This window comes from Enterococcus sp. NPDC086594 (assembly GCF_044746145.1).
GTDB lineage: Bacteria > Bacillota > Bacilli > Lactobacillales > Enterococcaceae > Enterococcus_D > Enterococcus_D entomosocium.
Genome location: NZ_JBIVBP010000012.1, coordinates 1 through 95,678, shown reverse-complemented (window position 1 = coordinate 95,678; position 95,678 = coordinate 1). Strand labels below are relative to the sequence as shown.

Genomic DNA, 95,678 nt, shown 5'->3' with positions numbered 1-95,678 from the left:
ATCATACTAGAGAACGATATGTTTTTTAATACCTAAAATGAAAATGGGACTGAAGAATCAATTCTGATTCATCAGTCCCATAAATTATAGAGCCGAAATAATTGAGTCTTGTAGAAACCCTTGAGTAATCAAGGGTTTTTTCTTTTGTCTAACTAGGAACTGCCACTATGCAGGCGGATCGAATGGGAAAAGAAACGGTTATTATTGTCAGAAAATTCAAAAATATTTTTTGTTTTTCTTTTGGTCTAAAAAAAACAAGGGTTCCTGGCACACTTTAATTCTCAAGCAAGAATAAAGGTGATTTAAAAGTCATTCTTATCAAAAGAAGCAAGCGATTAAATGACATCTGATGTGAGAAAGGGTTCCTTGGAATTGTCATTATTGAAAAAAAATTCAGAAAATTCGTTGACAAGTGATTTTGCAAAGGGTATATTGGTAAACAATTACAAGAACGTTACTATTTCTAATGAAGGAGCCATTTTCTATGCGTAATTTTAATCAATATTTATTAGTCATTATTATTGATACCAGGACTTAGAACACGGAAGCAAAATTTATCCGTTTGTTTGAGTCCTATTTGCGTAAGTAAAATGGGATTCTGGCAAAGCATCCCAGTTTTTTATAACCGGGATGCTTTTTTTTATTCCAAAATGCAGGAGATGATGAGTGTGAGAAGTGATCAAATTAAAAAAGGGATCGATGCAGCGCCAGCTAGGAGCCTGCTCTATGCCACAGGACAAGTTAAAAATATCCATGATATGAACAAGCCATTTATTGCGATATGTAATTCCTATATCGATATCGTGCCTGGGCATGTGCATTTACGGGAGTTAGCAGATATCGCAAAAGAAGCGATTCGTGAAGCTGGCGGCATCCCTTTCGAGTTCAATACAATCGGCGTAGATGATGGCATTGCGATGGGACATATCGGTATGCGATATTCGCTACCTAGCCGAGAATTGATCGCTGATTCTGCAGAAACCGTCATCAATGCCCACTGGTTTGACGGCGTATTTTATATCCCAAATTGTGACAAGATCACTCCTGGCATGATCTTAGCAGCCATGCGGACCAACGTACCAGGAATTTTTTGTTCCGGCGGTCCTATGAAAGCCGGCATTGATCCTCGGGGACATCAAATAACCTTATCTTCCATGTTTGAAGCCGTTGGGACGTACAAGACGGGTAATATGACAAAAGAAGATTTTGAGTTTATGGAACAAAATGCCTGTCCGACTTGCGGCTCCTGCGCAGGGATGTTTACTGCCAATTCGATGAATTGCCTCTTAGAAATCTTAGGATTGGCAATGCCAGGCAATGGTACGATCCTCGCCGTGTCTGAAGAACGACGAGAACTAGTTAGACAAGCCGCCTTTAAGTTGATGGATCTTGTTGAAAAACAAGTGAAACCTCGAGACATCGTGACCAAAGAAGCTATCGATGATGCCTTCGCTTTAGACATGGCGATGGGGGGGTCCACCAACACAGTGCTGCATACCTTAGCGATCGCCAATGAAGCAGAGATCGATTATGACTTAAGACGGGTCAATGAAATCGCTAAAAGAGTGCCTTATCTCTCAAAAATCGCGCCATCATCAGCCTATTCGATGCATGATGTCCATGAAGCCGGTGGGGTTTCAGCAATCATTCGGGAGCTATGTGATATCGAAGGAGCGATTCATCCCGATCGACCGACTGTTACCGGTAAGACGTTACGAGAAAATGTCGCTGAAGCGAAGATCCACAACGAAGAAGTCATCCATCCGAAAGAAAACCCGTATAGTCCAGTTGGCGGTCTATCGATCTTGTACGGAAACATCGCCCCAGAAGGCAGTGTCATCAAAGTTGGCGGGGTCGATCCAAGTGTCCAAGTGTTCAAAGGGAAAGCGATCTGTTTTGATTCTCATGATGAAGCAGTCGCAGCAATCGACAATCATACCGTACAAAAAGGACATGTTGTAGTGATCCGCTATGAAGGCCCGAAAGGGGGGCCGGGAATGCCGGAAATGCTGGCGCCTACCTCAAGTATCGTTGGTCGTGGGTTAGGCAAAGATGTCGCCTTGATTACAGACGGCCGCTTTTCAGGAGCGACGCGGGGGATCGCAGTTGGACATATTTCTCCGGAAGCTGCAGCCGGTGGTCCATTAGGACTAGTCAACGATGGCGATGAGATCATTATTGATTTGCCAAATCGAACGCTAAATCTGCAAGTTTCAGAAGAAGAGCTTGCCAAGCGTGCGCAAGAACGACCGAAGTTTCGTTCAAAAGTAAAAAAAGGATGGCTTGCACGTTATACCGCTTTAGTGACCTCTGCGAATACGGGCGGGATTATGCGAGTACCTGATGAGGAGGAGTAGCAATGGAAAACATCGACTATCAAGCATCGCATCTAAGGACTGGCGCGCAAGTGTTAGTGGACAGCTTGCAAGAGCAAGGCGTCGAAATGATCTTTGGCTACCCGGGTGGCGCCGTCTTACCGTTATATGACCAATTATATGATGCAGCGATTCCGAATATTTTGACGCGTCACGAGCAAGGCGCGATCCACGCCGCTGAAGGCTATGCCAAAGCTACTGGCCATGTTGGGGTCGTTTTAGTGACAAGTGGTCCAGGTGCTACGAATGTCGTCACGGGCATTGCCGATGCTATGAGCGATTCCGTACCGTTGGTGGTTATCACGGGGCAAGTGGCCGTACCAGGAATTGGCAAAGACGCTTTTCAAGAAGCGGATATTCTAGGTATCACGTTGCCGATCACGAAACACAATTACCAAGTCCGTTGTGTGGATGACTTACCGAAAGTGATCGCTGAAGCCTTTCACATCGCTTCAACTGGGCGTAAGGGACCTGTTGTGATCGACCTTCCGAAAGATATTACATTGCAAGAAACCGCTGAAACCTGCTCATTGCCGATCACAAGGAAAAGTTATCAACCGAATGCAGAGCCTTCCCGTCTGCAAATTGAAAAATTGATGCACGTTTTAGAAAAAGCACAGCGACCAGTGGTACTGGCTGGTGCAGGCGTGATCGCGGCTGAAGCTGCGGCTGAATTAAATGCATTTATTGCCAAGTACAAGTTGCCGACAGTCACAACGTTGCTCGGCTTAGGCTTACTGCCAAATGATCATCAATTTTTCTTGGGCATGGGCGGTATGCATGGAACGTATGCGGCGAACATGGCTTTATCAGAAGCCGATTTGATTATCAATATCGGCTCTCGCTTCGATGATCGCTTAGCGACTGCCGGCAGTCAGTTCGGCAAGCAGGCCATCGTTGCTCATATCGACATCGACCCGGTGGAGATTGGCAAGATTGTAGAGACAAAGATCCCAATCGTCGGCGATGCCAAGGCTGCTTTGCAACAGATGCTACGGTATCCGCCAACTAGAGGAACGTGGTCTGCCTGGTCGGATCTATGCCAAACACGGAAGACGGAAAAACCTTATCGCTATGATCGCACTCAAGCACAAGAAATCAAACCGCAAAAAGTCATCGAAGAAGTAGGGCGTTTGACCAAAGGAGAGGCTTACGTCATCACCGATGTTGGGCAGCATCAAATGTGGGTCGCGCAGTATTATCCGTTTCGCTTTCCTAAGCAGTTGATCACCAGTGGCGGACTAGGCACGATGGGCTATGGTATCCCTGCGGGAATTGGCGTCCAATTTGCTCATCCAGAAAAAATGGTCGTGGTGTTTGTTGGCGATGGCGGGTTCCAAATGACAAACCAGGAATTTGCTATTTTGAATGAGTATGGCTTGAATGTCAAATTTGTTTTGTTGAATAATCGTTCGTTAGGAATGGTCCGCCAATGGCAAGAAACATTTCATGGCAAACGACGCTCTGCCTCTGTTTTTGCACAGCAACCTGATTTTGTTAAACTAGCACAAGCTTATGGCATCGAAGGCTGTCGGATCGATGAACCCACTCAGCTTTCTGCTATGCTAGCGGAAGCTTTTGCACATACGGGGCCGCAACTGATCGAAGTAATGGTCTCGCCCTCAGAGCATGTGTTGCCGATGATCCCACCGGGGAAAGCCAATCATGAAATGATGGGGGTCTAAGGGGATGAAACGGGTATTAGCAGCAATCGTCCATAATGAAGCAGGTGTTTTGAGCCGCATCACGAGTGTCTTAAACCGCCGGCAGGTCAATATCGAGAGTATTTCTGTCGGCACAACGGAACGGCCAGAGTTTTCACGAATGACGATCATTGTCAACGTGAACGATTTGGCAGAAACAGAACAAGTGACCAAGCATTTAAATAAACAAATAGATGTCTTGAAGGTTTCTGATATTACAGAAGTTCCTCATATCGAACGAGAGCTGGTGCTGATCAAAGTCAATGCACCAACCACTAGCCGCTCGGAGATCCAAGCAGTGATTGATCCGTTTCGAGCGCACATTGTCGATGTCGCACTGAAAACGATCGTTGTGCAAGTTGCCGGCGATACGAAAAAGGTAGAAGCATGCATCGAAGTTTTGCGTCCCTACGGGATCAAACAGTTGGCACGAACGGGTGTCACTGGCTTTACAAGAGGGTAAGTGCAATTTTGAATTGCTTAAAATAAAGAAAGAATTCGGAGGAAACAAGTATGGTAAAAGTATATTACAACGAGGAAGTTACAGATAATCTAGGAGACAAGAAGATTGCGATCGTCGGCTACGGCTCTCAAGGGCACGCTCATGCGCAAAATTTACGGGACACAGGTCATGAAGTCTTTATCGGCATTCGTGAAGGAAAGTCAGCAGAAGCTGCAAGAAACGACGGATTTGAAGTCTTTCCAGTAGCCGAAGCCACTCAAAAAGCGGACGTAGTCATGATCTTGGCACCCGATGAGATCCAAGGATCGTTGTATAAAAATGAGATCGAACCGAATCTTTCTGCCGGCAATGCATTAGCATTTGCGCATGGTTTTAATATTCATTTTGATGTGATCGCGCCGCCAGAAGAGGTGGATGTGTTCCTAGTTGCGCCTAAAGGACCGGGCCACTTGGTGCGTCGAACCTTTACCGAAGGGTTTGCGGTGCCAGCCTTGTTTGCAGTCTATCAAGATGCGACTGGCAACGCACAAGCGACAGCTTTATCTTATGCAAAAGGCATTGGTGCCACACGGGTCGGCGTTTTGGAAACGACCTTTAAAGAAGAGACCGAGACCGATCTTTTCGGGGAACAAGCCGTACTTTGTGGCGGTTTGACCAGCATGATCGAAGCGGGCTTTGAAACATTGGTAGAAGCCGGGTACCAACCGGAATTGGCGTATTTTGAAGTTTGTCATGAATTGAAACTGATCGTTGACTTGATTTATGAAGGAGGATTCAAAAAAATGCGCCATTCGATCTCGAATACGGCAGAGTATGGCGACTACGTTTCCGGTGCTCGGGTGATCACCGCACAAGCCAAAGAAAACATGAAAGCCGTATTGACAGATATCCAAAATGGTCAATTCGCGAAAGGATTCATTGAAGACAATCAAAATGGCTTCCCTGAATTCTATAAAATGCGTGAAGAAAACGGCAACCATCAAATTGAAAAAGTCGGCAGCGAGTTACGGAAAATGATGCCGTTTGTTGCGAAAGATTAGAGGTGGCGCGTTTGTTGGTGACAGTTTCTGCAATCGAACAAGCATATGAACGACTGCGGGGAGCAGTTAGTCATACACCGCTGCAGTATGATCGCTTTTTATCTGAAAAATACCAAGCGACGGTTTTGTTGAAGCGAGAGGACTTGCAAAAAGTCCGCTCCTTCAAATTACGAGGTGCCTACTATGCGATCACCCAGGCAGATCCTGTGCAGACCAGTCGTGGCGTCGTCTGTGCCAGTGCCGGAAATCATGCCCAAGGCGTTGCTTATACCTGCCAAGAACAGCAGATCCATGCGGTCATTTTCATGCCAACAACGACGCCGCAACAAAAAATCGCGCAAGTTCTCTTTTTCGGCGGCGACTACGTCAAAATCGAATTGGTGGGAGATACCTTTGATGCGGCGGCGCAGGCTGCCAAACAATTTGCAAAAGAAAAGCAAATGGCTTTCATTGCTCCTTTTGATGATCCCAATATTATCGCAGGACAAGGAACAGTAGCCGTGGAAATGTTGGCGGATGCTGAAAAAAAACAATTATCGATCGATTTGGTGGTGGCTGCCATTGGTGGCGGTGGTTTGATCAGCGGGACCGCAGCCTATTTGAAAGAAAAGCAGCCAAATATAAAAGTTGTTGGAGCAGAACCTGTAGGGGCCGCCTCGATGCAAGCAGCCTTTGATCACCAAGGACCGGTGGCTTTAGAGCATATTGAAACCTTTGTCGATGGTGCGGCAGTCAAACAAGTCGGAGCTCAGACCTATGCCCATGCCAAACGCTATGTGGATCAATTGGTAACGGTGGAAGAAGGTGCAATCTGCCAAACGATTCTAGAATTATACAGCAAACAAGCGATCGTCGCTGAACCAGCTGGTGCCTTGAGCGTGGCAGCCCTGGATGAGATCAAAGAGCAAATCAAAGGCAAGACGGTCGTCTGTATTGTGAGTGGTGGTAACAATGATAGTTCCCGCATGGCAGAGATCGAAGAGAAATCACTGATTTATCAAGGATTGAAACATTATTTTATCGTCAATTTCCCACAACGTCCCGGTGCGTTGAAGGAATTTGTTAGCCATGTATTAGGGCCTGATGATGATATCACGAGGTTTGAATATACGAAAAAAATCAATCGTGGAACAGGACCAGTAATGCTGGGAATCTTGTTGAAACAAAAAAACGATCTACCCGCATTACTGTCACGAATTGAACAGTTTGATCAATGCTACATCAACCTTCAGCAAAATCAATCACTTTACTCGCTTTTGGTTTAGAAAAAAACATGGTTTCCTTTGTAATACAGGAAACCATGTTTTTTGCTTTTTGGCATAGAATCATGGGACAAATCGGCGAAAATACTTCCTAATGGTTAGCGATTTAGTAGGTGTTTCAGCGGCTTCTTGCTATAATAGTAAGTAGTAGCAACAAAGGAGTGAGCCGATGGAAGCTGTTTTTTACAGAAATGAGCAAGAAACCCAGATCTCTTACGGGGAAACATTGGCATCGGTCATGAAAGGACAGTCGATCGAGCCGCAGCAGGTGATCATTTTGACGAATCAGCGCTATTATGACCGCTTTTCAGAAAAAGTAACCCGCCTCTTTTTGCCACGAGAGGTCAATTGGTATATTTGTACCAATCAAATGTATTGCAACAACTTTACCGAGTTTAAAGCTGCAATGGATTTCTTCGGCCGCTTTTCAAAACAAGAGCCGCTGCTGATCGTCGGTTTTGGGAATGAAGGCGTGTTGGCATTGAGCAGCTTTATCCACGCGACGTCGGTTCTGACGACACAGCTTTGGCTGATTCCCGTTTCCTTGCGGGCCTTAGCTAAAAGTGTGAAAGAAACAGCGATCGTTGTGAAAAAGCCAGATATCCCGATGCTGGAAAATCCTAATACACCCGAATTTGTTATTTACGATCAGACGATCGCAGAAAAACAGATCGATGGGAAATTGGTCGATTTTTTGACTCTGATTCGTTGTGGCGTGCTTGCCGATAGTGAGTTTTTAAAAGAGCTTTATCGAACCTATCCCAGTCATCAGGCGTTGATGAGACATTCGTTGGCTGCGTATACCGATCGGTTGATCCAACTATACCAGCAATCAGGCAGCGAATTGGAGGAGTTTGGCCAACTCTTTGCTGATGCTGCTTATCGAACGGAAAATGGGCACTTGCTGTCTGATGCGATGAAATTATTCTTTGGCTTTTTGTTTCATTTTATGTGGACCGTCCAGCAGCAGCAATTGACTGTCGATCTGCCCGTGTTCTGCCAATGGCTTGCCCGATTAGGCTTTCCCATCGAATTGCCCGAGTCTTTTTCATTAAGCGAATATTTCAGTCATGTACTAGAATTGCAGCAAAAAGAAAAAAAACTGTTATTTTTGGCAAAAGTTGGTACAATAGGGGGCAGAACGAAAATCGAGGAAAAAGATCTCGTCCAGACGATGGAGACTTATCAGCGATTAATCAATGAGATTCGAGGGGTTTAAATGGAAACATATAGTGAAAAAATGTTAAAAGCATTAGCCGCGGAAGAACTGGCTGAAGCACAATTAAATTTTACCGAAGCTCTGCAAAAAGATGATGATGAGACATTAGGCGCTTTAGGTGATGAACTATTGCAGATCGGCTTTTTGGAAGAGGCGAAAACGTTATTTGAAACCTTGCAGCAACGACATCCTGATAATGAAGCTTTGCTGCTTCCTTTAGCAGAAATTGCGATGGAAGAAGACCAGATCGAAACGGCTTTTGCCTATATTGATCAAATACCACCGACCAGTGAAGCGTATTTGCAAGCCTTGCTATTGAGTGCGGATCTTTACCAATTGATCGGTATCCCTGAAGTTAGTGAAGCCAAACTAAAAGAAGCGCAAAGCATTGTGCCAGATGAACCTTTGATACGGTTTGCCTTAGCTGAGTTAGCCTTTTCGACTGATCGCTATCAAGAAGCCGTTGACCTTTATCAAGGATTGCTGGAAGAAGAAATCACGGATATTTCGGGGATCTCGATCGTTGAACGGACGGGTACATCATTGAGTATGGCGGGCAAGTTTGAAGAGGCATTGGAATATTTTGAAGCAAGCCTAGAAGACGAACAGACCGATGAGCGTCTTTTTCAAACAGCTTTAGTCTATTTGCAGCTAAAAGAAAATGAACAAGCGATTCGCTACTTGCAGCAGTTGCGGGTCATGAATCCGCAATACCGTGCCTTGTATCTTTATCTTGCAGAAGCATTGCAAGAAGAAGAGCAGCTGGAAGAAGCGCAGCGTGTGATCGAAGAAGGGATTCATGAAGATCCATATCAAGTGGATTTCTATCATTTTGCTGCCGAGAATGCTTACCGACTTCATGACAGTGAAGCAGCAGAATCATTTTTACTAAAAGCATTGGAGACTGGTGACAAAGAAGATGATACGTTACTGACCTTAAGTAATTTATACTTGAATGAAGCGCGTTGGCAAGAAGCGATCTTGACCATCGAACGAATGGAAGACAATGAGCAGCCGCATGCCCTTTGGAATTTGGCGCAAGCGTATAATGCGCTGGAAGATTTTGACAAAGCAGCAAACTATTACGAAGAAGCCAATGCTGATTTGCACCATGAGCCAGCATTTATGAAAGAATATGGCATTTTCTTACGTGAAGAAGGGCGTTTACCTGAAGCACTTCATTTGCTGCAACATTATTTGGCGCATGAGCCAGGTGATTTAGAAGTACAGTCGATCGTGGAGGACTTATTAGAAAGATAGGTGAGAGAAATGAACATCAATGTACAAGAAAAGAAAAAGTTTCTTAATTGGTTAGTTTCGACCGTTTCCTTCAGCCGCCGAGAAGTCTCTTGGGTGTTAAACTATCTGGCGAACCATGAAGCGATCTTGACCAATGTTCATTTTGTAGAAGGGGCAGCCGCAGCCAAACGGGGCTTAAGTGTCCGCAGTACGGAAGTTGGAGGCGAACCCTTTGTCTTGAGTATCGAAGGACAGACCTTTTATGACATTGATCAGATTTTTCACGAGATTCGCATGAATTGGAAACAACCCTTGTATCTTGAATGTCTCTTTCCAGATTCTTGGTCGCAATCCTTTTATTTAGCAGTTTTAGAAGACAATCCTTATGAACGTTGGAACGACCACTTGGATCAAGAAATGATCCAACATGTTACCCAGTACCTTGAAAAAGAAGAAGCAAAAACCAAAATTGATACCTTGTATCGGCAGATCGATCTAGCATTGGAAAATGGGGATCGTGATGCCTTCTTAGAACTTTCCGATGAAGTAAATCGGCACTTGCTCCAACAAAAAGAAGAAAGCCGCTGACAAATAAAAAAGCAGTCCTTTAACCGGGACTGCTTTTTTAGTCTTTATTTTGTTTTAGAGACCGCTGCTTTGCGCTGTAAGAACCGTGACTTAGGTCTTAAGTAGGTAAAGCCTTCGCCTTCGACTTCATGGACATTGATGACAGAAACAAACGCTTGCGGATCAAAGTCATGAACAATGCGCTTGACTTCAGAAATCTCCCGTCCGCTGACCACCATATAAATGATTTGTTTCGATACTCTTGAGTAAGCCCCTTCGCCCTGTAAAAACGTGACACCGCGTTCCAATTCATCCATTAAAACAGGAGCTATCTCTTCGCTGTGATTGCTGATCACTAAAATCCCTTTGGCTGAATAGCCGCCGTCTAAGATCGAATCGATCACACGAGTGAAGACATAAGAAAAAATCAAGGTATACATCATGCGGTTCAAATCTATATAGGTCAAAGAAAGCAACAGGACGAACACATCAAAGATCAAAAGCGACCGCCCGATCGTCACCCCAAAGTTTTTCTCTAAAATGCGCGCCAGTACATCGACGCCACCTGTTGTTCCACCGACTTTGTAGACGATCCCACTACCGATCCCTGCAATCAAACCAGCCAAGAGTGCGACGATCAGTAGATCATGCTGTAGATCGATCAACAGGGGAACACTCTGCCAAAATGCCAACCAAAAAGACAAACCAAAGGTTCCTAAAATCGTATACACTAATGAGCGTCGACCAAGAATTTTGCCACCGATCAAAATGATCGGAATATTTAAGATCAATGTACTAATGGCAGGATTGATTCCCCATAAGGCTCGCAGGATCAAGGTGATCCCTGTCACACCGCCTTCTGCTAAGTCATTTGGGATATTTAAATAGACTAGACCGAAGCCATAAATACTCGTACCGAAAATAATCAAAACAATGTCGCGAATCGTTCGCCATGAAAAAAATGCCCGCATCCTGTTTCCTCCGTTATTCAACTTCCACAAGTATCAATGTAGCACGAAATCATTGAATGTACAACAAATCCTGAGGGGGCTCTATCTAGGCAGGCAGCCATTCTTTTGGTAAGATAAACGAGAAAGGGTGAAGAAGATGACAGATAAACGTTCCTTGGCATCGATGCAAGAAGAAGTCGATGCCTATATTCAACAATTTAAAACTGGCTATTTCAGCCCCCTCGCCCAAATGGCTCGTTTGACTGAAGAAGTTGGCGAATTGGCGCGAGAAGTAAATCACTATTACGGGGAAAAAAATAAAAAAAGCGATGAAGTTGAAAAGACCGTGGCAGAAGAACTGGGTGACGTGCTCTTTGTGACGATGATCATGGCCAATTCACTAGACATCGACCTGACTGAAGTGTTTGAGGAAAATATGGCAAAATTCAATCAGCGGGATGCGTATCGTTTTGAAAGAAAAGATGGGAAAGTACATGAAGCTGAATAAACTACCAAAAGAATTTGCAGAAGCTGCGCCACTCCTAAAAAAAATCGAAGCCGCGGGCTATGAAGCATACTTTGTTGGCGGCAGCGTGCGGGATACGATTTTAGGCCAGCCGATCCATGATGTCGATATTGCTACCAGTGCGTTTCCAGCCGAAATCAAGGCGCTTTTTCCTCGAACCATTGACATTGGTATCGAGCATGGGACGGTGCTGGTCTTGTGGGAACAGGCGCAATATGAGATTACCACCTTTCGAACCGAAGCCGCCTATCAGGATTATCGCAGACCTGACAAAGTTGATTTTGTCCGTTCCTTGAAAGAAGATCTAAAGCGGCGGGATTTTACCATCAATGCATTGGCACTTCAAGAAGATGGGGTCATCATTGATCTTTTCGATGGTCTGGCAGATATCGACAATCAGATTTTACGAGCAGTGGGTCACCCGCAGGAACGTTTCCATGAGGATGCCCTACGAATGATGCGGGGGCTGCGTTTTGTCAGTCAATTGGGCTTTGTTTTAGAAACAGAAACATTGGCTGCTATCCATGCGAATCATGCCTTGTTGGGGAAAATCTCTGTTGAACGGATCATGATTGAATTCGTGAAATTGCTGTTAGGCAATCATCGGAACCAAGCACTACGGGCGCTAGTAGAAACCGAATGCTATATCTATTGCCCAGGCTTGCGGGAGTACGGTGAGGCGTTACTGCGGATGGCAGACCTGCCAGCGATCCCATTAGAAAACGAAACGACGGCTTGGGTATTGCTCATTGACCAAATCGGTTTAGCTCCTGAGGCAGTCCGCAGCTTTTTAAAAGCTTGGAAATGTTCGAATGACTGCATCCGCCAAGTACAAACGGTCTATCAAGCACTGCTAATGCGTCGAAACGGCGAATGGAACGATCTGCTGTTGTATCAGTTCGGTTTAGAAGCAACCTGTTTAGCTGAAGGATTATTGCGTTATGACAAGCTGCCCAATGATCCAGCAAAAATCAGTCAGCGCTATCAGCAGCTACCGATCCATTCACTGAAGGAGCTGGCGATCAATGGACGTGATTTACTGCAGACAGTTGATCGTTCTTCTGGTCCGTGGCTCAAAGAAGTCTTGGCCGCTGCTGAAGCTGCAGTCATCACACGAAAAATCCCTAATGAAAAAGAAGCACTATTGGCGTTTGCCCAAGCATATTTAGCGAAGGAGGGATAACTGAAGAATGGAAAGCAAAAAAGACTTTCTCGTTGACCTTCAAGACACTGCGGCTGTTTTGGGTTCTGGCGGTTTAGCGGTTTTAGCAACCCCTCGACTGGTCGCAATGGTGGAAAACACCTGTTGGGAAGCCCTTGATCCTACTTTAGATAAAGGGTCTACCACCGTTGGTACAAAGTTTTCGATCGATCATTTGAAACCTTCGCCAGTCGGAGCGACAATCACAGTTCTTATACAATGGGAAAAAGAACAAGGATTCCAGTTTGATTATCAGGTGACCGATGGGGCGCAACAACTCATTGCCAAAGGGACTCATCAACGAGCGGCGGTGGAAATCTCTCGGTTTATGAAAAAAGTCAACGAAAACCAAAGTTAATTTGTGTCCCAGTAGCGACTATGTGTTAGAATTAAAATGTATTATTAATAAAAAGGAGCGTTTTGTCATGGCTAGAGAAATGAAAGCTTTAAAATTTTATTTCCGTAATGGAGAAACATGGACGATCGAGCGCCGTTACATCGGTGACTTATGGATCAAACAAATCACGACCAGTTTTGGCCGTATCCACGGAAGCGAATTCGTTGAGATTCATCCATGTGCTGGGTTCAAAATTGAAATCTTCCAAGAAGGCGATCATGTGGCAACACATGACATCAACTTAGGCGGACTTGAATTAGGGATGTTTGCTCGTGCGTTGAAATATGAAGATATTGAACGGATGGAAATTCTTTACCGTAACGGTACACCGGATCTTGTTTATTTCCCATACAAGGACAAAGATACGGAAGGATTGGATAATGTATACCAATCAACAAAAATCAGTGAAAAAACGAAGAGTCTGTATATCGTGATCGACCCAAATCAAACGGTTGATGATGTTTATCAAGAACATTTCGAAGAATAAGAAAAACGCAGAACCAGTTGGTTCTGCGTTTTTTTTAGAATGTTTCTTGGAACATATCCGTATACTTTTTTAATAAAAGATAATCTTCGGCATATTCATCCTTTAAAACGATTGTATCGCCAAAGAAACTCTTACGAGCATGTTGAATGATCCGATGCTGAATATCTTTTTCCAGAAGGTAATCGATCTCAGACTGTTTCAGGTTTTGTGCAGCAGTCGCCCGATTCTTTTCTAAATATTGCAGCAAATCGTACTCAAGGTGTCCCGCACCATTGATGACTCGTTTGTATTCGATTTTGTCAATTTTCATCTGCTCACACTCCTTGCTATTAAAGTACCTTAGAAAGAAGTAAAGGGGGAGATGGGGGCCTCGAAATTACATAAATCTTTAAAAAATGGATCGTTTGTTAATGTTATCTTAAGATTTGTCAGCAAAAAGGAAAGAGAAACGAATCAAGTGCCAGTATTTTTTGAACCATCAGCAAACGGTTCTTTTTCTTTTTGCTGATGGACAGGTCCTATGTTGGCGATCCCATCTAGACCACCAGCGTGACCACCGACTAATTTGCTGCGTGCAATGGCACGAGCGCCTTCCATTCGGCTTGTGGCATGAACGATCGAAGTGAAGCCGTATTTCTCACGAATCTTATCGATGATCAAATCTAATTTACGCTGGCGTAATTGCGTTTCTGCTTGCTCAAAAAGATCCAGCTGGACATTTTCTGTATAAACCAATTTTGAATAGGTGATACCGATGTGGCGAACGACTTGCCCGGTATAAAATTTTCGAAAGAGAAATAGGCAATGAGCAACAAGCTTACGTGTATTGTCAGTTGGCGGGATTTTCATTTGTCGGGAAAAGCCAGAGGCAGTTTCACCAAAGGCTACGCCGATGTAAACATTGATACAAGCGGTCTGACAATGATGGCGGCGAATTCGAGCGGCAACTTGCTCCGCCATTTCCTTGATGACGATCTCGATTTCTTCTTGTAAATAATAATTGCGATGTAGGACCTGACTATTGCCGTAGCTTTTTTCCATGACCTGCGGTGTCGGTTCGGCTAAAATGGTGCGGTCAATGCCGTGAGCGTGATGGTAGAGCTGCTCACCAATGATTCCCATGCGACTGCGCAAAAGATCAGGACTGGCATGAGCCAATTGTTCAATAGATTCAATCCCCATCAAGTGAAGTCGTTTTTCTGTGCGTCGACCGATTCCCCAAAACTCAGTCATGGGGTTGATTTGCCAAACTTTTGTCGGGACATCTTCGTAGGTCCATTCGGCAATCAAGGAACGGTTGTGTTTGGATTCGTTATCTAAAGCTAGTTTTGCTAACAAAGGATTGTCACCAATACCGATGGTGACATACAATTTCGTTGTTTCGTAAATGTCTTTTTGAATTTGCTGGGCAATCAGCCAACGTTTTTCTTCGCGAGAAATCGTGTTATCAGGAATGAAAAGATCCAGTGTACGAGTCAGATCCATCATCGTTTCGTCGATTGAATAGAGCAGCAAATCATCTTGTCCAACATATTTGCGAAAGACATCATTGACTTTGGTGTTTTCTTTGATATAAAAACTCATACGTGGCGATGCTTTGTACAAATCGGGATGCGTCGGCAGATTGTCATTGCGGGTCACATTTGAAATTCCTAAAGCCGATTTTGCCTTTGGGGAAGCCGCTAAGATTAAGCCGTTTCCAGTATTGTCAGAATGAGACATGACGACCAGCATCGCTTGGATAGGGTCTAATCCGCGCGAGATGCATTCGACAGAAGCATAAAAACTTTTGACATCGATAAATAAGATATCGCGTTTTGGCTCGAGCGCATAATTAAAACCACCCATTTTTATCACTCCTTACCGAGATTATACGAACGTTTGTTCTTTTTTGTCAAGCGAACAGGAGCGGATGGGTGGATTTGTTTTTTTATAGAGAGATTATTTTTGGTTTATAATGATGGGAAACGTTGTTTTATAAGGGATACATTCATTTCAGGTTATCAGAATCCGATTGGACATAAAAACGTGATTTTGTCTTTTTACCCGAAGGTGTGATTAAAAAAACAGCCGATCCATTGGACCGACTGTCGTAGCTTAAATCAATTTTCGGCAGGTAGCATTGCAAACAAACTTAAGAGATTGCCGTCTATATCTTTGACGATGGCATAGCGTTGCCCCCAAAAGGCACACCAAGGTTCTTTGAAAGACTGATACCCGGCAGCTACGACTTTTGCATGAAGGGCATCAACCTCTTCAGGGGAATCACATAAAAAGGCTAATTCAATCGTATCTCCCACAGTCATTGGTGAATGCCCATAGATTCCGGCAACCATTTTGCGGCTATTCAAGGAGATGCGAACCCCGTCGTTTGCTAATTCCATATAATCTTCTGAGTGCTGACCTAATGGTGTGAAGCCAAGTACTTGATAAAAAGCCAGTGCCTGTTCCATGTTTTTTGTGATAATACCAACCATATCTAGTTTCATTGTTTTCTTCCTTTCTTGTGGGAATTCTTTCCATAACAGTCAATGCAGTTGCTAGCAATGAAGATTACCTCGTTTCTGTCAGACGGTAATGGTGCAACCGTTCAGCCAACGTACCAGTGTGTAGTTCAAACAAATGATTGTCATCATCGTAAAAATAAATGGAAGCACCTTCGCCTTTGATACGAGAACGATCTTTTTCGATCTTCAATCCTAGTCCTTGGATGCGCGTAATCAAGGAATCGATTTGAGTTTGATCGATTTTAAAGGCAATATGGTTATACGTTTTCGGCAGCTTCTGGGAGGCATCCTCCATAACAGCAAGCCATAAGCCATCGATCAAAAAGAATTTTTCTGGGAAGTAAGAATGGGGCTGGTCTCGGCTATCATAAATTTCCTCTGCTTCAAACAATGTTTCCAGCATCGTTGTCGTCTTTGATAAATTCTGTACGATCAACGTGATATGGGAAATCTCCATCGCATCAACACTCCTTCGTTATGACGAAATAGGGGAAAGAGAAACAATTAGTATCAAAAGAAGCATTATGTTAGTGATTGTAAAATACCAATAGGAAGAGCAGAACATAAAACAGTGCATCAGTTGTGCAAGGAATAACTTTCTTCTTGTATTTTGTCCAAAAGAAGACATTTATTAAGAAGAGGATAATCACTGTCGGTAAGCTAAAGGTCCAAGCAGGGTGTTTAATGAAAATGAAAAGCATATTTCCAATAAGAGCAAAAAGAAAAGCGCCATAAAACAGACGATAGTTACTAGGTAGATACGTAAAATTGCCAAGCATGGGTTCACCTCCTGTAGGCAGTATAGCTTGAAAGGATCGACTGGCACTCAAAGTATATTGAAAGGACAGCTAGAAGAAAAAGCTGGTTCATGTTCTATGTGCCGCCTTTGTTGAACATTAGTTTCTTTTTTACATTATACATTAAAATTTATTTATACGTCGCTTCAAAGAAAAAGTTGGCTCAAAAGTTCAAAGCAAATAAGTGAAAATAGGGGAGTGGTTGTGTAAAGAGGGAAATAAAAATGCAGCAGCTATCATTGCAAAATGTCTGAAAAAAAAGAAGTTCGCAAACGCCTTGGTTATCAGCGTTTGCGAACTTCTTAAATAGTATTATTTTGTTTCGCGGTGTAAAGTAACTTTTCTTTCACGTGGGCAATATTTTTTCTTTTCCAAACGATCAGGATTGTTACGTTTGTTTTTGTTTGATAAGTAGTTGCGTTCTTTACAAGAAGTGCACTCTAATGTGATGTTTACGCGCATGATTTTCCCCCCTAACGATACAAGAATCCTCTAAGAAATCTCTCAGACTAAAATATAATAGCATGTTTTGTGCGGGAATGCTAGCTTTTTCCTGAAATTTGTTAAGTAGTTTTACTTGACGAATTACTTGAAACGCATTAGTCCAATTTGCTCTGGATATCTTCGATCATTTTGGTATAGGCGATAGGACCGTTGTAGAGCCAGCTTGATTCAGGACCGAATTCCCATAAATGATTGTTTTTGACTGCATCAAGATTTTGCCAGACTTGTTCGCTGAAAAAATCAGCGCCTTTATCACTATTCACTAAAATCAAGTAATCGGCATCCAATTCTGCCAATTTTTCCAGAGAAACGGCAGACCAGTCAGCAGTGGCACTTTCACTGATTTCTGAAACAAGCGAGGAAACTTCAAAACCGAGTTCGTGATACAGCAGTTGACCACTTGATTTTGTTTCTGAAACCATGAAGACAGAATTATTGACCACCCATAAAACAGCAATTGACTTGCCTTGGATTTGATTAGCGTACGTTTCCTTGGTAGTAGCGACTAAGTCATCATAATCAGCTTCTACTTGGGCAGCTTCCTCTTCTTTGTGTAAGACCTTTGCGATATCTGTCAGACGTTCACGCCAGGTTACTTCCTCGCCATTTGTGACCACATAGGTCGGCGCGATCTTACTGTACTGATCATATTTGTCGCCTTCCACCATGGAATTGCTATCCATCAGCAGCAGGTCTGGCTCAAAGCTCAAGACATCTTCATAGGGCAGATCATAGTTGATTCTTGGCACATCTGCTAGTTTGTCTTGCAAGTATGCTTGATCACTGTCATTGCCGACTGTCCATTGAGCAACCGGGGTTACCCCTAAAGCGACCAAATAATCTTCCAAGTAACTACCGATCACCCGTTGTGGGTTTTCGGGAACAGTGACTTCATTTCCCATCGCATCGGTAAAGGTTGTTGCTATTTCTGAAGAAGTAGTGGCTGATCCACTGCTATCCGTTGAGTCATTATTCGTACCGCAAGCACCCAGTAGAGTAAGGGAGCAGGCTGCTAGCAGGGTAAGCCAAGTACTTCTTTTTGACCATTGTTTCATAGAAAAACTTCCTCCTTTGTTAAAAGATGAGCACTTATCATTTTAATTGAGAATAATTCTCATTTGCTGATTGCTATTATTACGGAGAAACGCTGATTTGTCAATCTTATTTTTTTATTTCCTTTTTTTAGAACTATTGACGAATAGTAGGATTACATTCATAATTGATAAGCATTATCAATCAATTATTTTGGGGACGAATATGGCGAAATTACGAACAGTTGACTTGAGTGTCGGCTATCAAAAACAAAAAATTGTGCAAAATCTAACAATTGAGATTCCAGAAGGGAAAATCATCGGCTTGATTGGTCCGAACGGCAGTGGAAAATCGACATTTTTAAAGGCACTCGCCCGAATTTTACAGCCTTTGTCTGGTGAGGTCCTATTAGATACACAAAACCTCCAGAACATCAAAACCAAAGAAGTGGCTAAAAAGATTGCGCTGCTTTCACAAGTTAGCGACTCATCGATTGGCTTGACGATTCGCGAAATTGTTTCTTACGGTCGTTTTCCCTATCAAAAAGGACTGAATAGTCTATCGGAACAAGATCTTGCAGCGATCGACTGGTCTTTGCAGGCAACTGGTTTGACGGCACTGGCAGAAGAAGTGATCAGTACGCTGTCAGGGGGACAAAAGCAGCGCGTTTGGATCGCCATGGCACTGGCGCAAGATACGGATATCGTGATTTTAGATGAACCAACAACCTTTTTAGATCCTGCGCATCAATTAGAAATTTTGCTCTTATTACAGCAAATCAATAAAACCTATGGGAAAACGATCATTATGTCGATTCATGACCTGAATCATGCGTCACGTTTTTCTGATTATATTTACGCATTAAAAGGTGGAGAGCTTTTGGTTTCCGGTACACCGGAAACGGTACTGACCAAAGAATGGCTGCAGCGTTTGTTTGAGATCGATGCCGTGTTAGGTACCTTTCCTAATAGTACAAAGCCGCTGGTCTTGACCTATGAGTTAGGAGCGCAGATATGAAAAAGTTTCCTTGGCTGCTGCTGCTTTTTAGTGGCTGCTTTATTATCTGTTTCTTTTTAGCGATCACTCAAGGAGCAGCGGACCTTTCTTTTGAAACGATCTGGGATGCCGTCTTTGCTTTTGATTATGAGAATCAGCTGCATCAAGTCTTGCGCAATATTCGGTTGCCACGTGTTTTGGCTGCTTTTCTAGTAGGAAGTTGTTTTGCTGTTACAGGAGCCATCATGCAGGGGATTACGAGAAATCCCTTGGCAGATGGTGGTCTTTTAGGTGTCAATAGTGGGGCTGCCTTGGGACTAGCGATCGCATTTATCCTCTTTCCTAGTGTGCAACCGAGTCAAGCGGCGCTGTTTTCCTTTTTTGGTGCGTTTGCGGCAACTGGGCTGCTTTTTTTACTGACCAGATACGCCAAACTAGGCATGTCGCCCACGGGACTGATTTTGGCTGGTGTGGCATTAAGTTCTTTTTTCTCAGCCATTAGTCAAACTCTGTCATTGCAATTTGATTTAAACCAAGAGCTAGCCTTTTGGTTTATCGGTGGTGCGGCGAATGTGACTTGGCAGCAACTGCGTTTTGTAGGCCCCATCTATCTGATCGCCATCGTTTTTGTGCTACGGCTAGGAAAAGCCCTCAATCTGTTAGCACTAGGAGATGACACCGTCATTTCATTAGGCAAGCACCCGCATCTGATTCGGGCATCTGCCTTACTGTTAGTCGTAGTTTTGGCGGGAATGGCGGTTTCACTTGTTGGACCGGTCAGCTTTGTTGGCTTAATGGTTCCTCATGTCGTGCGGGGAATGGTGGGCAAAAACTACCAATTGATTTTGCCTTTGACGATCATCGGAGGTGGGACCCTAGTGATGGCCGCTGATCTGGCAGGTCGCTTGATCAATCCCCCTTTTGAGACACCCTTTGGGATACTGATGGCATTGATCGGTGTGCCTTTTCTATTGGTCAAAATACGGAGGGAAGACTGATGAAAAAAACACTCTTTGTTTTTTTTCTACTGGTGATGGCCGCTTTTTTAGGAAGTGTCATGGTGGGAAAAACAATCTTAACCTTTCAGACATTAGGGGCAATCTTTCAAGGTACGGCTTCTTCGAGTCAGGTACTGACGTTTACTGAGTTTCGACTACCACGGGCTTGTCTGGCGCTGATCGCCGGCGGTGCCTTTGGTTTTTCTGGTTTTGTCTTGCAGGGGGTGACGAGAAACGAGCTGGCTGATGCAAGTATCGTAGGAATCAACAATGGCGCGGGTCTCTTTGTAATGATCTACTTAGGGGTTTATACTCAAGGATCGCAGCTTTTACCTGTCGTTGGGATCTTCGGTGGCTTGTTGGCTGCTGTACTGGTCTATTTGATTGCCTATAAACACCGCCAATTGTTGTCGATGGAGCGAGTGCTGCTGGCGGGAATCGCCGTCAATGCAGGGTTGGCCGCGGCTACTTTACTTTTTACGGTGGAATTATCAAAAGACCGCTATCGCTTTGTAACAGCATGGCTTTCTGGATCTATCTGGGGAACCTCGTGGCAGCAAATTACCAGTCTGCTTCCTTGGGTCATCGTATTGTCTGTCGCAGCTTTCTGGACCGTACCTAAACTTAATCTGCTTGGTTTTGGTGAGGAACAGGCAATTAGCTTAGGGGTTTCTTTGACACGGTTGCGGACGTGGTTTTTAGTGATTGCGGTTGGTTTGGCTGCCAGTACGGTTGGCTATACCGGTAATTTAGCCTTTGTGGGCTTATTGGCGCCTCATATCGCCAAGGGACTCATCGGCAGAGAATCTCGCTGTGCCTTTTTCTTAGCGGGAATGATCGGCAGTCTGCTGGTCTTAGTAAGTGATACGATCGGTCGTTTACTATTGACAAGCGGTGAGATCCCAGCTGGTATCATCATTTCTATCGTGGGGGCACCGTACTTTGTCTTTTTACTGATCCGGCGTAAAGAAGGATGAGCAGATAGTCATGATCTTGCCAAGAAATCTGCGATTCTAGTTTGCTATTTGGACACAGTTTTTGGTACTATTTCTGAGAGGAGTGATCCAATGGAAAAACCAGTCATTAGAGAGCACATGATCCAAACATTAAAAAAAATGCCGAGCAAACAAAAGCAGCAGAAAGAAACGGTGATTTTGCAGTTGCTGTTTTCTTCTCAGCTTTGGCAAACGGCTAAGTCAGTAGGAGTGATCCGTTCGTTGCCATTTGAATTTGATACAGCGGCTATTTTTGCTAAAGGATTTGAACAAAACAAACGAATCGCAGTGCCGAAAGCACAACAAAAAAAATTGCAGTTTTATCATGTGGAGCCGGCAACGCGTTATGAAACGTCGGCATTTGGGGTTGAAGAGCCGATCAGTGAGCAAGAAGCCCATCACTTGGATTTACTCATTGTTCCCGGCTTGGCTTTTTCGAAAAAAGGCTATCGCATCGGCTTTGGCGGCGGCTATTATGATCGTTTCTTGTCAGCTTTTGATGGCAAGACCGTTTCTTTGGTCTTCGGAGAACAATTCAACGATCAATGGACACCAGATGTATTCGACATTCCAATCGATAAAATCTATACGGATTCGCTTATTCGCACGTAAAGGAGCACGTCAATGAATTCTCAAATGAAAAGATGGCTGAATCAGCCGATCTTCACGTATCTATTTTTAGCTATCCAAACTATTGTGTTTATCTTGGGTTATTTTAGTCCCTCTATTCAATCAGGCGGGGTGATGTTTGGTCCGTTTGTCGTCTATTTAAATGAATATTGGCGTTTCGTTACCCCAATCTTTCTGCATTTCGGGTTGGCACATTTTGCAATCAACTCTGTGATTCTCTATTATATGGGGCAACAAGTAGAAGCCATCTATGGTCATAGCCGTTTTTTTGCCTTGTATTTACTAAGCGGCATCATGGGCAATACCATGAGTTTTGCTTTCAACCAAATAGGGGTTCAATCAGCAGGCGCTAGTACTTCATTATTCGGGCTTTTCGGGGCATTTTTGATTTTAGGTTGGCATTTTAGAAATGATTACCGCATCCAAGCAATGGTACGGCAATTTGCCCTATTCGTTGGATTGAACCTGGTTTTTGGGGTGTTTGATCAAACGATTGATATGTGGGGACACATTGGCGGGATCCTCGGTGGGTTATTGTTAGGGAATCTTTTGGCATTGCCAAAGAACTATGGAAAATATTCGATCCACACCAGAATCCTCTCTGGCGGACTCTTTGTTTTCTTATTGGCTATTTTTGTGATATATGGTTTTAAAAAATATTAATTACTTGTATAATAAGCAGGAAGTGGTTAAATGGAAACGTTATATGACGTACAACAATTACTGAAACAATTTGGTGTTTACGTATATGTCGGCAAGCGGATCTACGATATAGAACTGATGCAAATCGAGTTGAAAAACTTTTATGACAGTCGCTTGATAGATCGGGATGTATATCTGACTGCCCGGCGAATTCTTACGCGGGAGCATCGAATTGAAGAAAGCCGGGAGGAAAACAAGTGATGGACAAAAAAATCATCGGAATTGATTTAGGCGGAACAACTGTGAAATTCGCTATTTTAACGAGCGAAGGCGAGATTCAGCAAAAATGGAGTATTGACACCAATATTCTTGATGAAGGCTCACATATCGTGCCAGAAATCGTGGCATCGATCAATCATCGCCTAGAATTATATGGCTTACAGCCGGAAGCATTTATCGGTATTGGTATGGGGACACCAGGAAGTGTCGACCGTGACAAAGGAACCGTCATAGGTGCCTACAATCTGAACTGGAAAACACTTCAGCCAGTCAAAGAACTGATTGAAAAAGGCACAAAAATCCCATTTGCCATCGATAACGATGCCAATGTAGCAGCTTTAGGTGAGCGTTGGAAAGGGGCAGGGGATAACAATCCTGATGTCATCTTTATCACACTAGGTACAGGTGTTGGCGGCGGTATCATCATGGAAGGGCAATTGCTTCATGGGGTTGCTGGTTGTGCCGGAGAAATCGGTCATATCACTGTTGATCCTGAAGGGTTCGAATGTACTTGCGGCAAACGTGGTTGTTTAGAAACGGTTTCTAGTGCGACGGGTGTTGTGCGAGTTGCTCGACAGTTGGCAGAAGAATATGCTGGCGACTCGGCATTGAAACAACAGCTGGACAATGGGGAAGATGTTTCAAGTAAAGATATTTTTGAAGCGGCTCAAGCAAACGATCCATTTGGCTTGATGGTCGTTGATAAAGTGTGCTTCTACCTTGGGTTGGCATGCGGAAACCTAGGAAACACATTAAATCCATCAAGTATCGTTTTAGGTGGAGGCGTATCAGCAGCCGGTGAATTTTTACGTGAACGGGTTGCTGCCTACTTTGCTCAATTTACCTTCCCACAGGTAACGGAAAGTACTGAAATCAAATTGGCCGAACTTGGGAATGATGCCGGTGTGATTGGGGCAGCATCATTAGCTTTGCAGTTTGCAGCAAAAGCGTAGATGACAAGCTGCTAGGCAATGATAGATTAAAGCAGCATAAATCAAAAAAGAATGTTTGTTACAATAGAGAGGAATAGAAGAAATGACACCAATTATGTGGCTAAACTTGGTTTTGGCATTAATAATCTTAGCAATCGCTTTGAACTGGGCGTATTTTCAAATTATGGGACGCCGTTCAGCAACGATCATCTCAGAAGATGAATTTAAAGCAGGAATGAAGAAAGCCCAAGTGATCGACGTTCGGGAAAAAAATGAATTTGACAGTGGGCATATTTTAGGGGCGCGTAATATTCCCTTTACTGTTTTAACCAATTCCTTCAGCGCATTTCGTAAAGATCAACCGATCTACTTGTATGACACGCGTAAATCGTTGAGTATTCGGGCAGCAAATAAATTACGAAAAGAAGGCTTTACCAATGTCTATATCCTAAAAGAAGGATATGAAGGTTGGAGCGGCAAGACGAAAAAGAAAAATAGTTTATAAAACAGAGAACTCAAGGCAAAAGAACACAAGCAAATTTGAATGAGTGACGAAACACCAAATGGAGTGTTTCAAGTAAGTCATTGTTCAATTTACATTGTGGGCTTTTGCCTTTATTTGAACTTAGGTCTATCGATAAGGAGAGTGTGCGTTGATCAAGCGAAAAAGAATTTATGAAGTGGCGGAAACGACAGATGGCTATCGGGTATTGGTGGATCGCATCTGGCCTAGAGGAATGAAAAAGGAGGCAGCCCAGATCGATCTATGGCTCAAAGCAGTCGCACCAAGTACTGAATTGCGCAAATGGTTTGGGCATGATCCTGAACGTTTTGATGCGTTTAAAGGCCGCTATCTACAAGAATTAGAGAAAGCGCCAGTTAAAGATGCCTTGGCACGGTTAAAAGCGTTGGTTGCTGAACAACAGACCGTGACCTTACTATACGGAGCGAAAAATGAAGAACAAAATCAAGCCGTGATTTTGCAGGACTTACTGGAGAAGGCAGAATGATTACCTAAAAGAGCCGCCAGCCTATTGAAGGCTGACGGCTCTTTGTAGCAAATGATTAGCGGGCAACGCTTTTACGCATCGCACGTTTCCGTTTTTCATCATGATCTGCTTGTTGTTCGTCAATTGGATCAATCACTTGTTTCTTGACCGTCATAACAACACTTGCAGCTGCAGCAACCGTTGCGACTGTTCCTACTAAAAATCCTGAAAGAAATCGTTTCATCATTAAACACCTCGCCTTTAGTTATAGGTTCATTATGAATGAAAACGGAAAAAATATCAAAAAAAATCACTTTTGGGATTGAAAACGCTTGAAATAATTTAGTAAATAATTTACAATAAGTTTACTAAAAAGAAAGTGGGAGTGAGAAAAATGGAGCAATTGCAACAGATATTTATTGATAAATTTGGAACAGCAGGCACAGGCATGTATTTTGCGCCAGGGAGAATCAACTTGATCGGTGAACACACAGATTACAATGGCGGTTATGTTTTCCCGGCGGCAATCACATTAGGGACGTATGCAGTAGCACGAAAACGTGAAGACCAGTTGATCCAACTCTATTCAGAGAATTTTCCAGAAAAAGGCGTGATCTCCTTTCAGTTAGATGAGCTAGATTACCGAAAAGAAGATGATTGGACAAACTATCCGAAAGGGGTCGTTCGTTTCCTAAAAGAAGCGGGGCAAGGGATCGATCGTGGCTTTGACATCGCTTTTTATGGCAACATTCCGAATGGCGCAGGTCTTTCTTCTTCGGCATCGATTGAATTGCTGACGGGGGTTTGTCTAAAAGATCTCTTTGATTTAACTTTGAAGACCTTGGACTTAGTTAAAATCGGCAAAAAAGTCGAAAATGAGTTTATTGGCGTTAACTCAGGGATCATGGATCAATTTGCGATCGGAATGGGTCAAAAAGACCATGCATTGCTTTTAGATACGAACACTTTAAATTATGAAGTCGTACCAGCGGCATTTGGTGATTATGTCGTAGCGATCATGAATACCAATAAGCGCCGCGAATTGGCTGATTCTAAATACAATGAACGACGTGCAGAATGTGAAGAAGCATTAGCTCGTTTGCAAAAATCATTAGCCGTTGATTCATTGGGTGCATTAGACGAAGCAACCTTTTTTGCAAATACAGCATTGATCGATGATCCACGCTTGATCAAACGGGCGAAACATGCAGTGACGGAAAACCAACGGACATTAAAAGCAAAAGCCGCTTTGACTGCTGGTGATCTTGAAGAATTCGGCCAGTTGTTAAATGCTTCGCATGCTTCATTGCGGGATGATTATGAAGTGACAGGGCGTGAACTAGATACATTAGTCGCAGCTGCTCAAGCGCATCCTGCTGTTTTAGGTGCGCGGATGACTGGTGCGGGCTTTGGCGGCTGCGGGATCGCATTGGTCAAAGCAAGTGAATGGGCTGATTTTGAAGCGTCCGTCAAAGCAACCTATTTAGCAGAAATCGGCTACGCAACCGACATTTATCAAGCAAGTATTGATGATGGTGCACGAAAACTGTAGAATAAGAAATGATGAAGGAATTTAGAAAGAAGGCTGAAAATATGGCGATTTTAGTATTAGGAGGAGCCGGCTATATCGGTTCTCATGCAGTCGATCAATTGATCGGACAAGGAAAACAAGTCGTTGTCGTTGACAATTTGCTGACAGGACATCGCCAAGCGATCCATCCAGCAGCAACCTTTTATGAAGGGGATATTCGCGACAAAGCATTTTTACAATCGGTTTTTGAAAAAGAAACGATCGATGGCGTGATTCACTTTGCTGCTAGCTCTTTGGTGGGTGAATCCGTAGAAAAACCATTGAAATATTTCAACAATAATGTGTATGGGATGCAGGTACTCTTAGAAGTGATGAAGGAACATCAAGTGAAACATATTGTCTTTTCTTCTACAGCAGCAACCTATGGGGAACCTGATCATAGTCCAATCACGGAAGAAACCCCAACAAATCCTAAAAATCCTTATGGCGAAAGCAAGTTGATCATGGAAAAAATGATGCGTTGGTGCGATGAAGCCTATGGTATGAAGTATGTCGCATTGCGTTATTTCAATGTGGCTGGCGCGAAGTCGGATGCTTCGATCGGTGAAGACCATGATCCAGAAACACACTTAGTACCGATCATCTTACAAGCTGCTTTAGGACAACGAAAAGAAGTCGCGATTTTTGGGGAGGATTACGATACTCCAGATGGGACTTGTGTTCGTGATTATGTCCATGTCGAAGATCTGATCGCTGCTCACCTGTTGGCATTAGAATATTTACAAAAAGGCAATGAGAGCAATGTCTTCAATTTAGGCAGCAATCATGGGTACTCTGTGAAAGAAATGGTGGAAGCGGCCCGCAATGTAACGAAAAAAGAGATCCCAGCCAGAGTGGCGCCTCGCCGTGCCGGTGATCCAAGTACCTTAGTGGCATCGAGTGAAAAAGCACGAAAGGTTTTAGGCTGGAAACCAGTCTATACCGACGTCGAAGCAATCATCGAGACTGCTTGGAATTGGCATGTCAGCCATCCAAATGGGTATCAAGGGCAGGAGGAATAACCAATGACGATCAGCCAAACAATCAGCGATTTCGTCACTTTAGCAATCAAGGCTGGCGGCTGGATGGAAATGGATCGTATTTATTTGCAAAACCGAGTACTAGCTATGATCGGGGAAGCTGTTTTTGAGCCCAGCGAAATTCGTTCTGTTGCTCGTTCCTCGATTGAAATGATGGACGAACTGGTGGCATGTGCATTGAGCAATCAGCAAATTGGCGATTCTCACGCAGAAAGAGAAATCTTTGAAGCCCAGTTGATGGACTTTTTGACGCCACCACCTTCAGTAGTCAATGCTTTTTTTGCGCAACATTATGCCAATGATCCTAAAGAAGCGACGGATTATTTCTTTGAGCTGTGCCGTCAAAATGATTACATCAAGACTCGGGCCATCGCTAAAAATATCGTCTTTCCTGTTGATACGGAGTATGGGGAGATCGAGATCACGATCAATTTATCAAAACCTGAAAAAGATCCGAAGCAAATTGCCCAAGAAGGTACCGCTGCTTCTGTAGATTATCCGAAATGTATGTTGTGTTTGGAAAATGAAGGCTACCAAGGAAGGGTCAATTACCCAGCGCGGACCAATCATCGGATCATTCGTATGAATTTGGATAATGAAGCGTGGGGCTTCCAATATTCTCCTTACGCCTATTACAATGAGCATTCGATTTTTCTTTCTTTAGACCATCGGCCTATGAAAATCAATTTGCAAACCTTCGCTCGCTTGTTGCAGATCATTGAAGTGATGCCGCATTATTTTGTCGGGTCCAATGCCGATCTGCCGATCGTTGGGGGTTCGATCTTGTCCCATGACCATTACCAAGGAGGGCGGCATACGTTTGCCATGGCAAAAGCGCCAATCGAACAACACTTTTCTTTGACTGGGTTTCCTGATGTAGCTGCGGGGATCGTGAAGTGGCCAATGTCGGTGATACGATTACAAGCGAAAAACAAACAAAAATTAGCCGCCGCTTGCCAATATGTGTTAGCCCAATGGCAACAGTACTCAGATCCAAGTGTTTCGATCCTTGCTTTTTCAGAAGATGGGACGGCTCATCATACAGTGACACCGATCGCCCGCAAGCAAGGAGAGCTGTTTGAAATGGACTTAGTCTTGCGGGATAATAATGTTTCCAAAGAACATCCTGACGGCATTTTTCATCCACATCAAGAAGTGCAGCATATCAAAAAAGAAAATATCGGATTGATTGAAGTCATGGGTTTGGCAGTTCTCCCACCGCGTTTAGCTCCGGAACTAGAAGAAGTGACTGCTTATCTATTGGATCAGCCCAATCAGATCGCGGCTTACCATATACCGTGGGCAGATGCGATCAAAGCCCAGCACCCAGAATGCAATGCCGAAAACGTGTCGCAGATTTTGCGCAATGCATTAGGAGAAGTCTTTACACAAGTATTGACGCATGCAGGCGTCTTTAAACGAGACCAGACAGGGCAAGCGGCCTTTGCTCGCTTTATAGCTACTTTATAAAAAAGTTCCCCGCAAAAAAAGGAGGCTGGAAGATGGCAACGATTAAAGATATTGCACAACAGGCTGGCGTCTCGCCAGCCACTGTATCACGGGTGCTGAATTACGATTCAGAATTATCGGTCAGTTCTGAAACCAAAGAGAAAATTTTTAAAGCCGCAGAAGCACTCAATTACACAAAACATAAAAAAAAGAGTCAGCCAGAAACCAGTAGTATGCGCTTGATCCAATGGTTTGATACCGAGGAAGAATTAGCGGATCTTTACTATTTAGCGATCCGTATCGGGATTGAAAACAAAACCGAAGAATTAGGGATCCGTTTGCTGAAAGAACCCTATGAAGGATTGTCTGATACCGCCGTCGATGGAACGATCGCGCTAGGGAAATTCGATGATCACCAGATTCGTCAATTGAAAAAAAGCCAATCCAATTTGTTGATGGTCGATTTTGACGCATTGGCCCAGGGCGTCAATTCTCTGGTGGTGGACTTTCAACAAGCGGTCGATTTAGTGATCGATGACTTTATTGCAAAAGGCCACCAAAGGATCGGCTTGTTATCAGGCGTTGAGTTTACCAAGGACCATCACCAAGAAATCGAAGACCCTCGGCGCCGGATTTTTGAGGAACGGCTTCGTCGGTTGAAGTTGCACCACCCGCAATATCATCTCAGCGCACCGTTTACAGTAGAGGGCGGTTATGAGGCGATGAAAGAGTATTTGCAGCAAAACAAAGAGTTGCCAAGTGCCTTATTTGCTTCCAGTGATGCCTTAGCGATTGGCGCTATGCGTGCTTTGCAAGAAAAAAACATCAAGATTCCAGATAAGATCGCAATTATCGGCTTCAATGATGTCAGTGTCGCAAAGTACGTCTTTCCGACTCTGTCAACCATCAAAGTTCATACGGAATGGCTGGGGGAGCTGGCAGTGACGACCTTGCTGGATATCATTACGAATGCAGCACCCGTTCCTCGAAAAGTTACGATCGCAACGGAGCTGATTACGCGCCAATCTTCTTAGCAACCAGTTGAATCATCGGAGGATACCGTTACACACGTCAACTGAGTTTTAATGAAATAACAAAAAAATGAATATCGCCTTACCCGAACCTTTAAACAGCCCCGCTGGTTTGCAACTGCAGCCGTGCTTGCTTTTTTCAAAGGTTCGGGTATTGTTGTCCTATTGCTTTTTTTCTAAACGCAGGCATCTTTTTGGAGACTTGGTTGGGCATTTGATTAGAATATGGTAGAATATGAGAGAGTTTTTTGAATGGGGAGAAGATAGATGAAAACATTAGCGATTGATACCTCAAACCAGACACTGGCGGTTGCGGTGGTCGATGGTCAAGAAGTGTTGGGACAAAGCCAGACGATGGCGATCAAAAACCACAGCACAGCATTGATGCCTGCCATTGATGGATTGATGCAGGCGGTGGGGATGGCCCCTAAAGAGCTGGAGCAAATCGTTGTTGCGAAAGGTCCTGGCTCGTATACGGGTTTGCGCATCGGTGTCACAACAGCAAAAACGCTGGCACAAACATTGAACATCCCGCTGATTGGTGTTTCTAGTTTGAAAGCAGTCGCTGCCAATTGCGTGGGCGTATCGCAAGTGATCGTCCCGTTGTTTGACGCTCGCCGTCAAAATGTCTACGCAGGTGCCTACAAATGGCATAATGGTACCTTAGAAACAAGGATCAAAGATCAGCATATCTCACTGTCTGAGTTATTGACCCAGCTAAAAGCAGTCGATGGTCAAGAAGTCCTATTTGTCGGCGCCGATACCGTCAAATTTAAGGACATGATCGAGGCGGAACTGCCGACAGCCCATATCAATCAAGTGTCGTTATGGAATTACCCGAATGGCGTTGTTTTAGCTGCTATTGCGAAAGAAGAAGCGCCGGTGGCTTCGATCCATGATTTTGTACCGGACTACTTAAAATTAGTTGAAGCCGAAGAAAAATGGTTAGCCTCGCATGAACCGGGAGTGGATGCCTATGTTGAAAAAATTTAAAACGATGACGGGAAAGTTGGCTCTTTTCCGTCAGATTCAATATCCAGAGCGTAAAAAAGAGATACGAGGGGAAACGTATGTTGTTCGTGAATTAGTCGGTGATGACATTAAAGAGCTGCTGCAGGTGGAGCGTCTCGTGTATGCTGGGGAACTGCCTTGGACCAAGAGCGCCTTTTTGTCAGAACTTTATTCACGGGTCAAACATCTTTATTTGGGCATCTTGCATAATGAACGGATGATTGGGTTTATCGGGGTGCGGATTTTAGGCGCTGATGCCCATATCACCAATATCGCGATCATTCCTGATTATCAAGGAAAAGGGATCGGTTCTTTCTTGATAGGAGAGATGGAACGTTATGCAAGGAAAAACAAATGCGACCGTTTGACATTAGAAGTTCGCCTGGGCAATCGTGATGCGCAACGTTTGTATCGGACCCTCGGGTTTGTTTCACAGGCGATCAAAACGGCGTATTACACTGAAGGCAATGAAGACGCATTGGATATGGTGAAATTTTTAAATGACTAACGAACAAGCAGATCAAACGATCCCGACACCGCAAATGCTCTGGTCATTGGCGGATCAGAGCTATCCCTTTGGCTCGCCTTGGAATTTGCAGCAATTTCAGCAAGATTTGCAAAACAGCAACAGTCGCTATTTGTTTCGTTATGGAAAAACCAACCAAGAGCTGATTGGGTTTCTCTGTTTTCAGCAAGTGCTGGATGAAGCAGAGCTGTTTAATGTAGCGGTTTTACCAGCATATCAAGGGCATGGTTTGGCGAAAGAATTGTTGAAACAAATGGAATCGCTCGTGGAACAAACCGATGGTCGGCGGATCTATCTTGAAGTACGTGTGTCGAATTTACAAGCACAGGCCCTTTATTTGCGCATGGGCTATACGGTCATCGGTCGTAGAAAAAAATATTACAGTCATCCTGAAGAGGATGCGTTGATTATGGAAAAGAAAGTAGGCGGAAAAAAATCAAATGAATGAATTGATTTTAGCCATTGAAAGCAGTTGTGATGAAACCAGTGTGGCAGTGATTAAAAACGGCGACACCATTTTAAGTAACATTGTTGCTTCGCAGATCAAGAGCCACCAGCGCTTCGGCGGTGTCGTACCAGAAGTCGCTAGTCGTCACCATGTCGAACAGATTACTTTGTGCATCGACGAAGCATTGACCCAAGCCAACACACAACCAGAAGAATTATCAGCCGTGGCTGTCACCTATGGTCCAGGGTTGGTTGGGGCACTGTTGATTGGGCTTTCTGCAGCGAAAGCCTTTGCGTGGGCCCACAGCTTACCGCTGATTCCGGTCAATCACATGGCAGGACATATTTATGCAGCTCGCCTAGTGAAGCCATTGGTTTTTCCTTTAATGGCATTATTGGTCAGCGGCGGCCACACCGAATTGGTGTATATGGCAGAAGATGGCTCTTTTGAGATCATCGGAGAAACGAGAGATGATGCCGCTGGTGAAGCCTATGACAAAGTTGGTCGAGTTCTCGGTTTGCCTTATCCTAGTGGGAAAGAAATTGATCGCCTTGCACATCTAGGTAGTGATACGTATCACTTTCCTCGAGCAATGATGCAAGAAGATAATTTTGATTTTAGTTTCAGTGGCTTGAAGAGTTCCTTTATCAACTTTGTGCATAATGCACAGCAAAGAGAGGAAGCATTGTCAGTAGAAAATCTAGCAGCCAGTTTTCAAGCCAGCGTAGTCGAAGTATTGGTTCACAAAACAGTGCGGGCATGCCAAGCCTATCCGGTAAAACAACTGATCGTCGCTGGCGGGGTCGCCGCGAATCAAGGCTTGCGTGACGCTTTACAAAAAGCAATGCAGGAATTGCCGGAGGTAGAACTGTTGATTCCACCGTTGCGCCTTTGCGGAGATAATGCGGCCATGATTGGTGCCTATGCCCATGTTGCGTTGAAAAAGCAGCACCTAGCAGACCTTTCATTGAATGCTGATCCAAGTGTCAGCTTTGCCCATAGGATTTCTTAAGATGATTGCACCTAAGATCCGTTCTTAGGTGTTTTTTTTGTTTCATTTATGAGCAAACAGAAGATATAGTTGTATTATATTTCATTATTTGATATTCTGATGTATATTTATTAATTATTTGAGAGGCGGGTATGCAATGACATCAGTTTTTAAAGGACGCAGTTTTTTAGCAGAGAAAGATTTCACAAAAGAAGAACTGCAATATTTAATTGATTTTTCCCAGCACTTAAAAGGGATGAAAGCCAACAATCAACCACATCGCTACTTAGAAGGAAAAAATATTGCACTTTTGTTTGAAAAGAATTCGACACGGACGCGAGCAGCCTTTACGGTTGCAGCGGTGGATTTGGGGGCGCATCCGGAATTTTTAGGGGCCAATGATATTCAGTTGGGGTCTAAAGAATCCGTTGAAGATACCGCCAAAGTATTCGGCCGCATGTTTGACGGGATCGAGTTTCGCGGCTTTAGCCAACAGGTCGTCGAAGATCTGGGCAACTATTCAGGCGTGCCTGTTTGGAATGGCTTAACGGATGACTGGCACCCAACACAAATGATCGCTGACTTTTTAACCATTCAAGAAAACTTCGGTGAACTGACTGGCTTGACCATCGCATACAGTGGGGATGGGCGCAACAATGTCGCCAATTCTTTGTTAGTGACGAGTGCGATTTTAGGGGTCAATATTCATGTCGTCACCCCAAAGGCCTTGCAGCCAGAAGCAAACATTATCGAACAAGCACAAGCCTATGCTCAGCACTCTGGCGCAAAGATCCTGGTGACGGATGACGTGGATCAAGGTGTTTTAGGCGCTGATGTCGTGTATACCGATGTTTGGGTTTCAATGGGCGAAGAAGAAAAATTTCAAGAGCGGATCGAACAGTTGCTGCCTTATCAAGTAAACCAATCGTTGATGAAAAAAACGCAAAATGACCAAGTGATTTTTATGCACTGTTTACCGGCTTTTCATGATGAACAAACTATTTATGGCAAAAAAGCAGCGCAGGCGTATGGGATTTCTGAGATGGAAGTCACTGACGAGGTCTTTCGTAGCAAGTATGCTCGTCAATTTGATCAAGCCGAAAATCGTTTGCACTCAATCAAAGCGATCATGGCAGTGACTGCCGGGGATCTATTTATTCCTAAAGTATAAAAATAAAATTTTTGAAAAATGCCAGAATCTCGCTAGCCAAACAAACATTTCTTTGCTATACTTTCTGGGAAGTAAATAGCCTTGATTTGATGAAACAAGAGAAGTAGCGATTCGAGTATCAGTTAGCGAGTTCGGGGTGGTGGAAGCCGAATTGATCAGATTGTGAAACGCACTTGTGAGAATTTGCTAAGCAAACGGAATTCTGCCGTTATCAGAAAAAAGTGGGTCCGAAAAGGACAATCAGAGTGGTACCGCGGGAAATCTCGTCTCTAGTGCAAGTTATGCGCTAGAGGCTTTTTTGTTTTTATCAATCATTTCTTGCATGAAAAACATACAACTGTTTGCTTGCTTCAAACAAGGTTTCATCAAAAAATGGGTTCAGTCATTATAGGAGGGATACTATGAATAACAAAGAAATCGTCGCACAAGCGATCCATCAAGTAGTAAAAGAAGATCTATCGATCGAACAAGTTCAGCAATTACTGGAAAATCCAAAGTCAGCCGACCATGGGGATGTGGCATTCCCAGCCTTCTCGCTAGCAAAAGTCTATCGGAAAGCGCCGCAGCAAATTGCCGCAGACTTAGCAGAAAAAATCGATCAAGCGTCTTTTGAAAAAATTGAAGTGGTCGGTCCGTATTTAAACTTCTTTATGGATAAAAAAGCAATCTCTGCCCATGTCTTAGAGCTGGTTCTCAAAGAAAAAAATCATTTTGGCGATCAAACCATCGGCAATCAGCAAGCAGTACCGATCGATATGTCTTCACCAAATATTGCCAAACCCATCTCAATGGGGCATTTGCGTTCCACTGTGATTGGTAACTCGATCGGCTTTATTTTAGAAAAAATCGGTTATCAGCCAATTCGCATCAACCATTTAGGCGACTGGGGCACACAATTTGGGAAATTGATCGTTGCCTATAAGAAGTGGGGGTCAGAAGAAGCGGTCAAAGCGGAACCAATCAACGAACTATTACGTTTGTATGTTGATTTTCATGAAGCAGCCGAGACAGATAAGCAATTAGAAGATGATGCGAGAGCTTGGTTCAAGAAACTAGAAGATGGTGACCAAGAAGCAATGGATTTGTGGCAATGGTTCCGTGATGAATCATTAAAAGAATTCAATAAAATCTATGATATGTTGGAAGTTTCCTTTGATTCGTTGAATGGCGAAGCTTTCTATAATGATAAAATGACAGAAGTCGTGGAATTATTAGAAGAAAAACACTTGCTAAAAGAAGACCAAGGGGCAGAGATCGTTGATTTGGCTGCCTATGACTTAAATCCGGCGTTGATCCGTAAGTCCGATGGTGCGACCCTTTACATCACACGGGATATGGCTGCAGCGCTTTACCGCAAACGGACCTACAATTTTGCAAAATCATTGTACGTGGTAGGGAATGAACAAAGTTATCACTTCAAACAATTAAAAGCTGTTTTGAAGGAAATGGGCTTTGAGTGGGCAGATGATATGACCCACGTACCATTTGGGTTGATCACCAAAGATGGGAAAAAACTGTCTACAAGAAAAGGCAAGATTGTTCTTTTGGAAGAAGTATTGAATGAAGCGATCGATTCAGCGAAAGAACAAATCACTGAAAAGAACCCAACACTTGAAAACAAAGAAGAAGTAGCAAAACAAGTCGGTGTCGGGGCAGTCGTTTTCCACGATTTGAAAAATGACCGTTTGAATAATTTCGACTTTACGCTAGAAGAAGTCGTCCGTTTTGAAGGAGAAACCGGACCATACGTGCAATACTCTCATGCCCGTGCCATGAGCATTCTTGAAAAAGCCAACTTTGATCCCGCTGCTGTCAGCAGTCTGGCGTTGGCAGACGCTGAGAGCTGGGAAGTTATCAAATTGATTCAGCGCTACCCAGAAACGGTCATGCAAGCGGCGGAAAAATATGAACCATCCGTCATTGCCAAACATGCCATCAAGTTGGCACAAGCCTTTAACAAGTATTATGCCAATGTCAAAATCTTAGCCGAAGATACGGAAAAAGACGCACGTCTAGCTCTTGTTTATGCAGTAACTACTCTATTGAAAGAAGATTTACGGTTGCTTGGTTTACACGCACCCGACAAAATGTAACAAAAAAAGCTGTGCTTCTTGTTTCGACAAGGGCACAGCTTTTTTGTAGTGAAGAATGCAGCTAGATCCTATAGCTGTTTTTGCGCTATAAGACCGCGTGGTTTCTGATAAATTGATAAAAAGTTTCAGCGTCTTCGTCGCTGCGGGAAATCACCGCTACTGTATCAAAGCCCGCCAACGAGCAAACTTTTTCTGGCATGGTCACTTCATCGATCGCTGCCGAAAGCAAAGGCGCATTGTCCGCAACGGTATGGATCAAGGTCATGAATTGCACACGATCTACTTTAGTGACAACGTCTTCGATCATCTGTATCAAACGCTGCTCTTCTTCTTTTTCATCCTCAGAAGCTTGCATTCCTTGAAAAATGACAAACTTTGTCTGACCTGACTCATCGGGCACTTTCACGATTTTCAAATCACGAATATCGCGAGAAATAGTCGCTTGCGTGGCGGAGACGCCTTGGGCTTCCAATTGATGCAATAATTCTTCTTGCGTGCGTACAGTATGTTCAGTAATGATTTGTCTAATAAGTAAATGGCGATCAGCTTTTCGCATAGGTAAACTCCTTTAAGCATGATTGATTAAGTCAGCCTTATCATAGCAGATAACGCCGAAAAAACCTAGATATTATAAGAAAAGATTTAGAGTGTTAAAAAAAGCTGGATCGCGAATCGTAGTTTTTCATTTGAATCAGTTGCATTTCTTTTTTAGCTACTGTATACTGTTTAAGGCGTGAGTTTTTCACGTCAATCCCACATCTTGTTCCATCTGCGAAGCGGTGCTGATCGATTCAGTTCTTCAAGGAGTAAAAGAGCAAGAGAGGAAAATAAAAAACCAAATTGGAGGAAACACAACATGGCAGTAATCTCAATGAAACAATTACTAGAAGCCGGCGTACACTTTGGTCACCAAACTCGTCGCTGGAACCCAAAAATGAAGAAATATATCTTCACAGAAAGAAACGGCATCTACATCATTGATTTGCAAAAAACAGTGAAATTAGTAGACGCAGCTTACGACTACATGAAAAATGTTGCTGAAGAAGGCGGCGTTGCATTGTTCGTAGGTACTAAAAAACAAGCACAAGAAGCAATCAAAGAAGAAGCAATCCGTTCAGGTCAATACTATGTTAACCATCGTTGGTTAGGTGGAACATTGACAAACTGGGAAACAATCCAAAAACGTGTTGCTCGTTTGAAACAAATCAACAAAATGGAAGAAGATGGTACATTTGCTGTTCTTCCTAAAAAAGAAGTCGTTGGCTTGAACAAAGAGCGCGAACGTCTTGAAAAATTCTTAGGCGGTATTGCTGATATGCCAAGAATTCCAGATGTAATGTACGTTGTTGACCCACGTAAAGAACGTATCGCGATCCAAGAAGCACGCAAATTAAATATCCCGATCGTAGCGATGGTCGATACAAACTGTGATCCAGACGAAATCGATGTTGTTATCCCATCAAATGATGACGCTATTCGTGCCGTTAAATTGATCACTGCGAAAATGGCAGATGCTTTCATCGAAGGTAACCAAGGCGAAGACCAAGTAGCAGAAGAAGATTTTGCTGCTGAATCAACAGAAAACGCAACTTCAATCGAAGAAATCGTTGATGTTGTCGAAGGCGACAACGCATCAGCTGAATAATAAATGATGGAGCTGTTTCAAAGGCTAGGCGCCAAGCCTCACTCTCCTTTGAAACAGCTTTTTTTAAAGACAAGCAATCTTGTTTAAAAACATTTAGGAGGAAACAAAAATGGCAGAAGTAACAGCTAAATTAGTAAAAGAATTACGCGATATGACTGGTGTAGGAATGATGGACGCAAAACGTGCATTAGTTGAAGTAGAAGGCGACATCGAAAAAGCCGTTGACTTATTACGTGAAAAAGGTATGGCAAAAGCTGCGAAGAAAAACGACCGTATTGCTGCTGAAGGTTTAGCATCTGTAGCAATCAACGGCAACACAGCAGCAATCGTTGAAGTGAACTCAGAAACTGACTTCGTTTCTAAAAACGAAATGTTCCAAGACTTAGTAAAAGAAATCGCTGAAGTAATCGCAGCGAACAAACCAGCTGATATGGATGCTGCTTTAAAATTAGAAACCTCTAAAGGCACAATGGATGCTGCGTTGATCGAAGCAACACAAGTAATCGGAGAAAAAATCAGCTTCCGTCGTTTTGAAGTTGTTGAAAAAGATGACAATGCTGCTTTCGGCGGTTACCTACACATGGGCGGACGTATTGCGGTGTTGACTGTTCTTGAAGGAACAACTGACGAATCAGTTGCGAAAGATGTTGCAATGCACGTTGCAGCGATCAACCCTCGCTACGTGAACGAAGCACAAATCTCTCAAGAAGAATTGGATCATGAAAAACAAGTCTTGACAGAACAAGCATTGAACGAAGGCAAACCAGCGAACATCGTTGAAAAAATGGTTGAAGGACGCTTGAAGAAATTTAAAGCAGAAATCGCTTTGGTTGACCAGCCATTCGTTAAAGACCCAGATATGACAGTTGAAAAATATGTTGCATCAAAAGGCGCAACTGTGAAATCTTTTGTCCGCTTTGAAGTCGGCGAAGGTATCGAAAAACGCGAAGACAACTTCGTTGAAGAAGTAATGAGCCAAGTGAAAAAATAATTCTGTTCCTCGAACAGATGGGAACGCATGGAAGTGCGCTCCCTTTTTTTAAGCAAAAACGGTTTTTGAAGAAATAGTGTAGATAATTTTCAACGAAAGAGCACCAATATGCTACAATAGTATTGGAGAATGTACGGAGGAATCATGATGGGCAAACCAAAATATCAACGTGTTGTATTAAAATTAAGTGGTGAAGCATTAGCGGGTGACGAAGGCTTTGGGATCAAACCACCGACCATCCAGGAGATCGTTAAAGAGATCAAGGAAGTCCACGAATTAGGTGTACAGATGGCGATCGTGGTCGGCGGCGGAAACATTTGGCGTGGACAAATCGGTGCGCAAATGGGGATGGAAAGAGCCCAAGCTGATTACATGGGCATGCTAGCGACTGTGATGAATGCTTTAGCATTACAAGATACACTAGAAAACGCTGGTGTACCAACGCGTGTCCAAACTTCAATCGAGATGCGTCAAATCGCTGAGCCTTATATTCGTCGTAGAGCAGAACGCCACTTAGAAAAAGGACGGGTCGTCATTTTTGCTGGCGGAACCGGGAATCCTTATTTCTCAACTGATACGACCGCAGCCTTACGGGCAGCTGAAATCAACGCCGATGTCATTTTGATGGCAAAAAACAATGTTGATGGCGTCTACTCAGCAGATCCTAAAACGGATCAAAGTGCTGTGAAATTTGAAGAATTGACTCATTTAGAAGTCATTTCCAAAGGATTGCAAGTAATGGATTCAACCGCAAGTTCATTAAGTATGGACAACGATATTCCATTAGTCGTATTCAACTTGAATGAGCATGGAAACATTCGCCGCGCCATTTTAGGTGAACATATTGGAACGACAGTAAGGGGGAAATAACATGGCTGACAAAATTTTAACAGAAGCAAAAGACAAAATGAAAAAAGCAGCAGAAAACTTGCAGCGGGAACTAGGACAAATCCGTGCTGGCCGCGCGAACGCGAGCATCTTAGACCGCGTAATGGTTACTTACTATGGTGTACCAACACCCTTGAACCAAATGGCTTCAATTACGATTCCAGAAGCAAGAATTTTGATGATCACACCTTTTGACAAAACAATGATCCAAGAAGTTGAAAAAGCCATTATGCAAAGTGATATTGGTATCACGCCTGCCAATGACGGAACAGTGATTCGTTTGGTGATTCCTCAATTAACGGAAGAACGCCGTAAAGAATTAGCAAAAGACGTGAAAAAAGAAGCTGAAAATGCGAAAATCGCCGTCCGTAACATTCGTCGGGATGCCATGGAAGCTTACAAGAAACAAGAAAAAGCTGGCGACATCACAGAAGATGATTTGCGGGAATCTGAAAAAGAAGTGCAGACTGCTACAGATAACAGCATCAAAGAAATCGATGCCATCGCAGCTGAAAAAGAACAAGAATTACTTGAAGTTTAAAAGGAATGACGAAGAGTCGCTTCAGCGGCTCTTTTTTTATGGGCGAAACTAGCTCATGTACTTGAATATGACAGCTGTTTTTTTGTTTTTTCTTAATATGGAAATCTTTTCTTGGTTTTCATAGGCAAGAAATCTGATTATTGTTATAATGTAAAAGATGAATTTCAAGAATTGGAAGAGGAGCGAATACGATGCTGCGTTTTTTTCCACAAAAAGACAAATATATCAAAGAAGCGGCTGAACATGAATTTGATCCATCACTGCCGATTCCCCAACACATCGCGATCATTATGGATGGTAACGGCAGATGGGCGCAAAATCGGCGCTTGCCAAGAGTAGCTGGCCACAAAGAAGGCATGGAGACGGTAAAGAAAATCACGAAACACGCTTCACACTTAGGTGTGAAGGTATTGACGCTTTATGCATTTTCGACAGAGAATTGGAAACGGCCGAACGAGGAAGTAGACTTTTTGATGCAACTACCAGTCGACTTTTTCGACACCTTTGTTCCTGAGCTAATCAAAGAAAATGTTCAAGTCAAAGTGATGGGGTTCACGGATTCTTTACCCCTACACACGCAAGAAGCGGTCAAGCGAGCGATCGACCAAACCAAAGACAATACGGGAATGATCTTGAATTTTGCTTTGAATTATGGCAGCCGCGCAGAAATTTTGACAGCTGTCCAAGCGCTTTATGAAGAACTCTCGGCTTCCGGCGAAGCCCTACCAGAGCTCACGGAAGACATGCTGGGGACGCATTTGATGACTGGTTTTTTACCAAGCCCTTTGCGGGATCCTGAATTGGTGATTCGAACGAGTGGTGAGGAACGTGTCAGTAATTTCTTGTTATGGCAGATTGCATACAGCGAGTTATTCTTTACGAAGGCGCTCTGGCCTGATTTCGATGCTGCGTTATTAGAGGACGCGATTGGGAGCTTTCAACAACGAAACCGGCGTTTTGGCGGTTTGAAAACAGAGGAGGAAGAAGAGTGAGACAACGTGTAATCACTGCGGTCGTCGCATTAGCCTTTTTCCTGCCAATTATTTATGTTGGCGGTATTGCCGTCGAATTGCTGGCAGCAGCAATGGCAGGAATTGGTGTTTATGAATTATTTCGGATGAAAGGACTAGCTATTTTCAGTTTTGAAGGAATTCTTTCAATCCTCGGAGCGGTGATCTTAGTTTTGCCTCAAGAACGCTGGTTTTTCTTTTTGCCAGAGGGGACAGATAAAAGTGCCTTGTACTATCTGATCGTTCTTTTGTTACTAGGGATCGCGGTTATTTCGAAAAATACGTATACCATCGATGAAGCTGGGTTTCCGGTGATCGTTAGCTTATATACCGGTGTCGGGTTTGAACGTTTCTTGACGGCACGGTCAGCAACGGATGGATTAGTTGTTTTAGTTTTCGGGCTGTTTATCGTGTGGGCAACGGATATTGGGGCTTACATGGTGGGACGGCGTTACGGCCAACGAAAATTATGGCCGGAGATTTCTCCTAATAAAACCATCGAAGGGGCCCTAGGCGGGATTGCTGCTGCGGTGGTCGTAGCTGGTTTGTATCTATTAGCATTTCCTGGGAAAGATTATTTTGGACACGGTAGTGCCATCATGATTTTATTGACGGTCCTCTTTTCGATCGCTGGGCAATTTGGTGATTTAGTGGAATCCGCGATCAAACGTCACTATGGCGTGAAGGATTCAGGGAATATCCTGCCAGGTCACGGAGGAATCTTAGATCGCTTCGACAGCATGTTGTTTGTGTTTCCAATCATGTATTTATTCGGTGTCTTTTAGAAAATTTTTAAGAAGTGCAGGCTTGGCTTGCGCTTCTTTTTTTAAATTCTTGTTACAACGGGAATGTGAGTTCCTCAACGGGAACCGGTGTGATAAAATAAGGAAAGGCTGCCCTGAATGAGAGGGATGCTGTGAAAGAGAGGAACGAGCATGAAAACGATACTTGTATTTATCATTATCTTTTCCGTGGTGGTAGTGATTCACGAATTTGGACACTACTTCTTTGCAAAACGGGCAGGTATTTTAGTAAGAGAGTTTGCCATCGGTATGGGGCCTAAATTGTTCGCGCATCAAGCGAAAGATGGGACGACCTACACGATTCGGATGCTGCCATTAGGCGGGTATGTCCAAATGGCAGGCTGGGGCGAAGATGAGACTGAATTAACGCCTGGCATGCCAGTCTCCTTGGTTCAAGATGCAACTGGCAGAGTCATCAAAATCAATACAAGCAAAAAGATCCAATTGCCGCAAGCGATCCCCATGGAAGTGACCGACTTTGACTTGGAGGAGAAGTTGACGATCACTGGCTTCATCAACGGCAATGAACAAGAAGCGGTTACGTACGCTGTGGATCATGACGCAACGATCATTCATGAAGATGGCGTTGAAGTTCGGATCGCACCAAAAGACGTTCAATTCCAGTCTGCAAAGCTGTGGCAACGAATGCTGACGAATTTTGCAGGACCGATGAATAACTTTATTTTATCCTTGGTTTTATTCACTGGGTTGGTGTTTGCGCAAGGTGGTGTCGCGAATCAAGATGCAACCGTCGTGACAGGAATCGAAGCAGGAACCCCGGCTGCTGAAGCCGGGCTGCAAAATGGCGACGAAATCCTAGCAGTTGAAGGCGTCGATGTTTCCAACTGGTCAGAATTGACGACAGAGATCCAAAAGTACCCAGCTACTCAGATTACTCTAGAAGTCAAACGAGGAGCGGAAACACTTGATTTGACAGCAACTCCTGCGAGTCAAGAATCAGGGGAGACCACGATCGGTTTCTTAGGGATCACGGCTTCGTTAAAAACTGGGATCGGAGACATCTTACTGGGTGGCTTACAAACGACCATTGACAATTCGCTGGTTATTTTTAGAGCAGTCGGCAACTTGATCGCCCAACCAGATATCAATAAATTGGGCGGACCGGTAGCGATTTTCCAACTGTCTTCTCAAGCCGCATCGCAAGGTGTCACAACGGTGATCGCCATGATGGCGATGATTTCCATCAATTTGGGGATCTTTAATTTATTGCCGATTCCTGGATTAGATGGTGGGAAACTGGTTTTAAATATTTTAGAAGGTGTGCGAGGCAAGCCAATCAGTCAAGAAAAAGAAGGCATCATTACCCTGATTGGGTTTGGGTTTTTGATGCTGCTGATGGTTCTCGTTACCTGGAATGATATCCAACGTTTCTTCTTTTAAAAATAAGACGCACAAGCAAATCAATTGTTGATCGGGTGAACATGATTTTTTGTAGCAAAGGAGAAAAAAATGAAACAGTCAAAATGTTTGATTCCGACATTGAGGGAAACCCCCAGCGATGCGGAGACGTTAAGTCATCAACTGTTAGTTAGGGCAGGGTATATTCGACAAGTGGCGGCAGGCATCTATGTCTACTTGCCATTAGCTCAAAGGGTGTTAGAAAAGATCAAACGGGTCATTCGTGAGGAGCTGGCAGAAATCGATGCTGTGGAGATGGCGATGCCTTCTTTGCTTCCGTATGAACCATGGAAGGAGTCTGGACGGGCCTCATTGTATGGTGAGTCTTTGTATCGGTTGACGGATCGAAACGAACGAGAGATCGTTTTAGGGCCCACTCACGAAGAGCCGTTCACGACATTGATCAAAAACGAGATCACGTCTTATAAGCGGCTGCCTTTGAGCTTATATCAGATCCAAACGAAATATCGGGACGAACAGCGGCCGCGTTTTGGATTGATTCGCAGCCGTGAATTTATCATGCAAGATGGCTATTCTTTTCACGCCGATGAAGCCAGCTTAGATCAAACCTATAATCGCTACGAAATGGCTTACCATGCCATATTGAAACGCTGTGGGATCGAGTATCGGGCAGTGGTCGGGGATAATGGCTTGATGGGTGGCCGAGATTCAAAAGAGTTTTTGGCATTGTCTGGAATCGGCGAAGAGCTGATCTGTTATTCGACTGAAAGCGACTATGTCGCCAATTGGAAACTAGCAACTAGTCAGTATATCGCTAAAAAATCTCATGAGACCTACTTAGAGTTACAAAAAGTCGTTCATAAAGAATCATTATCGTTAGAGGAACTGGCGAAAACATACGATACGGATTTGCAAAAAATCGTTCAAGTATTTTTGCTGCTCGTTGACGAGCAAGTCATTATGGTATTGCTTCGAGGTGATCACAGTCTCAATGAAACAAAAATCAAGCATTTTTTAGCGGCTGATCAAGTGAAGGTCCTGACTGCTGAAGAAGCCGAGTCCTATCTGACCAGTGACACACAACTTCGCAGCCCCATTGAGCTTGCTGATTCGATCCAATTGTATGCGGATCAGCATGTCCAAGATATGGCGAATCTGATCGTCCCAGCGGCAGAAAAACAGAGCTATTTTCTCAATGCAAATGTAGGCCGTGATTTTCAACCACTAGCCTTTGCCGATTTTCGCTTGGTTCAAGAAGGCGATCCTTCCCCAGATGGAAAAGGAACCTTAACCTTTACGCGAGGAATCGAAGTTGGGCATATCTTCAAGTTAGGAACCAAGTACAGCGAGGCCCAAGAAGCGACGGTTGTCGATGAAAATGGCGATGAACAACCAATCATCATGGGCTGTTATGGTCTGGGCGTTTCTCGGCTGCTTTCAACAATCGTCGAACAATACGGCAATGAGTTTGGGATCGATTGGCCCCAAGAAATTGCCCCATTTGATGTGCATATCATCCAAACGTCGATTGAAGATAGCTATCAAAATGCCTTAAGTGAAGAAGTAGAAGAAATGATGAACCAAGTCGGCTATCAAGTATTGGTGGATGACCGCAATGAACGTGCAGGGGTCAAATTTGCAGATGCCGATTTGATTGGTTGTCCGATTCGCTTGACCATCGGTAAAAAAGCCGTAGAAGGCATCGTGGAGATCAAAATCAAGCATACTGGCGCAACCGTTGAAGTGAGGAAAGAAGAAGTCGCTTCGACCTTGACGATTTTATTAGCCAACCAAGAATAAATCGGAACAAATGGTAGATCGAGAGAGGAAATCCTTTCTCGATTTTTTAATGAAAGTGAAGACAAAAAGAGGTATACTAGTGAGTACTGAGAAAAGGAGGATCTTCAATTGTCAAAAGAAAGAGAGACCTTTGAGATATTATTAGACCAAATTGCAGCTGCCCCAAATCTTCGGCAGCATCCGTTGATGCAGACTGCCCAAATCAGACAAGTAACCGTGCATCGACAATCAAAAGCGTGGACGTTTTATTTCCAATTTGAACGTTTATTACCGGTGATGGTGTATCAATCCTTTAAACAACACATTGAACTAGCGTTTAAAGAGATCGCGGAAGTTCGCATTGTCATTGAAGCTCAAGATGGTTCCTTCGATGAGCAGTTCATTCAAGAATACTGGCCATTAGCGTTAGCCAATCAAAATTGTGATCGGCCGTTAGTTCATCAAGTGATTAAAAATCAAATGCCTATGATTCAAGAGAACAAAGTGATTTTACCCGTCAACAATGATGCGGTCATCACGATTTTGCAGCAACAGTACTTACCGATCATTGAGGAAAATTATGGGACTTTCGGGTTTCAAAAATTTCGGATCTTGCCGCAGCTAGACAAAGAACAGGCTGAGGCAGCCTTGAAAGAACTTGAAGCACGAAAAGAAGAACAAACGGCAGCCTTCCAATTGCAAGCCGCTGAGAACTTAATGGCCCACGAGCAACGCAAAAAAGAAGTCAAAACAGTCGAATTTGACGGACCAATTGCCTTGGGACGTAATATTCCTGCCGATGAACCTGTGACACCGATGATCAATATCATTGAGGAAGAACGCAGAGTTACGATCCAAGGGTATGTCTTTGATAAAGAAGTTCGAGAATTGCGTTCAAAACGGAAGATTTTGATTTTGAAAATCACCGACTATACGTCGTCGTTTAGTGTGAAAAAATTCTCCAATAATGAAAAAGATGAACAAGTCTTTGATGCCATTGCGAAAGGTAGTTGGGTCAAAGTGCGTGGTAGTGTTCAAGAAGATACTTTTATGCGAGATCTCGTTATGAATGCACAAGATTTGCTGGAAGTCAAACACGAGGCCCGCAAAGATTATGCACCTGAAGGCGAAAAACGGGTCGAACTTCACCTGCATTCAAATATGAGTACGATGGATGCAACCAACAATGTGGCAGACTTTGTCGCTCAAGCTGGCAAGTGGGGCCATAAGGCGATTGCGATCACCGATCATGGTGGCGCACAAGGGTTTCCTGATGCCCATCACGCCGGAGAAAAAGCCGGGGTAAAAATTCTTTACGGTGTGGAAGCCAATATCGTGGATGACGGGGTAGCGGTTGCCTATAATCCGAAGCCTGTCCCACTGACTGATGCCACTTATATCGTGTTTGACGTGGAGACCACCGGATTGTCTGCAGTGTACGACACCATCATTGAATTGGCCGCTGTGCGGATGCATAAAGGCAACGTGGAAGGCTCCTTTGATGAATTCATCGATCCTGGCCATCCTTTATCACGAACGACCGTAGAATTGACGGGGATCACCGATGAAATGGTTCGGGGGTCAAAATCGGAAGAAGAAGTCTTACGTTTGTTCCGTGAGTTTTCTGAAGGAGCCATTCTAGTTGCCCACAATGCGTCATTTGATATGGGCTTCTTAAATACAAGTTATCGAAAATACGGTATTCCAGAAGCAGAAAATCCCGTCATTGATACATTGGAACTCGCTCGTTATTTGTATCCAGAGTTTAAGCGATTCGGTTTAGGTGTCCTTTCCAAAAAATTCGGCGTTAGTTTGGAGCAACATCACCGAGCGATCTACGATGCCGAGGCAACCGGTCATTTAGCGTGGATCTTTGTCAAAGAAGCGATGGAAAAACATGACATGCTGCTGCACGAAGATTTGAACCGACACGTTGGGGGCGAGAACTCCTATAAAGCAGCTCGGCCTTTCCATGCCACGATCTTAGCCCGAACACAGGCGGGATTGAAGAATTTATTCAAGCTGATCTCGATGTCGAATGTGAAGTACTTCCATGATAAAGTCCCGCGGATCCCGCGCTCAGAATTGGTGAAATTGCGGGAAGGATTGTTAGTCGGAACCGCTTGTGATAAAGGGGAAGTCTTTGTCGCAATGATGCAAAAAGGGGTTGATGCAGCGCGGGAACTTGCTAAGTTTTATGACTATATCGAAGTCATGCCCAAAGCAGTTTATGCCCATCTCCTAGAAACGGAGCTCGTGAAAAGCGAAAAAGACCTAGAAGACATTATTCGGAATTTGATCCAAATGGGTGAAGAGTTAGGAAAAATCGTTGTTGCTACTGGGAATGCCCACTACCTGAACGAAGAAGATGCCATTTATCGTAAGGTCTTGATCAATTCGATGGGGGGCGCCAATCCCTTGAATCGACATAGTTTACCGGATGTACACTTCCGAACAACCGATGAGATGCTGACCGCTTTTCAGTTTTTAGGTCCGGAAGTAGCGAAAGAAATTGTGGTGACGAACCCAAATAAAATCGCTGATCTCTGTGAAAAAGTCATTCCGGTAAAAGATGATCTGTATACACCAAAGATTCCCGGATCTGAACAAGAGATCACCGACTTGAGTTACAACCGTGCCAAAGAGCTATACGGTGATCCATTACCAGAAATTGTGGAAAAACGTTTGAAAAAAGAGCTTGATTCGATCATTGGGAATGGGTTTTCCGTGATCTATTTGATCTCACAAAAACTGGTTCATAAAAGCAATCAAGACGGCTACTTAGTAGGGTCACGGGGATCAGTCGGTTCTAGTTTCGTAGCAACGATGACTGGGATCACTGAGGTCAATCCATTAGCCCCTCATTATTATTGTCCCGATTGCCAGTATTCTGAGTTTTACGAAGACGGCTCGTATGGTTCTGGTTATGATATGCCAGAGAAAAAATGTCCAAAATGCGGCACACGTCTGAACAAAGATGGCCATGATATTCCTTTTGAAACCTTCCTTGGTTTCCATGGCGATAAAGTCCCCGATATCGATTTGAACTTCTCTGGGGAATATCAGCCAGAGGCCCATAACTATACGAAAGTGCTCTTCGGCGAAGAATATGTCTATCGTGCCGGAACGATCGGTACAGTAGCCGATAAAACAGCCTTCGGTTTCGTAAAAGGCTTTGAGCGCGATCATAATCTCCATTATCGAGCAGCTGAAGTCGATCGATTGGCTAAGGGTGCAACTGGCGTCAAACGGACAACTGGTCAGCATCCGGGGGGAATCATCGTTATTCCAGACTATATGGATGTCTATGATTTCACGCCGATTCAATACCCAGCAGATGATCAAAATTCAGAATGGAAAACGACCCACTTTGATTTCCATTCCATTCATGACAATATTTTAAAACTGGATATCCTGGGACACGATGACCCAACGGTGATTCGGATGCTGCAGGATTTATCAGGAATCGATCCTAAAACGATCCCCACGGATGATCCGGAAGTGATGCGTATTTTTGGTGGTACGGACGTGCTAGGTGTGACTGAAGAGCAGATCTACTCCAAAACAGGTACATTAGGCATCCCAGAATTTGGGACCCGATTTGTGCGGGGGATGTTGGATCAAACCCATCCATCGACGTTTGCAGAGCTCTTGCAGATCTCTGGTCTTTCCCATGGTACCGATGTATGGTTGGGTAATGCCGAAGAACTGATTCGTCGCGGAGATGCCAGTCTAGCAGAAGTAATCGGCTGTCGGGATGATATCATGGTGTATTTGATCCATGCTGGCTTAGATGACGGGATGGCCTTTAAAATCATGGAGACGGTTCGTAAAGGGCAATGGAACAAGATCCCTGACGACTTGCGGGACACTTACTTGCAAGCGATGCGGGAGAACAATGTCCCTGAATGGTATATCGATTCTTGTTCGAAGATCAAGTACATGTTCCCGAAAGCCCATGCGGCGGCGTATGTTTTGATGGCGTTGCGGGTGGCTTACTTTAAAGTGTACTTCCCAATTCTCTATTACTGTGCTTATTTCTCTGTCCGGGCGGATGATTTTGATTTGATTGCCATGTCAAAAGGAAAAGACGCCGTAAAAGAACGGATGCAAGAAATCACTGACAAAGGATTGGATGCGTCAACGAAAGAAAAGAATCTGTTAACCGTTCTGGAGTTAGCCAATGAAATGTTAGAGCGCGGTTATGAATTTGGGATGATCGATCTGTATAAATCGGATGCGGAAAACTTCGTGATCGACGGAAAAAAATTGATCGCACCATTTCGAGCAGTACCGAGTTTGGGACTAAACGTAGCGAAACAAATCGTGGAAGCACGGAAAAATGGTCCTTTCTTATCGAAAGAAGATCTCGCCAATCGCGGGAAAGTTTCTAAGACTTTGATTGAATACATGACGGATAACGGTGTTCTAAAAGATTTACCTGATGAAAATCAGTTGTCGTTGTTTGATATGTTGTAAACCACCGGCTGTTCACTTAAGATAAAAAAAAGCACATCATCATAATGGCTAGTATAGCTAGTTTCTGCATGATGTGCTTTTTTGTCTTGTTTGTGAAATCGATCTAAGCAGCCACAATCTGACGAAAATCAGAAAGATCGTGGTCTATTGTGGGAAATCATAGGGGCCAGCCTTGGTAGCGAATCAATCGAACCTTTACCATACAAAGAGGAGAAAAATACTCGTTACCGAAAGAAGCGAATGCCTTTGGTAACGAGTATTTTTCGACAAAGTTTTAAATAGCTAAAAAAAGAAAAAAAGCAAAACAGGCAAATACACCATGTACAGTAAGACGGAATAGCCTAGACATGAAGTTGCAAATTCTTCATCCCCTTGGTAGTTTCGTACAAGGATCGGGACAGAGTTTTGGACGGGCATAGAGGCTTGAATAATAAACACAGAAAGCATCAATTCAGGAACAGGGATGATTCTGCTTAACAGCCACACAACGAGGGGCGAAAGAACGAAACGACCAAACAAAACACCGACAATGTCTTTCGTCATTCGCAAATTTTTGAGTCCCCCAAAGTAGACGATGATTCCGATAATAAACATTGATAAGGGTGTCGTCAAATCTGCTAGATAGCTTCCAAGGCCATCAACAAATGAGGGCAGCGGTAAGGTGAATAGCATCCAGATTAAACCGATGATGAAACCAATCAAGGCTGGTGAAAAAATCTTTTTTAGCATGACCAATGGATGAAAGGAAATCCGGGCTTCACCAAAATCAGGATTGTCTTTTGCTAACTCAAAAATACCGATGGTCCAAAATAATGTCGTATTTACAATATAGTACAACAACACATAAGGAACGGCTTTTTCACCAAAAATAGCTAAATTGATCGGTAAGCCGATGAAGATCGTATTGGAAAAGGTAAACATGGCGGAAAATGCGCCTTGGTGTTTGGCTTCAATTTGCGCGAAACGTCGCCATAAATAACCAGCGAAGTAAGTGATCATCATGGAAAGTAATGGGATGATCATCCCCGAAACCAATGAAAGAAATTCATCTTTCGTAAAATTTTTAATAATCGTTAAAAACATATTGGCTGGTAATGAGACATTTAATACCAATTTTGAAAACGTATCGGCGGTTCGATTAGAAAACCATTGTTTGTAAGACAACCAATAACCGATAAACATGAGACTGAAAATGACAAAAATATTGATATATGCTTGAAACATGTGCTCACCTCTCATTTACTATAGCGAAAGGCAGAAGAAGAAGCAACTGATTCCCATTTGAAAACAACAAAAAACCAAACCACTCATTGAGCGATTTGGTCAAGAATTACTAACGTTGCTGCTTGCCTGCGTTACGACCTTTTCCACTAGGCTTTGTCGTGTTCAACGCTTTTTTGACAGCTTCTGTTTTTTCAGGAGTTACATCTTTGCGAGGCGTAACCACCGTTTTTGGCGGATTGGCTTTCATTTCTGCTTCGACTTGGGCACGAATTTTTGGTTTCATGATGACATTCGTGATAAATGTTTGGATACAACTGAAGACCCCACCGACTACCCAATAAAGCGTCACACCAGCTGGTGCACTCATTGACATGAAAACGATCATCAATGGAGAAACGATCAACATGGTTTTCATCGTTTTTTTCTGTTCTTCCGGAATCCCAATGGTTGAGATGTATCCTTGTGCCAGGTAGGAAATACCAGCAATCGCCACAAAGAGGATGCTGGGGTCACCTAATGATACGCCAAAGAACTCAGAGTTTTGGATTCCTTGTGTGTAACGGGCGGTGAAGTAGAGGGCAGAGAAGATCGGCATCTGAATCAGTAAAGGCAAACAACCGATACCGCCAAACATACTGACGTTGTTTTCAGAATAGATTTTTTGCATCTCCGCTTGCGCTTGCATTTGTTCTTCCCGAGTGGTTGCTTTCTTCAAATTGGCTTGTGCAATATCCACTTGAGGTTTCAGAAACTGCATTTTTTCACTTTGAATCATCGTTTTTCGAGACTGATGGATCCCTAATGGTAAGATAATGACGCGGACAACGATCGTTACGGCGATGATCGCCCAGCCGTAAGACCAGTTGAAGTTTTCAACGAGCATCGTGATCATATCACCTAAAGGTTTCACCAAAAAGCGATAAATCATTCCTGTTTCTTTCGGCGTACCATCAGCATTGGTACTGACACAGCCTGATAATGCTAATAACAGGCCAAATAATCCTGATGAAAGCAGCCATTTATTCATTTTAGACATTCTATTCTTCCTCTTCACAATAAATTTAGACAAAAATAACTATACTAAAAAAGACCGACTATTTCAATGTACAAAGAGAAATTCATTGAAAAATCAATCTTTCGACTTAGAAAACATTCAATTATCAATAATAGACTACATCAAAGCTAGTACGTTCTTTAATGGTATCGTCTGGTTGGATGTCGATTTGGTTCACTTTTCCAGCGGGAGAAGGAGAATCTTTCACTCCGGCAACAAAGGCATCGATGATTTTTTCATCTCCCATTGCTTCAATCGAAACAGAACCATCTGCCTCATTTTTTACAGATCCTGTGACCCCTAACTGATCGGCAAGCATTTTCGTGGTATAACGAAAGCCGACACCTTGGACACGCCCTTGAACATGGATTCGTAGTTTCTTCATGGACAATCCCTCCTCTGCTTATAATGATAGCGTTTTTTCAGTAAAAGAACAAGTTAGATCGATTGACTCATGCTATAATAAATCGAGGTGACCACATGAAAGAAATTCAATCGAAAAAAAATACCTTTATCAAGGAAATCAAAAAACTAACACAAAAAAAACACCGTACACAGACCAATACGTATTTGATCGATGGCTGGCATTTAGTGCAAGAAGCGCTGCAGGCCAAAGTACCTATCAAAGCGTTGTTGGTGACACCGCGAGGGTTAAGCGAAGCCAACGGGCAGCTCGATGATTATCAGGAAGAAAGCTATTTGATCACAGAGGAGATCGCAGCGATGCTTTCTGATTTACCAACACCACAAGGAATTTTTGCCGTGGTGGAAAAGCAAGAGCAAAACTTACAGACACTGACGGGTAATTGGTTGATTTTAGATAATGTGCAAGATCCCGGGAACGTTGGTACCATGATTCGAACAGCGGATGCTGCTGGATTTAGCGGGGTGTTTCTCGGCGAAGGAACAGCAGATCTTTACAGCACAAAAGTCTTACGCAGCATGCAAGGAAGCAACTATCATTTGCCGATTTTAGAAGGAGCGATCCCGCCATTTCTAAAGCAGCTACGCTCAGCTGGCGTGACGATTTATGGCACCGAATTAAATAAAGAAGCCGTTCCTTATACCGAGCTTCCTAAAGAACAAACAACTGCCTTCATTTTAGGTAACGAGGGACAAGGGGTTCACCCAGAACTGTTGGCTTTGACTGACAAAAATGTGTATATTCCCCTCTATGGTCAGGCGGAATCATTGAACGTCGCCATTGCAGCCGGAATTTTGATGTATTTTTCTGTCAGATAGATTTTTAAGGAACTGTTAAACTATTTGAATCTATTGCACCTCACCTAGAATCTTCGATGAATAGGTGCTATACTTTGTCTTGTAACAATCAAGCAGATCAAAAAAAGGTGGCAGACAAAAATTTATGACAGAAAAATGGCAAGAAGATAGCGAATATATGTCTTACGTGGCTGACCTGTTAGAAACAGAAGCTGTAAAAAAATTAGCCAACTTTGTGCAGCATATGAACTCCACACGTTTGGAACATTCGATCAGCGTCTCTTATTATAGTTACAAATTGGCCAAGAAATGGGGCGGCGATGCTCGTGCAACAGCTCGTGCAGGACTCCTTCATGATTTATTCTACTATGACTGGCGTACCACAAAGTTTGATGAAGGTACCCATGCGTATATGCATCCACGAATTGCAGTAAAAAATGCTGAAAAAATCACTGAACTAAGTGATCTAGAAAAAGATATCATCTTGAAACATATGTGGGGAGCAACGATTGCGCCGCCACGTTATAAAGAAAGCTATATTGTCACAATGGTTGACAAATATTGTGCGATCAAAGAAGCATCAGAACCACTTACAGAAAGTATGAAAGAAAAATGGCAACAACGTTTCTGGAAGAAACATCGTACGATTCAATAAGAAAAAAGTTCTTCGAACCAGCCGGTTCAAAGAACTTTTTTTGTTTGCTTAGCCAAAAATAAGTTGGAGGATCGCTGCGCCTACATAAAGGATCAGTAAGGTGATCAATACCATTAAGTGTCGTCTTTTGTGCATAAAAAGGATCGCTACGAATTCTCGTAAGAAGGCATTTGGTAAATAGTAAAAGGCGGTGGGTGCTCCGATACCATCCGCTTTAAGTTGTGCTTGATCTGCATAGAGACCGGCACGAAAAATATGGTAATTGTTGGAGGAAAAAATAACTTTGTAGCCATTTGGCTTTAAGGAATCCATGATTTCTTTCGAAAACTTCATGTTTTCATAAGTAGTCGTGGAATTTGTTTCTACTAAAATCTCTCCTTCGGGCACTCCTTGCGCAACTGCATATTCTTTCATCGCGACAGCTTCTGGCAGCTTTTCATCGCTTCCTTGGCCGCCTGACATCAGTAACCGAGGAGCGGTTTTTTTCGCTTTAAATTGCGCTTCGTAGAACGAGATTGCTTTATTGATACGCTTGGCCAATAAAGGGGAGACCGTGGTGCCATTCAAAAGACCTGCTCCTAAGACGATGATAAAATCTTGATTGTAACGAGGATGATTGAACTGATAAATGACTGAAATCGATAAAAAGTTCAAAAAGACCACAAATAGATACATCAGACTTAGGGGAACAACGCCGAATAAGGTTCGGATCCAATCCGGGAAAAAGTGCAAAAGGGTATCTGAAAATAATAAAACGGTCAAAACCACTGCTAAGATCAGGGTCAATAGATTGGCGATTGATCGCGACTCTCTTCGTAAAACAATAATGGAATTCCAGTAAAGAAAGACCACGAGAATGGCTAAGCCGAATAATAATACAGCAAAGAAGATCGCTAGCAAAACAGCCAATAGACCACCTACAAGAATATCTTGTGTTCGGTATAGATTAATGACTAGGTAGCCACCAAATGCTAAGACAAACAAATTAAAGAGCAAGCCATTTACGAGTCGGTGCTTGTTGCGCCGATAAGAAAATAAAAAAAGGCCGGCGAAGGCGACTGGTATTAGAATAAAGAAACTGCCTGTCCGTAATTCTGAGACGGCTAAATAAATCAGCAGGGCTAAAATCGTCCAACAGCACTCAAAAAAGAAAATATCTGGCTCATCTTTACTCTTGCGCCACTTTTGAACGACGATCACACCCGTCAAATAGCTGATGGCAAAAATCAGCAATTGCGTAAAATCCATGTTTTTCACTCCTTTAACGATACACCTAGTATACCGAAAAATGACAAAAATTGCTTGTTGCTAAGGTCAAAGTTGCTGAATTTCTTGCAATTCGCTAAAATGAAGAAAAGAAGGAGGAAGGAACATGCAATTAGGTGAAGTGATTCGCGTTGAACGGCCCGCTTTTTATGTGATCGGAAAAGAAGGCAAGGGATTAGCGGAAGAAGGAGCTTCTTGGGTACCAGCGCTATGGGAACTTGCAACAAAGGATTTTGAAGAGATCGAATTTCTAGTGAGCGATCAAAAGGCAGAAGAACTGGAATTTTGGGGCTTAATGAGTGATGGCACCAATTGGTTAGAGCCTTGGCAAGAAACCGGCCGTTATTTGGCAGGCGTTCAAGTCCATACAGAAAATTTTCCTCCCGTCGGTTGGGTCCGTTGGGAAATGCCCGCAATGACCTATCTCGTTGTAAAAACGGATGAAAAAAACTTGACCATGATGACTGAAAAAATGTTGATGGAAGTTTTACCAGAAAATAATGTCCACTTGTCAGCAGCGATCCAAGAAAGATATCTTCCTCATTTTAAAGAAGGGGAAGTTGAATTGTTTTTCCCTGTTGAGCCTTTGGCAGCAGCAACGGTGGAAACGGTAGAATAAAAAAAATCTGTCCGAGAAGCAATCTTTGCTCAGGACAGATTTTTTCTTTGGTTTGGATTAAAAAAGATTCTCGAAAAAGGTAGACACACCGCGCCAAGCACGAACAAAGATGTTGGCTTTTTCTACCGTTTGTGTTGTGACCAATCCTGCAGTTTCGTCATGATCAGAAGCATCAATATAACCAAGCGTATCAGCTGGAATCGAAGCACTTACAGTACCGACTTCTGTGCCCTCAGTCAATGGCGCTTGCAGGGCAGAATCACGATAATGCTCATTAAAGTCAATGGTTGTTTCAAAGGCTGTTGCATCCATATCTCCACGTACCCATAAGGTCAAACCTTGATTTAAGGCAACGGGAACACTCAATTCTTTCCCATCTTTGACTGCCACCGTCTGTGTATCTTCTAACTGTGCATTTTCTGGTAGAATTTCTACTTGTTCCCAAGCATCGAAGGAGTAGTCCATCAACCGACCTGTTTCGATAAAACGTACGCTTGGATTTTCCGCATGACCATTAACGTTTAGCACGACGGTGATAATTCGTTGACCATCCTTGACGGCGGTTCCGACAAAGCAGGCGCCTGCCATATCTGTCGTACCAGTCTTAAGACCGTCAACACCATCTTTAGTATTCGTAAAACCTGGAAGCATCCAGTTCCAATTGACCATCTCGACAGGCGAATAGGAACCTTCGCCAAATTGTTTGGTGGAAAGACTTGTTACTTCTAAAACGTCTGGAAAGTCTTGCAGCAAATGGCGAGCAATCAGGGCGACATCTTTTGCGGATAGTTCGTTTTCGTCAGTGGAAGTTGACCCGGGATAGATATTGTCCCCTAAATAAGTATTGTTCAAGCCAGAAGCATTAACGATCTTTGCATCGGTAATGCCCCATGATTGCACTTTTTCTTGCATTTGATCAACAAAGGCACTTTCAGACCCAGCAATCAGCTCCGCGAGCGCTACGATTGCAGCATTTGCAGATTGGATATAACTGGCATCATACAAATCTTTTACTGTATAGGTAACGTCTTGATGCAAAGGGACATTCGATAAGTTTGGCGACACGCTGAGATTCGCGGCATAATCTGAAATAGGGACAGGATCATCCCAAGCGATGGTTCCTTGCTCTACTTGCTCAGCTACAAGGTAGAGACTGATGATCTTGGTGATGGAGGCGATGCCCATGGCGGTCTCACCATCTTGATCATACAACACTTTGCCTGTGTCAAAATCAATGGAGTAAGCGGCTTTTGCATCGACTGAAAAATCTTGGATCTCTTCGGCGCTCATAGCTGTATCATCAGCATACGAAACGACGGATAAGCCGGCAGCAGCAAAGAGGATTGCCAAAGCAGCAACGATGGAATACCCGAACTTGGTTATTTTCTGCATATATGTAGTAGCTCCTTTAAAGTTGTATCTAAGCAAAAATTTTAACAAAGAGTATCCACCGTTGCAATACTCTAAGAGAAAACTTAGCATTTAATTGCGTAAGACCGATCCCTCAGTAGACAAACTGAGACGTTACGTGACTAAGGTTGTTTACTGTAAATAATAGCTAACAAAAAAACTTACCTTCCTATAAAATAGAAGGCAAGTTTTTGTGAATTGACATAGGGTCAAACTGATTCACTTAGCGACGATTGGAATGGATTCTCGGGTTTTGGTTTTGGACTCTGACGGGAACTTTCACCGCCTTCGTTTCTTGTTGCATAGCCAATTTTGCTAAAAAGAATGTCCCAGCTAACAATGCAGCTAAAGCAAAGATGGAAAAGAGTGAAATAAAGGTCGTTAACATAAAAATCCCTTCTTTCTATTTAAAATAAATGTGGAAGGTAGGAATCGAACCTACACCTTAATCTATGAACGATCAAACATCACTCAACGGAACACCTTGTTCAACCACTTGTTAAGTTAATGATAGCATGGATTGCCAAGAAATGCTGATAAAAAGTCTGAGAATTGACCGAAGAAAATGTGAAGAAAACATGAACTTGGCTTTCTCAGCGATTTTAGATGATTTTTGTCAAAGAATAGTGGCAATCTTCTGCTTCATCATATAAAGTAATGACGGAGCCTTTTTGTTCAAGAACTAAATGATAGCCAAATGTGTCCAGTAAAACTAACCGCATCGGAGTCAATTCAACGATGGAAGCAGTCAAAGGCTTGCCTTCGATGGTCAATGAATAATCATTGGCTATTTCTATCGTGACATCTTCTTTTGTCTTGGAAGTAAAACGCCAATTACCAATGAAATTCTGGCGATTCTCATTTTTTTGTTTTTCTTTTCGCAACAGCAAGGAGCTGACCACGCCCGTTGCAAGAGATAAACCAATCAAAATAGACCTTTTCTTCATTTATACACGTCCTATCATTTACGATTCATCAAGTTGTGCCTTGTGGACAGGTGTCCACTTTTTCGCACTAGAAAATAATTGCCATAAGTATACCATGAGAAGGTAAAAAAGCATGGTACTTTAGTTTGAAGTTTAGAAGTTTTTATCAAAATATGCTATGATTCAAAAGAGCAGGTGAGAAAATGAATTATCCGAATACCCTTTTAGCCACGTTTCTCGTGCGAGACAACCGGTTCATTGCCCGATGTCTCGTTGACGGTCAAGAAGTAATCGTCCATGTAAAAAATACCGGACGAGGAAAAGAGCTCTTGCACAAAGGTGCGCTTGTTACCCTGCAATATTGGGACAATCCGAAACGCAAAACCAATTACGACTTGATCTCAGTCAAGAAACAAGACCAATGGATCAACATCGATAGTCAAGTACCGAATCGTTTAGGCTATGAAGGCCTCTTGGATGGCACGATCCAGTTGCCAAATATCAAAGGGAGAATCGCGCTTTTGCGAAGGGAAGTTGTCTATGGGACATCAAAATTCGACCTTTATTTTGAAACAGATGAACAAGAAAAAGGCTTTTTAGAAATCAAGGGAATGACCCTTGAAAACAAGCAAGTCGGTGCTTTTCCAGATGCACCAACCATTCGTGGCTTGAAACACGTCAATGAATTGATCCATGCCAAAGAAGCTGGCTATTATGCGGCGGTTTTGTTTATGATCCAATTTGAAGCGGTGCAAATCGCCACGATCCATCGACAGATGCAACCGGATCTGGCCACTAAAATCGCTGAAGCGCAAAGCAAGGGTGTCGAAGTGTTTGCCTATAATTGCCAAGTAAACCAAGGGATGATCACGGTCAAAGAACCAATCCCTTTTGATTTGAATGTCGTCTTTGACGACCCTAATCTATAGAAGAAAGAAGGAAAAAACATGATTCATTTAGGGATTATCGGCACAAATTGGATCACCGATCAATTTGTACAAGCAGCCCACGAAACCAAACGCTATCAATTGGTTGCCGTATACTCAAGAAAGTTAGCAACGGCACAACGTTTTGGAGAAAAATATGGGGACATCGAGTATGCGACCGATCTGGACACTTTTTTTGGCTTAGCTCATATGGACACGGTCTACATCGCGTCTCCGAATAGTTTGCACTTTGAACAAGCCAAGCAAGGTATTTTAGCAGGAAAAAATGTCATTGTGGAGAAGCCAGCCTTTTCAACGCCTGAGGAAATGGCGGAGATCATCGAATTGGCAAATCAGCAACAGGTATTATTCTTTGAAGCAGCTCGCAACATCCATGAAGCAAGTTTTTCTACTGTAGCCGAATTCTTACCGACACGCGGTGCCATTCTTGGGGCGAACTTTTCTTATATGAAATATTCGTCTCGTTATGACGCTGTACTAGCTGGGGAGGAACCAAATATTTTTTCTCCACATTTTTCTGGCGGTGCCTTAGCAGATTTGGGCGTCTATCCGATTTATGCGGCGGTCGCTTGGTTTGGCAAACCGCAAGATGTTCATTATTTTGCCCGTAAATTACCGACTGGTGTAGATGGTATCGGGACTGCAGTGTTGCGCTATGCTGACTTTGATGTCACAATCCAAACAGGAAAAATCGCTGATTCAGAGTTGCGTTCAGAAATCTATTTTGAAGACGGTACATTAGACCTAAATGCCGTCAATGCCATCGAAGAAGCCGCATTTTATGAGCGAAAAACAAAACAAACCCAGGCATTAGCAGTAAGTGCTTTAGAAAACCCGATGATCGAAGAAGCACAAGACTTTGCAGACATCATCGAAAACAAAAATGATCCCCAACAAGGACAGCGGTATGAGGAATGGGTGGAACTTGCTCGCAGTGTCAATGAAACCATCGCTCTTATGCGTAAACAAGCAGGCATCATTTTTGATGCAGATAAAAAATAAGGAATGGAACATTTATGACAGTATTTGAATTGACACAATTGCCAGACATCTGGCAGGAAAAATGGCAGGCGGCAGGGTATCACGCACCGTCCTTGATCCAAGAGAAAACCTTTGGCCCTTTAAAAGATGGTGAGTCTGTCATTGGAGTCTCACCGACCGGTTCTGGTAAAACTTTGGCGTACCTCTTGCCACTGTTAACAAAAGTCGAGGCAAAGCAAGGTAATCAGTTGCTGATTTTGACTTCTTCACAAGAATTAGCGATGCAAGTCACAGAAGTGGCCCGGGAATGGGCCCAAGCCATTGGTTTGACCGTTCTGCCGCTAATTGGTGGCGCAAGTACAAAACGCCAAGTGGAAAAACTGAAAGACAAGCCCGAGGTCTTGATTGGCACCCCAGGCCGAGTGTTAGAATTGATCAAAGCAAAAAAAATCAAGACCCAGCAGTTGCAATCGTTGGTATTAGATGAGGTTGACCAATTATTGAAAGAAGGGGCCTTCACACTGGCTGCCAAGATCAATCAAACATTGCCAAAACAAATCCAGCGTAGTTTCTTTTCAGCAACCGCTAACGAAGTGATTGATGAGATTCGACCATTGGTGACAAAAGAGCCGCTGATCATTGATGTTACCCAAGAAGATCAGAGCAAAGGCGTGATCCATCACTACTATTTGAATTATCCGCAACGACGAATCGTGGATGCTTTAAGGCGCTTTGCTCATTTACCAAGCTTTCAAGCCTTGGTTTTCTTCAATGAATTAAGCGCAATGGGAAATGCAGAAGAAAAACTGCTGTTTCACGGCTTGCCGGTGGCATCATTAGCATCTGACCAAAACAAACTTGCCCGAAAAGGCGCACTGGAGAGCTTCCGTCAAGGAAAACTAGTAGAATTATTGACGACCGATGTCGCCTCTCGCGGCTTAGATGTGGTGGATTTGCCTTATGTCATCAATACGGAAGTCCCGTTAGAAAAAGAATCCTATCTGCACCGGGCAGGACGTGTTGGACGAATGGGCAAAGAAGGAACCGTCGTCACGATCGTTCAAGACCATTCGTTGAAGGATTTGAAAAAAATCGCGAATCAATTGTCCATAGAACTCAAGGAAGTCTATCTGCATGGGGGACAATTACACACAGAAGCACCTGTTATCGAAAAGGAAAGCAAGAAAGAAACGAAAATAGTAAGTGTGCAGAAAATTTCCAAGAAAACATCTGAAAAATTACACACTCCTGTTAAAAAGACCAAGAAAAAGACGAAAAAGCAAAAAGACAAAGGAAAAAGACGCCATTGAGCGTCTTTTTGTGTTACCATTAACGTTGTTTATTATTAGTGTGTAAAAAAATGAGGAGGCTATCGAATGAATTCGCGAAAAGAAGAGATTTTTCAAACGATCGAACTGCATAAGCAAGGGTTGACCGCAGTTGACGTCGCTAAAATCTTACAAATCGATCGCAGCAATGCAAGCCGTTATCTCAGTGAGCTTTATAAAGAAAAGAAAATCGGCAAACGTTCCGGCCGTCCGGTCGTTTATGAGCCATTAGAAGAAACGGTGCATGTGGATGTTTCCTCTGAAGTGAGTTTTGAAAGTCTTGTTGGGGTTCAAGCTTCTTTAAAAGTAAGTATCCAGCAAGCCAAAGCAGCAATTTTATATCCGCCTAGAGGACTCCATACCATTATTTTTGGAGAGACAGGTACCGGTAAATCCTTATTTGCCGAATGTATGTATCACTTTGCGGTTGAATCAAATATGTTAGAAAAAGATGCTCCTTTCGTATCGTTTAATTGTGCGGATTATGCACAAAATCCGCAGTTGTTGTTTGGTCACATCTTTGGCATCAAAAAAGGGGCCTACACAGGTGCTGCAGAAGATAGTCCAGGACTTATGGCAAAAGCCGATGGCGGCATATTGTTCTTGGATGAGATCCATCGACTGCCGCCAGAAGGCCAAGAAATGCTCTTTACCTTCATTGACAAAGGGATCTACCGCCCATTAGGGGAAAGCAACCAAGTTCATGAAGCCGCCGTGCAGATCATTGGTGCCACCACTGAATCATCAGAAACCTTTTTGACGACCTTCAATCGGCGAATTCCCATGGCTATTACTTTGCCAAATGTGGAAAGTCGTTCGCTAGATGAACGGTATGAAATCATTTCCTTGTTTATCAAGCAAGAGGCGACCCGTCTAAATCAGCGGATCGATGTCGAGCGAGATGCGATATTGGCCTTTATGCTCTATGATGCAGAAGGCAACATCGGTCAAATCAAGCGAGACCTGAAACTCGTCTGTGCGAAGGCATTCTTACATTATCGGACCTATGGGAAAAAACACCTCCTGATTCGAAAAGGCGATTGCTCACTGCAAGTTCAAAAAGGGCTGTTGAAGATCAAAGAAATGTCAGAACGCTTGGATCGGTTTTTAGATGGCAAAGGCGACTTTCTGAGTTTCGAACCCGGCGACCCAGATGTTGTCTGGTCTCGTGATCCGCAACGGAATATGCAGGTGTACAATGAGATCGAAGAAAAAGTCAGCACACTGATTGAAACCGGTGTAGCCAATGTTGATTTAGAAAACTTGATCTCTAAGGATGTGGATGCCTACTTTGAAAAATATGTCGAAGAATTGATCCAAAACCCTGTTCATAAAGAGTTGATTCCAGAAGACATTTGGAAACTGACCAATGTTCTTTATGACTTGGCAGGTCAGAGGTTAGATCGAACTTATAGTGAAAAAGCCCGTTTTGCCTTTGCGTTGCATTTGCAAAGTACGCTGGAACGTGTTAAAGAGGGACATATGATCGTTCATCCGGATTTGAACACGATTAGAAAAAACTTAAAATCCGAATTTCAAGTGGCAATGGATTTATCGACGATCATTGAAGAGGAACGTCATGTCGAGATCCCATTTGATGAAATCGGCTTTATCAGTATGTTTTTAGCGATTCAAGTCAAACAGCCTTCGCCATTGCCCCTTGAAAAAATCGAGATCATTGTCTTGATGCATGGCAAGGCAACTGCCAGCAGTATGTTGGAGACAGCCCAAGAGCTGCTGGAGACCGACCATGGCAAGGCAATGAATATGTCTTTGGATATGGAAGTCGGGCAAATGTATGACCAGCTGTTGAATTATATCGATGAAAACAAAGAGAAGATGAGCAATGGCTTATTGCTTTTAACCGATATGGGCTCCCTCAATTCATTTGCGAATTTGATTTCCGAAGAGACGGGGATTCGTACGAAAGCTATTTCGATGGTCAGCACGATGATTGTTTTAGAAGCTTTGCGGATGGCAGAGAGTGGGCGCAGTTTAGAAGATATCTACCAAAACATTCAGCGTTCTTTTGAAACCATCGTACAAGAACAGTTCCGTACGGTTCGTGAAGCAAAAGGAAATAAAAAGGCAGTCATCGTTACTTGCTTTACTGGGGAAGGTGTCGCTGCCAAACTTTATCAACGAATTTATCCCGTCGTCGATCAATCAAAAGTCGAGATCATCCAAATGCAATTTATTGAAAAAGAAACCTTCAAAAAACATATTGACGGCTTGCTAGAAGAATATGAGATCAAAGCTATTGCCGGCACCGTCGAGATCGATTATCAAAACATTCCGTTTTTCTCCGCCTATGATGTTTTTGATGACAATCGCTTGAATGTGCTAAAACGAATCGCTTCAGATGAAGTGCCGATCGAAAAGATCGTGCGTTCATTGGAAAATACGATAACTCATGTTGGGTCCGTCTATCATCTGATCGAAAGCCTGCAACGAATCGTTCATCAGATTCAAAATCAATTGCATGTGATTGTAGAACCAACCGTCGATGCAGGATTAGTCATTCATTTAGCCTTTTTGGTAGAAAGTTTATTGAAGAAGGAGCCTTCCCGTACTTTCGTCAACTTAGCTACTTTTCAAAAACGGTACCGAATTGAAATGGATGTTTTACGAACCCATTTATTACAAATTGAAAAAAATTATCAAATCAAATTTTCTGAAGATGAGATCGCCTATTTAACCCAAATGTTTTTAGAAAACAAAATCAAAAATTATGATGAATCCGCACACAATTTTAGTGTGTAATGAAAAAACTGCGAGTGTGTAAACGAGAAATTGGTTCAGACCATTGATAAATAAAGGTCTGAACTTATTTTTTTTTGGCACGCTTTTTGCTTTATAGTAAAGTGTAACTTACAACAGAAAGGAGCAGATGCGCGATGGCGAAAAAAACGATTATGCTGGTTTGTTCAGCAGGAATGAGTACCAGTCTATTGGTGACAAAAATGCAAAAAGCAGCCGAAGCTAAAGGAATGGAAGCAGATATCTTTGCTGTTTCAGCTTCAGAAGCCGACCAACATTTGGAGTCAAAACCAGTCGATGTTCTATTGTTAGGACCACAAGTACGTTTCATGAAATCACAATTTGAACAAAAATTAGCACCAAAAGGCATTCCTTTGGACGTGATCAACATGGCAGACTATGGCATGATGAACGGCGAAAAAGTATTGCAACAAGCAGAAACATTAATGAACTAAGATTTTTTAGGATCGAAGTGTAAGGAGGATTTTTAAAGATGGATGAGCAAAATTTGGAAGCCATTATGGGATTGATCATGTATGGTGGTAATGCAAAAAGTGACGCAATGGAAGCAATCGCGGCAGCAAAAGAAGGGAACTTCGAATTAGCTGACCAAAAAATCAAAGATGCTGAAGCATCTCTTGTGGAAGCGCATCATTCGCAAACAGGATTGTTGACACAAGAAGCGCAAGGCAATCATATGACCGTGACATTGTTGACCGTGCATTCACAAGATCACCTAATGACGTCAATCGCATTTACCGATTTAGCGAAAGAAATCATTGATGTCTATCGACGTCTAAATAACGAATAATCTTTGAACGGATAGAAGTAGTTATTGTCGATGATTCAAAAAATCTTCTTTGACGAATAGAACTTATAGGAGGAATTAAGAATGGATGGATTAACAAGTTGGATGGAGAGACACATTCTCCCGGTTGCAGCTAAGATTGGTGCGCAAAAGCATTTGGTTGCCTTGCGGGATGCTTTTATCGGAATGATGCCAGCAACGATGGCTGGGGCAATTGCAGTTTTATTGAACGCCTTCATGCGTGATTTTCCAAACACTTATCTTGGTGCGGACAATGCAATCACGAAATTTTTCACGCCAGTGATCGCAGTCAATGGTTTAGTTTGGACAGGTACCTTAGCAATTATGGCGGTTATCTTCTCAGCTTCATTCGGTTATAATTTAGCGAAGGCTTACAATGTTGATGCACTATCAGGTGCGTTGGTCTCTTTAGCAGCATTTATTATGGGTATTCCACAATCTGCTTCTCTTTCTTTAGCGTTAGAAGAAGCACTACCAGCAAACGTGGTAGACATGATCAACAGTACAAGTGCTACATCAGGATTTGCAGCAGATGGTTCAACGATCAGCGCTGCAGGCTGGGGCTACTTCCCATTTAGCGCCTATATGGGTGGCTCTGGATTGTTCACGGCAATCATCTTTGGTTTCGTTTCAGTTATTATCTTTGCAAAATTGATGCAAAAAAATATTATTATCAAAATGCCAGATTCAGTGCCACCAGCAGTTTCCCGTGCCTTTGCAGCGATTATCCCTGGGATTGCCGGACTATATGCTTCAGGTTTGATTTACTATCTATTTGAACGCTTTGTCGGTATGCCGATAATTGACTGGATCTCCGAATCGATCCAAAAACCATTATTGGGTCTCTCTCAAGGGTACTTTGCCGTATTTATCATTGTTTTACTTGTCCATGTCTTGTGGTTCTTTGGATTACATGGAACAAATATCATGGGACCTGTTCTACAATCGATCTACGGTGTGGCAATGGTTGAAAATACTAATGCTTATCAATTAGGGGAAGCTGTTCCTTATAAATGGGTAGCAGGTTCATTCGAAGCATTTGTTTGGCCTGGTGGAGCAGGTGTGACTTTAATGCTCTTGATCGCAATCTTGCTATTCTCTAAACGTGCCGACTATAAGACAGTTGGTAAACTAGGGATTGGACCTGGGTTGTTCAATATCAATGAACCAGTAATGTTTGGTCTACCAATCGTGTTAAACCCATTGTTTATCATTCCATTTATTGTTGCACCGTTAGTTACAGCAACGATTGCTTACTTTGCAACAACTTTAGGGTTAGTTGCACCAGTTGTGGTAAATGTGATTTGGGTAATGCCAACGATCCTAAGCGGCTTCTTAGCTACCGGTGGAGACTGGCGTGCGATCATCTTGACAATTATTAATTTGGCTGTAGCTTTATTGATCTGGGCACCATTTATTATTGCTGCCAACAAAATCAATCCAGCAGACCAAGAGAACTAATCAAATAAACTAGATGGGTGGCTTCACCCATCTAGCTATCTTTTTTAGGAGGAGAAAAAATGATTATTGTAAATTCCGCGATGCAACAAGACAACATCAAAGCATTACTTGAGTCTCTGACAGAAGGTGAGATCAAGTATACCTTTAAAGAAAAAAAAGGGATTCAGTTGATTTTTGAAACAACGGCAGAAGACAAAGAAAAAGCAGCGAAACTTGCCAAAGACGCAATCAAAAATACTGATTGGGGTCGAGTACTATACTTTAACGTCGTTAGTCAATAGTGAGGTGATATCATGTTTAAAAATGGATTGTTTTTTATAAGCATCGGTAGTATGTTATTTATATACAGCGCTAACGCGCAGTCAGGTGAATACCACTGGGTGAATCTCATCACGTCAGTCATTCTAATGGCTATTGGAGGAATCATGGCTTCAATTGGACACAAACGCAACAAGAAAGACAAGGAGGCGCAAGATGGAAATCACTAAAAAAATGAATGTACCCGCTGACTTTTTATATAAGACGATCATCGATTCCGTGTTACATGATATTAAACAAGCGACAGATCAAACACTTACTGAAGAGCAATTAGAAGGATACAGCTATCTTAAACAGTTTTATAAAGATAGTAATGCCACCATAACAATCGAAACGGTCAAGAAGAATCAAGCCTATGCGTTCCAAACGGCGACGAAAAAAAATACCTTCCGTGTACACTATCAGATCGAAACGATAGACGAGTCGCACTGCAACTTGCATTATGAAGAAAAAATGACTTCTGAAGGCATGATTCAGCAATTAAATGACATGCTCTTAGGTACGATTCTAGGATATTTCAAACGCAAGCAATTTAAAAAAATGTTGAGTATGATGGAAGAAGCATATTAAGGGGTCGACTGACGCCTTTTTTGCGTTTCTTGTGTGTTTTCAAGTAGAGGAGATGAAGGAATGACAGATGTCAAAAAAATGACCGAATTTGGTTCGCAAGAAGTACTGGACTTGGTTTCTTATGCCTTTCAGTGGGAATTGAATGAAACAAATATCAAGCGCTATCGCAAGCTTGCGGAAAATTCTTGGAATTATGGTTCCTACGATGGGGATGGAAAATTGGCGAGCCAAATCATGGCAACGATTTTTGATGTGAACTTTCATGGAACGAGTTATCCGATGGCAGGGATCGGTTTTGTGGCTTCGTATCCAGAATATCGCAGCCAAGGTCGGATCGATCGGATCATGAAACAAATCATTAAGGACTGCTATGAACAAAAAATCGTTCTTTCCTATCTGGCACCTTTCTCCTTTGCTTTTTATCGTAGATATGGGTATGAGTATACTTTTGAACGGACGGTTTATGAAGTCGATGCGCATCAATGGCCCGATGGCAAGAAAGTGAATGGAACGATTCAACGCATGAATTGGGAGGAAGCACAGCCGATCATTCACGAGATTTATCATCAATTGCCGCGCCATCAAAAGGGCGGACTGATTCGCCAACCCTGGTGGGAAGAAATCAAGTTTGTTTTGCGCCGACCGTATACGTTTGCGATTTATCGCAATGAAGCAGGGGTCCCTGAAGGCTACTTGATTTACTTTATCGAGGGAGGACGTTTCGATATTCAAGAGTGGGGCTATTTGACTGCGAATGCTTACCAAGGATTTAATCGGTTTATCGTCTCCCATGCAGATTCAGTAGCACAGATTAACTATCGACCAGGGTTTGATGGGGAAGTCCTACAAGCAAACGCGGCCAAACCATTGTCTCACTACCAAGTGCGCCCGGACATGATGGCGCGAGTCATTGATGTGGAAGGGTTTCTAAAAAGTTATCCATTTACGATGAAAAAAGCTGGTCGTTTTGCCATAGAAATTCAAGGGGATGAATATTCCCTATGGAATAATGGGTGTTATGAAGTGACAATCGAAAACGCTCAGCATCAGGTCACGAAAACGACGGCCACCAAGCTGCCAAAAGCAACCTTGTCGATTCAGCGTTTTGTGCAGCTGTTCTTGCAGGCACAATCCCTCGATTCTCTGGTCTTTTTCCAGCAAATGGAAACGGACCAGGAAGCTGCAGTGTTGATTCAGGAAAACTTGCCAACAGGAAAACCACTATTGGAAGACTATTTCTAAGCCAATCGACACAGACGCATTCACTTTCTAACAAAAAAAGATTCCTTAAAAATAAGGAATCTTTTTCTTCAAAAAACGTTCCCTGCCGGAATCGAACCAGCAACTAATCCTTAGGAGGGACTTGTTATATCCATTTAACTAAGGGAACACAATAGCTATATTTTACCTGTTATTCGTGTTTCTCGCAAGATGAGAAGGAAAAGAAAGGAAGAAAAACATGGTCAAACGATTGATAAGTGCAAACTATAGTGAAATCAAAGAAATGTCGGCGCAAGAATTGAAACAATCCATTAAAGCGAGCGAAGGACGAGTAATCGTCTGTGAAACGGTGGTTCAAACCATGCCGCAAGCTGGCGATATCACCAACGCAGAAGTCGCGGCAGCTTTTGGGGCTGACTTAATTTTGTTGAATGGGTTTGATTGTTATCGCCCAGCTATTTTTGGAATGCCAGATGTCACCGTGGATCAGCTACTGGATTCTACACAGCCGATTGAAAATCCGATTCCCCAATTAAAGCAACTGATTGGACGACCTGTCGGTATCAATCTTGAGCCGATCCCCGATACAACGGAAATGATGAGTGAAAAGATCAGCATCAGTCAAGGCCGAACAAGTTCGGTTGACACCATCAAAAAAGCCCAAGAACTCGGGGTGGACTTTCTCTGCTTTACAGGCAATCCTGGAACAGGTGTGACCAACCGAGAAATCGCTAAAGCAGTAAAATTGGCAAAAGAACATTTCTCTGGGTTGATCATCGCTGGAAAAATGCACAGTGCCGGCTCAGATGAGCCTGTGGTTGATCGAGAAGCCATCATTTCTTACGCTGAAGCTGGGGCAGATATTTTGTTACTGCCTTCCGTTGGCTCGATTCAAGGCTTTCTAGAAAAGGATCTGATTGAAGCTGTTCAAATTGCCAAACAATATGACTTATTGACGATGTCAGCGATCGGAACGAGTCAAGAAAGCGCACGTCCAGAAACGTTGCGGCAATTAGCCATTATCAACAAAACCTGTGGGGTCGATCTGCAGCATATCGGTGATGCCGGCTATGGCGGCATGGCACCGACCGAAAATATTTTCGAAACATCGGTTGCAATTAGAGGCATGCGCCATACGATCAATCGTGTCGGGCGTTCAATTAATCGTTAAATCAGAAAAAATTACTAGCGAAGGAAAACGAAGAATCGTTCTGCTTCGCTTTTTGCGTTTTTTTCGCTAAGTTAGAAAGAAAGGAGGAAACACAAAATGAAACAAGCATTGATCATTTACGGAGGATGGGAAGGACACGCCCCAAAAGAAACCAGTCAGTTTTACCAAACGTTGCTGGAGTCAGAAGGATATCAGGTGACACTCGCCTCAGATTTTGAACCTCTCTATCATAAAGAAGAATTAAAAAGGCTGGATCTGTTGATCATGAATTGGACGCGTGGAGAATTACCTGATGAGCCGCTGCAAAATGTCACTCAGGCTGTAGCAGAAGGATTAGGATTAGCAGGAGTTCATGGCGGCTTTGCTTCGGCTTTTCAAGCCAGTAAAGGCTGGTTGTTTCTGACTGGCGGCTGTTTTTTGGCACATCCTGGCGGCTTGGAAACGACCTATAGCATCGATCTTACGACAAATCACTATATTACGGCAAATACGCAATCGATCCCTCAGTTGACAACGGAGCAATACTATTGTCTGGTTGATCCAGCCGTCACTGTGTTAGCTACCTCAACATTTGCCGCTAAAGATCATCCGAATGCAGCTAACCAAGAAGTCATACTGCCAATGATGTGGATCAAAAAATGGGGCAAGGGCCGAGTCTTTTTCCAATCTGTTGGACACAGTCTAAAAGAGCTGAAAGAGCCGACCATTCAGACTTGGACCAAGCGAGGCTTTCTATGGGCCACCAGAAACACATTGACAGATCCGTTGAAGAATAGTCGGTATAGTGAGTCATCAGAAAGACGAATGAGGAAATAAAATCGTGCAATCGTTTTACTTTATGGAAGAAAATAAGCATGGTACACTTTATTTGTATTTGATTAAGCAGGAGGTAATGTGGAATGGGAAAATTTGGAAAAAGTTTTTTATCGCAGGTAATATCTGACGGAATCAAAGGACCATTTGTCACGATCATGCTCAATACGCATGTCGGCCACCAGAATGTCGAAAAGGATCAAATCAAATTTAAGAACTTTGCCAAAGATGCGAAGCGCCGCTTTGAAAAGAAATACCCAGAACATTCTTGGGATCTTTTTCAAACGAAAATTGATGAACTGCTTGCAGATCAATCATTTTGGCGCAACAGTACAACAAGTGTGGCGGTGATTATCACCCCAGAAGAGGTACTGGTCCATCGGTTAAGTATTCGTGTGGATGATCAATATTACGTAGGGGAAACCCCTTATGTATTAGCTGTCATCAAAAATGCACAATTTAATTACCCATTTTATCTCTTAGCGTTGAATCGCGATTCAATGCAAGTCTATCAAGTTGAAAACAATCAAGTGCGTGAAGTCGAGTTGCCAGAAGAGGCACCGACGACGATTGAAAAAGCGCTGGGGGAAGAAGTCACTGGTGGTGGTAACTTTAATTACAGTGCTCAAGGTGGCCCTAACTCAGGGGGAGAAGGCGTTGCTTATCACGGCTTTAGTGCCAAAGATGAAGAAGTCGAGATCGATCACGTCAACTACTACCAAGCAGTTGATGCATTTTTCAAGAATGATTTTTCAAATGAAGAGCATTTACCAATGTATCTGTTTGCATTACCAGAAAATCAAACGCTGTTTAAAAAAGTGGCAAAAACGAACTTTTTCAAAGCAGAACCAAGTATTTCCTCTTCCCCAGCATCGTTATCCTTGAAAGAGATCCAAACGTGTACGCATAAGTTGATTGCAGAGTTGACACAAAAAGAAGTTGGGGAATACGGTAAGCTGTTGGATCGAAAATTTATTGACCAATTGGTTGATATCGTGCCTGCAGCCAAAGAAGGCCGGATCGCCTATCTGTTTGTGGCTACCTCAAATCTCGCCGATGGTTTTGGAGAAGATCCTGATACAGAGTACGATCGGCGGCAAGTGTTAAATACACTGGCAATCGATGTTTTAGAGAACGGCGGTGAGGTATCTATCTTGGAACAAAAAGATGCCCCTGGAGAAAAAAGTTTGACGGCGATTTTGCGCTACTAAACGCAGTTGCGTCGTTAGCCAATAAATCGTTTCCAAAAAAGAGAAGACTGTTGCAGATCTTTAATGCAGCAGTCTTTTTGCGAATTATAAAAAAATAAAGGCGTTTTCATTTTTTTTGATTTTCTATTAGTCATAATGAAGATAATGTGCTATAATACAAAGTGTAGTTTTTGTTACGGTAAATTATGGTAGCTTGTTTCATCTTAAACATCTTCCACATTTTCACCTTATACAAGTAATTGCAAAATATGTGTATAAACACAAGGAGGATTTTTATTATGGAAACAGGTACAGTGAAATGGTTTAACTCAGACAAAGGTTTTGGATTCATCACTGCAGAAAACGGTAACGATGTATTCGTTCATTTCTCAGCTATCCAAGGCGAAGGCTTCAAAACTTTAGAAGAAGGTCAAGCAGTGACTTTCGATATCGAAGACGGACAACGTGGCCCTCAAGCGACTAACGTTAACAAAGCATAATTAGTGAATGCCTTTTAAGAGCAGCTTAGCTGCTCTTTTTTTGTGCGCGAGATAGTTGCTTGCAGACAAAGGAGTTGTTATACTCTTAAAAAAAGGAGGCACATTTATGGGGTTGAATGAATTTATTCTCGGATTGGCTAATTTAGAGAAGATCCAACGAGCGCCGGGTTTTTTTAAGTTTACTGAGCACAGTGTCGCTGCTCATTCATTTCGAGTAACGATGATTGCCCAGACCTTAGCTGATATCGAAGAAAAGGCGGGGAATCAAGTCAATTGGCAAATTCTCTACGAAAAAGCCTTGAATCATGATTACACCGAACGTTTCATCGGTGATATCAAAACGCCGGTCAAATATGCGAACAAAGAATTGCGGGCAATGTTATCAACCGTTGAAGAAAAAATGACCGATGCCTTCATCGAAGAAGAAATTCCAGGAAGCTTTCAAGCAACGTATCGCAGACGCTTAGCGGATGGCAAAGACAACAGCCTTGAAGGGCAGCTATTAGCAATTGCGGATAAGATCGATCTTTTGTACGAATCTTTTGAAGAGATCTCAAAAAGCAACCCAGATAAAGTATACAAAGAAATGTTTCGAGAGGCCGTTTTAACCGTCAAAGAGTTTCAGCATCGTCCGTGTGTCACTTATTTCTTTGAAGCCATTTTTCCAGAGTTACTAAATGCAGATTTTTATGGCAAAACTGCTTTTCTAGAAGAAATCGCGGCTTTGGTGGAAAAATAACCAAAACGAAAAAACGAAAAATCAAGAAATGATTCATCTCAAGGGCTTCAATGAAACAAGTGAGGGGATCAGGTTTGATTTTTCGTTTTTTTGTTGGATTAAAGTAAAGATTCCGCTCCATCAATATAGACTTCCGTTCCAGAAATATTGCCGGCAGCCTCTGAAGATAGAAAAAGTACAAGGTTGGCGACTTGTTCTGGCACGCCTGTTTCTTGCTTTAATGGTCGAGAACGTTCTGGATATTTGACGGGGATCTCAACGCGAGCAACCTCTTCTTCAATTTCTGTGCTGGCATCGATATTCGTCGCGATCGCCCCAGGGCAGATGGCATTGACCCGAATATTATAACCAGAAAGTTCCAGCGCAGCCATTTTTGTAAAGGCGACTTGACCTGCCTTAGACGTACTGTAAGCAGTCGCACCAAAATTGCTGAAGATGCGGTTTCCATTGACTGAACTCGTAATGACAATGCTGCCGCCGTTTGCTTTCATAAATGGGATCGCAGCTTTGACGGTAATAAAGGTACTGCGTAAATTTGTGTTGATTGTCTGGTCCCATTCCGCCACCGTCAATTCTTCGATCGGTGTCCAAGTACCGTTGATGCCGGCATTGACGTGAAGTACATCGAGACCACCTAGTTCTTCCACAAGACCACTCATCGCTTCTTGCAGCTTCTCTGCTTCAGTGACGTCAACGGCACGATAGTGGGTTTGTGCGTCATAGTCAGCAAGAAACTCCTGCAGCTCTTTCTCATTGCGATCAATCAACCCAACAAGAGCACCATGGGCTAGAAATTGTTCTGCCACTGCTTTTCCAATTCCTGAAGCAGCCCCCGTTACAATCACTCGTTTGTTTTTGAAATCATTCATTTTTTTCGCCTCCTTATAGTAAATTATAAAAAAGATCCCTTTTTTTGTCGAAAAAAGCGATCAGCGACCAGCAACAAACTCTTTCATATGGGACACGCGAACGGTTATCTTTCTAGTTTTACCTCCTGAGAACCCTTGTATCTAGTGGGAAAACAGATGTAATCGCCATTGATTTTGTAGTATAATGCAGACAGTGTGCAAGGAGGAATACAATGAAACCCATATACGCTGTGGTGGATCTTGAAACAACAGGAACCGATTCGACGGTTGATCGAATTATTCAATTTGGCTGTGTCCTAGTCCAAGATGGCAAGATCATCAATCGTTTTGCCGCAGATATCAACCCTGACCGCAGAATTTCTAAGCAAATTCAACGATTGACACACATCACAAACCAACAAGTAAGCAAAGCGCCATATTTCGAAGACGTAGCTGATACGATCTATAACTTACTCAGCAACACGATTTTTGTGGCGCATAATATTTATTTTGATTATCATTTTTTAAGCAATGAATTTGTGCGTTGCGGGCTGCCACCTTTATCACTTCCCGGAATCGATACGGTGGAATTGGCACAAGTGTTTTTACCAACAGAAAGCAGCTTTCGTTTAGGTGACCTAGCAGACAGCATTGGCTTTCGTCATGATAACCCGCATCAAGCAGATAGTGATGCAGAAGTGACCGCAGCTTTATTTTTGTATATCGAAGCGATCATGCGAGAACTGCCACGGACGACCCTTAAACAAATTGCGCTTTTAAGCGGTCAAATGGGTATGCAAACGAGTGACTATATCCATGGGATCTTAAAAGAAAAAGGCCCAGAGTTGGCAGAAGATTTAGAAGTGATCGACGGTATCGTCTTGCGGAAAAAGACCGTCCCGCTTTTTGAATCTACGCATTTTCAAGAAACGTATCCGAAAGTTAAAACGGAAAAAGAACAGCGCTTTGGCCAGCACTTAGTCTATCGGAAACAACAAGCACGCTTGATGAATGCGGTGTATACGCATTACACCCAACCAGAGAAAAATTTGATTATTGAAGCAGAAACGGGGATGGGAAAAACCATCGGTTACTTGTTTCCAGCCGCTTATTTAGCGACGCCAGAAAATCCATTGATCGTTAGCACCTCATCGATTCTTTTACAAAATCAGATCATTAGCAAAGACATTCCATTGGTGAACCAAGTACTGCAGCAGCCTTTGCAAGCGGTCTTGGTCAAAAGCCATCGTCATTACATTGATTTGCAGCGTTTTAAAGCGACCCTTGATCAACCGATAGAGCAAAAGCAATATGCGCAATACCAAATGGGGATCTTAGTTTGGCTGACTAAAACAGAAACGGGGGATTTCGATGAATTGAACTTGGTTCGACTTGATCATCCTTTATTTACCGACATCCGCCATCGCGGCGTTGCTTTTTTAGCCAAAGATCAACCCTTCTATGAACAAGATTTTGTTCGACATTTATATAAGCGGATGGCGCAAAGCAATGTTTTGATCGTCAACCATGCCTTTTTGATGCAGGAAAACCGGCGAGCGCAGCCACTGTTGCCAACGAGTGATTACTTATTGATTGATGAAGCCCAACAGTTGCCGCAGCAAGCAGAAGGCTTTAGTCAACATGTCTTTGACTCTGCTCACTTCAAGCGGCAGTTTTTACAGCTAAATGAAGAAGGCCTATTTGAAGAAATTGCCCAAATCATTACCGAGGATGACTTTCTGCAACGGATGTTCTCGTTGTATCGAAACGCGTTGTCGATCTTGGTCGAAACACAAGAACAGTATTTTCGCAGTTTGTCGATCGATGCGCCAGAGCTACAAGTCGTGCACCATGACGACCTCTATGATGGCACGTTAGAACAAGACAAGCTGCATCAGAAATTGAGCCTTTACTATCAAGAAATCAATGAGATCCAACAACAGTTGCGTCAGCGATTCGAGTTGACCAATGATCGGTGGTATGCAAGACAACGAATCGTGATTGCTCGTTTGTTTGATTTCTTTGGTCAAATGGAAACCCAGGAACAAACGGTGACCGCATGGTTGACTTGGTGGCATCCTCGTTACGTTCATTGGTTGAAAAAGCATCCCCAGTCAGGAAATGCTGTGATTGAATTAGCTGATCTAGAAGGGCATTCGATCGTGGAAAGCACGTGGTATCAACGCTATCAGCACATCATTTATCTTGGGGGGACATTGAAGATCCCAGGAAAAAAAGAATATTTTGCCCATCAGATCGGCTTGACCGATGTGCCAGTCAAAACGATCCCCGCTTTTTATGACTACAGCAAACAAACTCGACTCTATGTAGTTAAAAAAGGACTCTCGATCCAACAAGCATCAGCTGCTGAATACGCGGATTATTTAGTCGAAGCGTTAGTCCCAATTTTGTTTGACAATCCGCAACCAGCGCTTGTGTTGTTTACGGCGCACGAAACTTTGAAAAATGTCTATGATCGATTGAATAAAAAAGCCCTGCATTATGGCAGAGAAATCGTTGCTCAAGGAACTGGCGGAACCCGTGAGAAAATCTTAAAGAAATTTTTATTAGCGGAAAATGGCATCTTATTAGGGACTAGCAGTTTTTGGGAAGGGGTCGACCTACCAGGTCAGGCCTTGAAGATCGCTGTGGTGACTCGCTTACCTTTTGAGAATCCTAAGCAACCAATGGTCCAAGCACGGCATGCCTTCTTGGAAGCAGAAGGCATCGATTCTTTCAAAGAAGATGCCTTACCTAAAGCGATTCTACGGCTACGCCAAGCGTTGGGGCGCTTGATCCGTTCTGAAGAGGATACAGGCGTGATGGTCGTCCTTGATCGACGCTTGTTATCAACGAAGTATGGCAAACGGATGGTCAAAGGTCTACCTAAAAACTTACCTCTGATTGAAGCTAGTCCAACCGAAATTGCCGAAGATATTCAACATTTTTTTGCGCAAGAGGAAAAAGCGGCGGTTGATTTTGAAAAATGAGTCGAACATCTGATATAATGAGTTTTATTTAAGATTGGAGTACGAAGTGTGAAAACAAAAGACAAAGAACATCGGCGAGTGATTATTTTGCTGAGTGCGATCACGGTTTTACTGGTCGTTATTCTCTTCGCTTCTATTTTCTATCTCCGTTCTTCTCGTCCAATGCGGCAAGCAAGAAACGAAGCGATCGAAATAGCAGAAAGATACACCGATTTAGCAGAGGTCGAACAATTTTATTGGTTCACCCGTGAGGAAACATCTTTTAGCATTGTTGGAAAAGATACGAATAACAATGAGATCGTCGTGATCATTCCTAAAAGCGGCGAAAAGGTTTCCGTTTTTAATCAAGGGGATGGATTGACGGAAGCACAGGCCAAGGCCTTCGTTCGCGACAACCATCAAGGGCAGGAAATCCAAAAAGCAGCATTGGGTATTTTTAAAGGCGAGCCCGCTTGGGAAGTCATGACTAAAGACGACCAAGGCCGCTTGAACTATTATTTGATTGGTTTCAAAGATGGAGAAGAAATCAAAGCGGTCACTGAACTATAAAAAGGCGCTTTTGATAGACAGAAATTTGGATCGTAGGAAGGATGATAAACATGGTACTTTCAAAAAGAGCAGAAAAATTAGAACCCTCCGCTACGTTAGCGGCATCTGCTAAGGCAAAAGCATTAGCAGACCAAGGTGTAGACGTATTAAGTCTAACCGTCGGTGAGCCCGACTTTATTACCCCGAAGAACATTCGCCAAGCAGCGATTGCAGCGATTGAGAGCGGCAAAGCTAGTTTTTATACAGCAACTGCTGGGATTCCAGAGCTAAAACAGGCGATTCTTGCTTATATGAAAGAGTTTTATGGTGCTGACTATGATTCAAACCAAGTGATCGTGACAGATGGCGCGAAATTTGCTTTGTATACGTTGTTTCAAGCGCTTCTTGATGAAGAGGATGAAGTACTTATTCCAGTTCCTTACTGGGTCAGTTATGCGGAACAAGTCCGTTTAGCAGAAGGGACACCTGTGTTTGTTGAAGCTAAGCAATCAGCAGATTTTAAAGTTTCTGTTGCTCAATTAGAAGCCGCTCGTACAGAGCAAACGAAAGCCATCATTTTAAACTCGCCTGCCAACCCAACAGGGGCGATATACTCAAAAGAAGAATTAACGGCAATCGGCAACTGGGCAGTGGAAAATAATATTTGGATCATAGCGGATGATATCTATGGTCGTTTGGTTTATAACGGCAATACCTTTACATCAATCGCTAGTCTATCAGAAGAGATCCGCAAACAAACCATCGTGATCAACGGCGTTTCTAAAACCTATTCTATGACTGGGTGGCGGATCGGATTTGCTGTCGGCGATGCAAAAATCATCAAAGCGATGGTCGATATCGCTTCCCAAGCTACCAGCAACCCGCCGGCTGCTAGCCAATACGCTGCAGTTGAGGCACTGACTGGTAATCAAGAATCGATCGAAGTGATGCGTCAGGCCTTCGAAGAACGCTTGAACAAACTATATCCGCTAATTGCCGCTATTCCTGGTTTTCAGGTGACGAAACCCCAAGGCGCGTTTTACTTGTTCCCAAATGTCAAAGAAGCCATGACAATGTGCGGCTATCAAACCATTGATGCCTTCGTAGAAGCTTTACTAATGGAAGCCCACGTGGCAGTAGTGACTGGTGCTGGTTTTGGCACACCGGATTATTTACGAATCAGCTATGCAACTGATTGGGACACGTTAGCGGAAGCTACCAAACGAATCCATGATTTTGTTGAAAAGAAGCGCCAAAAAGCTTAAAATGCTCTATGGTGCCTTTATTAATTAGATAGGAGAGAATCAAGTGGAATCTATTCAAATTTTAGATGCAAAAAAACACGTTGGCGAAACCGTTCAAATCGGCGCATGGGTTGCTAACAAACGTTCCAGCGGCAAGATCGCCTTCTTACAACTTCGCGACGGAACAGCGTATTTCCAAGGAATCGTTGTGAAAAGTGAAGTAGGGGAAGAAGTTTTCCAATTAGCGAAAAATTTAAATCAGGAAACTGCCGTACTGGTCACTGGGGAAATCAGGGAAGACAGCCGCTCAAAATTTGGCTATGAAATTGGCATTTCTGGTTTAGAAGTTGTTGGGGAAAGCCATGATTACCCAATCACACCAAAAGAACACGGAACAGATTTCTTGATGGACCATCGTCATTTATGGTTGCGTTCCTCAAAACAACACGCCATCATGCAAATCAGAAACGAAATCATCCGGGCAACGTATGAATTCTTCAACAAGAATGGCTTCATCAAAATCGATCCACCGATCCTAACCGGATCAGCACCAGAAGGAACGACCGATTTATTTGAAACCAACTATTTCGATCAAAAAGCATATCTATCTCAGTCCGGTCAATTGTACATGGAAGCTGCCGCTATGGCGTTTGGCAAAGTCTTTTCTTTTGGACCAACCTTCCGTGCCGAAAAATCAAAGACACGTCGTCACTTGATTGAATTTTGGATGATTGAACCAGAAATGGCCTTTATGCACCAAGAAGAAAGTTTAGAAGTCCAAGAGCAGTACGTGGCATTCTTAGTGCAAAATGTGCTCGATAACTGTGACTATGCGTTAGACGTCTTAGGTCGTGACCGTGAAGTCTTGAAAAAATACACCAAATTACCATTCCCACGAATCTCTTACGATGATGCAGTGGAATTATTACAAAAGAACGGCTTTGATGATATTCAATGGGGCGATGACTTTGGCTCACCACATGAGACCTTTATTGCCAATTCATTCGATCAGCCCGTCTTTATCTTAAACTATCCAAAAGCCATCAAACCCTTCTATATGAAGCCACATCCAACGAGAGAAGATGTCGTGATCTGTGCCGATATGATCGCACCAGAAGGCTATGGCGAGATCATAGGCGGTTCTGAACGTGCTATCGATCATGAATACCTGCTAGAACAAATCCGCGCCCACGGCTTAGACGAAAACGAATACTCATGGTATTTAGACCTACGCAAGTACGGCTCAGTTCCTCACACCGGCTTTGGACTTGGACTAGAACGGACCGTTACCTGGTTATCAGGAATCGAGCACGTAAGAGAATCCATTCCGTTTCCACGGTTGTTGAATCGGATTTATCCGTAATTTAAAAAGATTTTGTGCAAAAGCGTAAACGATTCACTCATCACACCATCCCTTGCTAGAAAGTCTCTAGCGGGGCTGGTGTTTTTATCTGCTCTTGATGATGAGGGATTACTTCAGAAAAGAAGCAAGCAGCAATCCAACGGGCGGCTGGGACTGAACAGAAGAAATCGCTTTGCTTGCCGAGTGTGCTTTTTTTACGCGCGGGGATGTGATATAATAACAAATTGACTAGTATCTCTCATTTTATAACATTAAGGACAATACACTATGGATAATAGAAAAACGAATAAAATAATCATCAGTATTGTGACACATAATAGTCGTGATATATTCAAAACATTGGATCATCTGGAGAAAGAGATAGGAGAGGATCCACGCTTTGAAGTGAAAATATTTGATAATAATTCGAAAGCAGAATACATTGCTAAAATGCAAGACTATCCATTTGTCACTGTCATCTCAGCCAATGAAAATCTTGGATTTGGTCATGGACACAATCAATTATTAATGAATGCAACGCAAGAATACGGATTTATTTGCAATCCTGATATTCTTGTCACGAAAGAATCAATTGAAGGATTATTAAAAAGAATTCAAGAGAATGAAGCAGCTGTCGTAGTTCCTCAGGTTTTGAACGAAGATGGCTCTATTCAGTATTTAGTAAGAAAACGATTAGCTGTATTCGATTATTTCTTGCGATTTATTCCGTTTCATTGGGTAAAAAAAGTATTTAAAAAAAGACTGTCTGCTTATGAGTGCCGTGACCTTCCACAAGATCAAACCAGTTATATCCGAATGGGCTCTGGTTGTTTTATGTTGGTAGAAATCGCTCACTTTAAAGAAATCGGCGGCTTTGACGAACAGTTCTTTATGTATTTTGAAGACAATGATTTGTGTTTGAGATATGAAAAAGCGGGGTACCGCATTTTGTATACGCCCTTTGAAAAAGTCGTGCACTTATACGGTAAAGGAGCTCATAGAAGTGCAAAACTCTTTTTGGTGTTTATGCATTCGATGATGAAATTTTTTAATAAATGGGGTTGGAGGCTGTTTTGATGAACCGTTTATTTGTGACGATCGTAATGTATGAAAGAAGCTGGCAAGAAGCGTCGGCTTCACCGCTTTTGGAAAAAGCGGTGAAGAACCAGCAGATCCAATTGCTGGTTTATGATAACAGTCCACAAAGTCATGATGAGCCTTTTTTTCAGCATCCATTAGTGAGCTATTTCCATGATCCAGCCAATCCCGGTCTCTCCAAAGCATACAATAAAGGGTTTAAGTCTGCGTCTAGGGGCGATTTTGATTTGCTGCTTCTCTTGGACCAAGATACGGAGCTGACAGAAGCCTACCTAAACTTTCTTATGGCTGAGACGATTGGAACTGAAATAGGTGCTGTTGTGCCGCTGATTTACAGTGGCACAACACAGGTATCGCCGGTCTTAGCTGATCGTTACATCAATCGAAATCTGGCATATCCTGCTATTGGTGAGCAAAAACAGCGGATTATGGCAATCAATTCCGGCACCGCAGTCACTCTCGCGGCTATAAAAAAAATCGGCGGATTCAATGATGCTTTTCCACTGGATTTTTTAGATCATTGGCTTTTTCTTCGCTTACATCAAGAAGGCTTTCGGTTTTTGATTGCAAACCAAAAGCTGAATCATGATCTTTCAGTCATGCATTATAAAACGATGACTAGGGAAAGATATGATCAGATTCTTACCAGTGAATCGAAATTCTATAGGGATTTCGATAAAGAAAAGAAAAAGGAACATGAAAAACAGCTTTTTTTTCGAACAATAAAACAAGCACTTTCACCCAAAATGTGCCGATTCAGTCGAAGAACATGGAAAGAATACTTGTCATTTAGGAAGGATCATTTATGATATCAGTATGTGTAGCCACTTATAACGGAGAAAAGTATCTTCAAGAACAGCTGGACAGCATTCTAATTCAACTTGCACCTGATGATGAGCTGATTATTTCGGATGACTTCTCTACTGACAAGACAAGAAATATCCTCGATTCTTATCGCGCAGATCCCCGAATCAAACTTTTGGAAGGACCGCAAAAAGGCATTATCAAAAATTTTGAACACGCAATTAACCAGGCTTCAGGCGATCTGATTTTTTTGGCCGACCAAGACGATGTGTGGCTTCCCGATAAAGTTGCTGATACAAAAGCAAAATTTAATGAAAAAAAAGAGACACAGGTAGTCATTTCTGATTTGAGAATTGTCGATGAGCAGCTTGAACTGATTGAACCCTCCTATTTTGCCTATCGGAATGTGAAAGTCGGATTTTTACGAAATTTACTTAAAAATAAGTACATCGGAGCAGGCATGGCTTTTCGAAGAGAGTTGAAGCCATCTATTCTTCCGTTTCCGCAAGCAATTCCAATGCATGATATGTGGATCGGTGCAATGGCAGGCAACCGTATCGAACTTATCGATAAGCAGTTAACGTTGTATCGAAGACATGAAAAAAATGCTAGTGAAATCAAAACATCCGCTTCATTTGGCCAGCAATTCGTGTGGCGCTGGGGTTTAATCAGAAGCCTGATCATGAGAAAGGTATTTGATAAATAAAAGTTACATTTTCATTTCAAAACTTTGATTTGAATGACAAAGCTTTCTAGAAATGAGATAATGCTGTGGTGAGAAATACAAGTAAATTATTTAAGGAGCGTAATGAATGAAAGGGATTATTTTAGCAGGCGGTTCAGGAACACGCCTTTATCCATTAACAAAAGCAACTTCTAAACAATTGATGCCTATTTATGACAAACCAATGATTTTTTACCCAATGTCTACATTGATGTTGGCGGGGATCAAAGAAATTTTAATTATTTCCACTCCTCAAGATACTCCTCGCTTTCAAGAGTTATTCGGCGATGGCAAAGACTTAGGACTGCAAATTGACTATGCAGTGCAGCCAAGTCCTGACGGCCTCGCTCAAGCATTCATTATTGGGGAAAAGTTTATCGGCACTGATAGTGTTTGTTTAGTCTTAGGAGACAATATTTATTATGGCGGCGGTCTATCGAAAATGCTTCAACGAGCTGCTGCAAAAGAATCAGGTGCAACTGTTTTTGGCTATCATGTAAATGATCCTGAACGATTTGGTGTAGTGGAGTTTGATGACGATATGCACGCCTTGTCTATTGAAGAAAAACCTGAGAAGCCGAAATCAAATTATGCTGTAACAGGTCTGTATTTCTATGATAACGAAGTAGTCGAAATAGCCAAGAATATCAAACCGTCTGCGCGTGGAGAATTAGAAATTACCGATATCAATAAAGTTTATCTAGAAAAAAATAAACTTTCTGTTGAAGTCATGGGAAGAGGTTTCGCTTGGCTTGATACAGGAACACATGAAACATTGCTTGAGGCATCTACTTTTATTGAAACGATTGAAAAACGGCAAAACTTGAAAGTTGCGTGTTTGGAAGAAATATCATTCCGAATGGGCTATATCACAAGAGAGCAGTTGGTTGCTTTAGCTGAGCCATTGAAAAAAAATCAGTATGGTCAATATTTATTACGACTAGCTGCTGAATAAAGAGGAGACGCTTTGATGAAAGTTATAGAAACAAAATTGACAGATGTAAAATTAATAGAGATGGACGTTTACGGCGATCATCGAGGTTTTTTTACTGAAAGCTATTCAAAAGAAAAATTTTCAGCACAAGGAATTGACTTTGATTTTGTTCAAGATAACCACTCATTATCTGCTGGAGCAGGTGTGTTAAGAGGCCTGCATTTTCAAAAAGGTGAAGCAGCACAAACAAAATTGATTCGTGTGGTGACTGGTGCGGTACTTGATGTTATCGTAGATATTCGTAAAGGCAGCCCGACCTATGGAGAGTGGGAAGGGTACTTGTTAACCGAACACAACCATCGTCAGTTATTAGTACCTCGCGGATATGCCCACGGGTTTATGACACTGACCCCAAATGTGAACTTCTTGTATAAGTGTGACAACTATTATAATGCTGAAGCTGATGGCGGCATTGCATTTGATGATCCCGATTTGGCAATTACTTGGCCTATAGATGTGAAAAAAGCGATTCTATCAGAAAAAGATAAAAAACATCCAACACTGAAAGAATTTGAAATAGAAAATACATTTGTCTATGGTGAAGTATAAGGAGTGAAAGTGATGAAAAAAATTATTGTAACCGGTGGAGCAGGATTTATCGGCTCTAACTTTGTTCATTATGTGATCAATAATCATCCTGATGTTTTTGTAACAGTTTTAGATAAGCTGACCTATGCGGGAAATAAGAACAATCTTAATGGTCTTCCAAAGAATCGCTTCGAATTAGTTGTCGGCGACATTGCTGATCAGGAGCTGGTAGATAGATTGGTTCAGGATACAGACGCTGTCGTTCATTATGCTGCAGAATCTCATAATGACAACTCGTTGAAAGATCCTTTTCCGTTTGTTCAAACCAACATTATAGGAACGTATACGCTGATAGAAGCATGCCGAAAGTATAATGTAAGATACCATCATGTTTCAACCGATGAAGTATATGGCGATCTTCCTTTGAGAGAAGATCTTCCGGGACATGGCGAAGGAGCGGGAGAAAAATTCACGGACAAAACGCCGTATAACCCATCAAGTCCTTACTCTTCAACAAAAGCTGGTTCCGATCTTTTGGTAAAAGCTTGGGTGCGCTCATTCGGTCTCCAAGCGACGATCTCCAATTGTTCTAATAATTATGGACCTTATCAACACATTGAGAAATTTATTCCTCGACAAATTACCAATATTTTGAGCGGCATCAAGCCGAAATTGTACGGTGACGGGAAAAATGTCCGTGACTGGATTCATACAAATGATCATTCATCAGCTGTGTGGACGATTTTAACAAAGGGACAAATGGGTGAAACGTATCTCATCGGTGCCGATGGTGAAGAGGATAATAAAGCAGTAATTGAACTGATTTTAGAACTAATGGATCAGCCCAAAGACGCGTATGAGCACGTAAATGATCGACCAGGTCATGATTTACGCTATGCAATTGATTCGACAAAATTGAAAGAAGAATTGGGCTGGCAACCGGAATTCACCAATTTCCGAGATGGCTTAGCCGATACGATTGAGTGGTATCGCAACAACGAAGAATGGTGGAAGACAGAAAAAGAAGCGGTAGAGAAAAATTATGCTGCGAATGGACAATAAATAAAAGCAGGGAAACCTGCTTTTTTTGAAGGGATGAGAAATATGATTTTACTGACAGGCGGAAATGGGCAGCTGGGCACGGAGCTGCGACATCTATTAGATGAAAAAGGATTAAAATATGTCTCAACGGATGCCCAGGAAATGGATATTACGGACGAACAAGCAACTCTTGCGTTTATTCAAGAATTAAAACCGACCGTTATTTATCATTGTGCTGCATACACAGCAGTAGATAAGGCGGAAGATGAAGGCAAGGAACTTGATGAAAAAATCAATGTCAACGGGACGGAAAACGTTGCGAAAGCGGCGAAAACGGTAGGAGCAAAGTTTGTTTACATCAGTACTGATTATGTGTTCGATGGAACGAAAAAAGAGGGGGTCTACAAAGAAACAGATAAGCCGAATCCTCAAAATGAATACGGTCGTACAAAATTGCTGGGTGAACAAGCAGTGAAAGATCTTTTAGATGAATACTTCATTATTCGAACTTCATGGGTTTTTGGTAAATATGGACATAATTTTGTATATACAATGAAACGTTTAGCGCAAACGCACCCGCGCTTAACCGTCGTTGATGATCAATATGGCCGTCCAACATGGACCCGAACATTAGCTGAATTTATGGTCTATATTATCGAAAACAATGCAGACTATGGGATCTACCATCTATCAAATGACAATAGCTGTTCATGGTACGAATTTGCCAAAGAAATTCTGAAAGAAACTGATGTTGAGGTTGCACCTGTCACTTCAGCAGAATATCCGCAAAAAGCAAAACGACCACAATACTCGGTGTTGGATCTTACAAAAGCAAAGAATACCGGTTTTGTTATTCCTACTTGGGAAGAAGCATTGGCTGATATGACTGCATCTTTAGAGAAAGAAGAAAACTAGAAAAAGAGGGATCATGATGAAAGTTTCCGTTTTTGGTTTAGGTTATGTAGGATTAGCAAACGCTTTGTTATTGGGGCAAAAAGAAGAAGTACTTGCTTATGATATTGTGGATGAAAAAATCGATCAATTGCAAAAGAACATCTCACCTCTTGAAGACAAAGAAATTCACCAGTTTTTGGAGCGGACAGACTTGTCCGTTCGTTTCACCAAAGCTTTTGATGAAGCAGTTGACTTTGGGGATGTATTAATTATTGCGACGCCTACAGATTACGATGAGCATAAAAACTATTTTGATACGTCGACTGTAGAATCGGTGATTGAAAAAGCGCTGGAGTTGCGTCCAGATGCTGTGTTTATTATTAAATCAACAGTTCCTGTAGGGTATACATTAGATCTTAAAGCACGTTTTAACACAGAGAACATTTTATTTTCACCTGAATTTTTGCGTGAGGGAAAAGCTTTATACGACAATTTGCATCCTTCGAGAATTGTTGTTGGAGAATGCAGTGAGCGAGCGAAAGAGATCGCCGAGATGTTCAAGCGAAATGCATGGGAAAATGAAATTCCCGTTCTTTTAACAAATCCGACTGAAGCTGAAGCAATCAAACTGTTTTCTAACACGTATCTGGCGCTGCGCGTGGCATATTTCAACGAATTAGATACCTATGCGGAAGTGAGGGGACTTGATTCACGACAAATCATTGAAGGCGTCGGACTGGATCCTAGAATCGGCTCCCACTACAACAATCCGTCTTTTGGATACGGCGGCTACTGTCTGCCCAAGGATACCAAGCAGCTCCTAGCTAACTATGATAAGGTTCCGAACAATATCATTCAAGCGATCGTCGAAGCAAATACGACCCGCAAAGATTTCATCGCGGAGCAGATCCTTGATCGACAACCGAAAGTTGTGGGCATCTATCGATTGACTATGAAAGCTCATTCTGATAATTTCCGCTATTCTTCCATTCAAGGAATTATGAAGCGGATCAAAGCCCATGGAATCAACGTAGTAGTATACGAGCCTTCTTTAAAAGAGAAATCCTTCTATAACTCTGAAGTGATTGATGACTTTGAGACGTTTAAAAAGATCTCTGATGTTATTGTAGCAAATCGTATGGAAGATGTACTGCATGACGTAGAAGACAAAGTATACACAAGAGATTTGTTTGAAAGAGACTAAAAACTTTGAGAAAAAGGAGGCCAAATTTCGTTCGTTGAATGCGGCTTTCTTTTTTTCGTTTAATCTGTCAATGAAACATTAATTTTTTTTCTCAATTTTTGAAATGATCTGCTAGAGGTTGAGAAAGAGGGGAATGTCGAGTATACTTTTTAAGGATAGCTTTAAAAAGTTTTACCGTAAAAAAGATTAGTGGAACCTTAAAGGAGAAAATGATGTTCGAGCGTAAAAATAGAATTTTATTGAAAGAATTAGTAAAAACCGATTTTAAACTAAGATATCAAGGAAGTATTATGGGCTATGTTTGGTCTGTTTTGAAGCCCTTGATGTTGTTTACTGTCATGTATGTGGTCTTTGTGCGTTTTCTTAAATTTGGACAAGATGTTCCTCACTTTGAAGTGGCATTACTTTTGGGAACCGTTCTATGGAGCTTTTTTAGCGAAACGACAAATTTAGGTATGTCATCAATCGTCACACGAGGTGATCTGCTTAGAAAACTAAGCTTTCCTACACATATCATTGTTATTGCTGTATCGATCAACGCCTTAATCAATCTAGTAATCAGCCTTGTGATCGTTCTTTTATTTGCGATGATCAATGGAGCGGATATTTCAATCTATGCTTTTTTAGCACCGCTGCTTCTGATTGAACTCTATGCCTTTTCATTGGGCGTGTCTTTTATTTTGGCAACAATCTATGTTAGGTTCCGAGACATTGGACCGATCTGGGAGGTTGTCCTTCAAGCGGGTTTTTACCTTACACCGTTAATTTACCCATTGACACTTGTAATGAATATGGACGTGAACATTGCCAAACTTTTGATGATGAATCCAATGGCTCAAATCATTCAAGATATGCGGCATATCTTAACAAGTACAAGCAATATTACGGTATGGCAATTAATAAATACGAATTGGATCGTCGCAATTCCATATATTTTGCCATGGATCGTATTAGTTGCCGGCTACATGATTTTTAATAAAAATTCGAAAAAATTTGCGGAGATTATTTAATATGAATAATGAAATAGCAGTGAAAGTGGATCATATAGGAAAATCGTTTCGACTTCCTACAGAAAGTACAACGAGTTTAAAAAGAACGATCGTTAATTATTTTAAAGGAATCAAAGGATACAATGAGCAAAAAGTCCTAAGAGATATTTCGTTTCAAGTGAATAAAGGAGATTTCTTTGGAATTGTCGGAAGAAATGGGAGTGGAAAATCAACCTTATTAAAAATTATCTCCCAAATTTATACACCTGAAAAAGGGTCTGTTGAAGTGAACGGAAAATTGGTTTCTTTCATCGAGTTAGGCGTTGGATTCAATCCAGAATTAACTGGGAGAGAGAATGTCTATTTGAATGGCGCTATGCTTGGTTTTTCCGAAAAAGAAGTGGATGGAATGTATTCCGATATCGTTGAGTTTGCGGAATTAACTGAATTTATGAATCAAAAATTAAAGAATTATTCAAGCGGCATGCAGGTTCGGCTTGCGTTTTCTGTAGCGATTCAAGCGAAAAGCGATATTTTAGTCTTAGATGAAGTATTGGCTGTCGGAGATGAAGCGTTCCAAAGAAAATGCAATGACTATTTCATGAAGGCCAAAGATGAGAAAAAGACCATTATCCTCGTGACTCACTCAATGGAATCTGTTCGTAAATACTGTAATAAAGCACTGATGATCGATAAAGGGGAAGTAAAAATCATCGGGACCCCAGATGATGTAGCAAATCAATATTCTTTAGACAATGTTACACAGACGGGGGCCTCCACCGTTATTGAAAAGGAAGAGGTTTTAGAAGAACCACAAAAAGTTGAAACAAAAAGTAAAGAAGAGGAAACAATTCGAAACTTTACAGTAGATTTATTATCTGATGAAATGCTTACCGATGAGAATCGACGAGTAGAGTTTTTGATTTCTTATGAAGTGTTAAAAGATATGGAGACGTATATTGCTTTTTCAATGACAGATATCGATCGCAACATTTGGATGTACAACGACAATTCATATGATGAAATGACAAAAGGTATCGGTAAAAAGACTTTTAAATATGCTTGCGAGTTAAATCATATCAATGAATGCAAATTAAGGTTAGGCGTATCAATTCGAAACGCCGCGGACGAACCATTTGCTTTTTCAGATCAAGAAAATTCACCCGTAATAATCGTTTCTCCAAGAAAAAATCGATCAAAAAGCGAGCGGATCGCCTCAAGCGGTATTTTTACAAGCAATGGAAGCTGGCAGAAGCTTAAGTGATCAGAAAAATCTACTTATAGAAAAAGGTGAGTCGTATTGGAACCATTAGTTTCTGTGATTATAACTTGTTATAATCATGAAAAATATGTTGGTCAGTGTCTGGAAAGTGTATCTTCCCAAACCTATAAACATTTAGAATTAGTGATTATCAATGATGGATCGACAGATAATTCAGATCAGATTATTAGAGATTATTTATCACATGTTTCGCTAAAACATGAGTATTTGGTTCAAGAAAACCGAGGCGTTTGTGTGACACGAAATAAAGGACTTGAGCGAGCTGTCGGAAAATACCTATTATTTGTCGACAGTGATAATTATCTAGATAATCAATATATTGAAAAGCTAGTTGAAACTGCCGAAAAAGAAGAAGCAGATATTGTATATACTGATCTTGTAAATGTTGAAACAGGTGAGTTGTTTATGGAAGCCAAACCATTCCAATTGGAAGAGTTTCTTTCTAGTAACTTTATTGATAATTGCTCGTTGATAAGAAAAGAAATTGTTGGTCAGCTAACATATGATTTAGCGTTAAACAGAAAAAAATTAGTCGACTATGACTTTTTTATGCGACTGATTCTTACCAACCATGCGAAAGCTGTTAAATGTTCTTCCACAAAATTAAATTATCGAGTGCTACAAGAATCAATATCAAGGAAAGGGCAGCATGGGACCGAAAAATTTTATTATGAGATTTATCTTTATCTCCTGAGCAAGCATCAGGAACAATATCCACAACTGGTTCTTTCAGCAATTAAGAATAATATCATGCAACTGGAAGACCGAAACGAAGAATTAATCAATCATCTTGCAGATTTGACTAATTATATAAAACAACAAAACAAAGATAATGAATTATTGCTTGCAGAAATTAGTGAATTAAAAGTATCAGTGGAAGACTTAAACAATGAAAAACAGGCGATAGATCAGCGATTACTTGAAGAAAATCTTGAAAAAAATGACTTGCAAAATCAGAATTTATCTATGGCGCAATTAATTCAGTTGCTGGAAAACGATAAACAAGCGTTGATGTCATCTAAGTCATACAGGGTTGGTAAACTTATTGTGAAGCCTTTCAGTTATGGACTAAGATTTTTAAGAAATCCTAGTAAAGGATTAGTACTTGTTGATAAAGCAAAACAAAAGTTATTGGTTAAACTCAGAAAAATCCCTAATTTGCAATTTTTAGTTTTATCTAGCAAACGAAAAACAACACGCAAAAAAAATGTTTATCAAAATCCAAAAAGAGTATTGGTATATGTTATCTATGAAAGCCAATCCCAGTTGCAAGAGTATAAACTCATTTTTCTTTCCTCATTAGCAGTTTTTTCAGAAAAAGTATTAATCGTAGTGAATGGTAAATTACCGGAGTCTGACTTAGAAAAGCTTCGTAAGTTTGGGGAGGTCGTTCTTAGATCTAATGATGGATATGATACGGCAGCCTTTAAAAACGGTATCGATTTTCTTGGCGAAAAGGAATTAAGTAAGTATGATGAATTGTTATTGGTGAATGATACGAATGTTGGTCCAGTCTCAGATTTAACAGAAGCATTTAATAAAATGGCAGCTAAAAAACTTGATTTCTGGGGAGTTTCTTATGGAGAAGAACAACCTGATTTTACCAAGTATAACAAGTATGGATATATCCCTATTCATTTACAGTCCTATTTTTTAGTAATTGAGAAATCAATGTTTCACGATCCATCATTTTATGACTATTGGAAAAATCTTGGAGATACGAACTCAAGAGAAAAAGCAATCGGAAAGCATGAAACGGTTTTTACAAAACATTTCAGCGACTTGGGCTTTAAACACGGGGCTTTAACCGAAAAGAATACGGATAGTCCAATGTATATCCATCCCCTTCAAATGGTTCGAGAGGGTGTACCTATCGTTAAATACACAGCTTTTGCAAACGATACAGACGAGAAATTTGCTTGGCAAGGACTTCAGAGGAAAACAGAAGTTCCTGAATTAATTGAATATATTAGAAATGAAACGGAGTATCCAGGTGCTGTGATCGATCAAATCATGGAGGATATCAAAAATAAAAAGCACAAAGAACATATTCTCATAATAGATGGTGTCGAAAATGCAATTCCGCAGTTAACAAAATACCGTGTACAAAATAAGATTGAACAGTTAAAAAACCTAGGCTTTGATGTCTGGCATGTTAATCTTTCTACATTTCAAATGGGATTAGCTGAGCACGCAAGTCATATCATTATCTACCGTGCACCATATGATGAGCGATTAGCAGAACTGATTCGTTTAGCAAGAAAGTACCATAAACCTGTGCTGTATGATATTGACGATTTAGTGATCGATACCAAGTACACGGATCAGTTGACGTACGTCCAAAATCTTACAAAAGTTGAAAAAAATAATTACGATAGCGGCGTTATCAGTTACAAAAAAATGATGCTTATGTGTGATGGGGCGATAGCTTCCACAGGTGTCTTAAAAGAGGAACTTCTGAATTATCACCAGAACGTACTGCTTAATCGAAATCTTGCGAACCAAGAGTTGGTGGCGATCAGTCATGATGCAGTTGAAAATAAGATGGAAGATAGTACAAAGGTGAAAATCGGGTACTTTTCGGGATCTATCACCCATAATGAGAATTTCGAATTGATTAAGCCTGCTATTCTAGAAATCTTAGAAACTTTTCCGCAAGTGGAATTGCATTTAGTTGGGCATTTAGATGTCCCGAAAGAAATGGAAAGGGTAGAATCGCAACTGGTCATTCATCCATTTGTTGATTGGAAAGAATTGCCGAAACTGATTTGCCAAGTGGACATTAATTTAGCACCGCTGGTACATTCGATTTTTAATGAGGCAAAGTCTGAAATCAAATGGATGGAGGCTGCTTTAGTGAAAATACCTACATTGGCAAGTGAAATTGGTGCTTTTAAAGAGATGGTAACGCACAACAGAAACGGCATACTCGTCAAGGATAATGAGTGGTTCAACCAATTAGAAAAAGTGATAAACGATAAGACTTTTAGAGAAACTATCGGTGAGAATGCTTATAATTACGTAATTAAAAATTGTACAACATCAGAGCATGAAGATGAACTAAGTGCTTTTTTAAGGAGTATCCATTAATGCTATTTATTAAAAACAATCTAATTGAACTAAAAAAGAATTACAAGCTGCTTATTCTTTTTCTATTCATTCTTTTGACTGCTCAGTTTTTCTTACAATATATAGAATTAACTTGGCCTAAACTGTATATTGTTTTGGCCTTAGCAGCTGCTATACTCTTACTGATAGTTTCAAGAATAAGTGATGAAACGAAAATCGCCAGAAATGCGTTTGTCTTAATTTTTATTGCTGGTACATTAAATGCACTGATTCTACCAATTCGACAAAACTATGACGAGAATACGCATTATTACCACGCATTAGAAGTAGCAGATGGAAAAGTCAGAAATCAAACAGATGAAAGAAATTTTCTTGCCATATCCCCGGATTTCTTAGCTATTACCAAATTACCTAGTAAACCCGAGTATGGAAATGAACTGAATACTAATCTTTACCACAAAGAATTCCTTGAAATTGAATCTATTCCCTCTACCTATAATGAAGACTGGCTTGAAAAAAGCGGGTTTAATAATCCCGCTTATATACCAAGTGCTATAGGCATAACCATTGGACGATTATTCTCGCAAAGAGTATCTGTTCACTATTATTTAGGGAGAATTTTTAATGTTCTGTTTTATGCATTGTTGGCTTTTTGGGCTATAAAGGTAAGCAAAGTTTATAAATTAGCGCTTTTCGTTGCAGCTACGACCCCATTTGCCGTATGGATCTCATCTGGTTTTACCTACGATAATCTTTATTATGGTCTAGTACTATTGATATTGGCTCAATTCACCAATTTTTTTGTTGGTGAACGCGAAGTTAATTTTCGAAAAATCATACTTTATATGCTTACTTGCCTTGGGCTGGTTTTTTGTAAGGCACCAGTGATTCTGTTGGCTGCACTGCCTTTATTTGTGCCTGCAAAATATTTTGATACGAGGAAAACAAAAAAAATTACGGTTTTTGCAGTACTTCTATGTTTTTCATTAGGCTTTTTATGGTTGATGAACGGTGCGATTTTCCATCTATTCGAGGATGTTCCTGCAGCTAATACTGTCGCAGTGGATGAAAATGAAGATGTTCTTTCGTATTTAATCAGTAATATTGGATACACAATTACTTTGTTTTTACGATCATATTCGGATGTAATTGCTTCTATCGGTTATTTTCTGAAGAATCCAATGCCATACTTTATGGCTAGTGAAGCCGCGGGGTTCATCAATTTGATAAACTATACTTTGATGATTACTCTTTCTGCTATGCTTATTAAAATCACTATCCCTAAGAAGACACGTGTGCTTACTTTGGCTACTTTTTTTGTGATTATTTCAGGAACGATCTTGGCAATAACAGGTGATCCACGAGTATTTTCAATTGGTGATTTAAGAGTCCCAGGTGTACAAGGCAGGTATCATTTTTATTTACTCGCATTCCTGCCGTTATTTCTAGGGCCTATTCTTAATAAACTAGGCTTTGAAAGTGAAAAGGTAATGAGTCATTTGGATTCAAATAAAATTACTAGCTTTTGCGTTAAAACAATCTATGTCATTACATTTTTTAATTCTTGTGTCGCACTGTATGGCTATTTATAAGAATAAGAAAAGGAGATTTTAATGAGAAAAATATTATTCCTTTCACCAACTGGCACAATGGACAACGGGGCAGAAATTTCAATATTTAATTTAATGAAATATCTAGTTGAGCAAGGATATGAAGTAGTAAATATTGCACCGGTTAGTGGAGACGTCGAAGTAAATGACTACTCGCGAATTTTTGAAAGTAATGGGATCAAATGTTTTTTAGTTTCAAATCAACGGTGGTGGTGGGAGGATGCACCAGGAATGTTATTTGGAAGTGAAGAACAACGAGCGGCATCTTTTAGAAATACTATCGATCTCATTGCAAAAAAGATAGACGAGTTTGATATTGAGTTGGTAATCACAAATACAGCAAACATGTTCCAAGGTGCGATGGCGGCGGCTGTTCAAGACGTTTCTCATATCTGGTTAATTCATGAATTTCCTTCCGGCGAATTTGCTTACTACAAGGATAAAATTGAGTTTATAGAAGAATTTTCTGATGAAATTTTTGCTGTTAGAGGCGAGTTGAGCAATAATTTGCAAGAGCTGTTTACAAGGAAAAAAATTAAATCATTCGCTCCCTACACAGAGTTAGAACAAGTTTCCCTTAAAAAGGGAGATGTTCAAAGAATCGTTTCAGTAGGACGTATCAACCCAAGAAAAAATCAATTAGAATTAATTAAAGCATATCATCAGTTGAACAGGTACGATATTGAGTTGGTTTTTATTGGTGCATGGGATGATGAGTATAAAGAAAAATGTCTCGATTATATCAAAAAAAATCGTTTAAAAAATATAACTTTTCTAGGAAATGTAGACAATCCATGGGAGCATGTGACATCGAAAGATATATGCGTTTTTTCTTCAGCAATGGAAACATTCGGTTTAGTTTATGTTGAGGCTCTTTTAAACGGTGTACCAGTTATTATATCCAATAATCCAGGGCACATGTCAGCATATGATTTTTTTAATCACGGTTGTGTCTATCCATTAGGTGATATAGATAAATTAGTAGAAATGATCCGCGTTCGATTAGATAACTTTGATGACTTCAAAAGCGAAACAGTCAATTTCTCCGTTGAAGCAAAAGAGAAGTACCAGATTTATTATGTTTATCAAGACTTAATCGAAGCGATCGATTCCGTAACTGCTTCGCCAAAAGCGATTCGCCATATAAAATCTTTATTGACCTTAAATGAAAAAAAGAGCAAACTGGCGCAATTTGAGTATCAAACGAGAAGTTTCCTGCAAAGAGTTAAGTATAAAATAAGGAAAAGCTTTAAATAAAGTTCAAATGATTCTAAGTAAAAAGACAAGGCCGACAACAGGCTCTTTGTCAATAAGGACTGATGAGTTGTGCAAAATCAAATCTGGGTCAGAATGAACCACATTCTGGCTCAGATTTTTTGTTATCTTACATTGATTAATTGATTGATCAAAAAGATTCTAATTCTCATGTTCTCGAATGATTTAAATCCGTAGGATACTCGTTTCATTGACTTTATGTGGGTATTCTTCGCTTCTATTTTTCCATTGGAATAAGGATAGATCATTGCGTTGGTGATGCCTTCTTCATAAGTCAGAAGGTTTTGAAGCTTCTCCCGAAAGCCGTCATCTAACGTTTCGGGAAGTTCTGCCAATATGCAGAAAAATAAGTCAGGGTCTTTGTCTCGAAAGGCTTCAACTAATTCATGAAAAAAGGGATACGCCTCCTTCAGGGGCGTAGAAAACTCAAGCAAT

General features: G+C 42.1%; 94 protein-coding genes and 1 tRNA gene. 76 read left to right on the top strand and 19 right to left on the bottom strand.

What is annotated here, in order from left to right:
* Window positions 1–668 precede the first annotated feature (668 nt).
* From ilvD to ACIPK1_RS14550, 8 genes are all read left to right on the top strand, one after another.
* Window positions 669–2,357 (top strand): dihydroxy-acid dehydratase, encoded by a 1,689-nt coding sequence (ilvD, locus tag ACIPK1_RS14585; protein WP_008381045.1) that lies wholly within the window; start codon window positions 669–671, stop codon window positions 2,355–2,357.
* 2 nt (window positions 2,358–2,359) lie between these two features.
* Window positions 2,360–4,060, top strand: a complete 1,701-nt coding sequence (gene ilvB, locus ACIPK1_RS14580; protein ID WP_016621017.1) for a biosynthetic-type acetolactate synthase large subunit — start codon at window positions 2,360–2,362, stop codon at window positions 4,058–4,060.
* Window positions 4,061–4,064: 4 nt separating this feature from the next.
* The gene (gene ilvN / locus ACIPK1_RS14575; protein ID WP_005229349.1) at window positions 4,065–4,541 is read left to right on the top strand and encodes an acetolactate synthase small subunit; all 477 of its coding nucleotides are present in this window, start codon (window positions 4,065–4,067) and stop codon (window positions 4,539–4,541) included.
* Between the two features lie 50 nt (window positions 4,542–4,591).
* Window positions 4,592–5,581 carry a ketol-acid reductoisomerase gene (gene ilvC, locus ACIPK1_RS14570; protein WP_008381047.1) on the top strand — a complete coding sequence of 330 codons (990 nt, stop codon included), beginning with the start codon at window positions 4,592–4,594 and terminating at the stop codon, window positions 5,579–5,581.
* Window positions 5,582–5,583: 2 nt separating this feature from the next.
* Window positions 5,584–6,846 (top strand): threonine ammonia-lyase IlvA, encoded by a 1,263-nt coding sequence (gene ilvA / locus ACIPK1_RS14565; RefSeq protein WP_400451239.1) that lies wholly within the window; start codon window positions 5,584–5,586, stop codon window positions 6,844–6,846.
* Between the two features lie 166 nt (window positions 6,847–7,012).
* Window positions 7,013–8,062, top strand: a complete 1,050-nt coding sequence (locus tag ACIPK1_RS14560; RefSeq protein WP_400451238.1) for a hypothetical protein — start codon at window positions 7,013–7,015, stop codon at window positions 8,060–8,062.
* Window positions 8,063–9,322: a tetratricopeptide repeat protein gene (locus ACIPK1_RS14555; RefSeq protein WP_400451237.1), complete on the top strand. Its 1,260-nt coding sequence runs from the start codon at window positions 8,063–8,065 to the stop codon at window positions 9,320–9,322.
* A gap of 9 nt (window positions 9,323–9,331) precedes the next feature.
* Window positions 9,332–9,889 carry a YpiB family protein gene (locus ACIPK1_RS14550; protein WP_400451236.1) on the top strand — a complete coding sequence of 186 codons (558 nt, stop codon included), beginning with the start codon at window positions 9,332–9,334 and terminating at the stop codon, window positions 9,887–9,889.
* A gap of 44 nt (window positions 9,890–9,933) precedes the next feature.
* On the opposite strand, the gene ACIPK1_RS14545 is transcribed toward ACIPK1_RS14550, so the two are convergent.
* Window positions 9,934–10,839: a YitT family protein gene (locus tag ACIPK1_RS14545; protein WP_005237068.1), complete on the bottom strand. Its 906-nt coding sequence runs from the start codon at window positions 10,837–10,839 to the stop codon at window positions 9,934–9,936.
* Window positions 10,840–10,975: 136 nt separating this feature from the next.
* On the opposite strand from ACIPK1_RS14545, the gene ACIPK1_RS14540 reads away from it, so the two are divergent.
* The 4 genes from ACIPK1_RS14540 to ACIPK1_RS14525 all read left to right on the top strand — a co-directional run bounded on the left by ACIPK1_RS14540 (window position 10,976) and on the right by ACIPK1_RS14525 (window position 13,429).
* On the top strand, window positions 10,976–11,326 hold the full coding sequence (locus tag ACIPK1_RS14540; protein ID WP_400451234.1) for a nucleotide pyrophosphohydrolase: 351 nt from the start codon (window positions 10,976–10,978) through the stop codon (window positions 11,324–11,326).
* Complete coding sequence (locus tag ACIPK1_RS14535; RefSeq protein WP_400451233.1) at window positions 11,313–12,527, top strand: CCA tRNA nucleotidyltransferase; 1,215 nt, start codon at window positions 11,313–11,315, stop codon at window positions 12,525–12,527. Before ACIPK1_RS14540 ends, ACIPK1_RS14535 begins: the two co-directional genes overlap by 14 nt.
* 7 nt (window positions 12,528–12,534) lie before the next feature.
* Window positions 12,535–12,903 (top strand): thioesterase family protein, encoded by a 369-nt coding sequence (locus ACIPK1_RS14530; RefSeq protein WP_400451231.1) that lies wholly within the window; start codon window positions 12,535–12,537, stop codon window positions 12,901–12,903.
* A 67-nt stretch (window positions 12,904–12,970) separates the two neighbouring features.
* Window positions 12,971–13,429, top strand: a complete 459-nt coding sequence (locus ACIPK1_RS14525; RefSeq protein ID WP_008381061.1) for a hypothetical protein — start codon at window positions 12,971–12,973, stop codon at window positions 13,427–13,429.
* 34 nt (window positions 13,430–13,463) lie between these two features.
* Here ACIPK1_RS14525 and ACIPK1_RS14520 read toward each other — a convergent pair whose 3' ends face one another.
* The 6 genes from ACIPK1_RS14520 to ACIPK1_RS14495 all read right to left on the bottom strand — a co-directional run bounded on the left by ACIPK1_RS14520 (window position 13,464) and on the right by ACIPK1_RS14495 (window position 18,292).
* Window positions 13,464–13,739, bottom strand: a complete 276-nt coding sequence (locus tag ACIPK1_RS14520; protein ID WP_008381063.1) for a hypothetical protein — start codon at window positions 13,737–13,739, stop codon at window positions 13,464–13,466.
* 143 nt (window positions 13,740–13,882) lie between these two features.
* Window positions 13,883–15,277 (bottom strand): Y-family DNA polymerase, encoded by a 1,395-nt coding sequence (locus ACIPK1_RS14515; protein WP_005237054.1) that lies wholly within the window; start codon window positions 15,275–15,277, stop codon window positions 13,883–13,885.
* Window positions 15,278–15,531: 254 nt separating this feature from the next.
* On the bottom strand, window positions 15,532–15,918 hold the full coding sequence (locus tag ACIPK1_RS14510; protein ID WP_008381067.1) for a VOC family protein: 387 nt from the start codon (window positions 15,916–15,918) through the stop codon (window positions 15,532–15,534).
* Window positions 15,919–15,982: 64 nt separating this feature from the next.
* Complete coding sequence (gene fosX / locus ACIPK1_RS14505) at window positions 15,983–16,393, bottom strand: FosX/FosE/FosI family fosfomycin resistance hydrolase (protein ID WP_400451229.1); 411 nt, start codon at window positions 16,391–16,393, stop codon at window positions 15,983–15,985.
* A 652-nt stretch (window positions 16,394–17,045) separates the two neighbouring features.
* A complete protein-coding gene (gene rpmG / locus ACIPK1_RS14500) occupies window positions 17,046–17,195 on the bottom strand; it encodes a 50S ribosomal protein L33 (RefSeq protein WP_005229384.1) in 150 nt (49 codons plus the stop codon).
* A gap of 137 nt (window positions 17,196–17,332) precedes the next feature.
* On the bottom strand, window positions 17,333–18,292 hold the full coding sequence (locus ACIPK1_RS14495) for an ABC transporter substrate-binding protein (RefSeq protein ID WP_400451228.1): 960 nt from the start codon (window positions 18,290–18,292) through the stop codon (window positions 17,333–17,335).
* A gap of 202 nt (window positions 18,293–18,494) precedes the next feature.
* Here ACIPK1_RS14495 and ACIPK1_RS14490 point away from each other — a divergent pair, with 202 nt between their 5' ends.
* The 9 genes from ACIPK1_RS14490 (at window position 18,495) to ACIPK1_RS14450 (ending at window position 24,751) form a co-directional block, all read left to right on the top strand.
* Window positions 18,495–19,286: an ABC transporter ATP-binding protein gene (locus ACIPK1_RS14490; RefSeq protein WP_061053916.1), complete on the top strand. Its 792-nt coding sequence runs from the start codon at window positions 18,495–18,497 to the stop codon at window positions 19,284–19,286.
* Window positions 19,283–20,263, top strand: a complete 981-nt coding sequence (locus ACIPK1_RS14485; RefSeq protein ID WP_008381077.1) for an iron ABC transporter permease — start codon at window positions 19,283–19,285, stop codon at window positions 20,261–20,263. The genes ACIPK1_RS14490 and ACIPK1_RS14485 overlap by 4 nt, the downstream gene beginning before the upstream one ends.
* On the top strand, window positions 20,263–21,240 hold the full coding sequence (locus ACIPK1_RS14480) for an iron ABC transporter permease (RefSeq protein ID WP_194199418.1): 978 nt from the start codon (window positions 20,263–20,265) through the stop codon (window positions 21,238–21,240). The genes ACIPK1_RS14485 and ACIPK1_RS14480 overlap by 1 nt, the downstream gene beginning before the upstream one ends.
* 90 nt (window positions 21,241–21,330) lie before the next feature.
* Window positions 21,331–21,870 carry a 5-formyltetrahydrofolate cyclo-ligase gene (locus ACIPK1_RS14475; protein WP_008381081.1) on the top strand — a complete coding sequence of 180 codons (540 nt, stop codon included), beginning with the start codon at window positions 21,331–21,333 and terminating at the stop codon, window positions 21,868–21,870.
* Between the two features lie 12 nt (window positions 21,871–21,882).
* A complete protein-coding gene (locus ACIPK1_RS14470; RefSeq protein ID WP_005237037.1) occupies window positions 21,883–22,551 on the top strand; it encodes a rhomboid family intramembrane serine protease in 669 nt (222 codons plus the stop codon).
* A 30-nt stretch (window positions 22,552–22,581) separates the two neighbouring features.
* Window positions 22,582–22,791: a YqgQ family protein gene (locus ACIPK1_RS14465; RefSeq protein ID WP_005229394.1), complete on the top strand. Its 210-nt coding sequence runs from the start codon at window positions 22,582–22,584 to the stop codon at window positions 22,789–22,791.
* Window positions 22,791–23,762, top strand: coding sequence for an ROK family glucokinase (locus ACIPK1_RS14460; protein ID WP_005229395.1), 972 nt, complete (start codon window positions 22,791–22,793; stop codon window positions 23,760–23,762). Before ACIPK1_RS14465 ends, ACIPK1_RS14460 begins: the two co-directional genes overlap by 1 nt.
* A gap of 82 nt (window positions 23,763–23,844) precedes the next feature.
* Window positions 23,845–24,246 (top strand): rhodanese-like domain-containing protein, encoded by a 402-nt coding sequence (locus ACIPK1_RS14455; protein WP_016613157.1) that lies wholly within the window; start codon window positions 23,845–23,847, stop codon window positions 24,244–24,246.
* A gap of 148 nt (window positions 24,247–24,394) precedes the next feature.
* Window positions 24,395–24,751 carry a DUF488 domain-containing protein gene (locus ACIPK1_RS14450; RefSeq protein ID WP_400451224.1) on the top strand — a complete coding sequence of 119 codons (357 nt, stop codon included), beginning with the start codon at window positions 24,395–24,397 and terminating at the stop codon, window positions 24,749–24,751.
* Window positions 24,752–24,806: 55 nt separating this feature from the next.
* Here the strand turns inward: ACIPK1_RS14450 and ACIPK1_RS14445 are convergent, their stop codons facing one another.
* Window positions 24,807–24,974 (bottom strand): DUF3042 family protein, encoded by a 168-nt coding sequence (locus ACIPK1_RS14445; RefSeq protein WP_017144401.1) that lies wholly within the window; start codon window positions 24,972–24,974, stop codon window positions 24,807–24,809.
* A gap of 150 nt (window positions 24,975–25,124) precedes the next feature.
* On the opposite strand from ACIPK1_RS14445, the gene ACIPK1_RS14440 reads away from it, so the two are divergent.
* The 10 genes from ACIPK1_RS14440 to argS all read left to right on the top strand — a co-directional run bounded on the left by ACIPK1_RS14440 (window position 25,125) and on the right by argS (window position 36,060).
* Entirely contained in the window at window positions 25,125–26,282 is a 1,158-nt protein-coding gene (locus ACIPK1_RS14440; RefSeq protein ID WP_008381089.1) for a galactokinase, read from the top strand.
* 41 nt (window positions 26,283–26,323) lie between these two features.
* Window positions 26,324–27,322 (top strand): UDP-glucose 4-epimerase GalE, encoded by a 999-nt coding sequence (gene galE / locus ACIPK1_RS14435; RefSeq protein WP_081118772.1) that lies wholly within the window; start codon window positions 26,324–26,326, stop codon window positions 27,320–27,322.
* A gap of 3 nt (window positions 27,323–27,325) precedes the next feature.
* The gene (galT, locus tag ACIPK1_RS14430; RefSeq protein WP_086332202.1) at window positions 27,326–28,810 is read left to right on the top strand and encodes a UDP-glucose--hexose-1-phosphate uridylyltransferase; all 1,485 of its coding nucleotides are present in this window, start codon (window positions 27,326–27,328) and stop codon (window positions 28,808–28,810) included.
* A 32-nt stretch (window positions 28,811–28,842) separates the two neighbouring features.
* The gene (locus tag ACIPK1_RS14425; RefSeq protein WP_008381095.1) at window positions 28,843–29,823 is read left to right on the top strand and encodes a LacI family DNA-binding transcriptional regulator; all 981 of its coding nucleotides are present in this window, start codon (window positions 28,843–28,845) and stop codon (window positions 29,821–29,823) included.
* A 264-nt stretch (window positions 29,824–30,087) separates the two neighbouring features.
* Window positions 30,088–30,813: a tRNA (adenosine(37)-N6)-threonylcarbamoyltransferase complex dimerization subunit type 1 TsaB gene (tsaB, locus tag ACIPK1_RS14420; protein ID WP_144330401.1), complete on the top strand. Its 726-nt coding sequence runs from the start codon at window positions 30,088–30,090 to the stop codon at window positions 30,811–30,813.
* Window positions 30,797–31,339 (top strand): ribosomal protein S18-alanine N-acetyltransferase, encoded by a 543-nt coding sequence (gene rimI / locus ACIPK1_RS14415; protein ID WP_008381099.1) that lies wholly within the window; start codon window positions 30,797–30,799, stop codon window positions 31,337–31,339. Before tsaB ends, rimI (ACIPK1_RS14415) begins: the two co-directional genes overlap by 17 nt.
* Complete coding sequence (gene rimI / locus ACIPK1_RS14410; RefSeq protein ID WP_016613163.1) at window positions 31,332–31,805, top strand: ribosomal protein S18-alanine N-acetyltransferase; 474 nt, start codon at window positions 31,332–31,334, stop codon at window positions 31,803–31,805. The genes rimI (ACIPK1_RS14415) and rimI (ACIPK1_RS14410) overlap by 8 nt, the downstream gene beginning before the upstream one ends.
* Window positions 31,798–32,817 carry a tRNA (adenosine(37)-N6)-threonylcarbamoyltransferase complex transferase subunit TsaD gene (gene tsaD, locus ACIPK1_RS14405; protein WP_016621244.1) on the top strand — a complete coding sequence of 340 codons (1,020 nt, stop codon included), beginning with the start codon at window positions 31,798–31,800 and terminating at the stop codon, window positions 32,815–32,817. Before rimI (ACIPK1_RS14410) ends, tsaD begins: the two co-directional genes overlap by 8 nt.
* Before the next feature lie 136 nt (window positions 32,818–32,953).
* A complete protein-coding gene (argF, locus tag ACIPK1_RS14400) occupies window positions 32,954–33,967 on the top strand; it encodes an ornithine carbamoyltransferase (RefSeq protein WP_400451220.1) in 1,014 nt (337 codons plus the stop codon).
* A gap of 401 nt (window positions 33,968–34,368) precedes the next feature.
* Window positions 34,369–36,060, top strand: a complete 1,692-nt coding sequence (gene argS / locus ACIPK1_RS14395; protein WP_005237000.1) for an arginine--tRNA ligase — start codon at window positions 34,369–34,371, stop codon at window positions 36,058–36,060.
* Between the two features lie 85 nt (window positions 36,061–36,145).
* Here the strand turns inward: argS and ACIPK1_RS14390 are convergent, their stop codons facing one another.
* Window positions 36,146–36,616, bottom strand: coding sequence for an arginine repressor (locus tag ACIPK1_RS14390; protein WP_016613165.1), 471 nt, complete (start codon window positions 36,614–36,616; stop codon window positions 36,146–36,148).
* Between the two features lie 300 nt (window positions 36,617–36,916).
* Here ACIPK1_RS14390 and rpsB point away from each other — a divergent pair, with 300 nt between their 5' ends.
* From rpsB to ACIPK1_RS14345, 9 genes are all read left to right on the top strand, one after another.
* Window positions 36,917–37,705, top strand: a complete 789-nt coding sequence (gene rpsB, locus ACIPK1_RS14385; protein WP_005229426.1) for a 30S ribosomal protein S2 — start codon at window positions 36,917–36,919, stop codon at window positions 37,703–37,705.
* Window positions 37,706–37,814: 109 nt separating this feature from the next.
* Window positions 37,815–38,696 carry a translation elongation factor Ts gene (gene tsf / locus ACIPK1_RS14380; RefSeq protein ID WP_005229432.1) on the top strand — a complete coding sequence of 294 codons (882 nt, stop codon included), beginning with the start codon at window positions 37,815–37,817 and terminating at the stop codon, window positions 38,694–38,696.
* Window positions 38,697–38,843: 147 nt separating this feature from the next.
* Complete coding sequence (gene pyrH, locus ACIPK1_RS14375; RefSeq protein WP_005229433.1) at window positions 38,844–39,566, top strand: UMP kinase; 723 nt, start codon at window positions 38,844–38,846, stop codon at window positions 39,564–39,566.
* Window position 39,567: 1 nt separating this feature from the next.
* The gene (gene frr, locus ACIPK1_RS14370) at window positions 39,568–40,125 is read left to right on the top strand and encodes a ribosome recycling factor (RefSeq protein ID WP_005229434.1); all 558 of its coding nucleotides are present in this window, start codon (window positions 39,568–39,570) and stop codon (window positions 40,123–40,125) included.
* Between the two features lie 191 nt (window positions 40,126–40,316).
* Window positions 40,317–41,117: an isoprenyl transferase gene (locus ACIPK1_RS14365; protein ID WP_005236994.1), complete on the top strand. Its 801-nt coding sequence runs from the start codon at window positions 40,317–40,319 to the stop codon at window positions 41,115–41,117.
* Complete coding sequence (locus tag ACIPK1_RS14360; protein ID WP_005236992.1) at window positions 41,114–41,920, top strand: phosphatidate cytidylyltransferase; 807 nt, start codon at window positions 41,114–41,116, stop codon at window positions 41,918–41,920. Before ACIPK1_RS14365 ends, ACIPK1_RS14360 begins: the two co-directional genes overlap by 4 nt.
* Before the next feature lie 150 nt (window positions 41,921–42,070).
* The gene (gene rseP, locus ACIPK1_RS14355; RefSeq protein ID WP_194199421.1) at window positions 42,071–43,339 is read left to right on the top strand and encodes an RIP metalloprotease RseP; all 1,269 of its coding nucleotides are present in this window, start codon (window positions 42,071–42,073) and stop codon (window positions 43,337–43,339) included.
* A 69-nt stretch (window positions 43,340–43,408) separates the two neighbouring features.
* Complete coding sequence (locus ACIPK1_RS14350) at window positions 43,409–45,118, top strand: proline--tRNA ligase (protein WP_400451217.1); 1,710 nt, start codon at window positions 43,409–43,411, stop codon at window positions 45,116–45,118.
* Between the two features lie 108 nt (window positions 45,119–45,226).
* Complete coding sequence (locus ACIPK1_RS14345) at window positions 45,227–49,576, top strand: PolC-type DNA polymerase III (protein WP_005236975.1); 4,350 nt, start codon at window positions 45,227–45,229, stop codon at window positions 49,574–49,576.
* Between the two features lie 282 nt (window positions 49,577–49,858).
* Here the strand turns inward: ACIPK1_RS14345 and ACIPK1_RS14340 are convergent, their stop codons facing one another.
* The 3 genes from ACIPK1_RS14340 to ACIPK1_RS14330 form a co-directional block, all read right to left on the bottom strand.
* Entirely contained in the window at window positions 49,859–50,800 is a 942-nt protein-coding gene (locus ACIPK1_RS14340; protein ID WP_061053921.1) for an AEC family transporter, read from the bottom strand.
* 109 nt (window positions 50,801–50,909) lie between these two features.
* Window positions 50,910–51,836 carry a membrane protein insertase YidC gene (gene yidC / locus ACIPK1_RS14335; RefSeq protein WP_086299625.1) on the bottom strand — a complete coding sequence of 309 codons (927 nt, stop codon included), beginning with the start codon at window positions 51,834–51,836 and terminating at the stop codon, window positions 50,910–50,912.
* Window positions 51,837–51,960: 124 nt separating this feature from the next.
* On the bottom strand, window positions 51,961–52,239 hold the full coding sequence (locus ACIPK1_RS14330) for an acylphosphatase (RefSeq protein ID WP_005236969.1): 279 nt from the start codon (window positions 52,237–52,239) through the stop codon (window positions 51,961–51,963).
* 95 nt (window positions 52,240–52,334) lie between these two features.
* Here ACIPK1_RS14330 and ACIPK1_RS14325 point away from each other — a divergent pair, with 95 nt between their 5' ends.
* Window positions 52,335–53,096 (top strand): RNA methyltransferase, encoded by a 762-nt coding sequence (locus ACIPK1_RS14325; RefSeq protein WP_008381120.1) that lies wholly within the window; start codon window positions 52,335–52,337, stop codon window positions 53,094–53,096.
* Window positions 53,097–53,220: 124 nt separating this feature from the next.
* Window positions 53,221–53,730: an HD domain-containing protein gene (locus ACIPK1_RS14320; RefSeq protein WP_005236965.1), complete on the top strand. Its 510-nt coding sequence runs from the start codon at window positions 53,221–53,223 to the stop codon at window positions 53,728–53,730.
* Window positions 53,731–53,778: 48 nt separating this feature from the next.
* Here the strand turns inward: ACIPK1_RS14320 and ACIPK1_RS14315 are convergent, their stop codons facing one another.
* Window positions 53,779–54,978, bottom strand: a complete 1,200-nt coding sequence (locus ACIPK1_RS14315) for a YdcF family protein (RefSeq protein ID WP_008381122.1) — start codon at window positions 54,976–54,978, stop codon at window positions 53,779–53,781.
* 124 nt (window positions 54,979–55,102) lie between these two features.
* On the opposite strand from ACIPK1_RS14315, the gene ACIPK1_RS14310 reads away from it, so the two are divergent.
* Window positions 55,103–55,615 carry a GyrI-like domain-containing protein gene (locus ACIPK1_RS14310; RefSeq protein WP_008381124.1) on the top strand — a complete coding sequence of 171 codons (513 nt, stop codon included), beginning with the start codon at window positions 55,103–55,105 and terminating at the stop codon, window positions 55,613–55,615.
* A gap of 57 nt (window positions 55,616–55,672) precedes the next feature.
* Here ACIPK1_RS14310 and ACIPK1_RS14305 read toward each other — a convergent pair whose 3' ends face one another.
* From ACIPK1_RS14305 to ACIPK1_RS14295, 3 genes are all read right to left on the bottom strand, one after another.
* On the bottom strand, window positions 55,673–57,007 hold the full coding sequence (locus tag ACIPK1_RS14305; RefSeq protein WP_144330403.1) for a serine hydrolase: 1,335 nt from the start codon (window positions 57,005–57,007) through the stop codon (window positions 55,673–55,675).
* Window positions 57,008–57,248: 241 nt separating this feature from the next.
* Window positions 57,249–57,413, bottom strand: a complete 165-nt coding sequence (locus tag ACIPK1_RS14300; RefSeq protein WP_008381128.1) for a hypothetical protein — start codon at window positions 57,411–57,413, stop codon at window positions 57,249–57,251.
* A gap of 214 nt (window positions 57,414–57,627) precedes the next feature.
* A complete protein-coding gene (locus ACIPK1_RS14295) occupies window positions 57,628–57,972 on the bottom strand; it encodes a DUF4828 domain-containing protein (protein WP_008381130.1) in 345 nt (114 codons plus the stop codon).
* Between the two features lie 182 nt (window positions 57,973–58,154).
* Between ACIPK1_RS14295 and sfsA the strand changes: the two genes are divergently transcribed.
* The 11 genes from sfsA (at window position 58,155) to eis (ending at window position 68,387) form a co-directional block, all read left to right on the top strand.
* A complete protein-coding gene (gene sfsA / locus ACIPK1_RS14290; protein WP_016613175.1) occupies window positions 58,155–58,880 on the top strand; it encodes a DNA/RNA nuclease SfsA in 726 nt (241 codons plus the stop codon).
* A gap of 18 nt (window positions 58,881–58,898) precedes the next feature.
* Complete coding sequence (locus ACIPK1_RS14285; RefSeq protein ID WP_008381134.1) at window positions 58,899–59,900, top strand: Gfo/Idh/MocA family protein; 1,002 nt, start codon at window positions 58,899–58,901, stop codon at window positions 59,898–59,900.
* Window positions 59,901–59,914: 14 nt separating this feature from the next.
* Window positions 59,915–61,189: a DEAD/DEAH box helicase gene (locus ACIPK1_RS14280; protein WP_008381137.1), complete on the top strand. Its 1,275-nt coding sequence runs from the start codon at window positions 59,915–59,917 to the stop codon at window positions 61,187–61,189.
* A 66-nt stretch (window positions 61,190–61,255) separates the two neighbouring features.
* Entirely contained in the window at window positions 61,256–63,970 is a 2,715-nt protein-coding gene (locus ACIPK1_RS14275) for a sigma 54-interacting transcriptional regulator (RefSeq protein ID WP_301389321.1), read from the top strand.
* A 134-nt stretch (window positions 63,971–64,104) separates the two neighbouring features.
* A complete protein-coding gene (locus ACIPK1_RS14270; protein ID WP_005229471.1) occupies window positions 64,105–64,422 on the top strand; it encodes a PTS sugar transporter subunit IIB in 318 nt (105 codons plus the stop codon).
* A 38-nt stretch (window positions 64,423–64,460) separates the two neighbouring features.
* Window positions 64,461–64,778, top strand: a complete 318-nt coding sequence (locus tag ACIPK1_RS14265) for a PTS lactose/cellobiose transporter subunit IIA (protein ID WP_005236949.1) — start codon at window positions 64,461–64,463, stop codon at window positions 64,776–64,778.
* Between the two features lie 81 nt (window positions 64,779–64,859).
* Window positions 64,860–66,257 carry a PTS sugar transporter subunit IIC gene (locus ACIPK1_RS14260; protein WP_005236948.1) on the top strand — a complete coding sequence of 466 codons (1,398 nt, stop codon included), beginning with the start codon at window positions 64,860–64,862 and terminating at the stop codon, window positions 66,255–66,257.
* A gap of 59 nt (window positions 66,258–66,316) precedes the next feature.
* Window positions 66,317–66,538, top strand: a complete 222-nt coding sequence (locus ACIPK1_RS14255; RefSeq protein ID WP_005236947.1) for a hypothetical protein — start codon at window positions 66,317–66,319, stop codon at window positions 66,536–66,538.
* Between the two features lie 12 nt (window positions 66,539–66,550).
* Window positions 66,551–66,745, top strand: coding sequence for a hypothetical protein (locus ACIPK1_RS14250; protein ID WP_005236946.1), 195 nt, complete (start codon window positions 66,551–66,553; stop codon window positions 66,743–66,745).
* Window positions 66,732–67,145 (top strand): DUF3284 domain-containing protein, encoded by a 414-nt coding sequence (locus ACIPK1_RS14245; RefSeq protein ID WP_008381141.1) that lies wholly within the window; start codon window positions 66,732–66,734, stop codon window positions 67,143–67,145. The genes ACIPK1_RS14250 and ACIPK1_RS14245 overlap by 14 nt, the downstream gene beginning before the upstream one ends.
* 60 nt (window positions 67,146–67,205) lie before the next feature.
* Window positions 67,206–68,387 (top strand): enhanced intracellular survival protein Eis, encoded by a 1,182-nt coding sequence (eis, locus tag ACIPK1_RS14240; RefSeq protein ID WP_400451214.1) that lies wholly within the window; start codon window positions 67,206–67,208, stop codon window positions 68,385–68,387.
* A 76-nt stretch (window positions 68,388–68,463) separates the two neighbouring features.
* Here eis and ACIPK1_RS14235 read toward each other — a convergent pair.
* A tRNA-Arg gene (locus ACIPK1_RS14235) sits at window positions 68,464–68,535 on the bottom strand.
* Window positions 68,536–68,604: 69 nt separating this feature from the next.
* Between ACIPK1_RS14235 and ACIPK1_RS14230 the strand changes: the two genes are divergently transcribed.
* From ACIPK1_RS14230 to ACIPK1_RS14210, 5 genes are all read left to right on the top strand, one after another.
* Window positions 68,605–69,537 carry a PEP phosphonomutase gene (locus tag ACIPK1_RS14230; protein WP_086299619.1) on the top strand — a complete coding sequence of 311 codons (933 nt, stop codon included), beginning with the start codon at window positions 68,605–68,607 and terminating at the stop codon, window positions 69,535–69,537.
* A gap of 96 nt (window positions 69,538–69,633) precedes the next feature.
* Window positions 69,634–70,353 carry a ThuA domain-containing protein gene (locus ACIPK1_RS14225; RefSeq protein ID WP_400451212.1) on the top strand — a complete coding sequence of 240 codons (720 nt, stop codon included), beginning with the start codon at window positions 69,634–69,636 and terminating at the stop codon, window positions 70,351–70,353.
* Window positions 70,354–70,436: 83 nt separating this feature from the next.
* On the top strand, window positions 70,437–71,561 hold the full coding sequence (locus ACIPK1_RS14220; protein WP_005236938.1) for a hypothetical protein: 1,125 nt from the start codon (window positions 70,437–70,439) through the stop codon (window positions 71,559–71,561).
* Between the two features lie 278 nt (window positions 71,562–71,839).
* Window positions 71,840–72,040: a cold-shock protein gene (locus ACIPK1_RS14215; protein WP_003126918.1), complete on the top strand. Its 201-nt coding sequence runs from the start codon at window positions 71,840–71,842 to the stop codon at window positions 72,038–72,040.
* 106 nt (window positions 72,041–72,146) lie between these two features.
* The gene (locus ACIPK1_RS14210; protein ID WP_008381147.1) at window positions 72,147–72,779 is read left to right on the top strand and encodes a YfbR-like 5'-deoxynucleotidase; all 633 of its coding nucleotides are present in this window, start codon (window positions 72,147–72,149) and stop codon (window positions 72,777–72,779) included.
* A 98-nt stretch (window positions 72,780–72,877) separates the two neighbouring features.
* On the opposite strand, the gene ACIPK1_RS14205 is transcribed toward ACIPK1_RS14210, so the two are convergent.
* Complete coding sequence (locus tag ACIPK1_RS14205) at window positions 72,878–73,648, bottom strand: SDR family oxidoreductase (RefSeq protein ID WP_400451210.1); 771 nt, start codon at window positions 73,646–73,648, stop codon at window positions 72,878–72,880.
* Between the two features lie 212 nt (window positions 73,649–73,860).
* Between ACIPK1_RS14205 and ACIPK1_RS14200 the strand changes: the two genes are divergently transcribed.
* The 17 genes from ACIPK1_RS14200 (at window position 73,861) to ACIPK1_RS14120 (ending at window position 95,225) form a co-directional block, all read left to right on the top strand.
* Window positions 73,861–76,617, top strand: coding sequence for a helicase C-terminal domain-containing protein (locus ACIPK1_RS14200; protein WP_400451208.1), 2,757 nt, complete (start codon window positions 73,861–73,863; stop codon window positions 76,615–76,617).
* Between the two features lie 48 nt (window positions 76,618–76,665).
* Window positions 76,666–77,166, top strand: a complete 501-nt coding sequence (locus ACIPK1_RS14195) for a DUF5590 domain-containing protein (RefSeq protein WP_005236934.1) — start codon at window positions 76,666–76,668, stop codon at window positions 77,164–77,166.
* A 50-nt stretch (window positions 77,167–77,216) separates the two neighbouring features.
* Entirely contained in the window at window positions 77,217–78,410 is a 1,194-nt protein-coding gene (locus ACIPK1_RS14190) for a pyridoxal phosphate-dependent aminotransferase (protein WP_008381156.1), read from the top strand.
* A gap of 43 nt (window positions 78,411–78,453) precedes the next feature.
* Window positions 78,454–79,752, top strand: coding sequence for an asparagine--tRNA ligase (asnS, locus tag ACIPK1_RS14185; protein WP_005236932.1), 1,299 nt, complete (start codon window positions 78,454–78,456; stop codon window positions 79,750–79,752).
* 267 nt (window positions 79,753–80,019) lie between these two features.
* Window positions 80,020–80,808: a glycosyltransferase family 2 protein gene (locus tag ACIPK1_RS14180; RefSeq protein WP_400451206.1), complete on the top strand. Its 789-nt coding sequence runs from the start codon at window positions 80,020–80,022 to the stop codon at window positions 80,806–80,808.
* Window positions 80,808–81,638: a glycosyltransferase gene (locus ACIPK1_RS14175; protein WP_400451204.1), complete on the top strand. Its 831-nt coding sequence runs from the start codon at window positions 80,808–80,810 to the stop codon at window positions 81,636–81,638. The genes ACIPK1_RS14180 and ACIPK1_RS14175 overlap by 1 nt, the downstream gene beginning before the upstream one ends.
* Window positions 81,635–82,339: a glycosyltransferase family 2 protein gene (locus ACIPK1_RS14170; protein ID WP_400451202.1), complete on the top strand. Its 705-nt coding sequence runs from the start codon at window positions 81,635–81,637 to the stop codon at window positions 82,337–82,339. Before ACIPK1_RS14175 ends, ACIPK1_RS14170 begins: the two co-directional genes overlap by 4 nt.
* 106 nt (window positions 82,340–82,445) lie before the next feature.
* Window positions 82,446–83,312, top strand: coding sequence for a glucose-1-phosphate thymidylyltransferase RfbA (gene rfbA / locus ACIPK1_RS14165; protein ID WP_060792921.1), 867 nt, complete (start codon window positions 82,446–82,448; stop codon window positions 83,310–83,312).
* Window positions 83,313–83,327: 15 nt separating this feature from the next.
* Window positions 83,328–83,900 (top strand): dTDP-4-dehydrorhamnose 3,5-epimerase, encoded by a 573-nt coding sequence (rfbC, locus tag ACIPK1_RS14160; protein ID WP_400451200.1) that lies wholly within the window; start codon window positions 83,328–83,330, stop codon window positions 83,898–83,900.
* A 12-nt stretch (window positions 83,901–83,912) separates the two neighbouring features.
* A complete protein-coding gene (gene rfbB / locus ACIPK1_RS14155) occupies window positions 83,913–84,941 on the top strand; it encodes a dTDP-glucose 4,6-dehydratase (RefSeq protein ID WP_060792923.1) in 1,029 nt (342 codons plus the stop codon).
* A 42-nt stretch (window positions 84,942–84,983) separates the two neighbouring features.
* Entirely contained in the window at window positions 84,984–85,835 is an 852-nt protein-coding gene (gene rfbD / locus ACIPK1_RS14150) for a dTDP-4-dehydrorhamnose reductase (RefSeq protein ID WP_400451198.1), read from the top strand.
* Window positions 85,836–85,851: 16 nt separating this feature from the next.
* A complete protein-coding gene (locus ACIPK1_RS14145; RefSeq protein WP_042890413.1) occupies window positions 85,852–87,018 on the top strand; it encodes a nucleotide sugar dehydrogenase in 1,167 nt (388 codons plus the stop codon).
* A 209-nt stretch (window positions 87,019–87,227) separates the two neighbouring features.
* Window positions 87,228–88,028, top strand: a complete 801-nt coding sequence (locus tag ACIPK1_RS14140; RefSeq protein ID WP_061053935.1) for an ABC transporter permease — start codon at window positions 87,228–87,230, stop codon at window positions 88,026–88,028.
* A 1-nt stretch (window position 88,029) separates the two neighbouring features.
* On the top strand, window positions 88,030–89,271 hold the full coding sequence (locus ACIPK1_RS14135; protein ID WP_400451196.1) for an ABC transporter ATP-binding protein: 1,242 nt from the start codon (window positions 88,030–88,032) through the stop codon (window positions 89,269–89,271).
* A gap of 36 nt (window positions 89,272–89,307) precedes the next feature.
* Window positions 89,308–92,379 carry a rhamnan synthesis F family protein gene (locus ACIPK1_RS14130; protein ID WP_400451194.1) on the top strand — a complete coding sequence of 1,024 codons (3,072 nt, stop codon included), beginning with the start codon at window positions 89,308–89,310 and terminating at the stop codon, window positions 92,377–92,379.
* Window positions 92,379–93,950, top strand: coding sequence for a DUF2142 domain-containing protein (locus tag ACIPK1_RS14125; RefSeq protein ID WP_400451193.1), 1,572 nt, complete (start codon window positions 92,379–92,381; stop codon window positions 93,948–93,950). Before ACIPK1_RS14130 ends, ACIPK1_RS14125 begins: the two co-directional genes overlap by 1 nt.
* A gap of 21 nt (window positions 93,951–93,971) precedes the next feature.
* Window positions 93,972–95,225, top strand: coding sequence for a glycosyltransferase family 4 protein (locus ACIPK1_RS14120; protein WP_061053938.1), 1,254 nt, complete (start codon window positions 93,972–93,974; stop codon window positions 95,223–95,225).
* 122 nt (window positions 95,226–95,347) lie between these two features.
* On the opposite strand, the gene ACIPK1_RS14115 is transcribed toward ACIPK1_RS14120, so the two are convergent.
* Window positions 95,348–95,678, bottom strand: a 331-nt coding sequence (locus ACIPK1_RS14115) for a transposase (RefSeq protein ID WP_400451192.1), incomplete at its 5' end; no start/stop codon positions are given.

What these genes read in the sequence shown, in the direction of transcription:
- ACIPK1_RS14460 (WP_005229395.1), top strand. Translation starts at nt 22,791, where the DNA reads ATGGACAAAAAAATCATCGGAATTGATTTAGGCGGAACAACTGTGAAA.
- ACIPK1_RS14440 (WP_008381089.1), top strand. Translation starts at nt 25,125, where the DNA reads ATGGAGCAATTGCAACAGATATTTATTGATAAATTTGGAACAGCAGGC.
- ACIPK1_RS14245 (WP_008381141.1), top strand. Translation starts at nt 66,732, where the DNA reads ATGGAAATCACTAAAAAAATGAATGTACCCGCTGACTTTTTATATAAG.
- ACIPK1_RS14170 (WP_400451202.1), top strand. Translation starts at nt 81,635, where the DNA reads ATGATATCAGTATGTGTAGCCACTTATAACGGAGAAAAGTATCTTCAA.
- ACIPK1_RS14555 (WP_400451237.1), top strand. Translation starts at nt 8,063, where the DNA reads ATGGAAACATATAGTGAAAAAATGTTAAAAGCATTAGCCGCGGAAGAA.
- pyrH (WP_005229433.1), top strand. Translation starts at nt 38,844, where the DNA reads ATGGGCAAACCAAAATATCAACGTGTTGTATTAAAATTAAGTGGTGAA.
- ACIPK1_RS14480 (WP_194199418.1), top strand. Translation starts at nt 20,263, where the DNA reads ATGAAAAAAACACTCTTTGTTTTTTTTCTACTGGTGATGGCCGCTTTT.
- ACIPK1_RS14135 (WP_400451196.1), top strand. Translation starts at nt 88,030, where the DNA reads ATGAATAATGAAATAGCAGTGAAAGTGGATCATATAGGAAAATCGTTT.
- ilvN (WP_005229349.1), top strand. Translation starts at nt 4,065, where the DNA reads ATGAAACGGGTATTAGCAGCAATCGTCCATAATGAAGCAGGTGTTTTG.
- ACIPK1_RS14230 (WP_086299619.1), top strand. Translation starts at nt 68,605, where the DNA reads ATGGTCAAACGATTGATAAGTGCAAACTATAGTGAAATCAAAGAAATG.
- rseP (WP_194199421.1), top strand. Translation starts at nt 42,071, where the DNA reads ATGAAAACGATACTTGTATTTATCATTATCTTTTCCGTGGTGGTAGTG.
- ACIPK1_RS14350 (WP_400451217.1), top strand. Translation starts at nt 43,409, where the DNA reads ATGAAACAGTCAAAATGTTTGATTCCGACATTGAGGGAAACCCCCAGC.
- ACIPK1_RS14295 (WP_008381130.1), bottom strand. Translation starts at nt 57,972, where the DNA reads ATGAAGAAAAGGTCTATTTTGATTGGTTTATCTCTTGCAACGGGCGTG.
- ACIPK1_RS14210 (WP_008381147.1), top strand. Translation starts at nt 72,147, where the DNA reads ATGGGGTTGAATGAATTTATTCTCGGATTGGCTAATTTAGAGAAGATC.
- galT (WP_086332202.1), top strand. Translation starts at nt 27,326, where the DNA reads ATGACGATCAGCCAAACAATCAGCGATTTCGTCACTTTAGCAATCAAG.
- ACIPK1_RS14560 (WP_400451238.1), top strand. Translation starts at nt 7,013, where the DNA reads ATGGAAGCTGTTTTTTACAGAAATGAGCAAGAAACCCAGATCTCTTAC.
- ACIPK1_RS14120 (WP_061053938.1), top strand. Translation starts at nt 93,972, where the DNA reads ATGAGAAAAATATTATTCCTTTCACCAACTGGCACAATGGACAACGGG.
- ACIPK1_RS14190 (WP_008381156.1), top strand. Translation starts at nt 77,217, where the DNA reads ATGGTACTTTCAAAAAGAGCAGAAAAATTAGAACCCTCCGCTACGTTA.
- rimI (WP_008381099.1), top strand. Translation starts at nt 30,797, where the DNA reads ATGTTGAAAAAATTTAAAACGATGACGGGAAAGTTGGCTCTTTTCCGT.
- sfsA (WP_016613175.1), top strand. Translation starts at nt 58,155, where the DNA reads ATGAATTATCCGAATACCCTTTTAGCCACGTTTCTCGTGCGAGACAAC.
- ACIPK1_RS14215 (WP_003126918.1), top strand. Translation starts at nt 71,840, where the DNA reads ATGGAAACAGGTACAGTGAAATGGTTTAACTCAGACAAAGGTTTTGGA.
- rpmG (WP_005229384.1), bottom strand. Translation starts at nt 17,195, where the DNA reads ATGCGCGTAAACATCACATTAGAGTGCACTTCTTGTAAAGAACGCAAC.
- ACIPK1_RS14205 (WP_400451210.1), bottom strand. Translation starts at nt 73,648, where the DNA reads ATGAATGATTTCAAAAACAAACGAGTGATTGTAACGGGGGCTGCTTCA.
- ACIPK1_RS14520 (WP_008381063.1), bottom strand. Translation starts at nt 13,739, where the DNA reads ATGAAAATTGACAAAATCGAATACAAACGAGTCATCAATGGTGCGGGA.
- ACIPK1_RS14535 (WP_400451233.1), top strand. Translation starts at nt 11,313, where the DNA reads ATGAAGCTGAATAAACTACCAAAAGAATTTGCAGAAGCTGCGCCACTC.
- ACIPK1_RS14305 (WP_144330403.1), bottom strand. Translation starts at nt 57,007, where the DNA reads ATGCAGAAAATAACCAAGTTCGGGTATTCCATCGTTGCTGCTTTGGCA.
- ACIPK1_RS14495 (WP_400451228.1), bottom strand. Translation starts at nt 18,292, where the DNA reads ATGAAACAATGGTCAAAAAGAAGTACTTGGCTTACCCTGCTAGCAGCC.
- rfbD (WP_400451198.1), top strand. Translation starts at nt 84,984, where the DNA reads ATGATTTTACTGACAGGCGGAAATGGGCAGCTGGGCACGGAGCTGCGA.
- ACIPK1_RS14285 (WP_008381134.1), top strand. Translation starts at nt 58,899, where the DNA reads ATGATTCATTTAGGGATTATCGGCACAAATTGGATCACCGATCAATTT.
- ACIPK1_RS14530 (WP_400451231.1), top strand. Translation starts at nt 12,535, where the DNA reads ATGGAAAGCAAAAAAGACTTTCTCGTTGACCTTCAAGACACTGCGGCT.
- fosX (WP_400451229.1), bottom strand. Translation starts at nt 16,393, where the DNA reads ATGGAGATTTCCCATATCACGTTGATCGTACAGAATTTATCAAAGACG.
- ACIPK1_RS14390 (WP_016613165.1), bottom strand. Translation starts at nt 36,616, where the DNA reads ATGCGAAAAGCTGATCGCCATTTACTTATTAGACAAATCATTACTGAA.
- ACIPK1_RS14225 (WP_400451212.1), top strand. Translation starts at nt 69,634, where the DNA reads ATGAAACAAGCATTGATCATTTACGGAGGATGGGAAGGACACGCCCCA.
- ACIPK1_RS14325 (WP_008381120.1), top strand. Translation starts at nt 52,335, where the DNA reads ATGAAAGAAATTCAATCGAAAAAAAATACCTTTATCAAGGAAATCAAA.
- ACIPK1_RS14515 (WP_005237054.1), bottom strand. Translation starts at nt 15,277, where the DNA reads ATGGGTGGTTTTAATTATGCGCTCGAGCCAAAACGCGATATCTTATTT.
- rfbA (WP_060792921.1), top strand. Translation starts at nt 82,446, where the DNA reads ATGAAAGGGATTATTTTAGCAGGCGGTTCAGGAACACGCCTTTATCCA.
- ACIPK1_RS14280 (WP_008381137.1), top strand. Translation starts at nt 59,915, where the DNA reads ATGACAGTATTTGAATTGACACAATTGCCAGACATCTGGCAGGAAAAA.
- ACIPK1_RS14445 (WP_017144401.1), bottom strand. Translation starts at nt 24,974, where the DNA reads ATGAAACGATTTCTTTCAGGATTTTTAGTAGGAACAGTCGCAACGGTT.
- ACIPK1_RS14140 (WP_061053935.1), top strand. Translation starts at nt 87,228, where the DNA reads ATGATGTTCGAGCGTAAAAATAGAATTTTATTGAAAGAATTAGTAAAA.
- ACIPK1_RS14220 (WP_005236938.1), top strand. Translation starts at nt 70,437, where the DNA reads ATGGGAAAATTTGGAAAAAGTTTTTTATCGCAGGTAATATCTGACGGA.
- ACIPK1_RS14525 (WP_008381061.1), top strand. Translation starts at nt 12,971, where the DNA reads ATGGCTAGAGAAATGAAAGCTTTAAAATTTTATTTCCGTAATGGAGAA.
- rfbC (WP_400451200.1), top strand. Translation starts at nt 83,328, where the DNA reads ATGAAAGTTATAGAAACAAAATTGACAGATGTAAAATTAATAGAGATG.
- ACIPK1_RS14475 (WP_008381081.1), top strand. Translation starts at nt 21,331, where the DNA reads ATGGAAAAACCAGTCATTAGAGAGCACATGATCCAAACATTAAAAAAA.
- argS (WP_005237000.1), top strand. Translation starts at nt 34,369, where the DNA reads ATGAATAACAAAGAAATCGTCGCACAAGCGATCCATCAAGTAGTAAAA.
- ilvB (WP_016621017.1), top strand. Translation starts at nt 2,360, where the DNA reads ATGGAAAACATCGACTATCAAGCATCGCATCTAAGGACTGGCGCGCAA.
- ACIPK1_RS14315 (WP_008381122.1), bottom strand. Translation starts at nt 54,978, where the DNA reads ATGGATTTTACGCAATTGCTGATTTTTGCCATCAGCTATTTGACGGGT.
- ACIPK1_RS14540 (WP_400451234.1), top strand. Translation starts at nt 10,976, where the DNA reads ATGACAGATAAACGTTCCTTGGCATCGATGCAAGAAGAAGTCGATGCC.
- ACIPK1_RS14265 (WP_005236949.1), top strand. Translation starts at nt 64,461, where the DNA reads ATGGATGAGCAAAATTTGGAAGCCATTATGGGATTGATCATGTATGGT.
- ACIPK1_RS14550 (WP_400451236.1), top strand. Translation starts at nt 9,332, where the DNA reads ATGAACATCAATGTACAAGAAAAGAAAAAGTTTCTTAATTGGTTAGTT.
- ACIPK1_RS14175 (WP_400451204.1), top strand. Translation starts at nt 80,808, where the DNA reads ATGAACCGTTTATTTGTGACGATCGTAATGTATGAAAGAAGCTGGCAA.
- argF (WP_400451220.1), top strand. Translation starts at nt 32,954, where the DNA reads ATGACATCAGTTTTTAAAGGACGCAGTTTTTTAGCAGAGAAAGATTTC.
- ilvC (WP_008381047.1), top strand. Translation starts at nt 4,592, where the DNA reads ATGGTAAAAGTATATTACAACGAGGAAGTTACAGATAATCTAGGAGAC.
- ACIPK1_RS14485 (WP_008381077.1), top strand. Translation starts at nt 19,283, where the DNA reads ATGAAAAAGTTTCCTTGGCTGCTGCTGCTTTTTAGTGGCTGCTTTATT.
- ACIPK1_RS14145 (WP_042890413.1), top strand. Translation starts at nt 85,852, where the DNA reads ATGAAAGTTTCCGTTTTTGGTTTAGGTTATGTAGGATTAGCAAACGCT.
- frr (WP_005229434.1), top strand. Translation starts at nt 39,568, where the DNA reads ATGGCTGACAAAATTTTAACAGAAGCAAAAGACAAAATGAAAAAAGCA.
- ACIPK1_RS14340 (WP_061053921.1), bottom strand. Translation starts at nt 50,800, where the DNA reads ATGTTTCAAGCATATATCAATATTTTTGTCATTTTCAGTCTCATGTTT.
- tsaB (WP_144330401.1), top strand. Translation starts at nt 30,088, where the DNA reads ATGAAAACATTAGCGATTGATACCTCAAACCAGACACTGGCGGTTGCG.
- eis (WP_400451214.1), top strand. Translation starts at nt 67,206, where the DNA reads ATGACAGATGTCAAAAAAATGACCGAATTTGGTTCGCAAGAAGTACTG.
- yidC (WP_086299625.1), bottom strand. Translation starts at nt 51,836, where the DNA reads ATGTCTAAAATGAATAAATGGCTGCTTTCATCAGGATTATTTGGCCTG.
- ACIPK1_RS14180 (WP_400451206.1), top strand. Translation starts at nt 80,020, where the DNA reads ATGGATAATAGAAAAACGAATAAAATAATCATCAGTATTGTGACACAT.
- ACIPK1_RS14330 (WP_005236969.1), bottom strand. Translation starts at nt 52,239, where the DNA reads ATGAAGAAACTACGAATCCATGTTCAAGGGCGTGTCCAAGGTGTCGGC.
- rimI (WP_016613163.1), top strand. Translation starts at nt 31,332, where the DNA reads ATGACTAACGAACAAGCAGATCAAACGATCCCGACACCGCAAATGCTC.
- rfbB (WP_060792923.1), top strand. Translation starts at nt 83,913, where the DNA reads ATGAAAAAAATTATTGTAACCGGTGGAGCAGGATTTATCGGCTCTAAC.
- ACIPK1_RS14490 (WP_061053916.1), top strand. Translation starts at nt 18,495, where the DNA reads ATGGCGAAATTACGAACAGTTGACTTGAGTGTCGGCTATCAAAAACAA.
- ACIPK1_RS14470 (WP_005237037.1), top strand. Translation starts at nt 21,883, where the DNA reads ATGAATTCTCAAATGAAAAGATGGCTGAATCAGCCGATCTTCACGTAT.
- tsaD (WP_016621244.1), top strand. Translation starts at nt 31,798, where the DNA reads ATGAATGAATTGATTTTAGCCATTGAAAGCAGTTGTGATGAAACCAGT.
- ACIPK1_RS14125 (WP_400451193.1), top strand. Translation starts at nt 92,379, where the DNA reads ATGCTATTTATTAAAAACAATCTAATTGAACTAAAAAAGAATTACAAG.
- ACIPK1_RS14270 (WP_005229471.1), top strand. Translation starts at nt 64,105, where the DNA reads ATGGCGAAAAAAACGATTATGCTGGTTTGTTCAGCAGGAATGAGTACC.
- tsf (WP_005229432.1), top strand. Translation starts at nt 37,815, where the DNA reads ATGGCAGAAGTAACAGCTAAATTAGTAAAAGAATTACGCGATATGACT.
- ACIPK1_RS14255 (WP_005236947.1), top strand. Translation starts at nt 66,317, where the DNA reads ATGATTATTGTAAATTCCGCGATGCAACAAGACAACATCAAAGCATTA.
- ACIPK1_RS14300 (WP_008381128.1), bottom strand. Translation starts at nt 57,413, where the DNA reads ATGTTAACGACCTTTATTTCACTCTTTTCCATCTTTGCTTTAGCTGCA.
- ACIPK1_RS14425 (WP_008381095.1), top strand. Translation starts at nt 28,843, where the DNA reads ATGGCAACGATTAAAGATATTGCACAACAGGCTGGCGTCTCGCCAGCC.
- ACIPK1_RS14200 (WP_400451208.1), top strand. Translation starts at nt 73,861, where the DNA reads ATGAAACCCATATACGCTGTGGTGGATCTTGAAACAACAGGAACCGAT.
- ACIPK1_RS14310 (WP_008381124.1), top strand. Translation starts at nt 55,103, where the DNA reads ATGCAATTAGGTGAAGTGATTCGCGTTGAACGGCCCGCTTTTTATGTG.
- rpsB (WP_005229426.1), top strand. Translation starts at nt 36,917, where the DNA reads ATGGCAGTAATCTCAATGAAACAATTACTAGAAGCCGGCGTACACTTT.
- galE (WP_081118772.1), top strand. Translation starts at nt 26,324, where the DNA reads ATGGCGATTTTAGTATTAGGAGGAGCCGGCTATATCGGTTCTCATGCA.
- ACIPK1_RS14260 (WP_005236948.1), top strand. Translation starts at nt 64,860, where the DNA reads ATGGATGGATTAACAAGTTGGATGGAGAGACACATTCTCCCGGTTGCA.
- ACIPK1_RS14455 (WP_016613157.1), top strand. Translation starts at nt 23,845, where the DNA reads ATGACACCAATTATGTGGCTAAACTTGGTTTTGGCATTAATAATCTTA.
- ACIPK1_RS14545 (WP_005237068.1), bottom strand. Translation starts at nt 10,839, where the DNA reads ATGCGGGCATTTTTTTCATGGCGAACGATTCGCGACATTGTTTTGATT.
- ACIPK1_RS14275 (WP_301389321.1), top strand. Translation starts at nt 61,256, where the DNA reads ATGAATTCGCGAAAAGAAGAGATTTTTCAAACGATCGAACTGCATAAG.
- ACIPK1_RS14320 (WP_005236965.1), top strand. Translation starts at nt 53,221, where the DNA reads ATGACAGAAAAATGGCAAGAAGATAGCGAATATATGTCTTACGTGGCT.
- ACIPK1_RS14510 (WP_008381067.1), bottom strand. Translation starts at nt 15,918, where the DNA reads ATGAAACTAGATATGGTTGGTATTATCACAAAAAACATGGAACAGGCA.
- ACIPK1_RS14250 (WP_005236946.1), top strand. Translation starts at nt 66,551, where the DNA reads ATGTTTAAAAATGGATTGTTTTTTATAAGCATCGGTAGTATGTTATTT.
- ACIPK1_RS14465 (WP_005229394.1), top strand. Translation starts at nt 22,582, where the DNA reads ATGGAAACGTTATATGACGTACAACAATTACTGAAACAATTTGGTGTT.
- ACIPK1_RS14365 (WP_005236994.1), top strand. Translation starts at nt 40,317, where the DNA reads ATGCTGCGTTTTTTTCCACAAAAAGACAAATATATCAAAGAAGCGGCT.